The organism is Microcoleus sp. K5-D4 (genome assembly GCF_036704575.1).
Lineage (GTDB): Bacteria > Cyanobacteriota > Cyanobacteriia > Cyanobacteriales > Microcoleaceae > Microcoleus.
On record NZ_JAUBSD010000017.1, the window covers coordinates 1 to 81,666 of the forward strand.

General features: G+C 46.5%; 77 protein-coding genes, 3 rRNA genes and 1 pseudogene. 47 read left to right on the forward strand and 34 right to left on the reverse strand.

All coding sequences use genetic code 11. The features are described 5' to 3' along the window. Nucleotides 1–346 precede the first annotated feature (346 nt). Nucleotides 347–1,231, forward strand: coding sequence for a type II CAAX endopeptidase family protein (locus QUA77_RS07735; protein WP_333449754.1), 885 nt, complete (start codon nt 347–349; stop codon nt 1,229–1,231). 31 nt (nt 1,232–1,262) lie between these two features. On the opposite strand, the gene cbiE is transcribed toward QUA77_RS07735, so the two are convergent. Both cbiE and QUA77_RS07745 read right to left on the reverse strand, forming a co-directional pair. Further along, nucleotides 1,263–2,567 carry a precorrin-6y C5,15-methyltransferase (decarboxylating) subunit CbiE gene (cbiE, locus tag QUA77_RS07740; protein WP_333449755.1) on the reverse strand — a complete coding sequence of 435 codons (1,305 nt, stop codon included), beginning with the start codon at nt 2,565–2,567 and terminating at the stop codon, nt 1,263–1,265. A gap of 287 nt (nt 2,568–2,854) precedes the next feature. Next, a complete protein-coding gene (locus tag QUA77_RS07745; protein ID WP_333063966.1) occupies nt 2,855–3,595 on the reverse strand; it encodes a DUF1868 domain-containing protein in 741 nt (246 codons plus the stop codon). Nucleotides 3,596–3,770: 175 nt separating this feature from the next. On the opposite strand from QUA77_RS07745, the gene holA reads away from it, so the two are divergent. From holA to QUA77_RS07760, 3 genes and pseudogenes are all read left to right on the forward strand, one after another. Next, nucleotides 3,771–4,748 (forward strand): DNA polymerase III subunit delta, encoded by a 978-nt coding sequence (gene holA / locus QUA77_RS07750; RefSeq protein WP_333449756.1) that lies wholly within the window; start codon nt 3,771–3,773, stop codon nt 4,746–4,748. 229 nt (nt 4,749–4,977) lie between these two features. Next, nucleotides 4,978–5,961 (forward strand): hypothetical protein, encoded by a 984-nt coding sequence (locus QUA77_RS07755; RefSeq protein ID WP_333449757.1) that lies wholly within the window; start codon nt 4,978–4,980, stop codon nt 5,959–5,961. Between the two features lie 787 nt (nt 5,962–6,748). Then, nucleotides 6,749–7,105, forward strand: a pseudogene (locus QUA77_RS07760) (IS701-like element ISPlag1 family transposase); the annotation flags it as partial. A 227-nt stretch (nt 7,106–7,332) separates the two neighbouring features. Here the strand turns inward: QUA77_RS07760 and QUA77_RS07765 are convergent. Then, complete coding sequence (locus QUA77_RS07765; protein WP_333449758.1) at nt 7,333–7,917, reverse strand: endonuclease dU; 585 nt, start codon at nt 7,915–7,917, stop codon at nt 7,333–7,335. 98 nt (nt 7,918–8,015) lie between these two features. Here QUA77_RS07765 and glpK point away from each other — a divergent pair, with 98 nt between their 5' ends. From glpK to QUA77_RS07785, 4 genes are all read left to right on the forward strand, one after another. Then, the gene (gene glpK, locus QUA77_RS07770) at nt 8,016–9,503 is read left to right on the forward strand and encodes a glycerol kinase GlpK (RefSeq protein ID WP_333449759.1); all 1,488 of its coding nucleotides are present in this window, start codon (nt 8,016–8,018) and stop codon (nt 9,501–9,503) included. Nucleotides 9,504–9,577: 74 nt separating this feature from the next. Beyond that, on the forward strand, nt 9,578–9,949 hold the full coding sequence (locus tag QUA77_RS07775) for a c-type cytochrome (RefSeq protein WP_333449760.1): 372 nt from the start codon (nt 9,578–9,580) through the stop codon (nt 9,947–9,949). Nucleotides 9,950–10,131: 182 nt separating this feature from the next. Then, entirely contained in the window at nt 10,132–10,632 is a 501-nt protein-coding gene (locus tag QUA77_RS07780; protein WP_333449761.1) for a DUF3122 domain-containing protein, read from the forward strand. A 473-nt stretch (nt 10,633–11,105) separates the two neighbouring features. Beyond that, nucleotides 11,106–11,321 (forward strand): hypothetical protein, encoded by a 216-nt coding sequence (locus QUA77_RS07785; RefSeq protein ID WP_015176895.1) that lies wholly within the window; start codon nt 11,106–11,108, stop codon nt 11,319–11,321. 169 nt (nt 11,322–11,490) lie between these two features. On the opposite strand, the gene QUA77_RS07790 is transcribed toward QUA77_RS07785, so the two are convergent. Then, nucleotides 11,491–14,532: a pentapeptide repeat-containing protein gene (locus QUA77_RS07790; RefSeq protein WP_333449762.1), complete on the reverse strand. Its 3,042-nt coding sequence runs from the start codon at nt 14,530–14,532 to the stop codon at nt 11,491–11,493. A 297-nt stretch (nt 14,533–14,829) separates the two neighbouring features. On the opposite strand from QUA77_RS07790, the gene rplU reads away from it, so the two are divergent. Together rplU and rpmA are read left to right on the forward strand one after the other, a co-directional pair. Then, nucleotides 14,830–15,222 carry a 50S ribosomal protein L21 gene (gene rplU, locus QUA77_RS07795; RefSeq protein ID WP_172190164.1) on the forward strand — a complete coding sequence of 131 codons (393 nt, stop codon included), beginning with the start codon at nt 14,830–14,832 and terminating at the stop codon, nt 15,220–15,222. 27 nt (nt 15,223–15,249) lie between these two features. Continuing rightward, the gene (rpmA, locus tag QUA77_RS07800; RefSeq protein WP_190738131.1) at nt 15,250–15,549 is read left to right on the forward strand and encodes a 50S ribosomal protein L27; all 300 of its coding nucleotides are present in this window, start codon (nt 15,250–15,252) and stop codon (nt 15,547–15,549) included. Nucleotides 15,550–15,850: 301 nt separating this feature from the next. Here the strand turns inward: rpmA and thiS are convergent, their stop codons facing one another. Both thiS and QUA77_RS07810 read right to left on the reverse strand, forming a co-directional pair. Beyond that, nucleotides 15,851–16,063, reverse strand: a complete 213-nt coding sequence (gene thiS, locus QUA77_RS07805) for a sulfur carrier protein ThiS (RefSeq protein WP_015176890.1) — start codon at nt 16,061–16,063, stop codon at nt 15,851–15,853. Nucleotides 16,064–16,160: 97 nt separating this feature from the next. Continuing rightward, nucleotides 16,161–17,243 (reverse strand): thiamine phosphate synthase, encoded by a 1,083-nt coding sequence (locus QUA77_RS07810; RefSeq protein WP_333449763.1) that lies wholly within the window; start codon nt 17,241–17,243, stop codon nt 16,161–16,163. 222 nt (nt 17,244–17,465) lie between these two features. Between QUA77_RS07810 and QUA77_RS07815 the strand changes: the two genes are divergently transcribed. Then, complete coding sequence (locus QUA77_RS07815; protein WP_333449764.1) at nt 17,466–19,343, forward strand: DUF1565 domain-containing protein; 1,878 nt, start codon at nt 17,466–17,468, stop codon at nt 19,341–19,343. Between the two features lie 644 nt (nt 19,344–19,987). On the opposite strand, the gene QUA77_RS07820 is transcribed toward QUA77_RS07815, so the two are convergent. After that, nucleotides 19,988–20,665, reverse strand: coding sequence for a peptidoglycan-binding protein (locus QUA77_RS07820; RefSeq protein ID WP_333449765.1), 678 nt, complete (start codon nt 20,663–20,665; stop codon nt 19,988–19,990). A 263-nt stretch (nt 20,666–20,928) separates the two neighbouring features. Between QUA77_RS07820 and QUA77_RS07825 the strand changes: the two genes are divergently transcribed. The 4 genes from QUA77_RS07825 (at nt 20,929) to QUA77_RS07840 (ending at nt 27,335) form a co-directional block, all read left to right on the forward strand. Further along, on the forward strand, nt 20,929–22,863 hold the full coding sequence (locus QUA77_RS07825) for an SdrD B-like domain-containing protein (protein ID WP_333449766.1): 1,935 nt from the start codon (nt 20,929–20,931) through the stop codon (nt 22,861–22,863). A 181-nt stretch (nt 22,864–23,044) separates the two neighbouring features. Then, the gene (locus QUA77_RS07830) at nt 23,045–23,245 is read left to right on the forward strand and encodes a hypothetical protein (RefSeq protein ID WP_333036121.1); all 201 of its coding nucleotides are present in this window, start codon (nt 23,045–23,047) and stop codon (nt 23,243–23,245) included. A 276-nt stretch (nt 23,246–23,521) separates the two neighbouring features. Beyond that, nucleotides 23,522–26,095: an SdrD B-like domain-containing protein gene (locus QUA77_RS07835; RefSeq protein ID WP_333449767.1), complete on the forward strand. Its 2,574-nt coding sequence runs from the start codon at nt 23,522–23,524 to the stop codon at nt 26,093–26,095. Between the two features lie 379 nt (nt 26,096–26,474). Then, nucleotides 26,475–27,335, forward strand: coding sequence for an SDR family oxidoreductase (locus QUA77_RS07840; protein ID WP_333036124.1), 861 nt, complete (start codon nt 26,475–26,477; stop codon nt 27,333–27,335). Between the two features lie 371 nt (nt 27,336–27,706). On the opposite strand, the gene QUA77_RS07845 is transcribed toward QUA77_RS07840, so the two are convergent. Beyond that, nucleotides 27,707–28,735 (reverse strand): hemerythrin domain-containing protein, encoded by a 1,029-nt coding sequence (locus QUA77_RS07845; RefSeq protein WP_333036125.1) that lies wholly within the window; start codon nt 28,733–28,735, stop codon nt 27,707–27,709. A gap of 302 nt (nt 28,736–29,037) precedes the next feature. On the opposite strand from QUA77_RS07845, the gene QUA77_RS07850 reads away from it, so the two are divergent. The 3 genes from QUA77_RS07850 to QUA77_RS07860 all read left to right on the forward strand — a co-directional run bounded on the left by QUA77_RS07850 (nt 29,038) and on the right by QUA77_RS07860 (nt 32,169). Beyond that, nucleotides 29,038–30,303 (forward strand): pitrilysin family protein, encoded by a 1,266-nt coding sequence (locus QUA77_RS07850; RefSeq protein ID WP_333036126.1) that lies wholly within the window; start codon nt 29,038–29,040, stop codon nt 30,301–30,303. A 281-nt stretch (nt 30,304–30,584) separates the two neighbouring features. Next, the gene (locus tag QUA77_RS07855) at nt 30,585–31,853 is read left to right on the forward strand and encodes a pitrilysin family protein (RefSeq protein WP_333036128.1); all 1,269 of its coding nucleotides are present in this window, start codon (nt 30,585–30,587) and stop codon (nt 31,851–31,853) included. Nucleotides 31,854–31,962: 109 nt separating this feature from the next. Next, nucleotides 31,963–32,169, forward strand: a complete 207-nt coding sequence (locus QUA77_RS07860) for a hypothetical protein (RefSeq protein ID WP_333449768.1) — start codon at nt 31,963–31,965, stop codon at nt 32,167–32,169. Between the two features lie 19 nt (nt 32,170–32,188). Here the strand turns inward: QUA77_RS07860 and QUA77_RS07865 are convergent, their stop codons facing one another. Further along, complete coding sequence (locus QUA77_RS07865; RefSeq protein WP_333036129.1) at nt 32,189–32,566, reverse strand: DUF6632 domain-containing protein; 378 nt, start codon at nt 32,564–32,566, stop codon at nt 32,189–32,191. 306 nt (nt 32,567–32,872) lie between these two features. Here QUA77_RS07865 and QUA77_RS07870 point away from each other — a divergent pair, with 306 nt between their 5' ends. Both QUA77_RS07870 and QUA77_RS07875 read left to right on the forward strand, forming a co-directional pair. Beyond that, nucleotides 32,873–34,693, forward strand: a complete 1,821-nt coding sequence (locus tag QUA77_RS07870) for an efflux RND transporter periplasmic adaptor subunit (protein ID WP_333449769.1) — start codon at nt 32,873–32,875, stop codon at nt 34,691–34,693. 303 nt (nt 34,694–34,996) lie between these two features. Next, on the forward strand, nt 34,997–36,262 hold the full coding sequence (locus tag QUA77_RS07875) for an ABC transporter permease (protein WP_333449770.1): 1,266 nt from the start codon (nt 34,997–34,999) through the stop codon (nt 36,260–36,262). A gap of 324 nt (nt 36,263–36,586) precedes the next feature. Here QUA77_RS07875 and QUA77_RS07880 read toward each other — a convergent pair whose 3' ends face one another. Then, nucleotides 36,587–37,789 carry a hypothetical protein gene (locus QUA77_RS07880; protein ID WP_333449771.1) on the reverse strand — a complete coding sequence of 401 codons (1,203 nt, stop codon included), beginning with the start codon at nt 37,787–37,789 and terminating at the stop codon, nt 36,587–36,589. A gap of 409 nt (nt 37,790–38,198) precedes the next feature. Here QUA77_RS07880 and QUA77_RS07885 point away from each other — a divergent pair, with 409 nt between their 5' ends. The 4 genes from QUA77_RS07885 to QUA77_RS07900 all read left to right on the forward strand — a co-directional run bounded on the left by QUA77_RS07885 (nt 38,199) and on the right by QUA77_RS07900 (nt 40,470). Then, on the forward strand, nt 38,199–38,348 hold the full coding sequence (locus QUA77_RS07885; protein ID WP_333449772.1) for a hypothetical protein: 150 nt from the start codon (nt 38,199–38,201) through the stop codon (nt 38,346–38,348). A gap of 505 nt (nt 38,349–38,853) precedes the next feature. Then, entirely contained in the window at nt 38,854–39,339 is a 486-nt protein-coding gene (apcA, locus tag QUA77_RS07890; RefSeq protein ID WP_333036136.1) for an allophycocyanin subunit alpha, read from the forward strand. A gap of 176 nt (nt 39,340–39,515) precedes the next feature. Continuing rightward, nucleotides 39,516–40,001: an allophycocyanin subunit beta gene (apcB, locus tag QUA77_RS07895; protein WP_006634930.1), complete on the forward strand. Its 486-nt coding sequence runs from the start codon at nt 39,516–39,518 to the stop codon at nt 39,999–40,001. A 265-nt stretch (nt 40,002–40,266) separates the two neighbouring features. Beyond that, entirely contained in the window at nt 40,267–40,470 is a 204-nt protein-coding gene (locus QUA77_RS07900; protein WP_006634929.1) for a phycobilisome linker polypeptide, read from the forward strand. 111 nt (nt 40,471–40,581) lie between these two features. On the opposite strand, the gene QUA77_RS07905 is transcribed toward QUA77_RS07900, so the two are convergent. Then, entirely contained in the window at nt 40,582–41,004 is a 423-nt protein-coding gene (locus QUA77_RS07905; RefSeq protein ID WP_190734960.1) for an EamA family transporter, read from the reverse strand. Between the two features lie 36 nt (nt 41,005–41,040). Between QUA77_RS07905 and QUA77_RS07910 the strand changes: the two genes are divergently transcribed. After that, on the forward strand, nt 41,041–42,261 hold the full coding sequence (locus QUA77_RS07910; RefSeq protein WP_333449773.1) for an FtsW/RodA/SpoVE family cell cycle protein: 1,221 nt from the start codon (nt 41,041–41,043) through the stop codon (nt 42,259–42,261). A 389-nt stretch (nt 42,262–42,650) separates the two neighbouring features. On the opposite strand, the gene QUA77_RS07915 is transcribed toward QUA77_RS07910, so the two are convergent. Further along, nucleotides 42,651–42,878 carry a hypothetical protein gene (locus QUA77_RS07915; RefSeq protein WP_333036140.1) on the reverse strand — a complete coding sequence of 76 codons (228 nt, stop codon included), beginning with the start codon at nt 42,876–42,878 and terminating at the stop codon, nt 42,651–42,653. 143 nt (nt 42,879–43,021) lie between these two features. Here QUA77_RS07915 and QUA77_RS07920 point away from each other — a divergent pair, with 143 nt between their 5' ends. Further along, nucleotides 43,022–45,271: a CHAT domain-containing tetratricopeptide repeat protein gene (locus tag QUA77_RS07920; RefSeq protein WP_333449774.1), complete on the forward strand. Its 2,250-nt coding sequence runs from the start codon at nt 43,022–43,024 to the stop codon at nt 45,269–45,271. 18 nt (nt 45,272–45,289) lie between these two features. Here QUA77_RS07920 and QUA77_RS07925 read toward each other — a convergent pair whose 3' ends face one another. Then, nucleotides 45,290–45,943 carry a Crp/Fnr family transcriptional regulator gene (locus tag QUA77_RS07925; RefSeq protein ID WP_333449775.1) on the reverse strand — a complete coding sequence of 218 codons (654 nt, stop codon included), beginning with the start codon at nt 45,941–45,943 and terminating at the stop codon, nt 45,290–45,292. Nucleotides 45,944–46,588: 645 nt separating this feature from the next. Here QUA77_RS07925 and hslO point away from each other — a divergent pair. The 3 genes from hslO to QUA77_RS07940 all read left to right on the forward strand — a co-directional run bounded on the left by hslO (nt 46,589) and on the right by QUA77_RS07940 (nt 50,268). Then, nucleotides 46,589–47,488: an Hsp33 family molecular chaperone HslO gene (gene hslO / locus QUA77_RS07930; protein WP_333449776.1), complete on the forward strand. Its 900-nt coding sequence runs from the start codon at nt 46,589–46,591 to the stop codon at nt 47,486–47,488. Nucleotides 47,489–47,734: 246 nt separating this feature from the next. After that, nucleotides 47,735–49,798 (forward strand): hypothetical protein, encoded by a 2,064-nt coding sequence (locus QUA77_RS07935; protein ID WP_333449777.1) that lies wholly within the window; start codon nt 47,735–47,737, stop codon nt 49,796–49,798. A gap of 59 nt (nt 49,799–49,857) precedes the next feature. After that, nucleotides 49,858–50,268, forward strand: a complete 411-nt coding sequence (locus QUA77_RS07940) for an ester cyclase (RefSeq protein WP_333449778.1) — start codon at nt 49,858–49,860, stop codon at nt 50,266–50,268. Nucleotides 50,269–50,405: 137 nt separating this feature from the next. On the opposite strand, the gene QUA77_RS07945 is transcribed toward QUA77_RS07940, so the two are convergent. Together QUA77_RS07945 and QUA77_RS07950 are read right to left on the reverse strand one after the other, a co-directional pair. Further along, a complete protein-coding gene (locus tag QUA77_RS07945) occupies nt 50,406–50,879 on the reverse strand; it encodes a TspO/MBR family protein (RefSeq protein WP_333036148.1) in 474 nt (157 codons plus the stop codon). A 301-nt stretch (nt 50,880–51,180) separates the two neighbouring features. After that, nucleotides 51,181–51,762: a hypothetical protein gene (locus tag QUA77_RS07950; RefSeq protein WP_333036150.1), complete on the reverse strand. Its 582-nt coding sequence runs from the start codon at nt 51,760–51,762 to the stop codon at nt 51,181–51,183. A 322-nt stretch (nt 51,763–52,084) separates the two neighbouring features. Here QUA77_RS07950 and QUA77_RS07955 point away from each other — a divergent pair, with 322 nt between their 5' ends. Continuing rightward, nucleotides 52,085–52,441, forward strand: coding sequence for a zinc ribbon domain-containing protein (locus QUA77_RS07955; RefSeq protein WP_333060437.1), 357 nt, complete (start codon nt 52,085–52,087; stop codon nt 52,439–52,441). A 163-nt stretch (nt 52,442–52,604) separates the two neighbouring features. On the opposite strand, the gene QUA77_RS07960 is transcribed toward QUA77_RS07955, so the two are convergent. After that, nucleotides 52,605–53,456 carry a DUF1232 domain-containing protein gene (locus QUA77_RS07960; RefSeq protein WP_333449779.1) on the reverse strand — a complete coding sequence of 284 codons (852 nt, stop codon included), beginning with the start codon at nt 53,454–53,456 and terminating at the stop codon, nt 52,605–52,607. A 112-nt stretch (nt 53,457–53,568) separates the two neighbouring features. Between QUA77_RS07960 and QUA77_RS07965 the strand changes: the two genes are divergently transcribed. Then, the gene (locus tag QUA77_RS07965) at nt 53,569–54,396 is read left to right on the forward strand and encodes an NAD-dependent epimerase/dehydratase family protein (protein ID WP_333449780.1); all 828 of its coding nucleotides are present in this window, start codon (nt 53,569–53,571) and stop codon (nt 54,394–54,396) included. A gap of 285 nt (nt 54,397–54,681) precedes the next feature. Here the strand turns inward: QUA77_RS07965 and QUA77_RS07970 are convergent, their stop codons facing one another. The 7 genes from QUA77_RS07970 to sufB form a co-directional block, all read right to left on the reverse strand. Then, nucleotides 54,682–55,305 (reverse strand): SAM-dependent methyltransferase, encoded by a 624-nt coding sequence (locus QUA77_RS07970; protein ID WP_333036157.1) that lies wholly within the window; start codon nt 55,303–55,305, stop codon nt 54,682–54,684. Nucleotides 55,306–55,629: 324 nt separating this feature from the next. Further along, a complete protein-coding gene (locus QUA77_RS07975) occupies nt 55,630–56,046 on the reverse strand; it encodes a hypothetical protein (RefSeq protein ID WP_333449781.1) in 417 nt (138 codons plus the stop codon). Nucleotides 56,047–56,143: 97 nt separating this feature from the next. Further along, the gene (locus QUA77_RS07980) at nt 56,144–57,088 is read right to left on the reverse strand and encodes a hypothetical protein (protein WP_333449782.1); all 945 of its coding nucleotides are present in this window, start codon (nt 57,086–57,088) and stop codon (nt 56,144–56,146) included. A 114-nt stretch (nt 57,089–57,202) separates the two neighbouring features. Further along, entirely contained in the window at nt 57,203–58,465 is a 1,263-nt protein-coding gene (locus QUA77_RS07985) for a SufS family cysteine desulfurase (RefSeq protein ID WP_333449783.1), read from the reverse strand. A 121-nt stretch (nt 58,466–58,586) separates the two neighbouring features. Beyond that, on the reverse strand, nt 58,587–59,921 hold the full coding sequence (gene sufD, locus QUA77_RS07990) for a Fe-S cluster assembly protein SufD (RefSeq protein WP_445302065.1): 1,335 nt from the start codon (nt 59,919–59,921) through the stop codon (nt 58,587–58,589). Further along, complete coding sequence (sufC, locus tag QUA77_RS07995) at nt 59,921–60,712, reverse strand: Fe-S cluster assembly ATPase SufC (RefSeq protein ID WP_333044221.1); 792 nt, start codon at nt 60,710–60,712, stop codon at nt 59,921–59,923. The genes sufD and sufC overlap by 1 nt, the downstream gene beginning before the upstream one ends. A gap of 282 nt (nt 60,713–60,994) precedes the next feature. Then, nucleotides 60,995–62,434 (reverse strand): Fe-S cluster assembly protein SufB, encoded by a 1,440-nt coding sequence (sufB, locus tag QUA77_RS08000; protein ID WP_333036166.1) that lies wholly within the window; start codon nt 62,432–62,434, stop codon nt 60,995–60,997. 186 nt (nt 62,435–62,620) lie between these two features. On the opposite strand from sufB, the gene sufR reads away from it, so the two are divergent. The 8 genes from sufR to QUA77_RS08040 all read left to right on the forward strand — a co-directional run bounded on the left by sufR (nt 62,621) and on the right by QUA77_RS08040 (nt 67,382). Continuing rightward, a complete protein-coding gene (gene sufR / locus QUA77_RS08005; RefSeq protein WP_333076186.1) occupies nt 62,621–63,319 on the forward strand; it encodes an iron-sulfur cluster biosynthesis transcriptional regulator SufR in 699 nt (232 codons plus the stop codon). Nucleotides 63,320–63,428: 109 nt separating this feature from the next. Beyond that, nucleotides 63,429–63,836, forward strand: a complete 408-nt coding sequence (locus tag QUA77_RS08010; protein WP_333449785.1) for a hypothetical protein — start codon at nt 63,429–63,431, stop codon at nt 63,834–63,836. Nucleotides 63,837–64,033: 197 nt separating this feature from the next. After that, a 5S ribosomal RNA gene (rrf, locus tag QUA77_RS08015) occupies nt 64,034–64,150 on the forward strand. A 240-nt stretch (nt 64,151–64,390) separates the two neighbouring features. After that, a complete protein-coding gene (locus QUA77_RS08020; protein WP_333449786.1) occupies nt 64,391–64,663 on the forward strand; it encodes a hypothetical protein in 273 nt (90 codons plus the stop codon). Between the two features lie 79 nt (nt 64,664–64,742). Further along, nucleotides 64,743–64,859: ribosomal RNA gene (rrf, locus tag QUA77_RS08025) — 5S ribosomal RNA — on the forward strand. 251 nt (nt 64,860–65,110) lie between these two features. After that, nucleotides 65,111–65,260: a hypothetical protein gene (locus QUA77_RS08030; protein ID WP_333449787.1), complete on the forward strand. Its 150-nt coding sequence runs from the start codon at nt 65,111–65,113 to the stop codon at nt 65,258–65,260. A 196-nt stretch (nt 65,261–65,456) separates the two neighbouring features. Further along, nucleotides 65,457–65,573 (forward strand): 5S ribosomal RNA (rrf, locus tag QUA77_RS08035). A gap of 231 nt (nt 65,574–65,804) precedes the next feature. After that, on the forward strand, nt 65,805–67,382 hold the full coding sequence (locus tag QUA77_RS08040) for a cytochrome P450 (protein WP_333449788.1): 1,578 nt from the start codon (nt 65,805–65,807) through the stop codon (nt 67,380–67,382). A gap of 237 nt (nt 67,383–67,619) precedes the next feature. On the opposite strand, the gene QUA77_RS08045 is transcribed toward QUA77_RS08040, so the two are convergent. The 3 genes from QUA77_RS08045 to vapB all read right to left on the reverse strand — a co-directional run bounded on the left by QUA77_RS08045 (nt 67,620) and on the right by vapB (nt 69,002). Continuing rightward, entirely contained in the window at nt 67,620–67,742 is a 123-nt protein-coding gene (locus QUA77_RS08045) for a hypothetical protein (protein WP_333449789.1), read from the reverse strand. 605 nt (nt 67,743–68,347) lie between these two features. Next, nucleotides 68,348–68,650: a hypothetical protein gene (locus QUA77_RS08050; RefSeq protein WP_333449790.1), complete on the reverse strand. Its 303-nt coding sequence runs from the start codon at nt 68,648–68,650 to the stop codon at nt 68,348–68,350. Between the two features lie 139 nt (nt 68,651–68,789). Further along, the gene (gene vapB / locus QUA77_RS08055) at nt 68,790–69,002 is read right to left on the reverse strand and encodes a type II toxin-antitoxin system VapB family antitoxin (protein WP_333449791.1); all 213 of its coding nucleotides are present in this window, start codon (nt 69,000–69,002) and stop codon (nt 68,790–68,792) included. On the opposite strand from vapB, the gene QUA77_RS08060 reads away from it, so the two are divergent. Both QUA77_RS08060 and nadC read left to right on the forward strand, forming a co-directional pair. After that, nucleotides 69,001–69,150 carry a hypothetical protein gene (locus tag QUA77_RS08060; protein ID WP_333449792.1) on the forward strand — a complete coding sequence of 50 codons (150 nt, stop codon included), beginning with the start codon at nt 69,001–69,003 and terminating at the stop codon, nt 69,148–69,150. The two genes, vapB and QUA77_RS08060, sit on opposite strands and share 2 nt — an antisense overlap. 61 nt (nt 69,151–69,211) lie before the next feature. Next, nucleotides 69,212–70,075, forward strand: coding sequence for a carboxylating nicotinate-nucleotide diphosphorylase (gene nadC, locus QUA77_RS08065; protein WP_333449793.1), 864 nt, complete (start codon nt 69,212–69,214; stop codon nt 70,073–70,075). 186 nt (nt 70,076–70,261) lie between these two features. Here nadC and QUA77_RS08070 read toward each other — a convergent pair whose 3' ends face one another. Next, nucleotides 70,262–71,296, reverse strand: coding sequence for a C39 family peptidase (locus tag QUA77_RS08070; RefSeq protein ID WP_333449794.1), 1,035 nt, complete (start codon nt 71,294–71,296; stop codon nt 70,262–70,264). A gap of 483 nt (nt 71,297–71,779) precedes the next feature. Next, nucleotides 71,780–73,108, reverse strand: coding sequence for a pitrilysin family protein (locus QUA77_RS08075; RefSeq protein WP_333449795.1), 1,329 nt, complete (start codon nt 73,106–73,108; stop codon nt 71,780–71,782). Between the two features lie 223 nt (nt 73,109–73,331). Here QUA77_RS08075 and QUA77_RS08080 point away from each other — a divergent pair, with 223 nt between their 5' ends. From QUA77_RS08080 to QUA77_RS08095, 4 genes are all read left to right on the forward strand, one after another. Next, on the forward strand, nt 73,332–74,204 hold the full coding sequence (locus QUA77_RS08080; protein ID WP_333449796.1) for an ABC transporter permease: 873 nt from the start codon (nt 73,332–73,334) through the stop codon (nt 74,202–74,204). Nucleotides 74,205–74,579: 375 nt separating this feature from the next. Continuing rightward, the gene (locus QUA77_RS08085; RefSeq protein ID WP_015176940.1) at nt 74,580–74,789 is read left to right on the forward strand and encodes a DUF2997 domain-containing protein; all 210 of its coding nucleotides are present in this window, start codon (nt 74,580–74,582) and stop codon (nt 74,787–74,789) included. Between the two features lie 40 nt (nt 74,790–74,829). Continuing rightward, nucleotides 74,830–75,216 carry a DUF1257 domain-containing protein gene (locus QUA77_RS08090; RefSeq protein WP_242716193.1) on the forward strand — a complete coding sequence of 129 codons (387 nt, stop codon included), beginning with the start codon at nt 74,830–74,832 and terminating at the stop codon, nt 75,214–75,216. A gap of 77 nt (nt 75,217–75,293) precedes the next feature. Continuing rightward, the gene (locus tag QUA77_RS08095) at nt 75,294–75,764 is read left to right on the forward strand and encodes a ferredoxin (protein ID WP_006634894.1); all 471 of its coding nucleotides are present in this window, start codon (nt 75,294–75,296) and stop codon (nt 75,762–75,764) included. A 94-nt stretch (nt 75,765–75,858) separates the two neighbouring features. Here QUA77_RS08095 and QUA77_RS08100 read toward each other — a convergent pair whose 3' ends face one another. The 6 genes from QUA77_RS08100 to QUA77_RS08125 form a co-directional block, all read right to left on the reverse strand. After that, nucleotides 75,859–76,140 (reverse strand): YiaA/YiaB family inner membrane protein, encoded by a 282-nt coding sequence (locus QUA77_RS08100; RefSeq protein ID WP_333036187.1) that lies wholly within the window; start codon nt 76,138–76,140, stop codon nt 75,859–75,861. 363 nt (nt 76,141–76,503) lie between these two features. Continuing rightward, nucleotides 76,504–77,598 (reverse strand): hypothetical protein, encoded by a 1,095-nt coding sequence (locus QUA77_RS08105; protein WP_333449797.1) that lies wholly within the window; start codon nt 77,596–77,598, stop codon nt 76,504–76,506. Nucleotides 77,599–77,698: 100 nt separating this feature from the next. Then, entirely contained in the window at nt 77,699–78,676 is a 978-nt protein-coding gene (locus QUA77_RS08110; protein WP_333449798.1) for a hypothetical protein, read from the reverse strand. Between the two features lie 56 nt (nt 78,677–78,732). After that, the gene (locus QUA77_RS08115; protein WP_333036192.1) at nt 78,733–79,101 is read right to left on the reverse strand and encodes a hypothetical protein; all 369 of its coding nucleotides are present in this window, start codon (nt 79,099–79,101) and stop codon (nt 78,733–78,735) included. Nucleotides 79,102–79,162: 61 nt separating this feature from the next. After that, a complete protein-coding gene (locus tag QUA77_RS08120) occupies nt 79,163–79,867 on the reverse strand; it encodes a hypothetical protein (protein ID WP_333036194.1) in 705 nt (234 codons plus the stop codon). Nucleotides 79,868–80,009: 142 nt separating this feature from the next. Then, nucleotides 80,010–80,276: a hypothetical protein gene (locus tag QUA77_RS08125; protein ID WP_190662273.1), complete on the reverse strand. Its 267-nt coding sequence runs from the start codon at nt 80,274–80,276 to the stop codon at nt 80,010–80,012. 254 nt (nt 80,277–80,530) lie between these two features. On the opposite strand from QUA77_RS08125, the gene QUA77_RS08130 reads away from it, so the two are divergent. Continuing rightward, nucleotides 80,531–80,854, forward strand: a complete 324-nt coding sequence (locus QUA77_RS08130; RefSeq protein ID WP_172189318.1) for a helix-turn-helix domain-containing protein — start codon at nt 80,531–80,533, stop codon at nt 80,852–80,854. Between the two features lie 15 nt (nt 80,855–80,869). Continuing rightward, nucleotides 80,870–81,559, forward strand: a complete 690-nt coding sequence (locus QUA77_RS08135; protein ID WP_333060466.1) for an ImmA/IrrE family metallo-endopeptidase — start codon at nt 80,870–80,872, stop codon at nt 81,557–81,559. The last annotated feature ends 107 nt before the right edge of the window (nt 81,560–81,666 follow it).

Consider the following 81,666-nt stretch of genomic DNA (forward strand, 5'->3'; position numbering starts at 1 on the left):
GTTAAGTGAGGCAAATCGAGAAACCTTTGTAGTTTTCTACGCCGACTTTCTGTTGTAATTGGATAGGGAAATACCCGCGAGAGCCGTTCTAATCTCACTTGTTTTTCTGATTGTATCAATGGTAGCAAGATTTCAATCAGTTTAAATTGAGCTGAACTGAGTTGTTTTTTTAAATGAATGAGGTAGAATGTTGGTATCATTATTTTTGAGATAGGCAAGCGTGTAACAATTATGCTGCCTATCTTTTTTTAGCACACATTGGCTCAATCCTTACAAAGGTATGGGTTTCAGGCTGGTTGTTACCCCCCCAGCAACAGTCAACAGTATTACAGTTGCAACCCCTTAAATGTGGAATAGCATAAACAACCTGCGACTGCTGTCGCCGTCAATACCAGCAATTGTCAAAATAATCTTGTTTTTCTCAACTTGGATTGTTGTGTGGCTTCCCGCAGCGATTGTGCTGGCGATCGCCCTCAAATGGCATCCGCCTCAACCCCTGGGAAACAAAAAACTACCTTTACTAGCTTCCCTCTACGTGATTGTCCCCTTCATTTTATGGGCGACAAGTTGGGTCGAAAACACGTCTTTTACTAACTGGGGTTGGGAATTGCAACCCGCAGTTTTGATGTCATTACTGCGGGGATTAGGATTAGGAATAATCAGCTTAGTAATTTTATTCGGTCTGCAATTAAGCGCAGGCTGGATCGAGCTAAAAATCGGGGAATTTTCCAGCGAGACAGGCGAAAAAAAAATTAATCCTTGGGCTTTAATTTTTAGCCCTGCTAGTCTGCTGACTCTGTTATTAGCACTGTGGATTAGCAGCACAGAAGAGTTAATCTTTCGCGGCTGCTTGCAAACAATCCTCCAGAAAGATTACTCAATGCTAATCACAGCAGCGATCGCCAGTTTCATTTTCGCGATCGCCCACCTAATTTGGGCCGCAAAAGAAACTCTACCGCAACTGCCAGGATTGTGGCTGATGGGGATGGTTTTAACATTAGCCCGCATCGCCGACAATGGTAGTTTGGGATTGGCGATCGGCATTCACGCAGCTTGGATTTGGGGTATAACTACCGTAGATACAGAAGGTGCAATTAATCCGACAGGCCGCGCACCAGAATGGATTACAGGAATAGCCGCGAAACCCCTAGCAGGTGCAGCCGGCATTTTATTGCTACTAGCAACCGCAACCTTACTCTTCCTGATTCAAATCAGCGTTAATCAGCCCTAATCAGCTTAAATCAGCGGTTAAAATTCAGACATTAATTCAAGTGTCGATCGATCGTCACAATCGAAACAGGCCGCAACGCATCAAAACGAGTTGAATTCCCCCCAGCCACAGAACGCGATAACTGCACTTGCACGATTCGATAACTCCAGTGCGGTTCCCGGCGCACCCGATCGCCCATCCAGCTCAAAACAGTAGCAATATCCTCAAAAGCATCCAACGCAAGCACGATCGAGCCTCCAGGGAGCAGCCGCAGCGCGCAAACACCCAAAATTTTAGTCAACCCTCCGCCACTGCCGCCAATAAAAATTCGGTGCGGAGGACGCAAGCGGTGCAAGATTTCCGGGGCGGTTCCGTGAATCGAGAACACATTTTGCAGCCCAAAACGGCCGTAGTTGAACTCGATGGCAGAAGTACCAGAAACCGTTTGTTCGATCGCGTACACCTCAGATTGCGGGAATAAACGAGCAATTTCGATCGACACAGAACCGTTACCAGCACCCACATCCCAGACAACTTGTCCCGGTTGCAAAGCCAATTGTGCCAACACCAACACCCGCACTTCCCGTTCCACCGTCAAACCCGGCTTGTCGCCACAACCGATAAAAGCTGCATCCGGTATTCCCAACAAAGGCAACTTTTCCAAATCCAAAGGTTCTGCCCTAGGCGGGGACTCCCGCAGCATCACAACCACGCTCAGCGGTGCAAAAGACTCTCCCAGCAAAGCTGACAGAGAACGGAGGCCCACGCGCTCCTGGGCAGAACCCAAATTTTCGCAAACCCAAAATTCGTAGCGTGTAGGCAAATCTAGAGCTTTGACCAAATTTGCCAAGGCCCCCGGAGTATGAGTTTCGTCGGCGAGCACCGCAATTTTCTCGACACCGAGTTTGAGTTTTGCCGTCAGTTCCTCAAAATAACGTCCTTGAGAACCCACAAAATGAGCGTCTTGCCAAGGGATTTGCAAGCGGTTAAAAGCCAACTGCACAGAACTGACGTGGGGGTGAAAAGTCAATTTTTCTGCCGGCAATTGGGCAATTAACAACTTTCCCCAGCCGTAGAACAGCGGGTCGCCGGCCACTAAAATTACGATCGGTCGATCGCGGGGTTCCACCGTCCCCGCAGAAGGCTCTAATTCGGGTTCACTCGCCCACCAGCGCCGAATTTCCAGAATTGCTTCGGTCAAATCTTCCAACGCCCAGCGCTCTCCGTCGTGCTGGGGAAAATAGCTCAAATGGCGCTCGCTCCCTATTAGCAGAGCGGCCATTTCTACAACCTGCCGCGCCGATTCGCTCAGCCCAGCAGATCCATCTAAACCGATACCAACAACGTGTACTGTCACTTTTTAAGCAAAAAGTAAAAAACCAGAATTACTGATTTTTCCTGGTTTTTCATAAATTTTTTCCTTGACTTTACTGTCAAACAAAAATAATTAAAGCATTTAATAGCCAATATCCTGACTATTGTCACAAGCGAGAGGGGGAGAGGGGGAGAGGGGGAGAGGCGGCGAGAGAGTGGGAGAGTGGGAGATGGGGAGAGTGGGAGATGGGAAAAAATCTTCCTTCTTCCTTCTTCCCTCTTCCCTCTTCCTTCTTGCTTCTTCCTTCTTCCCTCTTCCTTCTTCCTTCGTTAAAACTCAAAAACAGGCCATTCCGGTTGCCGGAGGTAGGTGGCCATGTCCTCAAACTTCCGCAGTTCCACTCGGTTTACGGACAGTTCTTGCGGCGTGTCCAGCCATTGCTCGTTTAACTCTGACAGCAAAGCGCACAAGCGATCGCGGTCAAGGTTCGGCCCGACATCCCCAAAATAAGCCAGAGTAATGTGGGCCGTAAAATGATATTGCTGTTCGATTCCCAAAGCCATTAAATCGGGATTTTGATAGATCGAGCGGCGAAACTCCAGAATTTGCTTGTAAGAGTTTTCGTCCGTCGGTGCCAAACAAACACCCACAGCTCTAGTCATCACCATCAACCCCAGCACTATCCAGCGAATGGGAGCGCCGCCCGCCAAGGGTTTGCAGGCGGCAAAACGATCGGCCATGCGCGAGCGCAGTTGCTCCTCAAATTCTGGATTTTTATCAGAGGCATCTCGAAAAGCGCTGTTCCAAATCAAATCGGCTACGGTTAAATGGAAGCTATCAGGAGGCAGTGCCACGAGCGCACCCTCCGCTATTTCCTGCAATAGCCGTTGTTGGCTCGAGTGCAAATTACTATAAAATGCAGCATTTTCTGCATCTTCCCCCGCAGGGGGCGTAATCACGGAATAACCTGGAAAAGGTACAGGATCTCTCCTGCCTGCTTCGTCGGGCTTAAATTTTGGAGATTCCTGAATGTGTTCCACCTGGGACTTGTAGGAGTCCAGCAGCGTCATTCGCGCCACCCGATTTACGTAAGCTTGATAAGTATCATCCAATCTTGATTTCCTCGCGGTGACAAACTCCCACACCAAATTTTATATTATGGTGCGGGCATCCAACAGTCCAATTCAGGATATGTTGGACTTGCAGAACCTGCAACTCTGATTTTTGGGCTACTGAGCGTTTTTCATGCAAATTTACCTGTTTTGGGGGGAAGACGACTTTGCGATCACGCAGGCTGTGACAAGTTTGCGGCAAACAGTCCTCGACCCCAACTGGGCTAGTTTTAACTATGACAAGATTATTGCCGATCGAGCCGACGCTGTGGTCGAAGGGCTCGATCGAGCCTTAACGCCGCCCTTCGGTACCGGCAGCCGTTTTGTCTGGCTGGCAAATACGACTGTAACGCAGCAGTGTTCTCCAGAACTGTTGGCCCAATTTGAACGGACGCTGCCAGTGATTCCCCCTACCACCGTGCTGCTGCTGACATCCCTCAAAAAACCCGACAGTCGGCTCAAGTCTACCAAGTTAATTTCCCAGTCCGCCCAAGTGCGGGAATTTTCACCGATTCCGCCTTGGAATGACAAAGAATTAGCCCAGCGGGTGCGTCAAGTCGCGGGCGAAATGAATGTAAAATTGACAGCCACAGCGATCGAACTTTTGGCCCAGTCCATTGGCAGCGATACCCGCCAGCTATACAGCGAACTCGAAAAATTGCTGCTGTTTGCGGGCAACCGCAGCCAACCTCTGAACCCGGAGGAAGTTGCAGCACTGGTGCACTGTCACGCCCAGAATACCTTCCAACTAGCCGATGCAATTCGCGAGGGCAATACCTCCGCGGCTTTAGATTTATTGGCCGGGTTAACTGGCCGCAGCGAGCCTGGTTTGAGGATTGTGGCTGGCTTGACTGGTAAATTTCGGATTTGGCTGTGGGTAAAGGCGATGATCCAAGCGGGCGATCGCGATGATAAAATTGCTCAAGCTCTAGATCTCGGCAATCCGAAACGAGTATACTATTTTCGTCAAGAAGTCAAGAACGCCAGCCTAGAAAAACTGCAAAAAAGTTTGCCTTTGCTGCTAGAGTTAGAAGCTTCTTTAAAGCGGGGGCGAGAAGAAATCTCAACCCTGCAAACCAAAGTTATAGAACTTTCTAGCTTGTTCCGCTGATGCGCGACAGGGCACAGGATCGGCCCCTTACTGTAAATTTTTACAACAAATTTCGATAGCGGGTATGTGCTTTATACCGGCTCACGGGCCAAAAGGTCAATAGATACTAGAAATACTCTCAGAATGGCAAAGTAGAAGTTAATGTGGTAAATAAATATTGTCCGCCGAATGCCGATCGGTTAATATTATTTGCCGGCTCTCCACCCCCCCCAAAAAAAGAGCGCTACCCATGACACAACAGAACCCGCGGGAACTGCTCAAGCAAGGCGATCCAAAAGCGATCGCATCTAGCATCAACCGTACACTCAAACCCAAAGGCATCAACGCCGATGTGACGCGGGACAACGGCTGCCTCCACATAATTCTGGAGGCAGACAAAGTACCGGATCAAATGGTATTGGTCGATTTCATCCGCACCGGCATGACGAAGCTGGGACTCGAATCAATTCACACTGTAAAGGTTTACGGGCGTCGAACAGGTGAGGGATCGCCTACGTGGGAAGATGAAATTGATCTGATGCCTGCGGATTCAATGCCTTACCCCTTGGATAGTGGAATGCCTGACGACTCTGTAGGTTTAGATGATGTCGAGCCCGAAGGCGAAGACTATTATCAAGAAGGAGAATTCGATCGAGATGACGACGAGGAAGACGAAGACGAAGATCAAGCCCCGCCTCCGAAAAAACAATTTCCCAAATGGGTAATACCTGTGGGTATCTTAGTACCTCTGGCGGCGATCGCAGGGCTTTTCTTTACTAAAACTTTCCCCTTCGGCGACTCGAACCCAGAACCCATCGCCCCCGAAGCTGCTTCCCCTTCCCCGAAACCCGCATCTCCCGCGTCTAAAGCCGCTGCATCCTCTCCAGCCGCATCTCCGGGCACCCCACAGGCAGCCTCCCCTGCACCAAAACCCGCTCCCACTGCTGCTGCGCCAGCAAGCCCAGCTCCAGCCTCTCCTGCACCAAAAGCCGCCGCGCCTAAGCCTGACTCTTGGAGAGAAGCCGTTAACACAGCTCAGAAAGCAGCAATTTCGGCCCAGAAGGCTCAGTCTCAAAATGAGTGGATCGCAGTAGCAAGCGAGTGGCAGCAAGCGGTTAAGCTCATGAGAGCCGTACCGTCAACCAGCCCGAACTATCAAAAGGCTCAGCAAAAAGCGGCAGAGTATCAGGCTAATCTGATTGTTGCCAACCGCAGGGCGGCAGCAGCGCCTTAAGAGTTTTGAGTTTTGAGTTTTGAGTTGAATACTCGATGTGCTAAAAGTCAAAAGTCAAAAGCCAAAAGTAAAAAAACTTATTTTTACTTTTGGCTTTCTTACTTTTGACTTTTTTCAATTTTATTTAAATTTCATTTAACTTTACCTATTGCTTTAACTCCAAAAGCTGTAATTCTTTTTCATTCAATCCTTTTTAAACCCATTCTAGTTTCATGTTTATCTCAAATCCCGTAGCATCGTCGGCCGTAAAATTCAGTCAACAATCACGCTGCAGCCGGAATTGATATAACTCATCTGCGTTAATCTGTGTTGATCTGCTGGTATCTGCGGTAAAAAAAAGATAATTTCAGCAAGCGGAGATAACAATGAATTGACGCTGATTCACGCAGAGGTCGAGAATAGAGAGCTGAATGATACCGAGGCTAACAGATTTGATATGACACCAGTATTTAAGCCGATCTTTTGCTAGCTTTGGGGTAGTCTACTCTAACAAGCCAGCTACTTTTCGGTTACTAAAACGTCTTGATACTTTTAATGTAGCTTTCAGCCGAGAGCCTAATGCTGGTGTAATATTTGATAGTTGAGGGATATTTGATAGTTCTCTTAAGTCAATAGTCCGGACAGTTTTTATATGGCCCAATGGCTTATTCTCGCTTGACTTCGCAGCCCCTGTGGATAATTAAATCAATGTCACCTCCACCCCTGATGCGGCATTTAATTCGACTTTATTTATGATCCTTGCACTGTAAAGCTTGTAGTCTCGTTCCCCAAACAGTCGTGAGTATTGAAATTCAAGAAAGTGAAATTATTCCGAGTAATTGTTTCCACCAACAAGACGGAATATGTCGCGACTAAGGACTTAACTCAGTCAGACACAAATGACGTACAAAAAGTGTGTGCTATTCGTTGGAAAATTGTAGAAGGCAACCAAGAAATCAAGCAATTAACAGGAATATAGTCTTGTCAGTGTCGGAAAGCTCGGATTCAAAGAAATCATATTGCTTACACTTTACTTGTATGGTTAAGGCTTAAAAGTTTAGCTGCTCGGACAGGTCGAACAATATATCAAATCAAAAATTGGCTGTTATCAAATTATTTAATTGAACAACTGAAACGCCCCCAGATTCCGATGTTTATTGTCTAAAAAATATGACAATAAACTGAGAGAAGTTTTGATTCAAAAAGCTGACACCCGACTCGTACGGTTGGTTGATGAGTGCCCTACCGAGGACGGCACTCATCAACTAACCAAGGGCAAAGTTTGGAACTTTTGGAAAGGCTATCGAAGCATTTGTGACAGTTGCGTAAGTCCTGCCCATAAGAAAATTTACTCTTTGTGGAACGGGCATCTTGCCCGTTCTTAACAATAATTCAAGCAGAACTGCCACTAACTCCATTAATTACCGCAGCACCAATCAAATGAGCTAAACGCAAAGCTTCAGGAACTTTCCCAGTGTCTGTCAAACGCTGAAGCACCAGCGCAATTACTTCCGGCTTTTCGCCGCAAACTTGAAAAAAGAAAGGTTCAAAAGCGTGAATTTTCCCGGCGCGGCGCAACAATTCTAAACGGTATTCCGAGTCTGGTAAATGGCGGAGGGCTTTTTCAACAGCATCTAAATCTGGTTGGCGGCGCATGACAGCAACGCAAGGAATTTGCAGGCGCGATGCTAACTCCGGAAGGTCAATAATATTGAAGCCGCCGAAAGCAATTCCGTCTAGCAAAACGAGATGCAATTGCGGCAGAAATTTGCCTCCGAGAAGTAGACCAGAAATAGCATCCGTGGCATCTAATCCGTCTGGGAGGACTTGTCCCCACACCATTCCTTCAAATCGAGTTCCCCCGCAGACTATGCCCGCGATCGACACCAGACTGCCGCTTGTCCGAGAAAACGGAGCGTCGTCAAAGCCAATAACCTTAATTGTGCGATCGAGCCTGAGCAAATCTGCCAGTTTCAACTTGTGGAGTTCCCTAAACTAAAGTTTTTGAGATTAGCTTGTGTTTTACATAGTATCATATACGTTAAATAGCTCATTACTAAAAAGGTTTTAGACAATTGGCAAAAAAATACGTAGCAGCGATCGACCAAGGAACCACCAGCACCAGATTTATCATATTCGATCGCCAGGGACAGATAATTTGCAGCAACCAACAAGAACACCAGCAAATTTATCCGCAACCCGGATGGGTTGAACACAATCCCGATGAAATTTGGCAGCGCACCCAAAGCGTGATTAAAAAGGCCCTTGAAATCGGCAATATCGACCCCAAAGATATTGCAGCACTCGGTATTACCAACCAGCGCGAAACTACAATTGTTTGGAACAGAAAAACGGGCAAATCTTATGGAAATGCGATTGTTTGGCAAGATACTCGCACTCACCAAATTTGCGAAAAATTAGCGGAGTTTGAGGGCAAAAATCGATTTCAAAAACGATGCGGTTTGCCGCTGGCAACTTATTTCAGCGGGCCGAAAATTAAGTGGATGCTGGACAATATTCCAGGATTGCGCGAAGCGGCAAATCGAGGCGATGCGATTTTTGGCAATGTCGATACTTTTCTGATTTGGCACCTGACTGGCGGCGTGCACATTACCGATGTTACCAACGCCAGCCGCACGATGCTGATGGATTTGCAAACCCTCGATTGGGATGCGGAAACTTTGGAAATAATGGCAATTCCCCGCCAGATGCTGCCAGAAATTCGCCCTTCGAGTCAAGTTTTTGGAACTGCAAAAGGATTGCTTGCAGGTGTTCCGATTGCTGCTGCTTTGGGCGATCAGCAGGCCGCCCTCGTCGGGCAAACTTGTTTCAGTCTGGGGGAGGCGAAAAATACTTACGGTACGGGCTGTTTTATGCTGCTGAATACTGGTGAGACGATCGTCCCTTCAAAGCAAGGATTACTAACAACAGTCGCCTACAAGATGGGGGAATCGCCCGCTGTGTATGCTTTGGAAGGCAGTATTGCGATCGCCGGAGCTTTAGTGCAGTGGTTGCGGGACAATTTGGGCATCATCAACACATCTGCAGAAGTAGAAACATTAGCAAATACAGTCGAAGATAGTGGGGGAGTTTACGTTGTCCCGGCATTTTCGGGACTCTACGCACCCTATTGGAAAGACAGCGCGCGGGGAGTAATTGCAGGTTTAACTCGCTACGTGACTAAGGCACACATTGCCCGCGCAGTATTGGAAGCGACAGCGTGGCAAACGCGGGAAATATTGGACGCTATGAATCAGGATTCAGCAGTGCAGCTTTTGTCTTTAAAAGTAGACGGAGGAATGGTGGTAAATCACACGCTGATGCAGTTTCAAAGCGATGTTTTGGGAGTGCCTGTGGTGCGGCCTGTGGTAGCAGAAACTACTGCACTCGGTGCGGCTTATGCGGCGGGTTTGGCGGTGGGTTTTTGGAGTCAGCTAGCCGAATTGCGCGACAATTGGGCGGTGGATTGTACTTGGGAGCCGAAAATGCCGATCGCACTTCGCGAGCAAAAATATCGCTTTTGGAAAAAAGCAGTTTCCCGCACATTCGATTGGGAAGAATAAATCGCTGAGTTAACCCCAAAATCCGTATTTAGTGATATCCTTAAATCCAGCACATTTTTTCAAATTGCAAATAAATGATTTCGCTAAAGAACTTAAAAAAATTTCTCACCGCCTTTGTATTGATACTGGCACTGGCATTTGTAGAAATCGCTGCTAATTCCCAAATGGCGATCGCAGATACAACTACAAATCCCACAACCGCAGCCGAAATTTTTAGCGCCAACTGTGCAGGCTGTCACATCAACGGCAGCAACATTATCAGGCGCGGCAAAAACTTGAAACAAAAAGCATTAAAAAAATACGGCATGGATTCCATCGCCAACATTTCCAACTTAGTAACCAACGGCAAAGGTATTATGCCAGCTTACAAAAATCGTTTGTCGGAACAACAAATTATCGATGTTTCAGCTTATGTGCTATCCCAAGCTGAAACTGATTGGAAATAAAGCCGATTAGGGAGATTGTCTGAGCAGGTTTAGCGCTTAAATTGGTCATCCATGAATAATATTCATACAAAACCTGCCTGCTTTTTCTCTCCTATTATTCATCCTTTAATAATCTCAACACAAAACTTGTCATTTTTTCTTATTTCTGATAAAAAAGTGTAAATTATCGGAGGTATTGCCAGGTGAAAAAACATTATTGTTGGCGTAGAACTTTAACTATTATTAGCTTGTGCTTGTATCTAATATTAGCTAGCAGCCCGCCCGCTTTCGCGTCGATTCATAAATATCCAGAAACTGCCGAGACAGTAATGTTCCGATCCGTACAAAGCCTGCGTGATACAGATGATAAAGCATGGCAAGTTGTTTTGTACAAGCGAGTCAAGTCGGGAGTAGTAAAGTCTTTAAATCTGAGATTAGTAGGATTTCCCGGAACAGAATTGCAGCACCCGGTTCCGCTGAAAGTTGCTGCGGGCAAGCGCGAAATTGGCAATGCTAATGATATTTGGAACGAGTCTGGTTTGCCAATTAATGTCGGAGAATACGATTTTAAATCAATAATTACACAAGTGGAAAGTAATCGACCTTTGCGGTTGAATTTGCCCGTAAAAAATCAAAAAGAAACAGAATTGCTGGTTCCTCCTTTTGCTGTCAGAGAATGGCGGCTGTTGTTAGACAGAAACTAAATATATAGCGGTTCTCAAGCGTGGTGAGGTATGCCCTATACTTCGACTTCGCTTAGCACAAGTGCCCGTCAGCCCTATATTTCGACTTCGCTCAGCACAAGTGCCCGTCAGCCCTATGCACGTCGGGTACCTCGTTTTACTGAGAAAGGCTATACAAATTTAATCGCACTCTACAGTTAAAATCGAGGCAATTTCCCATGTCACAAATCGCTATGTTTAAATATGCCTTAAGGTAGATTTAACGTATTTGAAGAATAATGTTATCGGACAAAAACTAAAGATACCAATTTAATCGCACTCTACATTTAAAATCGCTACAGTTTCATCGATGTATCAAAAATAACTTTATTTACATAGATCTTAAGGTAGATTTAACCAATTTGAAGGGTAATTATGAAACAAACTAAAAGCTGAGTTAGTCGGTTGACAAAACTTCAGTGTTTTAACGTAGGTGTATTCAGGGTGAAGCTACTATGACTTTAATCAGTAAAATTGTCCGAAAAGCTTTGGCAACAGGTTACTTAACGGTTGAGGCCGAAGAACAGTTGCGACAGCAGTTGCAGATGACTAAGTACGGCTTAGAAGATTTTGAGGCTTTTATTAATTTGCAAAAAGAGGTGATGGAGGGTAGGGTGAAACAGCAAGCTTTGGAATTGTTACGATCGCGCAAATGTTCTGCGACGGCTTAAATCCAGTTCGATCGACCTTTTGGATAAAACAAGGTCGATCGACCTTCGTATGTCGATCGGTCGATCGGGCCCGGACTAGGAGGGCCCACCCCCAAGAAAATTCACTCTTTGTGGAACAGGCCCGAAAGCCTGTTCATAAAAATGATACGCCAAGCCGGGAAAAATGTTTCTACTGCATTCCTAGCTGTCGCCTTAACGCTTCTGGAACATTAACGGCTGTATCCAAACCTCGAACATTCTCCCAGCTTGTATTTTCATCCCATTCGATATATCCAAAAGTGCGATCGCGGAGGTTTGCGCGGCTGAGGTTTGCGTCGCTGAGGTTTGCGCCGCTGAGGTATGCGCCGCTGAGGTCTGCGCCGCTGAGGTTTGCGCGGCTGAGGTTTGCGTCGCTGAGGTCTGCGCCGCTGAGGTATGCGCCGCTGAGGTTTGCGCGGCTGAGGTCTGCGCGGCTGAGGTCTGCGCCGATGAGGTATGCGGCGCTGAGGTATGCGGCGCTGAGGTTTGCGCGGCTGAGGTTTGCGTTGGTGAGGTCTGCGGCGCTGAGGTTTGCGCGGCTGAGGTTTGCGCGGCTGAGGTTTGCGCCGCTGAGGTCTGCGCTGGTGAGGTCTGCGCCGCTGAGGTCTGCATCAATGAGGTATGCGTCGCTGAGTTCTGCGCCGTTGAGGTTTGCGCCACTGAGTTTTGCGCCACTGAGTTTTGCGCCACTGAGTTTTGCGCCACTGAGTTCTGCGCCGCTGAGGTGTGCGCCACTGAGGAAGCTCCCAACTGTGTGGAGAAAGCCAAAATACCCAACACAACAGCTATAACCGATGATACGCAACAACCGAATTTCATCGTCAAGTTTACCTTCAGCATTCGGTTTCCCACAAGGATAAAACACCATTTTGTCTTTAAATTCATCTCTCTGCTCACCGTAACGGTGCAACTCCAACAGCAAAATCATCACATTTAAACCAGCATAAACATCTATTTGTCGCTGCCCCAATTTGTGATTTTTCAATTGTTTTTCCAGCAGCTTCATCTTCTTCTGAGGCAAACTTTCCGATGACACATCAATAAATTCCCCCTCGCACCACCGCTGATAAAAATATTCCAGACGCTGGAATAACTCCACAGGGCGAAACTGATTTTCCTCGCCTGGATCAGCCGGAGTTGTTAACAACCCCATCAAATATTCCACAATTTCTTCTGTCAGCGGCCCATAACCCAACAAATCATAAATCTCCCAGTCCATCTGAGAGTCTTGAGTATTAAATTCTGTACCTTTCTTTCTCGGTTTCGTCGTCCACTCTTCCAGACTTTTTTTCAATCGTTCCGCACACAGAAATTCACCAAAACTCTTGTGTACAAACTCCACAGAACCTTCTTGACTGCCTTTCTGAAGATAAAAAACCGCCAAAGCATTACTCAGAGGATTATCGTCACTCCGTTCTCGTGCTTTTTCAAGTAATGATCTAGCCCAGTCATGTGGTTTCAATCGTTCCTCAATCATCGCTACAGGAGCGCATTCCCCTCCCGACTGCACCACGCACAACCCTGCTTCTGTCAGGATGAGCCGCAACTTCTCTGTTTCCAGTCCTGTTAAATCTTGATTGAGGCTCTTATTGAATTTGTCAGACCGCTGTTTTGTGAGTACCCAATTCACAGCTTTGTTGTAAATTAAAATTTTTGCTTGAGTGCTGTTAGTTCCTTGAAAATCCTCAACTTTCAACTCTCCATCTCGGTGCATCGCTGCTAACAGATAAAGCAATAGCGGTTCTCGCGCCAAGTCTGATTTCACCTGTTCAGGACATCGTTCGTGTTGCAAAAACTGCTGAAAAGCTGAAGTTGTTTCCGCCCCAAATTGTGCTTCCCACTTGCTCAACCACTGCTGCTGTAGTTTGTCATCCATCACCTGAATTTCGACTCGCTCTAGGTTGTCCGGCATTTGCCTTTCAATCCCTTGCAAAGCTAAAGTTCTGCCAGTAATCAAAACCCGGTGTCCCATTTCCGAACTCTCCTCGCAGCCCTGCTGAAATTTTCCTACTTGCTTGAGAAATTGCTCTAAACCGCCGCTGCTTCTCCCCTGCATCAGCAACTCGTCAAAGCCATCCAAGAAAAACAAATATCGCGTGTTTGTATCTGTCAACCAGCCTTTATCGCTAACAAAATCAGCATTAACTGATTCTTTTAGCGTTTCTCGAAAACTCTTTTGCAATGTAAGAGTAGGAATATCTCGCAATCGAATTAACACGGGCGTCCAAACTGGATGAAAATGTTGTCGCACCCAGTCAGCAAACATACGACAAAAAACGCTTTTTCCGCGTCCGGGTCCAGCTTCGACGAAAATCACCTGATTTGGTTTTTTTTCATCCTCAAGCAAATTTTTTGCCCAAGTTTCTAAATCGAAATCTTCTGCATCATTTATGAGCTTGCCATTTGCATCAATTGGCTTTGCTTTCAGAGGCACGTAGATATCTTTGACTGAAAATTTTTCTTTAAATACCGGTTCTAGCGGTAGAGAGGAAATCTGTTCTTGCAGGTAGTTATCAATGCTGTGATATTTCTCCTGTTCCTCCCGCCATTCGGTGATAGAAGGCTGTCCAAGATGTTTCATGGCATCGCCGCAAGCTGCCCAAGCTTTGATTAAATAGCGGTGAGTATTAGCAGCAACTCTCTTTGTCAAAATATGAGCTTCATCGGCATTTAGTCCGGCTTGTTGTAGCCGTTCTGATAGCACTAGGTTAAATTCCTCGGCTAACATCGAATCGCAGAAGCAAATAACAGTTTCATCGGCTGCTTTATCGCTCAATTCTAAATCAGCCAATTTCTTAAGCAACTGCTTGACTCCCTCGGAAACCGGAGTTTGCCCGATGCGATTTAACAGAGTCTCGTCTTGTCCAAGAAACTCCTTAAAACTTTCCAGGTAAGCCTCCTGACTGACGAGGAAAATGCACTCAGCTAAAGTCGGCTGCTGTTGAGTTTTTTCAATAAAAAACGCCAGCAGTTTCGCCGCCATCCCGACAAATGGCAATCCAGTTCCCACAACTTGAGCTAAGGGAGAGTTCAAAACCTCTAGCAGCAAGTTGCTATTGTCCAGCCCTTGTTCTTTGAACATTTTTGCCAATTCGGCGGCTGTTTTCCCAGCTTCTCCGATTCCCTCCGCTGCTTCGGCGGAACACAGTTCTTTGATATCAGTATTTAAGAATTTCCAGATGCGATTTGCCATTTTTACCTGCCCTGTTTCAGAAGAGAGAAGCTGAGAAAATCTACATTTAACTCTCTAAGCATTCCGTAGTTCGTCGCCACAAATCTGTTCTCAAACTAACAATTAGAAAAGATTAAGTTTATTTTACCTTGACAAAACTACAACGATCCGCAATAATAGTAGATTGTCTGTCTAAATCCGGCTCGGATCAGGTTAAGACATTCCAAAAGCTGGAGAGCAGTCAGCAGTCAAAAGTCCACAACGACCAATGACCAATGACTCATCAGCTACCTGTACGGCAATTTCAACCACCATCCCATGACTTACGCAATCATTGAAACCGGCGGCAAACAATTTCGGGTAGAACCAGGCCGCTTCTACGACATCGAACTGCTTCACGTTGAAGCTGAATCCAAAGTCACCATAGACAAAGTATTTCTGATCCAGCACGAAGGCGAGGTTCATATCGGCCAGCCTCTACTAGAAAATGCCACTGTAGAAGGAACGGTTCTACGGCATTTCCGGGGCCGCAAAGTCCTCGTCTACAAGATGAAGCCGAAAAAGAAAACTCGGAAGAAAAAAGGGCACCGTCAAGAAACAACTCGCTTTATGATTGACTCGATTAGCGTCAACGGTACAGTCTTAGCCGCCAGAGACTTAACTGCAGCAGTTGTGGAAACTCCCCAAACCGCCGAAACTGATTCAGAATAAAACATAGTAAATACAGTTGAGGATATTATGGCCCACAAGAAAGGTACAGGCAGTACACGTAACGGACGCGACTCTAATTCTCAGCGTCTGGGTGTCAAAAAGTACGGCGGTCAAGTTGTCAAAGCTGGCAACATTTTGATCCGTCAGCGCGGCACTAAAGTTCACCCCGGTAATAATGTTGGTATCGGCAGAGATGATACTCTGTTTGCTATGATTGACGGTGTAGTGACTTTTGAAAGAAAAGGCAAAACTCGCAAGAAAGTCAGCATTTATCCTGTTGTAGCAGCACCTGTGGCTGAACCCGTGGCTGAAGCTGTCGCTGTTTAATTGCGATATTTTGCGGCGTTGCTTAAGTTTCTTTTGTTTGTCTCAAAGTCTAGATCCCCCCTAGCCCCCCTTAATAAGGGGGGGACAAGATTTTTCTCAAAGTCCCTGTTAATTAACGGGGATTTAGGGCAAGATTTTTCTCAAAGTCCCTGTTAATTAACGGGATTTAGGGAGACAAGATTCTCCTCAAAGTCCCCCTTCTTAAGGGGGATTTAGGGGGATCTAGACTTGACGGCAAGCGACATTCCTAGGTTCTGCCAATTGGTGAAAATTTAAGGCTTAATTTATCACCCATTTATGCCTAGCCTCCTCCGACAATTGTGACAACTTCTAAGATGTCGCCCTCTTGCATCTGTGTAGTTTCCCAAAATTGTTTGTGCAGAATTTCCCCGTTGTACTCTACAGCCACCAAGCGCGGGTTTAATCCCAATTGTTCTAGTAATTTTGGTAACGGTGTGTCGATCGCGCAATTGCGGGTTTCTCCGTTAACTTGCAGCGCAATTTGATTTATCATAAGTAAAATATCTGTTTTCAGGGCGGGTTTGGTAACAAAATTATATTTGATGCACACATTTCCTGCTCTAAACCCGCCCTACAAATCCCCAATCAACCTAGCTTTTTCCGTGCAAAGCTTTCTGAGCTTTCAGATTCTGCATCCGAATCAACTGCGAGATGAAAAACTGCGTGACTAAAGTAGGCTGTTCTGCTTCCATAATCGCCCGTACTGCGGCAACCCTTTGAGCTCCAGCATTCAATACTTCATCAAGGTTGTTGATATCAATTCCGCCGATCGCAAACCACGGAATTGGCGACTTATCAGCAGCATACCGCACATAGTCCAAACCCGCCGCCTGTTTATCAGGTTTAGTAGGAGTGTGGTAAACCGGCCCAACTCCAATGTAGTCGGCTCCCTCTTCAATAGCTCGCTGCATTTCCTCGCCATTCGTAGTAGAACGACCGATGATCCGTCCCGGGCCGAGCAACTTGCGCGCTTCCGCCACAGGCCAATCTCCCTGCCCTAAGTGTACGCCGTCAGCATCCGCTGCGATCGCCAAATCCACGCGATCGTTCACAATCAGCAAAGCATCGTAGCGGTGACAAAGTTCGCAAAGCTGGCGCGCATTAGCCAGCTTTACCCCGTCGTCTGAGCTTTTGTCGCGGTACTGCACCAAAGTCAGTCCGCCTTGCAAAGCAGCTTCCACGACTCCCATCAAGTTGTCTCTGGGCGAAGTTACAAGGTATAACTGCGATCGAAGTAACTGCTGGTAGCGCCGGTAAGCCAGCAAATTGCTTTCGAGAGTATAAACCCGATAGCGCATCTGCTTAAAAGCCGCACCCATATTCGGATCGTAAATTTTGCCATACTCTTCGAGTACCCGCAGAGCTTCTTCCACCCTACAGAAATTCGCTTCCAGTAGCTGCTGAATGCTCGAACGCTGCTCTTCCTGCGGGTGAGTCAACTCCGTACCCGGATCGGCAGGTGTATCCCTAGCACTTCGCAATTCTGCAACGTGCCAAGCAGCCAATTCTTGACGCAGTTGCTTGCACTCGCCAGCTAAATCGGCGTTGTTGAGACCAAACCTGCACCATTCTTCAATAATTCTCAACCCTTCGCGCGATCGATCTAAATTTGCATCTAAAATCCGGCAGAGGGCTGGCTGTGCCGGTAAAGTTCTGTTTTGTTTGTCGGTCATTCAGAACCACCCTAATTATAATTAATCTTACCAATCAGCCCGCTACATTCTCCCACGCCGTCAAGATCGTGGCAAAGCAGGCGGCTTAATTTTGGCATAAACCAATGTAAATTCGACAATAATTTTTTAAGTTTTATTGAATTTGATGAAAACAAAGCATAATAGATCAAACTTGATGAGAGTGGAATCGTTAAACTGCATACCACACTTCGGAGGAGAGCCGTGAGGTTAGCAGAACAACACAAAAGATTAACAGAAGAAAACCCCAGCAGGCGGGTGAAATCAAAGTTCGATCGCGAAAACCCGACACCGAACTCGGGAAGCGGAACTCGGACCGCAAATCAGTGGGGTTTATTTATGCTCCTAAATTCTCAATATAGCGAGTGCAAAGAAAAGCGATCGCAAAAATCTTGTTTGAGTTCTTGCCTTCTGCTCGTTTTTGCGATGACCGCCCTTTGCAACCCCCAACCGTCAGTTATCGCTGCCGGGATACCGGGAGTGCAGCTACTTTCTCAGACCCTAGAGAGCGAGATTAACATACTGTACGTCAGCTCCACAGGCGGCAGCGACACGGGGGGCAACGGCAGCGATCGAGCTCCCTTTAAAACCCTTACCTACGCCTTAAGCGTGGCCCCGCCCAAAACAGCGATTTTGCTAGCGCCCGGTACTTACAGCGAGCAAACCGGCGAAAAATTTCCATTAATGCTCAGGCCCAGCGTGACTGTTCAGGGAAATCCCAACACTCGCGGTCAGAATATTGTCATCAAAGGCGGAGGATACTTTATCAGTCCGACTTCGGCGGGTCAAAATATTGCGATTTTAGGCGCAGACGGGGCGGGACTCAGCGGGGTGACGGTGACGAATACCAACTATCGCGGTTACGCTTTGTGGATCGAATCGAGTTCTCCAACGGTTGTTAACAATACTTTTTCTGGGAGCACTCACGACGGCATTTCGGTAGTGGGTACTTCCAGGCCGACAATTGGCGGGAATGTTTTCTCGAAAAATGGAGCTAACGGCATTACTATTTTTGGCAGTTCCCAGCCGGAAGTTCGAGATAATGTGTTTGAAAACACGGGATTTGGGGTGAATGTAGCGCAGAACGCTTCGCCTCTGCTGATCGGTAACAAAATTACTCGCAATAAAGATGGCGTGGTGGTGCAAGCTAATGCTAGACCTGTGCTGCGTAACAATTATATCGAGAGTAATCGCCGGGACGGAATTGTGGCGATCGCGAGTTCTCTGCCGGATTTGGGAACTGCCGCCGAACCGGGGGGCAATGTCATTCGCAACAACGGTCAGTACGATGTCAACAATGCGGCTAAAGGTCAAGTAATCCCAGCATACGGCAATCAATTGTTGAGCAGCCGGACGACGGGCTCGGTTGATGTGGCGGGAACTTTTACGCCGCCGCCAATGGGGGGAAGTGCTTTGCATCTAAGGGCCGATCGACCTCCCAGCATCGGTGGTCCAGACACTTCTCTCCCGGCTTACACTCCCGGGCGGCTAAGCCCCAGATTAGAAAGAGCGCCACTTCCCCCGCCTGCGCCAGTTTCCAGGCGACCAGTGCAAACTCGACCCGTACAGCCAAGCGCTGAGTTGCAGCAAGAACTTTCTCCCAGGAATGCCGCTGCTTCATCGGTAGTCCCAGGGGCGATCGCAATTCCTGTTCCCGATCCGAATTTTCGATCGGTTTCGGAAAGTTCGGTACAGCAACCAATGATTCCTCCCAATTTTGATAGTTCGAGTTCGGTTTCTTCCGAGGGTAGATTGCCCGTTCCGGCCCGCAACATTCCTATCGGAAGGGGTGGCTATGTACCTGCACCTTTAGGGGGGAATTCTTTGCCCGATGCCGAGGATAATTCGCCGTCATTCGATCGAGCCAGAGCTTTGGGTTTCCGGTATCGAGTTGTGGTGGATACCGACAGTTGGCGCGATCGAGAAAAAATGCAATCCCTCGTTCCCGATGCTTTTCGCTCTTTTTCCAGCGGGCGATCGGTGATGCAAGCCGGTGCTTTTCGGGAACGCGAAAAAGCTGAGGAATTGGTACAAATGCTCAGTGCTAATGGTTTGAATGCTCGAATTGAAGAGATTAAATAGTTATTGGAAATTGGGCATTGGCCAAACAGGGCATTGGGGATTGGGAATATCCTTTCCGGCTAAGCTGTTCGGCATTTAAAGGAGCTTAACCAATAACCAATAACCAATAACCAACAACAAAATTTTAGGGCCTAGCATATCGGATGCCAGACCCTAAAAAGTTTGTAAATTCAGTTGATTCAAGTGGGTTTTTAGCTCTGCTGAGTTTCAGCAAACTACAACTAAGGTGGACTTTTTGGCAACTACTCTGCGGACGAGCTAGCTATCAGCGGAGTCTATTCAGACTTCTGTGTTTGATTGGGCGATCGCAAATTTTGATTCATGCAATAGCCTCAAGCTATCTCACAAATACCGATCGCAATGTCAACCTTTCTTTGCTAATAAGCTACAGGGTTCAGGCGTTGCCTGCGGACTAGAGCCGAGCGGGACAAATACTCTAATTCCAAATTTTTTATCCAAGTTTTTTGTGCTTCTTGGTTTTGCCCCTCATGTTTTTAAGTTAACACCAACTGCGCGCATAAAAACACTTTGTTTACCAAACTTGACACTTTTTGATGTGATGAAATACTTCCAAAAGCAATTATTAACAATTTGTACGATCGCCCGATCGCGCAACGTGCATAGTCGGCACTATTCGTTGGCTGTCAACGCAGCAGAGCTTCCCAAGTTGCGCGGCCGACAATGCCGTCTGCTGGCAGTTGATATTGTCGCTGAGCCGCCTTCACAGCAGCTTGAGTTTCCGGGCCAAACACGCCGTCAGCACTCACCCGCAAAAATCCCTTGGCCCGCAGCCGTTCTTGCAAATCTCTGACTGCGGCCCCCCGCATTCGTCTTCTCAAAACCGGAAAATTTGTTGGCTGCCCTTGGGGGTTAATCTCTGGGTTGTCGGCAGTTACAGGAGCGTTGGCAATCGGGTTTTCTATCGCGCTCTGAGCAGCAGGAAACAGCCGGTTCCAAGTATCTTGACCGACTATGGCGTCGGGAGGCAGACCTGCTGCTTCCTGGAACTGAGACACAGCTCTAGCGGTGCTTTGTGAGAAAATCCCGTCTACTGTGTCAGGGTAAAAGCCCAATAATTTAAGAGCAGCTTGGAGTTCGATCACTTCTGAGCCACGGCTGCCCAATTTGAGCGTGGGGCGGACGATCGCACCTGTTTGAGCGATCTGGCTGTTGCTGTTACTCTGTTCGGAGGTAGGTAGCTGTGCGACAGCAGGAGTAGGGGCGATCGATCCCATTACCAATAAACCGCACAAACTCCAGCCAAAGAGCAAACTGGGAACCTCGCGGGCGCCATTCCAGCTTGCTGTCAAGTTTTGGGACATTGGGAATTCGACCTCTGCAAAACTGGTAGCGATCGTACATCAAATCTGCAAAAAATAGGGAATTTAGGCATAGGGAATTGGGCTAAGGCATTAACTGATTCCCTGGCTATGCCTGCGAACCAGTTAACTCAAAACTCACAACTTTTCCCCCCTTCCCTTTCCTCAAAATAATTTATCCCCTGAAATAGCTGCAATTGGCAAAAAAACTGCTAGATTGCCCTACAGAAAACATTGAACCGCGTTCATTGGGCCCCAGCAACACCATGTCCGAATCCAGAACCGCCAGCCAAATAGACATCGGCAACGTCAACATCGGGAACTTCCAAGTCGGCAGCATCAGCGGCACTAAATACAACGATTTTAACGCCAACGGCCTCCCTGATCCCGGAGAAGTCCCCATTCCCAACTGGCAAATCTATCTCGACCTCAACAACAACGGCCAACCAGAATTTAACGAACCTTCCACCCTCACAAACCCGCAAGGCAACTACATCTTCGCCAACCTGCCGCCGGGCACTTACCAAGTTAGGGAAGTCCAGCAGCCGAACTTTCGCCAAACTACCCCTAATCCTGCACCTATCACGATTACTAGCGGCACGAACGCTGGCAATATCAATTTTGGCAACAACTTTAACGCAGGGACGATCGCAGGCACAAAATTCAACGACATCAACAACAACAGCAGCCGAGATCCGGGCGAACAAGGGCTAGCTAACTGGCAAATTTACCTCGACCTCAACCGCAACAACAGGCTCGACGGCGGCGAACCTGTTACTTTGACAAATTTTGAAGGCAATTACGCTTTTGTCAATATTCCCGCCGATACATATTTGGTGAGAGAAGTCCAGCAACCGGGTTTTATCCAAACCACACCTGACCCCGGTCCGGTTAACGTTACTTCCAACGCCACTGTCAACAACATCAATTTTGGCAATGTCTTTTTTGTTGGCAGCATCAGCGGTCTCAAGTTCAACGACCTCAATGCCAATAGCGTCCGAGATGCGACAGACCCGCCTCTGACCAACTGGCCAATTTACATCGACCTCAACGCCAACAACAGCTTTGATCCGGGCGAACCCAATACCATCACAAACCCACAAGGCAACTACACTTTTGCCAATGTGTCTCCCGGCCGGTATTTGGTGAGGGAAGTCCAGCAACCTGGATGGGTACAGACTACGCCAAATCCAGGCCCGATCGACATCACCGGCAATACCAACGTTGTTGGCGTCAATTTCGGCAACAATTTTCCTACCGGCAGCATCAGCGGCTTCAAGTTCAACGACCTCAACGCTAACGGTATCAACGAACCGACGGAACCGAGAGTTGCCAACTGGCCGATTTACCTTGATTTCAACAACAACGGCAGTTTAGATCCGGGCGAACCTTCGACTTTAACAAACCCTGAAGGTAATTTCTCTTTTATCAATTTGCCCCAAGGCACTTATGTGGTGAGGGAAGTCCCGCAGCCCGGTTTTCGACAAACTACGCCCAATCCGACTCCGATCACCGTGGGTAATGGCACAAATGCCACTAATCTCAGCTTTGGCAACGTGTTGGTGACTGGCACGATCAGCGGTGTGAAATTTAACGATTTTAATGCCAACGGTCGCCTAGATCCTGGGGAACCCCCGATCGCCAACACTCAAATTTACATCGACCTCAACAACAACAGCAGTTTAGATCCGGGCGAAGCGAGTACCTTAAGCGACCTTCAAGGCAATTACAGTTTCCGCAACGTTCCGGTAGGTAGTTATGTTGTCCGCGAAGTTCCGCCGCCCGGTTTCATCCTAACTACTCCGCCTGCGGTGGTTGTTGTCTCGGCAGATATTCGGGCTAGCAGCATCGATTTGGTGACGGGAGATGTGGTAACGGCAGATGCTGAGGGTACGTTGGCTAAATCCTTGAAGGACGACCCGCTGACGAATGCCAGCAGCTATGCGGGACTGGAACCTGCAGGTAATATGGTGGCGGATAGCTTGCCTTTGAGCCAGGGTCGTGATAGGGATCAAATTAGTAAATTTTTGAGTGATGAATTTTTTGCAAATTTAGGCAATATTCCTAACTTTGGGCAACAGAATGTCGGTCGGGAGCCTAATTCACAAGTTGGTAATTTTGTCAAGACCAATGAATTAAATAAAGGGGCGATCGCTCACTGGGTTGTGCCGATGGGCCCGAGAGATTTCTCGGTTATGTAGGGTGACACAAAAGTCGATCGCCCCGAATCCCAAACCGCAGATAAAAATCCGGAAGAGGTGAAAGGGCGATCGCGTGATACCCTATTGTTGGCAACCTCCAACACTCAAGCCTAAGTTCCGGCAAATCCGAAGCAGGCTTGTATATTGGGTGCAATATTCAGAGGCAGTAGCATCTCTGTGAGTGAAAAACTATCAGGTAATTCCCCCAAACCCGATCGGCGTATTTGCAGGCAAAGCAAGTCATATCAAGTCTGGTAGCTCGATCGATGCTGGTTCTCTGTCCTTGGCAATCCCAGAGGAGGCGATCGTCAATGACAGCGAACCAGGACAAACAAGAACGATGCCGCCGGACTTGATATCAGGGGGGAGAAGTCTGTCTTAGGCTTTTTAAAGCTCGAAACAGCAAGTATGTACGGACAGAGAAGGTGTGCAAATCTTGAAGATGTTGCCCTCAAATTGCCAGGGTTCTTCAAAACCTGATATACTTGCCAGCGACAAAGCTTGAGGCATTGTTGTGTGAGATGGGAACATTACCTCAAGTGCAGACGTATGTAAAATCGAGTAGCGGTTGTCAGCTATTAGTAAAAACTACTCAGCAAGTTACAACCCATACAGTAGTCTGTAATTTACGTGGATTTAGGTGTGAAGGAGAGAAATCATGGCAGATTTAGATTTAACTAACGAAGAACTCAGTGCCAAGCAATTACAGCCAGTTGTGGTTGGGAATGCTGGCCCGGCAATTCTAGGCCTCAAGTTCTTTGACCAGAACCGCGATGGCATCAGACAGCCAACTGACATAGGTCTGGCGAATGTCCCCATCCTTCTCGAATCAGCAACAAGCACCAACGGTGTACTTGATGCTGGTACTGGAGAACTCTTAACCACGACGGACGCTAACGGCGCGTTCTCATTCATAAATCTTGTCCCGGGCAATTACGTACTCACGGAAACCGTAATACCTGGTAATTTGATCCCTACTACTCCCAACCCCCTCGCTGTCACCGTTGGCAACCGAAATGTCAACGTTTTCTTTGGCAACGGCCCAGTAGAAACACCTCTAGGCAGCCGAATCGTTGGATGCAAATACCTAGACATAGATGCCGACGGCTTCCGAGACGGGAATGAACCGGGGATTAAAAATGTCAGGATATATATTGATGCCAATGGCAACGGTCAACGCGATGCAGGGGAACAGAACACTTTAACAGACAAAAATGGTGCATGGTCGTTCAACGTAGCACCCGGAACATACAAGATTCGGGAAGAACGGATTAGACGACAGATTAATTCTGTTACCGGACTAGAAGTTAATGCTACGGACGCAGAACCCTTAGAAACACAAGATTTTCCCCAAAGCACTCCCCCCGGCAACGTTCCGGTACTGGACGTGACGGTAGCAGCAGGTCAAACCTTTGCCTGCGCTCAAGTGGGCGATACTCCGCTCTATCAAATTGAAGTTAACAAATTTCGAGACATAGACCGCAGCGGAACGCGAAATGTTGTTAGTGGAGTCTTGGAACCCCCCATTGCCCGAGTACCGTTTATTTTAGATGTCAACGCGAACGGTCGCTGGGATGGAGCAGGCTCCGAACCGATAGCCATCACAGATGCGAACGGAGTAGTTACCTTCAAGGATTTGCGAGCTGGCGATTACAGAGTGTTGGAAATTTTTCCAGGTGTACTGCCTCCAGAAGTAGGTGGCGGTGTCCCAGGAAACCTCAATGCTCCAGTAGCAACCACTCCAAACCCCACTCTGGTTTCGGCACCAGGGCCGCAGGCACGATTCCAGGGTACCATCAGCAGAGAGCAACCGCTGCTAGTAGCAGACTCAACCTACACGCTGAAACCAAACGACCCTAAATTCGTAGACTCCAACCGCGACGGCGTTCAACAACCAGGTGAAAGATCGATCGCCACCACTGGTGAGCGGCCGATTTTTGCAGCGCCAGTTACAACTTTACCAGCCCCCAACCCCTCGCCATCACTTACCTTTACTCCTGTGGGAGCAACTCAGGGTATTGGCAACAATGCCGGTGTGGGCAACACTCGACCGAACATCACTGTCTTCAAATACAATGACCTGAATGCCAATGGTCGCTTTGAACCAACTCAGGGTGAAGCGCCAATTAGCGGTGTCACTGTCTTCCTCGACAACAACAATAACGGCACTCCCGACGCTGGAGAACAGCAAATCCAGACAAATGCCCAGGGTAGAGGAGCCTTTACCAACTTGCCAACAGGCAACTATGTCGTTCGAGAAGTTGCACAGCCCAATTTCTCTCCTTCTACAGCAGATCGCGTCGATGTGACCCTCAGTACTCAGGATGCCAACGTTACCTTTGCCAACACACCTAACAGCAACATCACCGGGTGTAAGTTTGAGGACTTCAACCTGAACGGTTATCGAGATGGGAATGAACCAGCTATTCCTGGTGTCACCATTTTTATCGATAGTAATCGTGACGGTCAGTTGCAAGCAGATGAACCCACTACTACTACCAATGAGTTTGGTGTCTTTGCATTCAACAATTTGCGCCCAGGCAATTACAGCATTCGAGAAGTAACGCCTCCTGGTTACTTCCAAACGACTCAACCAGTAGATGTTGTTCTCGGTGCCAATCAAACCTTTACTTGCGCTTTGGTCGGTAACTCTCGCCGCTATGACCTCTTGGTTCCTAAATTCCGGGACGATAACCGCAACGGTGTACGGGACCCCAATGAAGAGCCCCTTTCCAATATACCATTCACCTTGGATTTGAACGGCAACGGCCGCTATGATGCTGCAACAGAACCGCTGGCGAGAACTGATGCTGCTGGTATTGCTCGGTTTAATAATTTGTCTCCAGCCACTTACTCGGTTTTGGAAGTCTTCGATGCGAGCGTTAATAATCCGTTCCCAATCCCAACTGGGCCCAACCCGGTTAGCTTTGACGTGCCGGGTCCTAACACAGTGCCTACGGTGGTGGCACCGACGCCAACAGCTACACCAACCGTCACTGCTTCTAAGCTCGATCCTGATCCTCTGACGGAGGGTGGCTTAGTCGCTGCTAAACAAGTCAGCATGGCTGATGATCGCTTGTTGGTCGGAGAGAGTAGAGGTATCAGCACCTGGGAGAACAACCCTGATTCCAGAAGAACGGCGAGTTCGCTCACTGCTTTAACGACAGAACTTTCGCCTCGCGATCTGGAATTATTGGTCTCAGTAGCTCCTACTCAATTGGGACTGCTTTAGTTAGAGACTTAGCAATTAGCAGCTAACTTGTTTAAACAGCACGTCAAATGATCTTTTGGCGTGCTTTTTGCTATTGTGACAATAATTAGAGGCTGGCGGGGCGGGTTTATGGATTTCTTTAATTACCGGAAATATTTTTCGTGAAACCTGCCTCTACAACAAATATATCCCCTTGATCGTAGGCGCTGGTTTTATCGACAATCTTTGAGGAAAACTCACAATTTATATAAACCAACCCGCCACAATCATGGGCTCGGCTGACGGGTTTATTTATCTCTTTAATTACTGTCTTTAGTCGTAGAGGACGATCGGCAAAAAGAGCGATTCCCTAGTTACAGAAAACCTTTATTTATATAGGTAGAACTTAGAGGAATTTTTTATGCCAACCGAACAGAAGATTAATCCGGCTCAACATCAAGAACAGCAACCCGGTATTGAATCGCAAATGACTCCGCAACCTCAATCCTTCGCGGAGGGCTATCGCGGTAGCGACAAATTGCGGGACAAAGTAGCCTTAATTACCGGCGGAGACAGCGGTATCGGGCGTGCAGTGGCGATCGCCTTTGCCAAGGAAGGCGCTAACGTAGTCATCAGTTATCTTAACGAAGATGATGATGCCAAAAAAACCAAAGAGGCGATCGAACAACAAGGCCGGCGCTGTATTGCGATCGCCGGCGACATCGGCGACGAAAGCGTGTGTCAAAACCTTGTAGAACAAACAGTTAAAGAATTTGGCCATCTCGACATCTTAGTCAACAACGCCGCCGAACAGCATCCCCAAGAAAGCATCGAAAACATCACCGCCGAACAATTAGAGCGCACCTTCCGCACCAACATTTTCTCGATGTTTTATCTCACAAAAGCCGCTCTCAAACACCTCAAAGAGGGAAGTGCAATTATCAACACTACCTCTGTCACCGCCTATAAAGGCAATCAACAATTACTAGATTACTCCTCCACCAAAGGAGCAATTGTTGCCTTTACTCGCTCTTTGTCTCAAAGTTTAGCTGAGAAAGGAATTCGCGTCAACGGAGTCGCCCCCGGCCCGATTTGGACGCCTCTAATTCCTGCAACTTTCTCTGAAGAAAAAGTGGAGAAATTTGGTGCAGACACGGCCTTGGGACGCGCCGGTCAACCCGATGAAGTTGCCCCCAGTTTCGTGTTTTTAGCTTCAAAAGATTCGTCTTACATGACTGGTCAAATTTTGCATCCCAACGGCGGATCTGTTATTAACGGGTAGATTTGGCGCGAGTTAATATATAGCCTTTCTCAGTAACATGAGGTGTTCTTGGGCATTGGGCATTGGGCATTGGGCATTGGGCATTGGACATTGGTCATTGGAAGAGTACCTTACTTTCCTGAGAACCGCTATATAACCGCATTTTTTAGGCGCGGGTGTCACCCACAATCTCACATCATAACTCAGAATCTAAATCAATCCGCCCCTACAACCAGCTTAGCCAGGGCGGGTTTATTCATTTTTTTAGTGAGTTTTTGAACATTTGTGAGTTTACACAAAACAGTAATCCCGCTACCCATGTAGCGGGATTGATAGGTTGCAGTTTAGCTAGTTTTGAGCTCACCTAGAGCTACAATTAGCTCGCTGCTGAATTAGCTCAGGTTAGCCATTTCTTGCTGGATGGTGCTTTTGGCTGCTTTGAATTGAGTAGCCATTTGTTCCATTTGTGCTTCGCTCAAGTTGCGGCGAATTTGAGGGAACATATCGTTTTCTTCTTCTTTTACGTGATCTTTAACCGCTGTTTGGAGCTGTTTGATTTGGGCTTTGAACTCAGGAGAGCTCGGGCTCATTGACTTAATCTTGGCGAGCATTTGCTTCATTTCTGCTTGCTCGTCGTAAAGTTCTTGAGTGTTGCTGTAGTAGCTGCGAATTGCTGGGTAAACAACTTGTTCTTCGGCTTCGGCGTGAACGCTGAGGTCTTTGTAAAGTTGACCGAAGAATTCTTGTAGTTTTTGAGGATCGTCGGTGCTTGCGATTTCCATAAATAGGGTATCGGCTTTGCGGTGATCCATGGAGATGATTTCGGTGATGTTCATCTCATCTTTGCTGCGGGTAACTGCACCGCCGATGATGCCGGTCATTGCTGCCATTGCATCTTGCACGCGAGCCCAAACGCCTTGGTCGGGGTCTTTGCCGGTTAGTTCGCGCACGCCCAAGATTTCCATAACTCCCTTGAGTTGCTCTTGGTGAGCGCGGTTTTCAAAGTTAACTGTGTTGAGGGGAGTAATGGCGGCTTCGATGTCTGCGCCGACTATTTGAGCGGCTTTGTGTACTAACAGACCGGCCATTGTTTGTTTGTGTTTGAGCAGTTCGTGCTGAGCGACTTTTTCAAACAATGTTAGTTCAGAACCTTTCATGAGTTTCTGAACTTCTTCGATCATTTTTGTGAATGTTTCTTTGGGTTCGGTTTGAATTCCGTATTGAACGATTACGGTTTCTAATACGCCCAAGTTTTTGCGATCGTCCTCAAGCATATCCCGGAAACGATCGCACAGTTCGGAGTCGTTGCAGGAATTGATGAACAATTGCTCGTTGGCGATCAACAAGTTTTGCAGCGCTTTCATGTCTGCTAATTTAGTCGCGATCGCTTGGCGCTTGGTATCTTCTAGGGTAGCTACCATCTGTCGTTTCTCCTCTCAATGTCTTTAGTGTTCTTACATCTTTTAATTTATTGATATATTCTGATAACATCCTCTTTCTCCCGACTGATTAATTAATATCCCGCGCAACCTATTGACTTTTGAACAAAAAAATGGTAAGTATTTGAGACTGTTTGAAAAAAATCAAAAAGCAAAAAATAACTGATGAGTAAGGATGAATGGCAGATGAGTAATGATTTCTGTATCAATTAATCCCGATCGCAGAGCTGTAAAGCGCTACCATAGTTGCAGCCGAAGTTAACTAAAGTTTAAGAATAACTAGCTTGTCTCAACTGCTCACTGCTTTAGAGTTCCCAGCAAATGTCTGGAAGCTCAACAACGGGTTAACGGTCATTCACCAGCGAATTTCGGCCACACCGGTGGTCGCGCTAGACGTGTGGGTGAGGGCTGGCGCTACGCTGGAGCCGGATTCTTGGTCGGGAATGGCTCATTTTCTAGAACACATGATATTTAAAGGGACGGATTCGATCGCCCCTGGAGAATTTGACCAGGTAATCGAAAATCGCGGGGGTGTCGCCAACGCAGCTACAAGTCACGACTACGCCCATTTTTTCGTCAACGCTGCGGCCGATTATTTAGCAGAAACAGCGCAGCCACTGGCAGAATTGCTGCTGCGGGCTTCGATTCCGGATCGGGAATTCGATCGCGAGCGAGATGTGGTGCTAGAAGAAATCCGCCAAGCTCAAGACAATCCCGATTGGCTGGGTTTCCAAGCCATGATGGAAACAGTTTACCAGCGGCATCCCTACAGGCGATCGGTATTGGGCACGGAAGAGCTGCTGATGTCGCGAACTCCCCACGAAATGCGCTGTTTCCACCGATCGCACTATCAGCCGGAAAATATGACTGTGGTGATAGTCGGGGGAATTGATGAACAACAAGCCAGAGATATTACGGGGAAAGCATTCGAGCAGTTTTCGGATCGGTGGGATTGTCCCAAATTAACGGCAGAGGCGGAACCGCCACTGATAGAAATTCGCCGTCAGGAACTCTGTCTCCCCCGATTGGAACAAGCGCGGCTAATGATGGCCTGGACAGGCCCGGGAGTTGAACACTTGCAAAGTGCTTGCGGTTTGGATTTGCTGTCGGTGTTGCTTGCAGACGGGCGGACTTCGCGTTTAGTCAGGGAATTGCGGGAAGAATTACAATTGGTAGAGGCGATCGACAGCACTTTCTCGCTGCAACGGGAATCGAGTTTATTTACTATCAGTGCAGTCTTGGACGCGAAAGATATTGAACAGGTGGAATCTCGGATTTGCGATCGACTTTGGGAATTGCAGTCTGAGCCAGTTTCCGAGGTAGAATTGCTCCGCTGTAAGCGTTTGCTGTGCAACGATTTTGCTTTCTCGCTCGAAACGCCGGGACAGCTCGCCGGTCTTTACGGATATTACAATACGATCGCCACTGCGGAATTAGCGCTCAGCTATCCCACCAGGATTAAAGCATTTGGGCCCTTAGACCTCCAGCGCCTAGCTCAACAATATCTCTCTCCCCGACGCTATACAGCCGTGGTACTCAAACCAATCTAATTGGTAAACGGGTGAAAATACATATATTTTTGATACCGGAGAGATGTTCGGCATTTGTCCGGGACTCTTTGTGCTTGTGGCGCACCCTACGGGATAGATGTTGTTACATTTAGATGTTGTGGGTCAGGCCCTGCCCGGTATGACATCATACAAGATCCGCATGGAAAATAGAAAAATGGCAATCAAGTAATTACTAATTACCAATTACCAATTACCAATTACCCATTTTCAATTACCAATACTTCAGCTACTCTCAGTACAAGTTCCCAACTAAATTAACCATGAAAAATGAAATCCAGCGCACGGTTTTAGACAACGGTATTGTTGTCTTAGCAGCAGAAAATCCAGCAGCAGATATTATTGCAGCTAGGATATTCCTGCGGGCCGGCAGTCGCTACGTGCAGCCGGAACAAGCAGGATTGTGTCACTTGCTGTCGGCGGTAATGACTAAGGGAACCGATCAACTGTCTTCGCTGGAAATTGCCGAGCGTGTAGAATCGGTGGGAGCGAGGTTGAGTGCCGACTCTACTACAGACTATTTTTTAGTGAGTTTGAAGACGGTTTCTGCGGATTTTGAGGAGATTTTGGAGTTGGCTGCGCAATTGACGCGATCGCCCAATTTCCCGGAAGCTGAAGTCGAACTCGAACGCCGCATTGCCATATCGGCAATTCGATCGCAACAAGAACAGCCATTTGCGATCGCCTTCGAGCAATTGCGGCACGCGATGTACCAGGAACACCCCTATGCTTTCTCTCCCTTGGGCACGGAAGCTACTATGTCAAAGCTCACCAGAAACGAGCTCGAAGAGTTCCACAAAACCTATTTCCGTCCCGATAATGTAGTTATTTCTGTCGCCGGCAGAATATCCACCGAAGATGCGATCGCCCTGATCGATCGAACTTTTGGGGACTGGAAAGCGCCTTTAACACCCTTACCAACTTTAAACGTCCCCCCTCTCTACCCCTCCCCTGAATCGGTCGTTACGGCGCAAGATACCCAGCAATCAGTGATTATGCTGGGCTACCTCGCACCCTCTGTCAAAAATCCAGACTATGCAGCGATTAAGTTGCTGAATACTTATTTGGGTAACGGTTTGTCGAGCCGGTTGTTTGTGGAACTGCGGGAAAAGCGGGGCTTGGCTTACGACGTTTCTGCGGTCTACGCGACGCGCTTGGACACGGCTCAGTTTGTCGTGTACATGGGTACGGCGCCGGAAAATACGGCGACTGCTTTTGAAGGATTGCGCGCAGAAGTCGATCGACTCGCCAACACCGAACTAAGCGAGGAAGAATTGCAAGCTTGCAAGAATAAAATGCTCGGTCAATATGCTTTAGGAAAACAAACTAATTCGCAAATTGCCCAAGTTTTAGGCTGGTACGAAATTTTGGGATTGGGAATTAAATTTGACCAGCAGTTTCAAGAAGAAATTGCACAGGTGACAGCTTCACAAGCGCGGGATGCTGCTAAGAAATATTTTGTAGAACCGTATATTTCTTTGGTGGGCCCGGAGGCAGCGATTACAGAGTTGGGTGTAGTGGCTGTTTGTTGAGTAGGAGATTGGCGATCGAACTTTTCAAAAGTTCGATCTGTTTTATCTGATTATACGCGATCGCCCGGACACGATATAAACTCCAGCAGGGTATGTCAATATCCCACGGATGGTTGAATATTCACTAACATCATTAGGTGAAATTTTCCTTGAGCCGATCGCAACGCTTTACGAGTGGGGTGAGATACATCTTGCTGACTTAGCAGCGATTGCTACTAATAGAGAAAATGCACTATCAGCGATCGAACAAATCAAATCAGCGGCCCTAGATGTCTTTAACTCAGCAGCCCGGGTTTCGTCTGTCTGCTGGATTTGATTTGTTCTGCCGCGCCCGTTCATTCACTTGGCACCACTTCGCGTGACGCTAGGAAACCAAGGACAATTGCCACCAAAATCAATGCTGGAACATCGCCGAGGAGGTGTCCGCGTTCCGCAGAATCAATCACTGCGTGTACCGCCATGATCAGCCCGTGGACTACACTCGACCAGACTGTGAACCAGATTAAGCTGAGATGTGTTTCTGGTTTTCGAGAAGCCCACAGCAAAAAGACACCAAGCGTCGCATAAATGCCGACGATCATCTGTTCGTATTCGTATTGGCCTGGTTGCCATGACCAGCCAGATGACCAAACCTTCATCAGTGGATAGACAAGCAGAAAGGCAATTCCGACAACAACAAGGGCGATTCGCAAGTATCGATGATGCTGATCCATTGCTGTAACCTCCTATTATTTTCCAGTATAGTCTCTGCCAACTAGATTCGTATTTGCGCCGTAAATATCTTGAACTCGATCAAAATCATACCTCCCACGATTGTGGTGCAGTCCTAAACGCTTCTGAATCAACCAGAAAGAAGGTGCTTATAAAGATAAGCTTGCCGCCACGCCCCCATAGAGGACTTGTGGCATAACGGTTGATGTGAGTGGCAAATGATTAGTCCTAACTAAAAATATCATAATTGAACCTTTTGTGTTCCCGCTCGGTCTAAATTCAAGACAGACCCATCAGGTCTAATTTATATGTACTTAGTAAAGCACTTTCAGATTAAAAAAGAGCTGACTCCCTGGCTTAGCGGACTCCTCGCCGCTTCCCTGCTTGCAGGAGTAGGCTACACAGCTTACAGCCAACTCACAGTCAAATCCAGCCGCGAAACCAGGCGCAAGGAAAAAACTGTTGCTGTCGAAAGGGTGAACCTGCCGATTACAATTTCGGCAAACGGCACAATAGTGCCCGAACGTTCCGTTAACGTCAGCCCCAAAACTTCAGGAATGCTCAAAAGTTTGCTTGTCAAGGAAGGAGATAAGGTTGAACAAGGGCAGATTCTCGCCTACATGGACGACTCCAACCTCCAAGGACAACTTACCCAAACTCGCGGACAACTCGCAGCCGCCGAAGCAAACCTGCAAAAATTGCTCAACGGCAATCGAACCCAAGACATTGCTGTGGCTAAGGCAGTGTTAGCAGAACAACAGGCAAGTCTAGAAAAATTGCTCAACGGCAATCGAACCCAAGACATTGCTGTAGCTGAGGCAGCGTTAGCTGAACAACAGGCAACGTTGCAAAAATTGCTCAACGGCAATCGAACCCAAGATATTGCCGTAGCCGAGGCACAACTAGCTGAACAACAGGCAAATTTACAAAAATTGCTCAAGGGCAATCGGCCTGAAGACATCGCCCAAGCGATCGCCAAACTCAGAGATGCCGAATACGCCAAAAACCAAGCAGAGGAAGACTTTCAGAGAAATCAGGAACTCTATAATGCTGGAGCGATTGCTTTGCAAGTTGTGAACAACTCCCGCACCGCGCGCGATCGAGCTCAAACGCAAGTCAGGCAAGCCGAACAAGCTGTAGCTTTGCTGCAAGCGGGTACTCGCCCCGAAGAAATCGCTTCGGCGCGGGCTGCTGTGGAGCAAAAACGGCAAGCTTTGACCCTGGCGCGATCGGGCGCACGCCCGGAAGACATCGCAGCAGGGCGGGCCGCTGTGGAGCAAAAACGGCAAGCTTTGGCCTTGGCGCGATCGGGCGCACGCTCGGAAGACATCGCTGCGGGGCAGGCCGCAGTGGAGCAAAAACAGCAAGCTTTGGCGCTGCTAGAAGCTGGTTCTCGCCCCGAAGACATCGCCCAAGCCCGCGCCCAAGTTCTCGCCGCTAGAGGCAGCCTGCAAAGCGTTCAAGCGCAGATCGACGACACTGTGCTGCGGGCTCCTTTCACCGGCACTGTCACCCGCAAGTACGCCGATCCGGGCGCTTTTGTGACTCCCACGACGGCAGGTAGTGCGGTTTCTTCGGCGACTTCTTCTTCGATTTTGTCCTTAGCTTCAAAAAATCAATTAGTAGCAAACGTAGCAGAAACTAATATTTCTCAGATTAAGATTGGCCAGGCTGCATCTATTCAAGCCGATGCTTTTGCGGGAAAGACTTTTACAGGTAAAATCACTCAAATTTCGCCTCAGTCGATCGTCCAGCAAAATGTGACAAGTTTTGAGGTTAAAGCAGCAATTATTAATGACGATCAACAAATGCTGCGATCGGGCATGAATGTGAATGTTGAGTTTAAGGCCGGTGAACTCAAAAATGTTTTGGTAGTTCCGACTGCGGCAATTGTCCGTCAACAAAGGGAATCGGGGGTTTATGTTCCCGGTGGAGAAGATGGTAAACCTGCTTTTATGCCGATTAAGACTGGTGTGACGGTGGATGACAAGACGGAAGTGCGATCGGGTTTGAAAGGAAATGAAAAAGTGCTGATGAGTTTCCCCCCGGGATTGCGGCCTAGATCCCAAAATCCCTCGTCGGGTGGAATTCCGGGTTTGCAACCTGGTGGGGGAACGCGCTTGCGTTAGTGGTCAGTAGTCATTAGTTAGTCCGCGAGAGAGTCCGACAGTCCGACAGGGATTGAAATCCCTGTCTCATAGCGAAAGTCCTCTGAAAGAGGACTGAAGAGTTAGTTGATATACATCAGTTTCAGACGAATTTTCAGTCGGTTTCAAGCGACTTTAGCTATGAGACGGGGGTTTCAACCCCCGGCGGATCGTGCCACAAATCATATCGTTTCCGGTTGCATCGTCAGGTGATAAATTAGGGACTAATTTAGGCATACTTCTTAGAAGTTGCCACCAAATAATAAATAATAAATAACAAACAACATGAAATTACAGACTTGCCCCCGCACCAACAAAATCTCTAATGTTCAAATCGCGTTCATGGCGACAGAGGCGCTGTGGAATAATAAGTTGCGTACCAGTTTAACTATGCTGGGCGTAATTATTGGGATATCTTCGGTAATTGCCATTACTTCGGTGGGACAGGGAGTACAAAAATCAACAGAAGAACAGTTAAAGGCTTTGGGTACAAATGTGCTGTTGGTTTTATCCGGCGCTTCGCGATCGGGCGGTGTCAGTCAGGGAAGCGGTTCTGCTACTACCCTTACTTGGGATGACGCTAAGGCGATCGGCAAACAAGCTCCTGCAGTTAAGGCGATTTCGGCTTATTTGCAGCGCCAAGTGCAAGTCGTTTATGGCGGACAAAATTCATTTACTGCTATTTTGGGAACGGATTTAAACTATCCAGATGTGAAGAACATTCAACCCCAAGAAGGACGGTTTTTTAACGAGGATGAATTGAATGCTGCTGAGCCAGTAGTTGTCCTCGGTTCTAAGGTGCGAGACGAACTTTTTGGAGCCGGAGTTAATGCGCTATCCTCTGATATTCGCATTCAGGGAAACCGCTACAAGGTTATTGGAGTGATGGAAAGCAAGGGGTCTGTAGGGGGAACCGATCAGGACGATCGAGTGTATATTCCCCTGAAAAATATGTCTTCGCGGATTGTGGGGAGAAATTCTTTAGCGGGGATTGCGATCTCGGGTTTTTGGTTGGAAACTGCCGGCGAAGCGGATTTAGCGGATGCTCAATTTCAAGTAGAAAATATCATGCGCTTGCGCCACAATATTTATCCGCCACAACCGGATGATTTTCGAGTTGTAAATCAAGCTGAGATCGTTAATACTTTCAGTAATGTGATAGGTTTATTTACGGTTATGGTGGGAGCGATCGCCGGAATTTCTTTGGTGGTTGGTGGCATCGGTATTGCTAATATTATGTTGGTTTCTGTTGTGGAACGCACTAAGGAAATCGGGATTCGCAAAGCCGTAGGCGCTACTAATGCAGCAATTCTAATTCAATTTATGGCGGAATCTATTTTAGTTTCCACGGTGGGGGGAACGGCGGGTATTGGGTTGGGAGTTGCGATCGCCTTTGGGGCCTCGACAGCGTTCAAATTTCCGTTTGTGGTTTCTGTATGGTCGATCGCAGCAGGTTTTGGGCTGTCTTTTACCGTCGGGTTGTTAGCTGGAGTATTGCCGGCTCGGAATGCCGCTCGCTTAGATCCGATCGCAGCCTTGCGGAATGATTGAACTTAGTGACGTTGGCCCCAGTTAAATTGAACAGTCCTGGACGCCAGTGTGACAAATATAGTCGTGGACGCACGAGTGGTCGGAGGCGTTGCTGAATACAGGTATGAATTCAAGATTTCGCAATTGCTCTAAGCCAAGTTGGGTGAGTTTTGTAACTTCAATCGAAAAGGTGATTCATACCCTGATTAAGCAACGCCTTGTTTTCCACGTTATCGCTCCTACCTCCTAACATCAGAAAGTGCTGTAATTAAATGGGGTCGCAAAATCAAAAACAAGGGTAATGCTTGTATCACAGTTTAAATGTGCAACAGCTTACTCTCTTACTTACACAATTTCGCCCTCTAATTCACCGAATTCGATTTGAGTTCCCAACGCCAAAGTCAGGGTACTTTCAGGTTCTACCATTTTTATATCGCCTTGAATGTCTGTAGCCCACCAAGCGCGATCGCACAAATTCGTCAATCCTAACGAAAGCTCGTTTCTCGATCTAGAAGTGACTATAGCTACAAGACCGTTAGATGCTGCGGCTGTTAAACTCGGTATGTCAGAGGTGAATAGTTGAGTTCCCGCACTCAGAGGAATAACTCGACTTCCTAATTTCAGGGAAAATTGACCGCTGGTAAAAGAATTTACTACGGGCTGATCTGATATAAAGGTAGGCGGAATATTTGCCGATGTTGGGGCTGGCAAGTCCGAGTTTCCTACTGTAATTGTACAGTTGCCGATTCTCTTTTGGTCGCCCGATCGCAAATAACTAACCGCTCCGCTATCCACATTCTCGCAAACAATTTGACCTGCTTCCAACTGAAACCGCATTGCCAAAGGCGAAACATTAGGAATGCAGATAATAGACAAATTTTCATCACTGCCAAAAGTCACCGGTTCTGAACCCAGAGTGAGAGTGCGATTTGCTCCGGTGTCATAACTAATTACCAGCCAAGCTTTGTTGAACAAAGTTTCAGCTACAACCAACATAATTCCTATCCAAAAACCGATCGCCGCACACCCAGCTAAACGGCCTGCTGTACCGGATAGATTGTAAGCAAACAGAATAAACAAACAGCCGCCCAAAACTCCTCCAACACCGCCGCCTCCCATGCCGCGAAGTGCTCCCAAATTAGGAATCCGCTGTGCAAGTCCCAGTCCTAACAAACTGCCAGCTATTCCCCAGCAAATTACTCGTAATAATTCGTTGTTTCCGTCGCCAATTCCGCTGTAAATACCTTCGGCGATCGCCCCAGAAATTGCTCCTGCTATTAAACCAAACAATCCGCCATTTTTTAAAGCTTGTTTAATTTGAGGCTTGCCTTTGATATAGTAATAATAGCCGAACATGATAGCCGTAGCAATGCCACCGCCTACCAATCCAAACCACCGAGCTGTGGACAATACACTGTCAAAAACAGATTCCGAACCAGTGAGTCCCTGCATGAAAGGTTCGGTGATTAGATTGCCGACGAAACCGCCGACAGCACCGCTAATGCCAAACTGTAAAGCTTTTTTAAGGGCTGATAGATTTCTTTTCACGGCGCACCAGATTAAAAATGAGAGTCAAATCTAGCTACAAGCTCGAAAGTTACGATTTCCGATGATATTAATATCTGGCATCGCGATCGAGAACAGCGCCGACGGCCTGTTGCACAAACACAAAGAGTGAGTTTTATTGTGGGTAGTAGGGGTTGGGCAGGAACCATTGGTGTCAACTTAAGCTTTTAGTCCGCCAGTCCTCCCGCTGACCCCGCAGTCCGCCAGGGAATGAATTCCCTGTCTAATAGCAAAAGTCCTCTAAAAGAGGACTGAATCATTCCTTAGTCCTCTTTTAGAGGACTTTCGCTTTGAGGCAGGGGTTTCAACCCCTGACGGACTATCGGTGTTACCTTAAGTTGACACTGACACCAATGGGCAAGATATCCCGCCCGTCCAAGACTTATCGAGAATGGTACAAGATGTGAGACGATCGCACCTCTCCCCGCCTCTCTCTCGCCTGTCTCCCCCCATCTCCCGCTTGTCTCCCTCTGAGGGAAAAGTCTTTGATGGTTGCGCCGTCGCCCGTCACAATTCCAGCTCAATGCTCGATCGCCTGTAAGCATTGCTGCGAGATAATTTTAGCAATTTTTTAACTGTGAAATTTTAACCGAGAACACCCAAGCGAGGGCCCAAATATGAAAAAGAATGTTACAAACTATTACAGTAACACTCAGAATGTGAACATAATGCCTCAAAATACTTGCGAGAGGTAGTTGTGTCAGAGAAGCAATATCCTTACTAACTGCCCGACAGTCACTCGATCGCCACTAAGTGGCCTGCTGCAATCTTGATCATAAATTAAAGATCGCATCAGTCATTTATGGTATTGTAAGCGACAGGCTTAGTGCGAGCACTCACAAGCGCACCGGCGTGAAGAACCAGCGCCGTTAAGCACCGAAGGCAGTCACCCCCCAACAACTTCAACAGTTGCTGATTGTGGAAAGTCCAGCCTTCCCCGTCAAAGCTCCTGCCTGAGCAGGAAAGATACGGGACGCAAGCGCCCGCCTTCGCTAGCTCAGCGCAGAGCAGTTCATATAGCAAAATATCCAGCGGGTACACACAAGATGAGTATCGTCACCAAATCAATCGTCAACGCAGACGCCGAAGCTCGCTACTTGAGCCCAGGTGAATTAGATCGGATCAAGAGCTTTGTCACCTCTGGTGAACGCCGCGTCCGCATCGCCCAAATTTTGAGCGAATCCCGCGAACGCATCGTCAAGCAAGCAGGCGACCAACTTTTCCAAAAGCGCCCTGATATTGTTTCTCCCGGCGGCAACGCTTACGGCGAAGAAATGACCGCAACTTGCTTGCGCGACATGGACTACTACCTGCGTTTGATTACCTACGGAATCGTAGCTGGCGACATTACTCCGATCGAAGAAATCGGTATTGTCGGCGTCCGCGAAATGTACAAATCTCTCGGCACCCCGATTGAAGCCGTCGCCGAAGGCGTTCGTGCTATGAAAAATGCAGCAAGCTCGCTGCTGTCGGGAGAAGATGCTTCCGAAGCTTCCTCTTACTTCGACTACGTTATCGGTGCGATGCAGTAAGGAATTTTGATTTTAGGTTTTCGATTTTAGATTGAAAAATTGGGGGTTGCCGGCAACAAGTTAAAAGCTTTTGCAAATAACCAGCCAGTTAAAAATCTCAAATCCCAAATCCCAAATTCCAAATTCTAGCTCCAAAATTGGACTGACTCAGCCACTTTCTAGGAAACAAGACAACCATGCAAGACGCAATTACCGCCGTTATCAATTCCTCTGACGTTCAAGGTAAGTACCTGGACATCAGCGCTCTAGACAAGCTCAAGAACTACTTTGCTTCTGGCGAACTGCGCGTCCGCGCCGCTACAGCCATCAGCGCCAATGCAGCCACAATCGTCAAAGAAGCAGTTGCTAAGTCTCTGTTGTACTCTGATGTAACTCGTCCCGGCGGCAATATGTACACCACTCGTCGTTATGCAGCTTGCATCCGCGACTTGGACTACTACCTGCGCTATGCCACCTACGCTATGCTAGCTGGCGACCCTTCCATCCTCGATGAGCGCGTGCTCAACGGTTTGAAAGAAACCTACAACTCCTTGGGCGTGCCCATCGGTTCTACCGTACAAGCAATCCAAGCAATGAAAGAAGTCACCGCCGGTTTGGTCGGTTCTGACGCTGGTAAAGAAATGGGCGTCTATTTCGACTACATCTGCTCTGGCTTGAGCTAAGACTCAGGAAGAAGGAAGAAGGAAGAAGGAAGAAAGAAGAAGAAATAACATTTATTTCTTGCCTCTTTTAACTTTTAACTTTGGACTTGTTACCTTTGGCTTTGAAAAGAGGTCAGGGAAGTTGAGAGTGATTGCTAGACCGTCAAAGGCTTGTCGAGAAAGCCCGACGAGTTTTAACGAGCTAGTTTTGACTCCTAACTCCCTGCCTTCAATCTTTAAAAAATCCATCTAATAATCTGTAAACCTACTCAGGAGTTAGTTTCCCATGAGAATGTTTAAGGTGACTGCTTGCGTCCCCAGTCAAACTCGCATCCGCACTCAGCGCGAATTGCAAAATACCTATTTTACTAAGCTGGTTCCTTACGACAACTGGTTCCGGGAACAGCAAAGAATTATGAAAATGGGCGGCAGAATTATTAAAGTGCAACTGGCTACCGGTAAGCCCGGAGCTAATACAGGCCTGCTTTAAGAGCCGAAGCTGGATTAGTAGAGGGGTAAGAGGTCGCATCGACCTCTTTTTTGTTTGTTATTTTAAAGGAAGAATGTCCAGCGTTGTTAATCTAATCTATTGACAAATATTTCAATAAGCAGAAAGTATAACTGCGATTATGGCTAACAAAACAGCAAGCATTTGTGGTAATGTAATAGCCTCTTTCAAGAATAAAGACGATAATAATATAGTAATCAGCGGGTAGATAGAAGTAACACTCACTACATTGGCAACTTCACCTTTACCAAGGGCTATAAAAAATACTAAGGATGCCACAGTGCCAGAAACGCCAACTACCATCGCAAACAAAATTCCCCTAACATCTCCCTCAAAACTAAAATTATTAGTGTGGAAAATAATAAATAAAGTAGTTAAAATAGCGCCAATTGCTTCATAAACAAAAGCAGTTTTGTAGTCAATATATTTAGTCGCTAAATTGCCAAAAAATCCCCACAAACCATATAATAGCGAACAGATTAATGCGTAAATTAACCAATCTGGTACTTTAGCCATCTTTGTTAGAGTTTATTGAGATCATTCTAAAATCCTATGGCTAATGACATTCGACGCTTGATTCCATTTTTTGACCCCAGCGCGTCTCAATGGGCCGCTGAGGCCCGGTGGCTGAGGTGGCTGACTTTTCTGTGGCTGTTTGTAGGGCTGACAGCATTGTTTTCGGCTTCCTATCCCATTGCAAATTATGAATTTGGAGACGGCCTTTATTATTTTAAACGACAGCTAGTCGCAGTGGCGATCGGGCTGGCCGGCTTTAACTTGATGGTGTACTCCCCACTGCGCTACATCATGAAAACATCTCAGTTAGGCGTTTTGTTGCTGCTGGGATTACTGTGGCTGACCTTGGTTCCGGGGGTGGGAACCACAATCAACGGGGCGACTCGCTGGATATCTCTGGGCCCGGTTCCGATTATTCAACCTTCTGAGTTGATTAAGCCGTTTTTTGTTCTCCAAAGCGCCCGCATTTTCGGCAACTGGCCTCGGTTGACGAATAAAGTTCGCTTAACTTGGCTGTTAATTTTCGGTGCAATGCTGTTGGGAATTTTGTTGCAGCCGAATTTAAGTACCACGGCTTTGTGCGGGATGACTTTGTGGTTGGTGGCTTTGGCGGCGGGCTTGCCTTACTTGCAGTTGGGCGCAACGGCTATGGGAGGAATGCTTTTAGCCGTTTTAAGTATTAGTTTTAGGGAATATCAGCGCCGCCGGATTATGTCTTTTCTCAATCCTTGGGCTGACCCGATGCAAGATGGCTATCAGTTGATTCAAAGTCTCCTGGCTGTGGGTTCTGGGGGCGTTTGGGGTGTGGGTTTGGGGATGTCGCAGCAAAAGTTATTTTATTTGCCTATTCAGTACAGCGATTTTATTTTTGCTGTGTTTGCTGAGGAGTTTGGTTTGGTGGGAGGTTTCTCACTGTTGCTGATGTTGGCGGCTTACTCTACTGTGGCGTTGAGGGTAGCGATGAAGGCTCGAAATAGTGAGAGTCAGTTGGTGGCGATTGGGGTGATGGTGGTGATGGTGGGACAGTCGCTGCTGAATATTGGGGTGGCGACGGGGGTTTTGCCGACTACGGGTTTGCCGCTGCCGTTTTTTAGTTACGGGGGTTCTTCGATGTTGGCAAGTTTGTTGTTGTCGGGGTTGCTGATTCGGGTGGCGAGGGAGAGTTCTGAGGCGGATGTGGTTTCTTTAAACGGCCTCCGTGGAAAGCCGGGAAAGCCGAACTTACGCTCGAACAACCCAACTACACAAACCGAATAATTTGTCAAGTTATTTCTTTGAAGCGCGGGTAGCTAGAAACCGGGTTGTTTAACCAAAATATTTGGTTAAAACCTTCAATAAGAGTCAAAAAACCCGGTTTCTTTACCTTCTACGGCCCTGTCATTCCGGGCGATCGACTATTTCCGCCCGTCACCCTTATTGGGCGGTTCTTCTTGTTGTTCTTGAGGTTTAGCTGTAATGTCAGTTAATTCTTTATTGTCTGGTTGCGGTGTTTCTTGAGTTGAGTTAGCCATTGAGTTTTTTCCTAAATAAATGCACCGCTTAATGATATCTTTTCTGGCTACAAATGTATGGCTGTAGATAGGGGGAGGAAAATCAAGACAGACAATTCTGATGCAATTCGATGAGAGCTTTAATATTAGACAGCATTATGTAGATGCAAATGGCTGTCGCTTGCTATACTGCTGGAGGGTTGCAGCCAAACAAATCGGAGGCGGATACAAAACACCTTTGTTAAGAATTAAATGCCGAGATGGCCATCTCGACTGATTAACCCTTGCTGCTGCAATTTTCCCATCATTCGCGTTACTGTTACCAGACAGAATTGGTTTAAAGCCCAAAGCCCGATCGGGAGAAATTAAAAGAAGACTATTCATTACTCGAATCCTCTTCCTTCCAGTTAGAAGTCGCCCCGCGTGCGGTCAACAGTCAACAGTCAACTGAACCGCGTCGTGCAAATCGCATTAGCAATATCTTGATGTGTCAAGTGGATATTCAAACCAGTGGCCTGTCAAAAGTTATGAAACTGCAAAAAATTGGATTGTCGGGACTGATCTCAATCTTAGCGGCGCTGACTGTAGGTGAGTTTCGGTTTATCCCTAATTCTCAATTTAAAATCCTCAATTCTCAGGCCTTGGCTCAAACGCAAGCTGAGCGGAAAGTTGAAGCAGACCGACTGTTAGACCAAGGGATTGAGCAGTATCAGATTAGTCAATTTCAAGCTGCATTGCAGTCTTGGCAACAGGCACTAATAATTTATCGAGAAATTAAAGACCGCCAAGGTGAAGGGAAAGCTCTGGGAAGTCTGGGAAATGCTTACAATTTCCTCGGCGACTACGCCAAAGCCATTGAGTACGTTCAGCAGGACTTGGCGATCGCGCGAGAAATTAAAGACCGCCAAAGCGAGGGGGCGGCGCTGGGAAATCTGGGAAATGCTTACTTTTTCCTCGGCAACTACGCCAAAGCCATCGACTACCAACAGCAGTGGTTGGCGATCGCGCGAGAAATTAAAGACCGCCAAAGTGAGGGGGCGGTTCTGGGAAATCTGGGAAGTGCTTACTTTTCCCTTGGCGACTACGCCAAAGCCATCGACTACCAACAGCAGTCGCTGGCGATCGCGCGAGAAGTAAAAGACCGCCAAAGCGAGGGGACATCTCTGGGAAATCTGGGAATTGCTTACGATTCCCTCGGCGACTACGCCAAAGCGATCGAGTACGCTCAACAGTGGGTGGCGATCGCGCGAGAAATAAAAGACCGCCTAAACGAGGGGGGGGCTCTCAACAATCTAGGACTTGCTCTCTCCAAATCTGGCAATCTCGCAGCAGCAGAGAAAACCCTACTTGATAGTATTAAAGTTTGGGAATCTCTCCGTGCTGGATTAGACGATGCCAATAAAGTGTCAATATTTGAAACTCAAACTAGGGTCTACGGCATTTTACAAAAAGTCTTCATTGCTCAGAAAAAAACTAATGACGCTTTAGAAATTGCCGAACGGGGTAGAGCCAGAGCTTTTGTCGAGTTATTGGCATCTCGCCAAGCCCCATCTGCCTCTGTCACACCTACTATCAACCCGCCCAATATCCAGCAAATTCAACAAATCGCTAAAGAGCAAAACGCTACCCTCGTCGAGTATTCAACTATTGGGAATCAAGCCCTTTATATTTGGGTCATCAAGCCGACTGGTGAAATTACCTTTCGCTTCGTTGACCTCAAATCTCTTAACATCAATCTACCCGAAGTCACCGAAGGGGCAAGAGTATCTGCTGCTCTGGGGACGAGAGGATTAAATGATCGAGATACCGCCATCGCTGAGATGATTCGCGGCACTCGCGAGGCTCTGGGTGTATCGGCGGGGGACACTCCCAATAAACAAACAGCTAATCCCCCTGCTTCTATTACTGCTAATTCTCGGATAATCTACCCCAAATTACAGCAAAGTTATCAACTACTCATTCAACCCATTGCCGATCTTTTACCTACTGACCCGAATGCTCCTATCATCTTCATTCCCCATCAATCCCTGTTTTTAGTTCCCTTTGTCGCCTTACAAGATCCGACAGGTCAATATTTGATTGAAAAACATACCATCCTCACTGCTCCCGCCATTCAAATTTTGCAGTTAACCCGCCAATCACGGCAAAAAGTCCGACAACTTTCTCTCCAGGATAACTTAGTTGTAGGCAATCCAATTATGCCCAAAATTGGCACACCGCCGCGCCAATTAGATCCCTTACCGGGCAGCGAACGGGAAGCAATTACAATTGCCCAAATTCTTAATACTAAACCGATTACAGGCTCTCAAGCGACTAAAGCATCGGTTGTTCAACAGATGCTAAAAGCCCGAATTATTCATCTGGCAACTCACGGATTACTCAATGAAGTGAAGAGACGAGATTTACCGGGAGCGATTGCCCTTGCTCCATCAGGAAATGATGATGGGTTGCTGACTTCGAGCGAAATCTTGGATTTAAAATTAAATGCTGAATTAGTGGTATTAAGTGCTTGCAATACTGGCCGAGGAAAACTCACAGGTGATGGTGTGCTTGGATTATCTCGTGCTTTAATTAGTGCTGGTGTTTCCAGTATTATCGTTTCTCTGTGGTTAGTGCCCGATGAGCCGACAGCGGAATTAATGGCAGAATTCTATCGCCAGTTACAGAAAAACTCGAATAAAGCTCAAGCTTTGCGGCAAGCGATGCTGATGACAATGAAGATGCACCCAAATCCCCAAGATTGGGCGGCGTTTACGCTGATTGGCGAAGCAGAATAAGATTTTTTTCGGCGCTTGCTACACTGCTTGAGGGTTGCAGCCAAACAAATCCGATGTGGACGCAAAAACATCTTTGTTAAGAATTAAATGCCGATCGCCATCTCGACTGATTAACCCTTGCTGCTGCAATTTTCCCAGCATTCGCGTTACTGTTACCCGCGTCGTGCAAATCGCATTAGCAATATCTTGATGTGTCAAGCGAATATTCAAACGAGTTCCCTCAACCACAGGCTGACCGAATTCCTGTTGCAATAATAGCAGTAGCTGATACAAACGGTCATCTACTCGCCGCTGTCCGGCGATCGCTAAAATTGCTTCCATTTGCCGCAGCCGCCGTACCATTTGAGGCAGCAACTCGTGAGACAATTGAGGAGAAGCTTCGATTTCCACCATAGAATACCACATCAAATAAATATCTGATGTCGCCGTAGCTCGGTAAGTCTGCAAGCTTGTCAACCACAAACCGAAGCACATCGAAGGCCCAACCCAACCCAACAGTCCTTCTTCCCCGGTTGGATAAAGCGTGCTTAGTTGTGCTAGACCTTGACAGACTCGCCAAAGACCGTGCGACATCATAGGAATGGTTTCGCCCTTGGCATAGAAATGCAAGTTTCGGCTCGCTCCTGTGTTATGCTGGACTTCCGCTAAAAGTGCTTTGGATGTTGGTGGCATATCCCTTATTTCCAGCTAAAAAACATCGGTCTTAGACCTACGCATCTCACTCTAGCCGGCCAAGGTAAAGGTTTGGTAATCGTCTGGTTAGCGCCAAGATAAGCTGTAAGGATTCAGGTCTAAAAACTTGCGGCTCCAACGCTTGTCTGGCAAGGGTTGTAGGGCAAAATAAGGGTTTTTGCCTTTCGTGGTTGATTGTCAATAAAGGACGAAAAACTGTCATTTTTGGTCTTTTATTGAGAATAGAGATTTATTTAGCATCAAGCTCCAGATCTAAAGTCTTTGCCCAGCAAGGAGTTCAGTGACCTGAATCCTTACGATAAGCTTTAGTTGTTAGTCAGGAGTTGTTAGTCATTAGTCAGTAGTTGTTAGTTGTTATAAAAGGACTGATAACCGGGTAGATGATGGAAAATAAATGCAGTCGTTATTGCGGGCATATTAAATAAATATTTAAGTGGAAGAATCAATCAGAGTATTGGTTAATAAATAGTTGGTTGATCGAGGTTTTATAAAAAACAGAGGCGAGTTCTGAAGTTCGATCGCACTCCCAGGCCCGCCGAGTCAACTGCTGCTATCTGCTGCCACAACCTTCAAGAACTTCTAAAATAGTTCAAGAAGGTATCAAAAGACAAAGTAAGGTTTTTCATGGCCGATCAATTAATTCGCGCTACAGCCGCAGAGGGCGGAATTCGCGCTGTAGGCGTCATTTCCACCCGCCTCACCGAAGAAGCAAGACAGCGGCACAAGCTCTCCTACGTGGCTACAGCGGCCCTCGGCCGCACAATGTCGGCAGGGCTGTTACTCGCCTCCAGCATGAAACGGCCCGAATCGAGAGTCAACATTCGCATCAAAGGAGATGGGCCGCTGGGCGGGCTTCTGATTGATGCGGGACTCGATGGAACAGTTCGAGGTTATGTGGAGAATCCCGAAGTGGAATTGCCGCCCAATGCTCAAGGCAAACTCGACGTTGGCGGGGCAATAGGTGACGGGTATTTGTACGTGGTGCGGGACGTTGGATACGGATTCCCTTATTCAAGTACGGTGGAATTGGTTTCCGGCGAAATTGGCGACGATCTGACTCACTATTTGGCAACCTCGGAGCAAACGCCTTCGGCTCTAGTTTTGGGGGTGTTTGTAGGGGCGGGCGGGGTAGAAGCGTCTGGGGGTGTGCTGTTGCAGGTTCTGCCGAAGGCGGCAACGGACGAAAAATTAGTGCAAACTTTAGAATCTAGAGTTGCTCAATTGTCGGGCTTTACGCCCCTGCTGCGATCGGGCAAAACGCTGCACCAGATTCTCGAAGAGTTACTGGGAGATATGGGCCTGGAAATTTTCCCGGAAACTCAGATGGTGCGCTTTGACTGTGGCTGTTCGTTCGATAGAGTTTTGGGAGCTTTGAAAATGTTGGGCGAAGCCGAACTCCAAGACATGATTGAAAAAGATGGGGGGGCTGAGGCTACGTGCCATTTCTGCAACGAGGTTTACAAAGCTAATAGCGACCAACTTGCGGAACTGATCGGCGATTTGCGCTCAAACTCCGGTTCTTGAGACGATAATGTGTAATTGGCTCTATTGAGTGCGAGTTAGGGATGATGGCCTTGACCAATTGCCAATTACGCATTATCAATTACCTAATCACAAAATTTAGATTTTGGCGGTTTGGCGATCGGCTCTTGCAGTCTAGGGCCGACGGGAGTATGTAAAAGTGATGAATACATTTTATAGAGCAGTTGATAGCAGCGCTCGCAGTTTTTAAATAACTAACGCTGGCTGGTTGCTGTTTGTGGTGAGGATATGAGTCAAGATCGCAAAATACCAGGCCGTTGGTCTGCATCAGAATCCTTGGAGTCAACAAAGGATACTTCGTCGCTGGTGCGCTTACCAGCAAGGAAAAACCGGGCTGAACGACTTAAAGAGCTCCGAGAGTTGGTTACTTCGGGAAAACTGCCGGGAGGGCATCTGGAACTACCGCCGAATTTGTCTGGGGAAAACTCGCAGCCGCCGGGGACACACAATCCGTTTTGGCGGAACTGGTCGAATAAGTGGCAGTTTTGGCTGGCGCTGAGTTTGATGCTATCGGTGGGCATGGGGTTTGTGGCAATTGCGTCTTTACTCAACCTGACCTCGCAGTCCAATTGCTCAAAGATTTTTTGGCCAACGGCTTCTGCTAACGATCGCTTTTTTTGTGCTCAAGAAGCAGCAAGCAAGCGGACGGCGGATGATTTGCTCAGGGCGATCGAATTAGTGAATGCTTTGCCACAAAACCATCCCCTGCGGCCGAGAATTAACACTCAAATCGATCGGTGGTCGGAGGATATTCTTAGGCTGGGAAATGCTAGTTTCCAAGAAGGAAAGCTGGATGAGGCGATTGCGCTCGCTCGCAAGGTGCCTAAAAACGTTCCCGCTTACCCGAAGATGGAAAAGCAGATTGAAAAGTGGCAGTCGATATGGAGCGATGCAGAGAAAATTTACCGCACGGCTGAAGACCACTTGCGCCAGGAAGAGTGGACGCTGGCTTTCAGCCAAGCTACTCTGCTTTTGGATTTGGGAAATACTTTCTGGGAATCGGCTAAGTACGAGGAATTGACTAAGCTAATTCAGACGACTCGGGCTGAGGGCAATAAGTTGCTAAAAGCCCGGAATACTGCCTCCGAGGGAGGTCTCGACAATCTGGTGACGGGGATTAAGCTGGCTCAGGGAATTGGTCAAAACAGTTATTTGTATCAAGCTGCCAATAAGGCAATCGCGGAATTTAGCAAGAAAATTCTGGATATCGCCCAAAAACGCTTGCAAGCAGGGGATTGGCAGGAGGCGATGGCGATCGCTAACAAGATTCCAGAGTCGGCAAATTTAAGGGAACAAGTACAGGATTTTAATGAGTTGGCGAATGCTACTTCTCAGGCTTTGACTGGCTCTGTTGAGGGTTTCTCCAAGGCGATCGAGATTGCTCAAAAGTTGAAGTCCGGCCGCCCTTTATACAAACAAGCTCAAGATTTAGTCGGCCGCTGGCAACAAGAAATGGCTGATGTGAAAGTTTTGGATTTGGCAAGCAGGCTGGCGGCGCCTGGTGGGGTAAATGATTTGAGGGCTGCGATCGCGCAATTGCAAACAGTCCCGGAATCAAATCCCCGCGCTTCGGAAGCTCGCAGTCAAATTAGCACCTTGAGCCGTCAAATCGAGCTGCTGGAAGACAGTCCGTATTTGCAAAGAGCGAACGATTTGGCAAGTACAGGCGATCCGAATGCTCTGGAAGCGGCCGTTGCTCAAGCTTCTCGGATCGCTAGAGGTAGGGCGCTTTACGTGGAAGCTCAAACCAAAATTCAAGCTTGGATCGAGAGGAGACAGCGGCTTGTTGACCAGCCGTTTTTGGATAGAGCTCAGCAGCTAGCGGCGAGCGGCAATTTGGCGGGGGCAATTGAGATGGCCCGCCGGATTCGATCGGGACGGGTGCTTTATGAGGAAGCTCGATCGAACATTCGGACTTGGGAGGCTCAATTTCAGGGCGAGCAAGGTTTGGAGAACGCCCGTCAGGCTGCCCGAGCGGGGACTGCGGAGGCTCTGCAAACGGCAATTGGGCTGGCTCTTCAGGTGCCGGAGTCGAGTTCGCTTCGGTGGCAGGCGAGTGAGGCGATTGATGAGTGGAGCCAGCGAATTTTGGCGCTTGGTGTGGAAGAGTCGTCGTCGGATCTGGCTGGGGCGATCGCGACTTTGAAGAAAATTCCCTCGGGTACTCGGGCTTTTGAGCAAGCTCGATCGCAAATCAAAGTTTGGGAGGAGTCGCTGAATCCTCCCGATGCTGAATCTCCCCCTCCCGATCCCCCGGAAACTGAGCCTCCGAGCAGCCCTCCGAGTCGGTAAATTTGAGAGTGAGAAGGTGCTAACTAATATCTTTACTTATCTGTATTAGAGAACCAAAGATGAAAACGCCCAAGCAAGTTCTTCAAGACTGGGTTTCTGCTTATAACGCTCGTGACCCTCACGCCCTGATCGAGCTTTATCACGACGATGCAGAGAACCATCAAGTTGCCTTTGGCGATCCTCTAAACGGTCGTGAGGCATTGCTTGAGAGTTTTGTTATTTTCTTCCAAGCCTTTCCAGACAATTACACGCACGTTGAGAATCTGTTTGAGGATGGCGAGTGGGCGATCGTCGAGTGGACTGGTGGCGGAACATTTCTAGGTGAGTTTGGTGGCAACCTACCAACTGGCAAAAGTTTTACGCTAAAAGGCTGTGGCTTCTTTCATATTGTTGATGGCAAAATCCATTTTCAACGCGGTTACATAGACAAGCACACTTGGTTCATGCAGCTTGGGCTACCGATATCATAAGCTTCCAGTTGTGCAACTGTACAATTATTTGGCATCAAGTCTTTGCTGACTCAAACCTGCGTTGCAGCTAGAGACTACCGAAAAACAGTGCTTTTTCCCGATGCTTGCCATCCCACTAAAAGGACTAATTCCAGATCCTAAACATCCGCCGGATTGAGGTGCATCATTGCCCAAGTGGTGTAAGTGCCGATCGGACTCCAAAGTATGTAAGGCAGCAATAACAGGGCGGCCGGCTCCGAAACTGGCAACACCGTTAAAGCGAGGATAACGCTTAAAATAGCCCCCGTTCCGCCGATTATGGTGCCGACTTTTAGGCTCCTAACTTTGCACATAACCGAGGTGTAAGATATAGTTACTATTTCTAAAAGCAGGTACAAACCCATTCTCAGCCAAGTCTCCTGAGTTCCTGGTTCTTTTTCCCACACAATCACTGCTGACCAAGCTGCACAAATAAAAATTACTGTCCAAATTAGGGGAATTGCTTTTTCAAATACTAGCCATCTCGGACGCTGCAAGCGGTTGAACCATTGGATGTCGCTGGGCGCGATTATGTTAGCAGCTAAAGCTACTACAAAGGCGACGCCTCCAATTACCATCCAGGATTTAATCATTTTTTTACCTTGGGCGAGGTTGACAGGTTCAATTCAGCAGATATTATCTCTAATTTTGGCGATCGCGCCATCTGTCCCTAGTTATATTAGGTTAGGTTGAGTTGCGAAACCCAACATTAGTTGAAAAGTAATTTATACTTCTGGGAAACCTCAATGTATTGTCTTCAATTCCGCTTCATAATATAAAAAATATGACTTTTGCTCCCTCCCCTTGACAAGGGGAGGGTTAGGGTCGGCTTTTCAGTAAATTTGACCAGTAAATTGAACAAAAAGTCTCTTAGTCTTTCAAAAAAATCGGCGACTAGCCGAGCCGATGATGCTGTTCTAATTCTAAACTAGAGTCATTCTCTTTTTTGGGAATCAAAAGCGTATTTTCGCTGCTCGGTTGCAACACGGCTTTAATCACTTGGAGAAAACGGTTAGGCTTTTTAGTTTGACCGTTGAGAGTGCGGCGGTCTTTGACTTTTTGAGAAAGGTGTCGCATCACAGATAAATCGAGTTCATCTATGAAATGGTCTGCTATACGTTCTCCCATTAAATCAATAGCTTCAGCATACTGATCTGTCAGGGTTTCTATGGCATCGTATGCTTCGTCAGCAACTTGACTTGCTACTGTTTTATTTTGGTCGCCTGATGTCTGGGAATGGCTGCGGCGCCGATCTAAAAGACTTTGGTAGTCAGCAATGCTCATTCCCAAATTGTAAAGATGGTGGTGAGCGTGATCCATCAAATCTACTTCACTCGGATAGAAGAAACCGCGAGTGCTGTTGATGCCGTGCAGTTTTGCCCAACGCCGCAGATTTGTCTCATCTTGCAGTTCGTATCGCTCTAACATTTGAGCTGTGTTCAGCTCTACTTCTGGCGTAACTTTGAAATCGCTCATCGGTAAATCCTCGCTGGTGAGTAAATAAATAAAATTGAAACTTAGAATCTGTGATTTGCGTACAGTCTGAAAATGATGATCAATCCTTTGACGGCATCCACGGAAGTCTTGCGGGCATTTGCTAGGCGTCGATCGTGCGATCGTTGGATCGAGTCAGAGGATTTCAGGGTACTTTTGAGCTTTGTCTCGATCGCATCCGGGAGCAAGCACACAGGGTTAATAATATAGCTGATTTAAGGTTTCAACAACCGTTAAAAATAGTAAAGTTTGATTTTTAGGGTTGAATTATTAGTAATGTTGAGCTATAATATTCTCAATAACCGTGCAATTAGTAATTTTAGTAGTTGCAAACGAGATTCTTAGTATGCCTGTATACGATTATTTGTGTCCCGAAAACAACCAGCAGTTAGAAGTTTGGCACAGCATGAACCTGGAAGTTTCCACTTGGGGTCAACTGTGCGAGTTGGCTAAGTGCGAACCAGGGGAGACTCCCGCAGATGCTCCGGTACGCCGGCTGCTGAGCGCTCCGAGGTTGATGAAGCCGACATCCGACACCGATTATAAAAATTCGGGTTTCAGCAAGTACGTGAAGCGGGATGAAGGGGTTTATGAAAATGTCACGGCTAAGGATGGTGAAAGCCGTATTGTCAATCGAGATGGTAAGCCGATTAAAGACTGAGAATCCACAATAATCAAGTTTTCAGTTGAGTGAATTACAGATATTGGGTAGGGACACGGCAGTGTCGTGTCCTGTCTTTTATCCGATTGACAACTCCTATATTATTCCGATTATATTATGCGGATGCCGACGGAAACAAAACGCTCCACCGGACATAATATTATTAGCCAAACCAATCTTTCATTTTTTGTTTGGCTTGTTCTTTAGTATCAGCATTAATGTATACTGACACAGTAGCTATTGCCGCCAGCAATACTCCCAAATCGTCGGTAAATCCGATGCCGACTAATATATCGGGAATGGCATCAACAGGAGATATAAAATAGGTCAAAGCTCCAAGTACAACTCCTTTTGCCCAAGCAGGCACATTTGGATTCTGAGCCGTATAGTAGAGAATCAAAGCTTTTTCAACTACTTCTCTTCCTGCGGTTAAAGCAAAGTTTTTAAGTTTAGTCCAAAAACTTTCATCTGAATAGTTGATTTTGGGGTTGCTGAGGTTTGTTGTGGTTCCTTTCCGGTCGATCAAATCGAGAGGAATGCCCTTAGTTTTAAGCTGGGAAACAGCCGAATTGAAGGATGCTGATGCCTGATTTTTATTAGGGGCGGCATCCCGTAGTTGTTTCATATCTGCGAGGAATTCCTGCATGGCTTGGATTTGCAAGTCGGAAACCGCGAGCAGTTTTTTGGCGGATTGGATCGCCTCACTTTCTCCGGGATGCAGCGTCTTATTTGCCCCAGCAATGTTAATTAAAAAATACATGACTCCCAAACGCAGCGCTTCTTCTGACTTGCTGAGTGTTTGCAAACAGTCGCTGAGTGATGGGGGACGGGCTGTGTAGGATTGGATTTGAGCCTTTGCAGAGTCAGAAAATTTGTCTAAATTTATGGTTTTAAACAACAAATCTAGTTCGTCAATATCAACGGAACCATCGGCGGCTGCGATCGCAAACAAAGCACCATAAAAAGCTAAAAGTTCGCTTTCTGAGGATGTGGCAAAAATATCTCTCTCGGACACGATGCTACTCCGATTGATAACGATGCTTTGCATTTTACCACAAAACTCAGCGCGCCATGATTTCAGAAATCGGCAATAATTTTAGAGAGTATGAAACAAAGGAGAATTTTTTATGAAAGTTGCGATCGTCGGCTGTGGCTATGTGGGTACTGCGACAGCCAAACATTTACGCGGCAAATCTGATTGTACCGTGACGGCGACAACTACGACGGCGACGCGAGTAGTTGAGTTGGAGGGTATCGCCCAGCGGGTAGCCGTGCTCAAAGGAAATGACAAAGAGGCAATGACGGCTGTATTGCAAGAACAAGATGCTGTTATGCTGTGCGTAGGTGCTCCAAATTCTCAGGCTTATCGGGAGAGTTATTTAGAGACTGCGACAACTGTAGTATCGGTTTTACAGCACATACCGACAGTAAAGCAGGTTATTTATACGGGTACTTATTCTGTGTATGGCGATCGCCAAGGTGAATTAGTAGATGAAGATTCACCTGTCGCGCCGGCTAATCCAAACGGTGAAATTCTCGCAGAAACAGAACGGGTTTTATTAGCAGCATCTAGTCCCCATCTTCAAGTCTGCATTCTCCGTTTGGGAGGAATTTATGGGCCAGGGCGAGAATTAGTTAAAATCTTTGGAGGTTGGGCTGGGAGCACTCGTCCAGGTAGGGGGGAAGATGCTACTAATTGGGTGCATCGGGATGATATTGTTGGGGGGTTAACGTTTGCTTTGGAAAATCGATTGCAGGGAATTTACAATTTAGTCGGGGATGTGTCGCTATCGAGTGGTGAATTGCTCGATCGTATTTTTGAAACTCACAATTTGCCGCCAGCTTCTTGGGATAAATCTGTTACCAGCGTGCGGCCTTATAATGCGAGGGTGTCGAATCAAAAAATTAAGGCGGCTGGTTATCAATTTATACATCCTGAAATTAGGGAGTATTAATGGAGGAGTGAATGGCGTCATTGAGGGCGATCGCTCTTTTGTGATGTTCGTAATTAACAAGGCGAGCGCTCTTTGATTTATATCAAGTCTGGTCAATCACTCACAATAATAGTGTGAGATATCTATCGGCGCAGACTTTTGATCCCATTCGTCCTCAGTACAAACTTAATTAATTATAATTATTGACGCGGGCTTGATATTATTGACAGATAAAGGCAAAGAAATAAAGGGTGATCCCGAACTAATTGTAGATGCACTCTCGGGAAAATTATCGGCTGGTATCATTTACAACCGCTGAAACAAATCCATCCGATAGCGTTTGTGATGGCGCGCTAAATCTAGCATCAAAAAACGTTTGCGGGGGTCACCAAGATGCTTCAAAAACTGTGCAGAATCGTGGAGGAAGGTATCGTGAACAATCTCGCCATTCAAGATAAAACTTTCCACTGGATACCGAAAGTGAACCATCAAAAGATAACCGCCAGGAAGTAATTGGTTAATGATTTTTTCCTTGGTTGCCTGGAGGTCATTTTTGCTCAAATAATAACCCACTTCTGAGAATAAAATGAAATCGAAATTCTCAGTTGGAAACTGTTGGGGTATTTGCATCTGCTGAAAGCGAACCTGTGGAAGATCGTGGCAGCGTTTGCGCGCTTCTTGTAATCCTACTTCAGAATAATCTACTGAAAGCAATCTGTCACATTTTTTGGCAAGTTTCTGGGTGAGGACGCCGATAGCACATCCGATTTCAAAAGCATTTTTGAATCGGACTTTGGGCAAGCATCTGATCGTTGTTCTGAATTTACTGGTTTCATAAAAGCTAGACGTGTATCGCCAAGGATCTGAATTTTGGCGGTAGGTTTCATCAAAGAAGCTAGATTGTACTGATTCCGGTTCTGAAGGTTTCATTGTTAACCTCTGTAAGTTACACAATATCTAACTAAATATACTACAACAAAAAATAGATTCAGGACTTACTAAATAATTTAACTTTTACACTATATGTAGGGTTACTGTCGTCAGTGTTCACCCTAGATATAGAGTCTGTACGTAATTGCTGATATCGCATCCTTCACTTTCTTCTCACTGATGAATGACAGGTGGGACGCCTGTCGCACAATACATCTAATGAATAAAGGGCGATCGCACTTCACTTAGATTGTGGTAAATATTGTTTTATTACAGCATTACTAATGCTTTCTCTTCTTCCCAAGACAGCGAAATATTGTTTTATTACAGCATTACTAATGCTTTCGCTTCTTCCCAAGACAGTGAAATATCGAGTTTTCCTGATGCTGTAAATGTTTTATCTGCCAACAACCGCGTCTCTAAATTTACACACATTCTGGCGGAATAATTACCTTCTTGTCCGCCGACAACTAGCTTTTCTATTGCATCGAGTTTGGATGGATATACTAAATTAGGGAACCTAACGTTATCAAAAGTTACGTTAACAATATATTTGCCGGATTCACCTCCGCCAATGCTCATATAACACTCGTCATCTGCACCCAAGGTAACTAAATTTTTAGTTGTCACATTTAAATCGCGGATACCTTGTTCTATTGGGCTCCAATTAGGACTTTGTATTAAATCACCTTCATCCTGGTTGCCAACCCAATTTTCTGCTGATAGGTTTAACACAAACATTATCACCTGATTATATTTGGGGTGCGCTCACTCTCTTCTTCATCCGCGTTCATCCGTGTTCATCTGCCTTCATCTGCGGTCAAAAAAAGGGCGAGCGCTAAATTAAATAATTATCTCTATAGCGCTCCTGTGCCATTTGTCGTGCTTCAAATTCATTCCATTGCTGGATAGGTCGTAAAGTTTCTAGAGTTGTCAATTCCTCGGGAATTGGTGTACCTATTATTTGATTGATTACTTCGGCTATTACCCGACAACAGCTTTGTGGCCAACAGACTACTTGCTCCTCAGCAAATCTAATGACTATCCATCCTTTTTCTAAAAAAAGTTGATGGCGCTCATTTTCTTGGACAAGCACTTCGTAATTTTTAGGCTCACCGCTTTCATAGTGATAAGGTTTATCAATTGTTATATCAATACGTAAATTGGTTAACTTATCAAAATAAGAAATTTCAATACAGTAAGGTTGATAGGAATGGGATTTTTGGATGATTAAATTGTTATTAATTTTATCTGGGAATAATTGCTGTAAGTTCTTATAAAATTTACTTTCAAGCCACTGAGACTTTGTACTGACAATTCTCCCTTCAGGAGGGACGGTTTTTATGATAATATCTTTAATTATCTGATAGCGATACTGTTTTATTTTTTCAGGTTTTTGGGATTCTGCTATCTGCCGTTTATGCTGAATCTCACGCTTTTGCCATTCTCCTAACAAATCTTTATAATCGCGCATTTGTTGCTTGTATTGATTAAGTGTTCGTAAGTAAGACATTTGTTGTTGCCAGAAGTTCAAGGCAGTAACAAAAATCCCCCCTAGAGAAATATAGACAGTGATGATAATATTCCTACTGGCAATCAGAGAAATAGTTGCAAAAGGAATAATTAATGGGAGAGATTTATAAAAAAACAAAAATACATCAATTGGTTGGGGCTTATAACTAGGAGGTAAAGGTTTTGGCTCACTAAATTTCCATGTAAATGGAACTGCATCCAGAGCTTGAATAACAGGGTCGGGCAAGAGGATAATAGGATATTGATTCATGTTTTTTAGTAGTTGTATTATTAAACTATAATACTCAACTATTTTCACGAGATATTCCGCTCGGCCAAGGCAAACGATGTTCTAACAAGGTGGGCAAATGCCCACCTCGCCAAATTATCCCATAATCCCACCAAAAAAGTCGATCGTCTCTTTCAACGCTTTGACAAACACATCAATCTCCTCGCGAGTATTGTAAAAATACAAACTCGCTCTGGCAGTAGATGAAACGTTCAAATAGCGGTGCAAAGCTTGCGTGCAGTGATGCCCGGAACGAATCGCGACTCCTTCCTGATCTAACATGGTAGACAAGTCTTGAGGGTGAATTTCTCCCGCAGTAAATGCCGCCAAAGCTGCCCTACCTTCGCCGTTGCTGTCTGGCTGCGGCCCGTAAATTTTGATTTCGGGAATTTGCCGCAATTGTTGGAACAGATAAGCCGTCAATTCAGCTTCGCAAGCGTGAATCTTATCCATGCCAATGTTACTAAGATAATCGATTGCTGCACCAAGGGCGATCGCCTCGCCGATTGCAGGCGTGCCGGCTTCAAATTTGTGCGGCAAATCGGCATAGGTGGAATAATCGAGAAACACGTCAGCAATCATCTCGCCGCCGCCGAAAAACGGAGGCATTTCTCTCAGCAAGTCCAGTTTACCGTACAGAAAACCGATGCCTGTGGGAGCGCACATTTTGTGACCGGAAGCAACCAGCCAATCGCAATCTATTGCTTGCACGTCTACTATCATGTGCGGCACGCTTTGGCAAGCATCAATTAAAACTCTTGCACCGAAACTGTGGGCAATTTTGCAGATTTCTTTGACAGGACTAATGCAGCCTAAAGTATTAGAAACGTGAACGGTTGACACCAATTTAGTTTTATGGGAAATCAGCGTTTTAAACTGTTCTAAGTCAAACTCGTTAGTTTCCGTTAACTCGACAAACTTCAGTACCGCACCAGTTCTTTGAGCAATCATTTGCCAGGGAACGAGATTGCTGTGGTGTTCCATCACTGACAGAATAATTTCATCTCCAGCTTGCAGATTGCTCAAGCCCCAAGAATAAGCAACCAAATTAATCGCTTCGGTGGCGTTGCGAGTATAGACAATTTCTTGCCGCGACGCCGCATTCACAAAAGCCGCAACTTTGTCTCTAGCAGCTTCGTAAGCATCAGTCGCTTTGGCGCTGAGAGTGTGAGCTCCCCGGTGGACGTTAGAATTGTATTTCTCGTAGTAGTCGCGCCAAGCATTGATGACAGCTAGAGGTTTTTGAGAAGTAGCTGCATTGTCTAAATAAACTAGCGGTTTACCGTTGACTTTTTCATTCAAAATTGGGAAGTCGCCACGCACTTTTGATGCAAGTGTTTTTTCTTGAATAAGTGTCATAAATGTCAGAAGGTAATAATGATTTGGGCGCGGTTGTTGCTGATTTTGGGCGGGCTAGAAGCCCACCCCACAAGAACATTTAATGTTTTTGGAACAGCCTTCTAGCCTCTGGGTGATTCTTTTATCCTTGGATAGCCACACAGGTAGAAAGCATTTTCGCCACGCCCAGAATCGGTAATTGATTGAGCATTTCCGCCGCAAAAGCATCAATCAGCAAATAGCGGCTTCTTTCTAAATCCAAACCGCGACTTTGCAAGTAGAAAAGTTCATCATCTTCTAATTGACTGACAGTTGCACCGTGGGAACATTTAACGTTGTCAGCTACAATTTCTAACTGCGGTTTGGTATCTACGCGGGCTCTCGGCGACAGCAACAAATTCCGGCTCAATTGTCCGGCATCTGTCAATTGTGCGGCTTTACGAACGAAAACTTTGCCGTTAAATACAGCGCGAGCTTTGTTGCCGACAATGCACTTGTGCAATTGGCGGCTTGTACCGTGAGGGTGATTAAAATCGATTAAACTGTGAGTGTCCGTCAACTGTTCCCCAAAGGCTACGCTTAAACCGTTTAAAGTTGTTTCAGTGGCTTCGCCGCGCTGAAAAACTTCTAAATTGTGCCGCGATATTTTGCCTCCCAAGCTGATAGCATGGCAAGTGTAACGGCTATTACGAGATTGCTCGATCGCACTTTTGCCGATATGAACAACCTCTCCACCTTCCCGCTGCAGCCGAACGTGATTAACAGTGGCGTTTTCGCCGACAACAACATCGGTTACAGCATTCGTAAATGCAGCGACATTACCGATAGTTGCGTAATCCTCAACCAGCGTGATGCTGCTTCCAGGCTCAGCTATAATTAAGCAGTGCGGCTGGGACATCGTGGGAGATGCACCGGGCGCTGTCAGGAACAGCAAGTGAATCGGAAGGTCGATCGACATATTGGCCGGCACGAACACCACCGCAGAATCAGCCAAACCCGCAGTATTCAGCGCCGTAAACACTTCGGTTTGCTGTCTGTGCTTGCTCAAAACATCGCTGATGCGCCCTTGATATTTTTCGGGTACATTGGATAGATTACCTGCGTAAAAGTCGATTGGCAAATTCGGCAAATTCAGCGTTGATAAATGCGGCGCATAAAAACCATTGACAAAGACCAATCTTAATGGTAAATCTGCCTTGTGTTTCACAGGCATCGTAATATCAGACAGCTTAATTTCTGACTGATTGCTGGTCGGCAAATGCAACGGGATTTGTAACAGCGGCGACAAATCAGTAAAACGCCATTCTTCATCCTTCACTGTCGGAAAATGAGAAGAAAGCACGTATTGAGTTGCAATATCGCGCAAATCATCCAACCCGTAAAGAGAACTTTTGAGATGAGCAGCGCCCAACTTTTCACACTGATTCACCAAATCAGTCAAAAACATTTCCCTACTAGCAACTTGCGTATTCATCATCATCGCGCGCCTACTCCTGCTGCTTCCTCTTCCACAACCCAGTCATAACCGCGTTCTTCCAATTCCAGCGCCAACTCTTTCGGGCCAGTCAAGATAATTCTGCCCGCTTCCATCACGTGAATAAAATCAGGAATAATGTAATTCAGCAACCGCTGATAGTGAGTAATCACCAACATCGAATTTTCAGCAGTTGACAACTGATTCACACCGCCGGCGACTATCTTGAGAGCATCGATATCCAAACCCGAATCAGTCTCATCTAAAATAGCTAATTTCGGTTCCAACAACGCCATTTGCAAAATTTCATTCCGCTTTTTCTCGCCGCCGGAAAAACCCTCATTTACGCTGCGGCCTAAAAAAGAATCATTCATCTTGACAATATCCAGCTTGTCCTCGATTAAATCTTGGAAATCAAAAGCATCCAATTCTTCCAAGCCGCGATGTTTGCGGTGAGAATTGTAAGCCACGCGCAAGAAATCCAGATTGCTAACGCCGGGAATTTCTAAAGGATATTGGAACGCTAGGAATACACCAGCCAGAGAGCGTTCTTCTGGCGGTAATTCCAGCAAATTTTGACCCAAAAAAGTAACTTCTCCGCCCGTTACCGTATAAGCAGGATGGCCAGCTAATATCTTGGATAAAGTGCTTTTTCCCGAACCGTTCGGGCCCATAATCGCGTGAATTTCACCCGATTTAATTTCCAAATTCAAACCCTTCAGGATTTGGGTATCTTCCACATTCGCCGTTAAATCGCGGACGGATAGCACCACTTGACTATTTTCTACAATCATCTATTTTTGTCCTTTTCCTCAATGCACTTTACAGTTTTTTCTTCTCGTTCCTAGGCTCTGTCCCTTGGTGACCAATTAACGTTAAACCGATAGTCCGCCAGGGAATGAATTCCCTGTCTCAAAGCTAAAGTCCTCTGAAGAGGACTGAGAAGAAAATTTTTCAACTCATTAGTCCTGTTTAGAGGAGTTTAGCTATTAGCCAAGGAATTCATTCCCTGGCGGACGGGGAGCTTAAGTTGTCACCGATGGACTCGGCCTGGAAGGGTTTCTTGGCCGCGAAAATTATCCGACACTTCCTTCCAGTTTCAGACTCAACAGCTTATCAGCTTCCGCCGCAAATTCCATCGGTAACTGATTGAAAACATCTTTACAGAAACCGCTAATCATCATCGAAATAGCATTTTCTGCGGAAATTCCCCGCTGTGCGAAGAAGAACAATTGCTCTTCTCCAATCTTAGAAGTAGAAGCTTCGTGTTCCACTTTAGCAGTGTGGTTCTGCACTTGAATATAAGGGAAAGTATTCGCTTGAGCGTTATCCCCAATCAACATGGAATCGCACTGAGAGTAATTGCGAGAGCCTTTAGCATTAGGCCCCATTTTCACCAAGCCGCGATAGCTGTTGGATGAATTTCCCGCAGAAATTCCCTTAGAAATAATCGTGCTGCGAGTATTTTTGCCAACGTGGATCATTTTGGTGCCGGTGTCAGCTTGCTGCTTGTTATTTGTCAGCGCTACCGAGTAGAATTCGCCTACCGAGTTGTCGCCGACTAACACGCAACTGGGGTATTTCCAAGTAATTGCGGAACCGGTTTCTACTTGTGTCCAAGAAATCTTAGAATTAACTCCCTGACACAAACCCCGTTTCGTCACGAAGTTGTAAATGCCGCCTTTGCCGTTGGCGTCGCCGGCGTACCAGTTTTGCACTGTCGAGTATTTGATGTCGGCATTGTCCATTGTTACCAATTCCACTACGGCGGCGTGCAGTTGATTGGTGTCAAACATCGGCGCGGTGCAGCCTTCTAGGTAAGACACAGAACTGTTTTCTTCTGCAACAATTAGGGTGCGCTCGAACTGGCCGGAATCTCCGTTGTTGATGCGGAAATAGGTTGACAATTCCATCGGGCATTTGACGCCTTTGGGAATGTAAACAAAGGAACCGTCGCTGAATACCGCTGAGTTGAGGGCTGCGAAAAAGTTGTCGCCGACTGGTACAACGCTGCCGAGATATTTTTCTATTAGTTCGGGATAATCTTTGACGGCTTCTGAGATGGAACAGAATATAACGCCGTCTTTGGCTAGTTTTTCTCTAAAGGTTGTGGCAATTGAAACGCTGTCAAAAACGGCGTCAACGGCGACATTTCCGAGCCGCTTTTGTTCGGAGAGGGGAATGCCGAGTTTCTCGAAGGTTTCTAGGAGTGTCGGGTCAACTTCATCCAAACTGTTGAGCTTTTTGGGCTTTTGTTTGGGCGCGGAATAGTAGATAATTTGTTGGTAGTCGATCGCGGGATAGTTGACGTGGGGCCAGGTGGGCTCGGTCATTTTCAACCACTGCCGGTATGCTTTGAGGCGGAATTGCAGCATGAATTCCGGTTCGTTCTTCTTAGCGGAAATCAGGCGGACTACATCTTCGCTCAAGCCGCGGGGGATGGTGTCTGACTCGATGTCGGTGACAAAACCGTATTTGTAGGGCTGGTTGACTAGGGTTGTGACTGTAGAGCTCATTAATTTTGCGCTTTCGAGTGTTCTGGATAAGTCTCTCAAAGATGGCAGACGCTGAACTGTCGGGGGCCCGGCCAGTTCTGGGGGCTGCTCTGGTAAGTAAAACAACTGATTTGTTGCTTTAGTATATTTTAAGCTACATTAACAACAGTGATATTGTCAAAGTCAAATTAATAATTTTTTGTGAAGATGATGGAGACTACTCAGCAGACTTCCACGAAACAAGACATCCTGGAATATTTGCTCAAGGAGGGGCAGGGGACGGCTCTTGAGTTGGCGGAGTCTTTGGATATCAGCCCGCAGGCGATTCGCCGTCATTTGAAGGATTTGGAAGCGGACGGGCTGATTCAGTATCAGTCGGTTCAGGCTGGGATGGGGCGGCCGCAGCACATTTATGAGCTTACCAGTCTGGGGCGCGATCGATTCCCGAATCGTTACGGCGATTTTGCAGTCTCTTTCTTGGATACTTTGGCGGAAACCGTCGGCCGCGAGCAAGTGATTACTATCCTGCGAAAACAGTGGCAGCGCAAGGCTACGGACTATCGGCGGCTAGTGGGTGCGGGTTCGCTGCAAGAACGGGTGACTAAGTTGGTGGAACTCCGCAGGGCTGAAGGTTATATGGCTGAGTGTTATCCTGTAGAATCTGTAGAGGTTGGGATCTGCGATCGCGCTGGTTTGGACGATCGATTTGTGTTGATGGAACACAACTGCGCGATTTCTAATGTTGCTGAAACTTTTCCGAGTGTCTGCGGTAATGAGTTGGAAATGTTTGCAGCGGTTTTGCCAGATTGTATTGTGGAGCGGACTCACTCGATTATTAATGGGGAACACCGCTGCGGTTATTTGATTGCAAGGAAGAAGGAAGAAGTTCGGCAACGGATTTTCTAACGGATTTAACGGATGTCACGGATGAAAGTTCGGCAACGGATGAGTGTAACGGATGTCACGGATGTCAGGGATTACCAATTACCGATTAGCCATTACCAATTTTTAATATATGGAACCGCTAGCAGATTTTTTAAAGCCGGAAGAGTGTGCCGAAGTTGATATGGCGCTGCTGTCGTCGAAGGAAAAGTTTTCGGCGCGGGTGGCAATTTATGCTTTAAGGGTGCTCAAGCAAATTTCTGGAGAGACTGGTTTGCCGGTGGCTGAGGTGACTAATGGGCAGGTGATGGATTGGATTAAGAATGATGAGAGCATTAAAGGGTCGATCGAACTTGATGCGAGTTTTGAAAACTTTTTTACGAATTTGGTCGTTGCGTCTTTGCGGCCTTTGAGGCAAATTGCGACAGAATCGGGAGGGGCGATCGAACAATTAACAGTTAAGCAGGTCGTGGCGTGGTTTGAGAAGGACGGGAAAATTCGCAGAGAACAGGGAACCGAGGCGGCTTTTTTGGATTTGTGAGTTAAAGGTCGATCGGCCTCACTGGCAAATAATACGTCAAACTCGGCTATTGGGGGCAGTTTCGGGCGATCGGAAAAAAAGTTTTGACGAAGGGGTTGACAGACAAAGGCAAACTTGATACAGTAATTAAGTCGAGCGAAAGAGATGCAGCGCATCAAACTAAACGCAGACACAGGATTAAAAGTTTTCAAAGCTTTCCTGGTGCTTATGATGTAATGGAACCACTCCGATCCATCCCGAACTCGGTTGTTAAACGTTGCTATGGCGAAGATACTCGGCGGGTCACTGCCCGGTAAAATAGCTCAGTGCCAGGTTAATAATAAATTAAAGCTCTTTTCCCGCAACAACGGAAAAGGGCTTTAGTTTTTTGGGGAGTTATTACTCATCTAAACAACAGCTCGTCTAGGGCCTGCAGGATGCCTAACCCCTATTCCTCACAAGAATTGTTGGAGAGGTGTTTGGTGCGAGTTTTGTAGAAATCTCAATATTCTGGGCCAGGAACAGATTTTGGGTCGATCAAACTTGATGCGAGTTTTGAAAACTTTTTTACGAATTTGGTCGTTGCGTCTTTGCGGTCTTTGAGGCAAATTGCGATAGAAGGCGAGAGTGCGATCGAACAATTAACAGTTAAGCAGGTTGTGGCTTGGTTTGTGAAGGACGAGAAAATTCGCAGAGAGCAGGGTGTGGATGCGGCGTTTTTGGACTTGTTAGTTAAAGGTCGATCGGCAATACTGACAAATAATACGTCAAACTCGGCTATTGGGGGCGGTTTCGGGCGATCGAAAAAAAGTTTTGATAAAGGGGTTGACAGACAAAGGCAAACTTGATACAGTAATTAAGTCGAGCGAAAGAGATGCAGCGCATCAAACAAAACGCAGACACAGGATAAAAAGTTTTCAAAGCTTTCCTGGTGCTTATGATGTAATGGAACCACTCCGATCCATCCCGAACTCGGTTGTTAAACGTTGCTATGGCGAAGATACTCGGCGGGTCACTGCCCGGTAAAATAGCTCAGTGCCAGGTTAATAATAAATTAAAGCTCTTTTCCCGCAACAACGGAAAAGGGCTTTAGTTTTTTGGTGAATTATTAATCATCTACACCAAAGCTCGTCTAGGGCCGGCAGGATGCTTAACCCCTACTTCCCACAAGAATTGTTGGAGATGTCTAACGTGCCAGTTTTATAGCAATCTTAATATTTGCAACCAGCAGCAGATTTTGGGTCGATCGAACTTGACTTGATGCGAGTTTTGAAAACTTTTTTACGAATTTGGTGGTGGCGTCTTTGCGGTATGAGAGGCAAGTGGCGATGGAAGCCGAAAGGGCGATCGAACAATTAACAGTTAAGCAGGTCGTGGCGTGGTTTGAGAAAGACGGGAAAATTCCCAGAGAGCAGGGAACCGAGGCGGCGTTTTTGGACTGGTGAGTTAAAGCTCGATCGGTCGCACCCCCAAACTCGGCCTCAAACCCCGATAATTCCATCGGTTTCGGGCGCTCGAAAAAAACTTTTGATAAAGGGGTTGACAGACAGGGGGAAACTTGATAAGGTAATTAAGTCGAGCGAAAGAGATGCAGCGCATCAAACTGAACGCAGACACAGGATAAAAAGTTTTCAAAGCTTTCCTGGTGCTTATGATGTAATGGAACCACTCCGATCCATCCCGAACTCGGTTGTTAAACGTTGCTATGGCGAAGATACTCGGCGGGTCACTGCCCGGTAAAATAGCTCAGTGCCAGGTTAATAATAAATTAAAGCTCTTTTCCCGCAACAACGGAAAAGGGCTTTAGTTTTTTGGTGAGTTACAGATGTTTATAATATGACAAGTGCGTAAGTCCAGAGCTTGTTGCGTATTTGAAAAGGAGTTAATGCTAGAGCCACATCTGGCAATTACCAAGTCTAACGTTTTATATTTAATTACGTTGACTTACTTAGTCTCCATTTCAAGGTAGGATATGGGTAATAAAAAACTATGGACTTGGGCAGATTTATGTTTCAAAGCATTACTTCTCAAATAAATGGTTCTTCTTCCTTCTTGTCATATTTAGTAATAGTATTAGGCCTTACTAGCATAGCGTCTATACTGAGTTGGCAATGGTGGAAAGGCAAGGAAACGTATAAATCGCTACAATCTCTCCCGTCCCCTCCCCAATATTGGGTGTTAGGAAATCTACCACAAGTATTAGCAGCAGTAAAACAGAAGAAATTTTTTCAGCAAATTTTTGATTGGAGCAAGCAGTTAGGCCCGATGTACGTCATCTGGAATGGCAGGACTCCATCTGTTATTTTAAGTAAACCAAAAGTAATTGAAGATACCATTATCAATGGGATGAGAGATGGTAGCTTAATTAGATCCAAGCAAGTACGTCAAGCATGGAACGATATCAGCGGTTCTATTATGCTCGGAGAAACTGCAACGGAGTGGCAGTGGCGACGCCAGGCTTGGAATCCAGAATTTAGTTCGAGCAATATTTCCAAATATCTGGAAATAATTAGCCAAGCTTGCGAACAAGTAATTGAGACACTGAAACAAGTTGCCCCCCCAACAGAGGTGGAGGTAGATCCTCTGTTTGTGGAACTAACAATGAGGGTGATTTCTTCTTTTGTACTAGGTATTCCTGTAGATAGAAATAGTACCAGTCAGGAAGGTTCCCCCCTGGAAGTTAGCAAGGTGTACGAAGCGATGTCTATTGTAGGCTATCGTTTCATGCGACAAGCTACGGGGGAGAAAATATGGATGAAATATTTGCCAACTCAGAATTCACGGGATTATTGGGCAGCCAGGCGATATTTAACGGAATTCCTTACTCCCCGCGTAGACTTAGCTTTACAGATGAGAGAACAAAATCAAACTGATTTCCCACAAGTCAGTAGTTTGTTTAGGGAATCAATGTTAGTCAAAATCGCGGCTAAAGAACCAAAATACGATCGCGAAACCTTAATATCAGAATCGATTGAACTATTAATCGCGGGGACTGACACCACAGCCCATACTTTATCCTTTGCAGTTGGGGAATTGAGCTTAAATCCAAGAGTATTTCAACAAGCACGAGATATCGTTGACCAAGCTTGGCAAAAAGAAAGTGGGATCAACCTAAAAAACCTCAAAGAATTGGCTTATATTCGTGCCATTATCAAAGAAACACTGCGCCTTTATTCAGTTGGCTCTGGCTCAACTCCATTGGAGACTGAACGGGATACTCTAATTAACGGTACAGTGATTCCGCGTGGGACAAGAGTATCCTGGTCAATGCTTGCAGCCGGAAGAGATCCAGAAGTTTATGCTAACCCAGAGGAATTTCTGCCCGAACGTTGGCTAGACAAGAATAAGGAAACAAGTTCAGTGCCAATGATACACTTTGGCTCAGGGTCGCATCGTTGCTTAGGAGAGCATCTATCAATGCTGGAAGGAACGATGATGTTAGCATTATTGGTGCGCCACTTCGATTGGGAGTTAGTCAACGGTCGTTCTTCTCTGGAAGAATTACAGCAAAACCTGTTAATTTATCCGTCAGATCGAATGCCAGTACGCTTTCGAGGGAGAAACTGAGCCTAAACCTTTCAAACACCGCAATTTTTAGGAATATACAAGATAGCCGGATTAGCGCTCTTCTGTCACTCTAAGCAGAAGAAAATAGGTAATCAGGGGTAAAATTCGTTTGAGGAATAGGAATGGGCAAGAAATTTATCAAAGAAATCAGCCTAGGAAATCCCAAAGATTATTGCGGAATCGGAAATATCTTCAACCAGCTTTGGATGAGATTGAAGTAGATACAGCATATTCCATTTATATGCGGTACACACAATTTTGTTGTAAGTAGCGATCGACTTCCTCGAACCTTTTTGCCCAAGCTTTGGCAATATCGTCTGGGAGTTTGGGTTCAGCTATTCTATTTTGGTGCTTGTGCATCACAAAGTCGATGAAGTTGCTAACTTATGGCAAGAATGATTCTGGAAATAGCAGCAATTTGGCGATCGTAATATCAGGAATAGTCATAATAATTGCCCCTTCCAGTCGTTTTTATTTTAATACAATCATAACAAGCGATCGCCCTTATTTTAGCAGCCAATAGTGGGCGATCGCCTTCCCCCTTCCTCCTGGCGTGAATAGCGCGCAAAAGTTGCGACCTAAACTGTGCTATATCTCAGACCAATTTCTCGAAGCAATTGAGTCAACTTATCCTTGTCAGCTTCATCCGATAACATATCTACTAACTCTTTGAAGGTAGACAATTCATCTATATATTGCTCGTCAGAGATCTGTGAGAGTAATTGCGGCGGGAAAAATTCCACTCAATCAGGTTCATTAGATAAAATATCTATAGGCTTTCTCAGAAAGATGGAGTACGCCCAAACCTTGTGTTCGCAAGCTTTTTCAGTGGAATTGTGTACCTCATCTACTCAAGAACCGCTATACAGCATCTTTCAACTTAGACAAGTTCCTACTGTACTTCTCGTCAGATAAAATATCTACTGCCTATTGTAATTTAGACAATTTGCTGTGGTTTGTTACTTCTATTTCCCGCTTGTCTTGCTTGAAACAGACTTTTGCCACGCCTTCGCTTCCTCAACAAACCTCTCTGAATTATGTTCCGGCGTTGCAATTAAGGCTGCTTCAATGTTTGACCACGGAACGAACAAGTCAAAACCGTTGATGGTAAGGCTAATCCAATCTATCAATGTCAATCGAATACCATTACCATCAACGGTTTGCACTTCCCCTACATAACTACGGAGAGGCGCTGTGCCCTCACGAAGCGTTAAAGCAACCCAAAATCCGGCTGCAATAGTCTGGTCTTTGTATTTTTCAATCGCCATTTTGATTTCTGTGTTCCTTAGTAAAGTCATCCATATCATTATAGTACCAACACCTAACCTCACTATACATTGAATGCCATTCATTCATTAACTATGTTGTTGCAATACTTGCTCTAACTCAGATAATGAGTTTTGTAAGTTAAGTTGCCTTAAGCGGCTCATCAAAGTCATCAGGCAACGGTAGAACAAACATTCCTTTCATTGTCCCGGAAACTCGACGTTTCTGTGTCGGCTTTTCTTGGGTTGAGTTTTTAGACTGCTTTTTTATCAAAAACTCAATATAATGAAGCACTTCTGTCTGAAGAGACTCAGGGAGTTCTGCTAATTTTTCTAAAATGACTGGTTGTATCATGGTTTCTGCTCGCGATCGCCCCATCCACTCCATTAAACCACCAAAACCCAATGTCACCAACAGAATAGCCCATTATCTAGTACGATCGCCCTCACTCTACCCAAATCCCGATCGCACTAACACCATCATAATTGTGCAACTTGCCTAAAATCGCCCGATCGACTATTGTTCCTAGTAGATATGATCTTGATATAACAACCAACAAAAACATGACAGCAATATTACCGCCTTGGATAGTTTTAGACTCCCTATTGCACAACTGGCTACTAGAAGATATCGGTAGGGGCGATCGCACAACATCAGCCTTATTTCCCGCAAACAGCATCCAGGGTACGGCTAAATGGATTGTCAAAGAAGCTGGAGTCATAGCTGGATTGCCAATTGCCGATCGCACATTTAAACTTTTAGACAGCAGCCTCAGTTTCATCCCCCAAGTACCAGAAGGGAAACTGTGCCAAAAAGGAGAAGTAATCGCCGAGATTTCCGGCAATTTCGACGCGCTGCTAACCGGAGAAAGAGTAGCATTAAACTTGGCAATGCGTTTGAGCGGCATCGCTACTTTAACTCAGAAATATGTTGACAAAATTGCCGATTTGCCCGTGCAATTAGTGGATACCCGCAAGACAACGCCCGGATTGAGATTGTTGGAAAAATACGCAACTCAAGTCGGCGGTGCTTGCAATCACCGGATGGGATTAGATGACGCGGTGATGATTAAAGACAATCACATTGCGGCGACTGGGGGAATTGCAGAGGCGATCGCCCTAATTCGCAATTCTATCCCCTATCCGCTGACAATTGAAGTTGAAACCGAAACTCTGGCTGAGGTAGAGACAGCTTTGCAGCACAAAGCCGATATTATCATGTTGGATAATATGTCCTTTGATTTGATGCGGCAGGCAGTGGCAATAATTCGCGAAAAGAGCGATCGGGTAAAAATTGAAGCTTCCGGCAATGTTACTTTAGAAACAATTAGAAGTGTAGCGGAAACCGGAGTTGACTATATTTCTACCAGTGCTCCGATTACGCGATCGACTTGGCTGGATTTGAGCATGAAAATTCAGAATCATTAGTCATTAGTCAGCAGTCATGAGTTATAGAAAATATGGCTAATACCAAATCAACCTTTAATAGCCATTTTACTTTTTAGTCTCCCTCTGCTCCGACTTCGTTTGACTCTTAAGCGATTTGAATCGCCGAATAATTTCAGAGGCAACTTATCTCTTAGCTAATGACTAATGACTAATGACTAATGACTCTTAACAATGATTAGAGATAAAATGAACCCAAAAATGCCCGTCAGGCATACAGAGGCTGCGGATTAAGCGGTAAGTATAGTGCAAGTAAGCACCGCTGACACTTGTATCGTAGCCACTTCGGAACCACTCACCATAGGGATCGTGAACGAAGAATCCCTCGCTGTCGTAGCCTGATGCAACTATAATGTGACCGAAAGACGTGAAGTATCCGTGGATGACAGCGGGATTTCCACTGGCTAGCCAATCTTGAACGTCATCAATAGTTGCATTCTCGGTAAAGAAATCTTGAGCGCCGTAATCTTTAACAATCTTTGCTAAATCGTAGGGGTCCCAGCGACTGTAACCTTTGGCGATCGCATATTCGTACAGTTCGTCTTCATATTGCCCGCTTTGTTTGCGCCGTGGCACTTTCAAAAAGTCCATACACATCGCTAATGAAGTTACATTGCAAGAACCTGTAGGATTATTCAAGTTATCCAGTTGCGAGCGATAAGGAATGCCAAGCCTGACAGTTGGGGGATTCGGTTTGGGAAAAAACAGAACGCTGTCTTGAGTAATTTGAGCGTGTGCCCCAAAAACATACCAAATTCCTGAACCTTTGAAAGACTCGTTGCGGAAAGCAACTCTGATGTGACCACGAGCCGGAGCAAAAGCCAGGATCTCAAACTCTTTTCCGGCTGGTATTACTTGTTTTTCCGAGTCCTGAAGTTGAGAAGACGCCAGCGGTTTCGATTTCAAAATCGTGTCTCTAAGCGTTTTCAGGATCAGGGGAGGTGTGATAATCTCCCCTGGTTTGGTTTCGATTAGCTTTTTGGCTGTGACTGCTCCCAAAAAACCCGGTTCGCCACACTTCATCAGAGTTTGAAATCGGTGGAGTGCAGCAGTAGAGAGAGGGCCAAATTCCCCGTCTACGGGAGGCTTCAGTAAACCCAGGTCAATGAGGCGGCTTTGAATTTGACCACTGAGTTCGTCGTCGGCAGCAATTGCTTTGGCATCGTACCTAATGTTTGAGTTGAGAAAGTTTTGTAATTTCATGCTTGCGTGCCCCTGTCAATCGATTTTAGATTCTAGATTTTAGATTTTAGATTTTAGAATTACGATCGCCGATCAATCTGGTTTCCCTAGACTAAATTGCTGACTCGTCAATAATTCCCAGTTGATCGTCTCATAAAATTACAGTAATTTTGCAGCTCAATCGATTTTAGATTTTAGATTTTAGATTTTAGAATTACGATCGCCGATCGATCCGGCTTCCCTAGACTAAATTGCTGACTCGTCAATAATTCCCAGTTTCTCGTCTCATAAAATTACGGTAATTTTGCCGATCGTCCGTACCTTAAAGGCTTCATATTAATTATTTGATACAAAACCTTCAAGGCGCGAGCCGATCTAATTTCACGCACTATTGACTAAAAATCCCTCGTGCGCGTTGACATTGTTTCTGCCGAATGCCGAATGCCGTTGGATGGCTCAAAAGCAGATGGATGGGAGAATTGCCCTGTTGAGGCGATGTCCGATTTATGCTTCGTCCGGGCGAATTACCACAACACCCATTGCGTCGGGAGAGAGATATTTGACAGCGGCTTCTCGGAGATCCTCGGCAGTCTGAGCTTGGATGCAGGCGGCATAGTTGAGGGCGGGAGCGATATCTCCTACCATCGACTGATAGTAACCGTACAAACTTGCTCGATCGCTCGGAGTTTCGTTACCAAAGATAAACCGATTTGCTACTTGAGTGCGGATGCGGGAAATTTCGGCATCTGTCACCAGTTCGGTTTGGAGAGTGCGGATGTGTTGGACGATCGCAGCTTCCACTGCTGCCAAGTTTTCTGTCGGTAGTTGAGCGGAAATTGAGAATACACCGCCTAGTCGCTGAGTCATGTTGCTGACCGAAATTGATGAGACTAGCCCTTTTTCTTCGCGCAAATCCTGAACCAAGCGAGTTGTGCGGCCGTGACCCAATATTGTCGCCAAAACGTCGAGGGCATAAGTTTCTGACATTTCCATGAAACCTGGCACTCGCCACATCACGATCAGTCGGGCTTGCTGAAGGGCAGAGTCTACAAATTCGCGGCGGACTGTTTCTGTAAATGGCGATTCTTGGCCGTAGTTGGGGATTTGGGGTTCTGGGTGAAAGTTGCCGACAGCAGGCACATTTATTTTGTTGTTTTGTGCTGTACTTTTTGCTGCAAAACTGTCTGCGACAATTTCTATTAGTTGCTCGACTGGCAAATTGCCGACAGCTACGGCTGTCATGGCCCCTGGGTGATATCTGCTGCTGTGGAAATCCCGCATTTGTTGCGCGGTAAGCTGTTCGATTACCGCAGTCGGGCCGAGTACCGGTCGCTTGTAGGGCAGGACTTCAAATGCTAATTCCATCGATCGCTGATAGGTGCGGCGGCGGGGATTGTCTTCCGATCGTCTAATTTCTTCTAAGACTACCAGCCGTTCTCGATCGAAGGCGTCGTCGGGAATGCTGGCGTTGAGCAACACATCGACTTGCAGGGGAGCTAGTTCGGCAAAATCTTTAGGAGCTGTGGTGATGTAATAGTTAGTGTAATCTTGGCTGGTGGCTGCATTGGTGACAGCGCCGCGTTGCTCGATCGCGCGCTCAAATTCGCCACTGGGAATGCTCGGAGTTCCCTTAAAAATCATGTGTTCTAAAAAGTGAGCCATGCCGTTAATGTCGTCGGGTTCGACGGCTGAGCCTAAATTGAGCCACACGCTGAGGTTAACAGCATCGACCGGCAAGTGTTCGGCTATAACGGTGAGGCCGTTGGGGAAATGGCGGATTGTTGGGGCGTTGAGGGGCGATCGAGCTGAGGTTTTGAGTAGGATTGATGTCATTGTGCTTTTAAATTTATCTTGTTCTTTATATCTTAAAGGGTCTTTAAGGAAGGACTCAGGCATTCGCCATTTGGCGCGAAAAATGCAATTGGATGTGGACGGTAATACACGCACCGAGTTTTTGGTCTCCCGGAAGAAGTCTTGTTAACGTATTTCTGCGATCGCGATCGTTAATTTATCCTAATAGTTGCCCAAGTCCTCTGTTTTTTGGTGACAGCATTCGATGGAAAATCGAAGATTGAATAAAAACTTAGTATTTCCACAACCAGCTTTTCAACGATTTTGGCGATCAACTTCGGGGAAAATTGGCTTAATTTTGACTTTAGCGCTGATGCTCTCGGCACTGTTGGCCCCCCTACTTTCCCCTTACGATCCGGCGGTCGATCGAGATTATTTGTCGCGCTTGGTGGCTCCTAGCGCTAAACATTGGTTTGGCACCGACGGTTTGGGGCGAGATTTGTTGGTGCGGGTGTGGCACGGATTGGGGATCTCTTTAGTCGTCAGCCTGGTTTCTGTGGGTGCGGGTTTAATTGTGGGAGCGCTTTTGGGACTCGTGGCCGGGTATTTTCGGGGGTTGCTGGAAATGGCGATCGGCACTTTGGCGGATATTTTGCTAGCTTTTCCTTCGATTTTACTGGCGATCGGCGTTGTTACCGTCACCGGGCCGAGCCTGCAAAGTGTAATTATCGCTGTCAGCCTCGTGCAAATTCCGATTTACATCCGTTTAACTCGCAGTATGGTGCTGTCTCTGCGGGAACAAGAATTTGTTTTGGCTGTCAAGGCCTTGGGCGCCAGCGACTTGCGGATTATTTTTCGCCACATTTTGCCGGGAAGTCTGGCGCCTCTAGTTGTACAAGCAACTCTTTCGACTGGTACGGCGACACTAGAAGCTGCCGGTTTGGGTTTTTTGGGTTTGGGCGCACAGCCGCCGGTTCCTGAGTTGGGGACGATGCTTTCTGATGCTTTTAAGGGCGGATACGCTCTTTCGTCTCCTTGGACGATCGTGTTTCCAGGTTTGCTGATTACTTTGACTGTTTTGGGTTTCAACCTTTTGGGCGATGGCCTACGAGACGTTTTAGATCCCAGAGGAAATTAAAGGGGGAGTGGGGGAATTTATATTTTTGCGTTTTGCCTTCTGCCTTTTACCTTCTGCCTTCTTCCCTCTGCGTCCTCTGCGCCCTCTGCGGTTCATCCCCTCTTCCTTCTTCCTGACTCTCCAATCTCAAATCTCATCAAATAGACTGACTTGACTGCTGTCACGATCTACGCGAAACTTTACATACAACTGATGTATTGCTTCTACCTATTAATAACTTCTGTTAAGTTGTGACTCAAAACCTATCAATTCGTCAAAATTGATATAGCGCTTTGTCAGTCAGCCAACTCTCAAGAAGCTACTTCAGGAGGCATCGTCCCTGGCTTGCTGGTGTCGGTGTCTGTTCTCAATATTCCTATTCAGTCAGCCCGAATTATGGAAACACTAGAGTTTGTGATCTATCCAGATGGCCGCGTACAGGAAACAGTCACCGGCATTGTCGGTGCTTCCTGTGCTGAGGTAACGGCTGCAATTGAAGCTCAGCTCGGCGTGGTGCTTCACCAAGAGTCAACATCTGAATATTTCACGCAAGCGCTGCATCAGTCAGCCGAAGCGACGGCCCAAGTGGCTTTTAGCGATTGGTAATTTTTTTTGTTGAGTTCACTTAAGTTTTTTTGGAACCACCATGTCACATTTTAGCCAAATTAAGACCCAGATCCGCAATTTGAATTCTTTGGAAGCTGCTTTAACTGACTTGGGTATCGACTGGAAGTCGGGCCCGACTGAGGTGCGCGGCTATCGCGGCCTAACCAGCACTGCTGAGGTCGTGATTGAGCAAAAAAACGGCTACGACGTAGGTTTTAGCTGGAACGGGACTGAGTATGAATTGGTGGCTGACTTGCAGTTTTGGCAGCAAGCTTGGTCTGTAGACCGTTTTCTGAATAAGGTGACTCAGCGCTACGCTTACCATACTGTGGTGAATGAAAGCGCTAAGCAGGGTTTCCAAATTTCTGAGCAAAAGCAAAATCAAGACGGTTCACTCCGCTTGGTGGTGCAACGCTGGTGCGCTTAATAATTTTTCGAGATTTTTGCAATCTTGTCTCATCAAAGTCCGCTTTCGCGGACTTATTTACTATTGTGGGGGTCTAAATGTCTGAGCTTTCTGGACTCGGAATAGATACAGCAAGCGATCGCTCTGGTTTAGAGCCGGAGTTGGGAGGTTTTTTGCGGGATGCGCCCGATCGCTCTGGTTTGGAACCGGAGTTGGGCGGCGTGTTGCGCCAAAAAGGTGTCTATGTTGATGAGATTACCTGCATTGGCTGCAAGCACTGCGCTCACGTTGCTCGCAATACTTTTTATATTGAACCGGATTACGGTCGATCGCGCGTAGTTCGACAAGACGGGGATTCTGAAGAGTTGATTGCTGAGGCGATCGACACTTGTCCGGTGAATTGCATTCACTGGGTTGATTACACCGAACTCAAGAATCTGGAAGAAGAACGCAAGGATCAGGTGATGCCTGTCGTTGGTTTTCCGGTGGATATGGCGACAGTTAAGGCCGGTATTCGCCAGCGACAAAAGAATAAGTTGCGCGATCGTAAGTTCAAAGGTAGCCATTGAAATCCCCAATTCCCATCCGCAGCTTGAAACCTGTGGCTCAAACAACAAAAACAGCCCGCGCGGGCTGTTTTTTGTATACATTGTATAGTCAAATTTATTTGAGAGGATGGTGTTCAGCGAGAATTTTCTCAACTCTAGCTTCGTCGATTCTGGCAGTTAATGTTGTTGCCTCGTTGTTATCGCGAATGGTTTTTGCTAAAGTAAAAGACGAGCCGACTGAAAAAGTTAAACCCATACCCATAAAAGCTTTTTGCCAAGGGTCTACCTGTAAATAAATGATACCTACAGTAGTTGCGGAAAGGGCAAGAATAAAAGAAACCCAGCACTGAAGTATCCAAGCATTAGTATCTTTTTGGCGTATGATTTGTTTCTGCATAGTGCCTCTAAGTCAAATATATCTTTTGGTTCATTAACTTAAAGAATAGATAGCGTGAGTGAAGCGGTCAGGAGAGGAAGGGACAGTTTCGATAAGTGAACAGTGCGATCGAACTTTTTACTAAAAACTATAACGCTGTAGATAGGGTTTGAGGCTCAAGAAAGACTCGCAGCGAGTGGACAGTTTGAAAACTCCACTAAGCAAAGCTAGTTTTTTCTCAAAATAGCGTAACGTGCGCCGAGGCGCACCCTACTTCTCCCAGTCCGCCTCCGCTAACGAGAGTTTGACTCTATGCAGCGGTTTCAACCGCCGACTCTTATCTACTTCGTTGGCATAGCCGCAGTTTCAACCGCCGAGTCCGATCTACTTATTTTTCTGCTGAGTCTTCGCTTGTTCGATCGCAATTTCCCTGACTGCTTGCAAAGAACTCAAATTCGATGCTCCCTCAATCGCCTTCACCGCCAAATCTTGAACCTGTTTCAAAGCAGAATCCAGTTGTTTCGACAAACTAGCAAGGCGCGCATCTTGATTTTGAATTGTCTGCAACATCCCTTGAATTTGCAGTTCATAATTTTGCTTTTGCCCTTCGATATCTTTAGCAGACAAATCCGCCTTAACTTTAGCTTGGTAATTGCCAATATTGCGACCGTTATCTTTCCCGTTCTTGATATTAGCTTCCAGTTCTTTCGGGAAAGCTTCTACCTTAGCTTTAACCTCAGCATAAAGTTTTTCCCGTTCCGAAATAGATTTTTCGCGTTCCGCCCACTGTTTCTCCTGTTCTTGCTGAAACTCTTCGATTTCTTGATACAGCCTTTTCTGGCGCTGTTCGTATTCTTCCATGTCGAGGTTTCGCTGAAGATTCAAATCGTAAGCATACAACTCTTCATCCCGCTGGCGAGCTTTTTGCTGATTCTCATTGCGTTCTTTAACTGCCAACTTTTGCAGTTCCTGCTCTTTTTCCCAAGCTTGCCGGCGTTCTAACAATTCCTGTTCAACAGTTTCGCGCTGTTCGCTGAGTTCCGCACTAAATGTTTTGGCGCTTTCTTCGTATTGTTGGATTAAATTGTCCAGCGTATCTTCTGCAACATCTTCTAAACTATGCAACTCTTGCAGTTGTTGGATTTCGTCGCCGACAGTTCGCTGCAATTCCCCCAGTTTAGATGCTTCTGTTGTCAGTTTTTCCGACAGTTCGCTGACAGCGGCACCGAAGCCAAATTGCAGTAAGATTAAATTGTCGATCGTCCCCTGCATTTTTTGTTTGCTTTCAGTTAAAGCCATTGCTTTTCTTGCTTCGACTATTGCTAGTTCTTGGACTGCGATTTCTGATTGAGAAATATTGGCAGATTTATCGTTATTAAGCTGCTTCAGTTGCGAATCAAGGGCATTTTTTTCTTGTTCCAACTGTTTATAAGCTTCTAATATTTCAGCCTTCGTATTTTTGTCATTCATTCTCGCCATCGCTTTCATCTCCTAACTTTGTTAGTCCGCATCGGCGGATTTTGTTTGACTCTTGAGCGGTTTCAACCGCCGATTATTATCCAAAATTGAGCTACAAACCTTAAGCTTTGGTAGCAAAAGCTTTCAGTGCCAAGTCTTGCGCTTGCTTCATCGTCGCTTGCAATTGTGTAGAGATTTCGGCGATTTGTTCGGTTTGTCGCTCAATTGTCTGCAGTAGAGATTGCACTTTCAATTCATATCCCTGCTTGCTTCCTTCCCATTCTTTCTCCACTAAATCTGCCTTGACTTTAGCTTCGCGGGAAACTTCTTGAATTGCTTCTTCTTTGGCTTTGACATAAGCCTGTTTGAGTTCTTCTTCAAATCCGGCGACTTTTCTTTGGTTCTCTTCAAACTCCGCTTGATTGTCGCTGAGGACTTTTTCCCGTTCCACCCAATTTTTTTCTTTTTCGCGGGTAGATTCTTGCAAGTCCCGTTCTAGTTTGCGCTTCGTTTCTTCGTATTCGTCGGTTTCGATTTTGCGGGTGCGTTCTAATTCGTATTGGTAATCGGCTGTTTCTTCCTGACGCTTTTTAGTTATGAGTGCAGTTTCTTCTTGAACTGCTGCCTCAAATTCTTGCTGTTCTTTTTCCCAAATTTTGCGTTTTTGGGTGGTGTCTTTTTCGATAAGTTCGCGCTGGTTGGCGTTGTTTTGTTGGAGCAGGGTCAGTTTTTCTCGGTGCTCTTGAGTTAAAATGTGGAGGGCGTCTGCTACAACTCTGATTTGCTGCAACTCTTGCAATTGTGCGGCTTCAATTTCGATGGCGCGTTTTAATTCGTCTAATTTTGAAGATTCCGCCTTCAGTTTTTCGGAAAGTCCGCTGGTGATGCTGCCGAAATCTAATTGTAAGTCTGCTAAGCCTTTGACGATGCTGTCAATTGTGTAGGTGGAGGCGACTTCGAGGAGTTGTTTGTTCTTGGCTTTTTCGGCTGACTGTTCTTTGGTTTCGACTTTAGATTCGATCTTTTTTTTGTCTGCTAAAATCTGCTGAAAGTTTTGCAAAATTTGGGCTTTGGTATCCTTGGCAGTTGCTATTGTCATAATTTTTGCTTCTCCTGATTATAACTTTTCGACACTTGTGAATGAAACGTTTTCAGTTATTCTAAGTTGCGGAGTTGGCTGAGAAGGGAACGGTACTTTGTGGCTGCGTCGGGTTTTTCTTCTGGATTGGCAATACCTAGAATTTTGAGAATTTTCCAGCAGCGATCGCACCGATTTCCTTGCCCGCAGCCGCACTCATCAATTATACTTAAGAGTGTGCCTTTTAGCAATTGATTTTCTGCTAACAAAGCTCGGTAATTCCGCTGGACAGATTCGGCAACTAAAGTCATGTGTTGGAAGTCTTCGGTGAGACTTTCGATGTCGTTAACTGCGTCTGCCCGAATTTGGTCTAGCAGCTCAAGATTCTCTTTCAAACGGCTTTCTTGGAGGTTGGGTTGGGTTTTTAGATTCGTTAATTTCTTCATTTCATTATGCGTTGTAACAGTTATGGTAAAGGCGCGATTTAATCGCGCCTTTACAACAGAATTAGAACAAGTCAGCAGTTGATTTGTCTTCCGCTGGCGGTAGCGACATACCGCCGTTGGAATTCAAAGCAAGAGCATCGCTTTCACCGCCAGCGTGAGCGGCCATCAAGCAGGCAACTTGCTGCGCCGGCAGGTTATCTAAACACACCATAGCTTTTGTTCCTTCTAAGTCAATCATCCGCGATTGATTGCTAGAATCTGACAAAACTGCTGCGGCTTGGTCGATTACTCCCCAGTCTTTACGCTCCATCCAAGACCATTTCAAGCTGTAGTAGTTAATCGGTTTTACTACTCCGCTGTCGTCTGGTTTTTGACCGGAATGCTTGACAAATTCGGGAACAAAAATTCCGGTTGCAGGTTCTACGCCGCGAGATTGAACTGATGCTACCAAACGGTTAAAATCGTTCAAGCTGCGGTTTTTGATGTATGTCACCATGACAACTCCTTGCGGCAGTTCGCCACTTTCTGCGACAAACCACAGTTGACCCCACAGTGTGTGGGAAGTTTGACCGAGGGAACCGAAGAATTTGGAGAATTTGAGGATTGTCATGGAACACTTGGAACCGTAGTCTGTATCGCCAATTGTCCACTGGCCGGCCTGGCAATTGTTACGTACTGCGATCGGGATTTCTGGTACTAGCAAAGCATTGCTCGGTTTGGCACCAAATACTGAAAATGTAGGTCTTTCTTGTGTTTTAGTAGTCATTGTTCGTTTTTCCTTAATTATTGATTTATGTTCTGACTATTAGGAATCGGTAATTGGGAATTGGGAACTCACAACACTCGAATTATTTTTCTTCCTTCTTCCTTCTTCCTTCTTCCTTCTTCCTTCTTCCTTCTTCCTTCCATTACCTAATGAGATGTGTTGTCGCTTTTGGTTCTGGATAGGTATACTCAAGCACCGCCTCTTGTTGAGCTTTGATAATCCGCAGCGCGGCGAGCAAATGCTCTAACGTTTCTAGGTGCGCTGGGGTGAAGTGGATGCTGAAGCCTTCGCCATCCCGCGCGTAGCCGGGACAAACCAGTGAGGCTGAGCTTTGTTCTTCGTGGGTGGCGATGTATAGCCAGTCATCGTCTTCGAGCTTGTAATGCGTGTCTGTCCAGGTTCTCAGCATTTGCTATCTGCTCCTCCTTATTTGCTGCGTACAAGCGTTTTGACGCCCAGCGCTTCTCACTCCTCTAAAGTTGACGACGCTATATGTAGCGTGTGAGCTAGGCTAATTTGCACCCTTAACCCTACCAGTCAGGCTCGGCAGGTTGATTAAACCGTCAACTAACCTCATGGTAGCGCGGGTTGATTTTCCCGTCAAGTATTTTGTTGAACTTTTCATCAAAACAGGCTAGAATGCTTGTCAGGAGGCGAAAAACCGTGGAACAAACATTTGGAAGACTGATCCGTCAAGCTCGCAAGGACAAAGCTTACTCACAACGTGAGCTAGCTGCTATGCTAAGTGTGGATTTTACTTATTTGTCTAAGTTGGAGAACGATCGAGCGGATTATGCGCCAAAAGAGGACGTAATCCGAGCATTAGCGCGAAATCTAGACATAAACGAAGAGGAATTGATTTTCTTGGCGGGGAGGCTGCCGCAGCAGTACGAAGCGCTGCTGAAGCAGAATCCGAAGGAAATGCAGGCTCTTTTCCGCCGGATGCAAGAAAATCCAGATTGGCTCAAACAGTCTTTTGAAGCGTAAGAGAGGCCCCTCATAGTGAGTATTTTTAAGCCGTATTGCTTCTATCCCAAAGAAACGATCGAGCGTTTGGCAAATGACATCTTGATGCAGATGCAGAAAACGCAAAATTTTGCTCCGAGATGGCCTTTTGATGCGACAACGGTTGCTGATTTTCTGGATTTGGGCGTTGTTTGGGAGTGCATTGAGCCGGATGAAGAGGGTGCGATCGCGGCGAGGATTTTGCCACAGCAGCGGTTAATCGAAATCAACGAACAGATTCTGGAAAAACCGCCGGGTTTCATCGAATCGACGATCGCCCACGAAATCGGCCACTGGGTGCTACACGTCAATCAAGACGAAGCAGACGGCACTGTGGAACAGTTGGAATTAAACTTAGGGAATGAAGGAAAAGCAGCCCAGGATGTCGAGGAACCGTTTGTTTGTCGGGGTGCGAGTGCTGATAATAAGGTTTTGTCGATCGAATGGCAAGCGCAATATTTTGCAAGCTGTTTGTTGATGCCTCGGTGTATTTTGGAGGAAAAAAGACAGGGACGCGATTTAACTAAGTGGTCGCATTTATACAAAATGAGAGATGAATTGGGAGTGAGCATTTCCAATTTGACAAACCGCTTGCAAGAATTCGATTGGATTTATATTCCCAAGGGAACGCGCGAGATTTATGCCGGGAAAGATGCGGCAAACGGGCAGCAGCGGTTGTTTGGATAAAAGTGCGATCCTCTTCGTTGGCGTAGCCCCCGTAGATACTGTCTTGACCTGTCAAGGGGTAGCAGTCAAATAATTGGGGTCGAAAGGCTTTTGGGATTTTAAAATCC

Coding starts and splice junctions, on each gene's coding strand:
- QUA77_RS07785 (WP_015176895.1), top strand. CDS start 11,106: ATGACTTTAATCAGTAAAATTGTCCGAAAAGCTTTGGCAACAGGTTAC.
- sufC (WP_333044221.1), bottom strand. CDS start 60,712: ATGATTGTAGAAAATAGTCAAGTGGTGCTATCCGTCCGCGATTTAACG.
- QUA77_RS07975 (WP_333449781.1), bottom strand. CDS start 56,046: ATGTTTGTGTTAAACCTATCAGCAGAAAATTGGGTTGGCAACCAGGAT.
- rplU (WP_172190164.1), top strand. CDS start 14,830: ATGACTTACGCAATCATTGAAACCGGCGGCAAACAATTTCGGGTAGAA.
- QUA77_RS07865 (WP_333036129.1), bottom strand. CDS start 32,566: ATGGATCAGCATCATCGATACTTGCGAATCGCCCTTGTTGTTGTCGGA.
- QUA77_RS08040 (WP_333449788.1), top strand. CDS start 65,805: ATGGACTTGGGCAGATTTATGTTTCAAAGCATTACTTCTCAAATAAAT.
- QUA77_RS08085 (WP_015176940.1), top strand. CDS start 74,580: ATGGAAACACTAGAGTTTGTGATCTATCCAGATGGCCGCGTACAGGAA.
- thiS (WP_015176890.1), bottom strand. CDS start 16,063: ATGATAAATCAAATTGCGCTGCAAGTTAACGGAGAAACCCGCAATTGC.
- QUA77_RS07745 (WP_333063966.1), bottom strand. CDS start 3,595: ATGACGCTGCTGGACTCCTACAAGTCCCAGGTGGAACACATTCAGGAA.
- QUA77_RS07910 (WP_333449773.1), top strand. CDS start 41,041: ATGGCTAATGACATTCGACGCTTGATTCCATTTTTTGACCCCAGCGCG.
- QUA77_RS08045 (WP_333449789.1), bottom strand. CDS start 67,742: ATGCACAAGCACCAAAATAGAATAGCTGAACCCAAACTCCCAGACGAT.
- QUA77_RS07885 (WP_333449772.1), top strand. CDS start 38,199: ATGGTACAAGATGTGAGACGATCGCACCTCTCCCCGCCTCTCTCTCGC.
- QUA77_RS07900 (WP_006634929.1), top strand. CDS start 40,267: ATGAGAATGTTTAAGGTGACTGCTTGCGTCCCCAGTCAAACTCGCATC.
- QUA77_RS07940 (WP_333449778.1), top strand. CDS start 49,858: ATGAAAACGCCCAAGCAAGTTCTTCAAGACTGGGTTTCTGCTTATAAC.
- QUA77_RS07980 (WP_333449782.1), bottom strand. CDS start 57,088: ATGAATCAATATCCTATTATCCTCTTGCCCGACCCTGTTATTCAAGCT.
- QUA77_RS08050 (WP_333449790.1), bottom strand. CDS start 68,650: ATGGCGATTGAAAAATACAAAGACCAGACTATTGCAGCCGGATTTTGG.
- vapB (WP_333449791.1), bottom strand. CDS start 69,002: ATGATACAACCAGTCATTTTAGAAAAATTAGCAGAACTCCCTGAGTCT.
- QUA77_RS07860 (WP_333449768.1), top strand. CDS start 31,963: ATGGTTGAATATTCACTAACATCATTAGGTGAAATTTTCCTTGAGCCG.
- sufB (WP_333036166.1), bottom strand. CDS start 62,434: ATGAGCTCTACAGTCACAACCCTAGTCAACCAGCCCTACAAATACGGT.
- QUA77_RS07870 (WP_333449769.1), top strand. CDS start 32,873: ATGTACTTAGTAAAGCACTTTCAGATTAAAAAAGAGCTGACTCCCTGG.
- QUA77_RS08080 (WP_333449796.1), top strand. CDS start 73,332: ATGGAAAATCGAAGATTGAATAAAAACTTAGTATTTCCACAACCAGCT.
- nadC (WP_333449793.1), top strand. CDS start 69,212: ATGACAGCAATATTACCGCCTTGGATAGTTTTAGACTCCCTATTGCAC.
- QUA77_RS07845 (WP_333036125.1), bottom strand. CDS start 28,735: ATGGTAGCTACCCTAGAAGATACCAAGCGCCAAGCGATCGCGACTAAA.
- QUA77_RS07965 (WP_333449780.1), top strand. CDS start 53,569: ATGAAAGTTGCGATCGTCGGCTGTGGCTATGTGGGTACTGCGACAGCC.
- sufR (WP_333076186.1), top strand. CDS start 62,621: ATGATGGAGACTACTCAGCAGACTTCCACGAAACAAGACATCCTGGAA.
- QUA77_RS07945 (WP_333036148.1), bottom strand. CDS start 50,879: ATGATTAAATCCTGGATGGTAATTGGAGGCGTCGCCTTTGTAGTAGCT.
- QUA77_RS08075 (WP_333449795.1), bottom strand. CDS start 73,108: ATGACATCAATCCTACTCAAAACCTCAGCTCGATCGCCCCTCAACGCC.
- QUA77_RS07855 (WP_333036128.1), top strand. CDS start 30,585: ATGAAAAATGAAATCCAGCGCACGGTTTTAGACAACGGTATTGTTGTC.
- QUA77_RS08115 (WP_333036192.1), bottom strand. CDS start 79,101: ATGAAGAAATTAACGAATCTAAAAACCCAACCCAACCTCCAAGAAAGC.
- QUA77_RS07810 (WP_333449763.1), bottom strand. CDS start 17,243: ATGACCGACAAACAAAACAGAACTTTACCGGCACAGCCAGCCCTCTGC.
- QUA77_RS07825 (WP_333449766.1), top strand. CDS start 20,929: ATGTCCGAATCCAGAACCGCCAGCCAAATAGACATCGGCAACGTCAAC.
- QUA77_RS07735 (WP_333449754.1), top strand. CDS start 347: ATGTGGAATAGCATAAACAACCTGCGACTGCTGTCGCCGTCAATACCA.
- QUA77_RS08090 (WP_242716193.1), top strand. CDS start 74,830: ATGTCACATTTTAGCCAAATTAAGACCCAGATCCGCAATTTGAATTCT.
- hslO (WP_333449776.1), top strand. CDS start 46,589: ATGGCCGATCAATTAATTCGCGCTACAGCCGCAGAGGGCGGAATTCGC.
- holA (WP_333449756.1), top strand. CDS start 3,771: ATGCAAATTTACCTGTTTTGGGGGGAAGACGACTTTGCGATCACGCAG.
- QUA77_RS08110 (WP_333449798.1), bottom strand. CDS start 78,676: ATGACAATAGCAACTGCCAAGGATACCAAAGCCCAAATTTTGCAAAAC.
- rpmA (WP_190738131.1), top strand. CDS start 15,250: ATGGCCCACAAGAAAGGTACAGGCAGTACACGTAACGGACGCGACTCT.
- QUA77_RS08125 (WP_190662273.1), bottom strand. CDS start 80,276: ATGCTGAGAACCTGGACAGACACGCATTACAAGCTCGAAGACGATGAC.
- QUA77_RS07915 (WP_333036140.1), bottom strand. CDS start 42,878: ATGAATAGTCTTCTTTTAATTTCTCCCGATCGGGCTTTGGGCTTTAAA.
- QUA77_RS07840 (WP_333036124.1), top strand. CDS start 26,475: ATGCCAACCGAACAGAAGATTAATCCGGCTCAACATCAAGAACAGCAA.
- QUA77_RS08060 (WP_333449792.1), top strand. CDS start 69,001: ATGGTTTCTGCTCGCGATCGCCCCATCCACTCCATTAAACCACCAAAA.
- QUA77_RS07835 (WP_333449767.1), top strand. CDS start 23,522: ATGGCAGATTTAGATTTAACTAACGAAGAACTCAGTGCCAAGCAATTA.
- sufD (WP_445302065.1), bottom strand. CDS start 59,921: ATGATGAATACGCAAGTTGCTAGTAGGGAAATGTTTTTGACTGATTTG.
- apcA (WP_333036136.1), top strand. CDS start 38,854: ATGAGTATCGTCACCAAATCAATCGTCAACGCAGACGCCGAAGCTCGC.
- QUA77_RS07790 (WP_333449762.1), bottom strand. CDS start 14,532: ATGGCAAATCGCATCTGGAAATTCTTAAATACTGATATCAAAGAACTG.
- QUA77_RS07950 (WP_333036150.1), bottom strand. CDS start 51,762: ATGAGCGATTTCAAAGTTACGCCAGAAGTAGAGCTGAACACAGCTCAA.
- QUA77_RS07875 (WP_333449770.1), top strand. CDS start 34,997: ATGAAATTACAGACTTGCCCCCGCACCAACAAAATCTCTAATGTTCAA.
- QUA77_RS08120 (WP_333036194.1), bottom strand. CDS start 79,867: ATGACTACTAAAACACAAGAAAGACCTACATTTTCAGTATTTGGTGCC.
- QUA77_RS07970 (WP_333036157.1), bottom strand. CDS start 55,305: ATGAAACCTTCAGAACCGGAATCAGTACAATCTAGCTTCTTTGATGAA.
- QUA77_RS07775 (WP_333449760.1), top strand. CDS start 9,578: ATGATTTCGCTAAAGAACTTAAAAAAATTTCTCACCGCCTTTGTATTG.
- QUA77_RS08070 (WP_333449794.1), bottom strand. CDS start 71,296: ATGAAATTACAAAACTTTCTCAACTCAAACATTAGGTACGATGCCAAA.
- apcB (WP_006634930.1), top strand. CDS start 39,516: ATGCAAGACGCAATTACCGCCGTTATCAATTCCTCTGACGTTCAAGGT.
- QUA77_RS07905 (WP_190734960.1), bottom strand. CDS start 41,004: ATGGCTAAAGTACCAGATTGGTTAATTTACGCATTAATCTGTTCGCTA.
- QUA77_RS07755 (WP_333449757.1), top strand. CDS start 4,978: ATGACACAACAGAACCCGCGGGAACTGCTCAAGCAAGGCGATCCAAAA.
- QUA77_RS08095 (WP_006634894.1), top strand. CDS start 75,294: ATGTCTGAGCTTTCTGGACTCGGAATAGATACAGCAAGCGATCGCTCT.
- QUA77_RS07820 (WP_333449765.1), bottom strand. CDS start 20,665: ATGTCCCAAAACTTGACAGCAAGCTGGAATGGCGCCCGCGAGGTTCCC.
- QUA77_RS07920 (WP_333449774.1), top strand. CDS start 43,022: ATGAAACTGCAAAAAATTGGATTGTCGGGACTGATCTCAATCTTAGCG.
- QUA77_RS07985 (WP_333449783.1), bottom strand. CDS start 58,465: ATGACACTTATTCAAGAAAAAACACTTGCATCAAAAGTGCGTGGCGAC.
- QUA77_RS08100 (WP_333036187.1), bottom strand. CDS start 76,140: ATGCAGAAACAAATCATACGCCAAAAAGATACTAATGCTTGGATACTT.
- QUA77_RS07925 (WP_333449775.1), bottom strand. CDS start 45,943: ATGCCACCAACATCCAAAGCACTTTTAGCGGAAGTCCAGCATAACACA.
- QUA77_RS08010 (WP_333449785.1), top strand. CDS start 63,429: ATGGAACCGCTAGCAGATTTTTTAAAGCCGGAAGAGTGTGCCGAAGTT.
- QUA77_RS08105 (WP_333449797.1), bottom strand. CDS start 77,598: ATGGCGAGAATGAATGACAAAAATACGAAGGCTGAAATATTAGAAGCT.
- QUA77_RS07935 (WP_333449777.1), top strand. CDS start 47,735: ATGAGTCAAGATCGCAAAATACCAGGCCGTTGGTCTGCATCAGAATCC.